The sequence below is a fragment of the Pseudomonas sp. AS2.8 genome (genome assembly GCF_014190935.1).
Classification (GTDB): Bacteria; Pseudomonadota; Gammaproteobacteria; order Pseudomonadales; family Pseudomonadaceae; genus Chryseomonas.
In genome coordinates, this window is the sequence record NZ_JACHVV010000002.1 from 55,466 (window position 1) to 167,291 (window position 111,826).

The window sequence follows — 111,826 nt, forward strand, 5'->3', positions numbered from 1 at the left end:
TTCCGGCGCCACGGTATGGCGCAGGGCCGCGTCGTCCGCCACCAGCACCGTCTCGACCGGAATGCCCTCGCTGCGCGCCAGTTCGGCGGCCAGGCCGAAGTTGAGCCGGTCGCCGGTGTAGTTCTTGACCACCAGCAGGGCGCCGGCAGGACCGGCCGCGGCCCGGATGGCGGCCAGCACGGCATCCACGCTCGGTGAGGTGAAGACGTCTCCCGCCACCGCCGCGGTCAGCATGCCCTCGCCGACATAGCCGGCATGGGCCGGCTCGTGGCCGCTGCCGCCGCCGGAAATCACCGCCACCGGGCGATCGCCCGTTGCGGCCAGGGGCTGGCGCAGGATGACCTGCTCCGCGGCCAGCAGGGCCAGGCCGGGATCCAGGCTGACGAGACCTTCGAGCAGTTCGCGAACCACCGTGGCGGGGCTATTGATCAGCTTCTTCATCGGGGACTCCTGAGGGCGAGAGGTCGCCGCAGTATGGCACGGGGTCCCGCGCCTGCCTGGCAGCGACCTGAACGGCCGGCTGGCAGGCGCGCAACGGCCTTCCGCCGGACCGGGACGGCAGGCTATCGTTGGCCTCGGAAGCTTTTCACGACAGGGATGTCTCACGCTGTTAGCCAGCCGCTCTCCCGCGCGCACCCCACCGAGGTCCGTCATGCCGATCAAGATCGTTCCGCGCTCTGCCTGCCTGGGGTCGGAGATCACCCCCGAAGCCGTCTACCTGTCCCGGCGCCAGCTGCTCGGCGCCAGCGGCGCCCTGCTCGCCGGCGCCGCCCTGCCCGGCTGGGCGCTGGCGGCCGCCTCCAGCTATGGCGACGTCGAAGCCGCCAAGGGCCCGGACTGGTTCGAGCGCAAGCTGCCGGATACCCGCTGGCAGGCGGCCACGGTCAAGGGCGAGGACATCACGCCCTTCAAGGACGCCACCCACTACAACAACTTCTATGAATTCGGGCCGGACAAGAGCGATCCCGCGGCCCATGCCGCGCAGTTGCCCACCCAGCCCTGGAGCGTGGTGGTCGACGGCGAGGTGGGCAAACCCGGCACCTACGGCCTGGAAGACCTCTTCGGCCCCGACACCCTGGAAGAGCGCATCTACCGCATGAGATGCGTCGAGGCCTGGTCCATGGTCATCCCCTGGCTGGGCTTTCCGCTGGCCAGCCTGCTCAAGCGCGTCGAGCCCACCGGCAAGGCGCGCTACGTGAAGTTCGAGACGCTCAAGGACCCGCAGCACATGCCCGGCATGAATTCCAGCTTCGCCCTGCTGGACTGGCCCTATGTGGAAGGCCTGCGCCTGGATGAAGCCATGCATCCGCTGACGCTGATGACGGTGGGCATGTACGGTCGGGTGCTACCCAACCAGAATGGCGCGCCGCTGCGCCTGATCGTGCCCTGGAAATACGGCTTCAAGGGCATCAAGTCCATCGTCCGCATCAGCCTGGTGGCCGAGCAGCCACGCACCACCTGGCAGGGCATGGCGCCCAACGAGTACGGCTTCTATGCCAACGTCAATCCGGAAGTGGACCACCCGCGCTGGAGCCAGGCCCGCGAACGGCGCCTGCCCAGCGGCCTGTTCAGCCCCAACGTGCGGCCGACGCTGATGTTCAACGGCTATGGCGAGGAAGTGGCCTCGCTCTACAGCGGCATGGACCTGCGGAGAAACTACTGATGGGTGTGCTGCTCTGGCGGGTGGCGGTATTCGTCGCCGCGCTCTGCCCGCCGCTGTGGTGGCTGTACCAGGCCTGGATCTTCGCCCTCGGCCCGGACCCGGGCAAGGCGCTGGTAGACAAGCTGGGCACCGGCGCCCTGGTGCTGCTGTTGCTGACGCTGAGTCTGACCCCGCTGTCGCGCCTCACCCGCTGGAAGCTCTGGCCGGTGATCCGCCGCCAGCTCGGCCTCTGGACCTTCACCTATGCCCTGCTGCATTTCCTCGGCTACCTGGCGTTCGTGCTGGGCTTCGACCTGTCGCAACTGGGCGTGGAGTTGCAGCGCCGACCCTACATCATCGTCGGTGCCGCGGCCCTGCTGATCCTGCTGGCCCTGGCCGTCACGTCCAATCGCCCGGCCATGCGCCGCCTGGGCAAGCGCTGGAAGGAGCTGCACCGGCTGGCCTACCTGGTGCTGGGCCTGGGGCTGCTGCACTACCTCTGGATCGTGCGCTCGGACCTGGAAGAATGGGCGATCTACGCCGCCATCGGCGCCACGTTGCTGGCCTTCCGGCTGGTGGACGGCTGGCGTCGCAAGAGACGCAGTCGGGCAGCCACCGTTCCTGCTCGCTGATTACCACCGCCGAGGCAGAGGGGTTCGCCCTTTATGCCTCAACACCGTTGGGGTGGTATTAAAGATGTCTGCCCAGGAAATTGGGTGGACCGCCACGGCCTGCTATAGGGGTGGTATTGAACGGGCCTGGCGCCAGTGGCCAGGCCGTTGCCCGAGGGCGGTCGATCAGCGCTGCGCGGCCTGGCGCAGACCCTTCAGGGTGTTGAGCGGGGCATCCACCACGAAGCTGTTGGCCAGCCAGGACGGCACGCTGCCACCCGGCTCGCTCTGGGCCTCGTAGGTCACTTCCGAGCCGCCGTTCTTCGGCACCACGCGCCACTGGCCCTGGAAGCTGGCGACCCGTACGTAGCCGTCGGCGGCAGGACGATAGTCCGGCTGGCCTTCGAGGATGCGGGTGAAGCCGCCGTCCGGGGTCTTCTGCTCGGTGATGTGCAGCACCACGTCACGGGCGGTCACCGGCCAGGGCATGTCGATGCGCATGTAGGTCCAGGCCTGGTTGTCCTGGCGCTTGAGCACCTGCAGCGACTGGCAGCGGAAGATCCACTTGCAGGAACCCACGGGGTCATCCTGCAGCTTGGCGATGGTGGCCGGATCGGCCTTGATCTGGACCACGCCGCGGTAGGCCTTGTACTTGGAGCCGGCGACCGCGCGGGTATAGACCTGGATGCCGTCTTCCTGCTTGGCGAGTTGCCAGTCCTCGGCCTGGGCCAGGCCGGTGGCTGCGAGCAGGGTCAGGACGAGGATGGAGCGAAGCGGCTTGTGCATGGGACGTCCCTTGTTGTTGTGGTTGTCGGAGAGCGCAATTCAAAACCGGATCAGGCGGCGGTTTCACCTTCGAGGCGCAGCAGGATGGCCATGGCCTCGGCGCTGCTGGTGCCACAGAACGCCAGCTCGGCCTGGAAGCCGCCGCACACCGCCGGGCGTAGCGGCGAGCCGAACAGGTCGCAGCGATTGGTGCTGTCCAGATGGGCGCAGCGCACCCCGGAGGGCTTGCCCTGGGGCATGCGTGGCAGCGGTGAGGAGATCGAGGGCGCGATGCAGCAGGCGCCACAACCCGGACGGCACTCCATGGGTGAAACTCGCAGATAAGGAGGCTTCAAGCTTAAGAGCAAGGCTGGGGCGTCACAAGCAAATCGTGACCAGATGCCGCTATCAAGTCATGAATGTTACATTCATTCGCACCTCGCCACGCAACCCCGCGGCCTTTCCATCGTCTTATCTGCGACGATCGAGGCGGCTCCCCGAGGGCGTGACGATGAAGCATTGGCTGGTGCTGGACCTGGAAGCGACCACCGATGAAGGTGGCTGGCCACTGGAGTTGATGGAGATCATCGAGATCGGCGCGGTGATGGTGGACGCCGAGGGCCAGGAGCTCGGTCGCTATCAGAGTTTCGTCCAGCCCCGGCGCCTGCCGCTGCTGACGCCCTTCTGCCGCGACCTCACCCATATCAGCCAGGCCGACGTCGATGGCGCCGAGCCTCTGGAAGGCACCTGGCCAGCGTTCGAGGCCTGGCTGGGCGCCTATGAGACCACCCTCGCCGGCTGGTGCAGCTGGGGCGACTTCGACCGCCGCCTGCTGGAGCGCGCCTGGCGCGAGTACGATCTGCACACCCACCTGGCCCGGGTGCCGCATCGCAATCTCAAGCAGGCCTTCGCCAAGGCCCGTGGCCTGGCGCGCCCGCTGGGACTCACCGCTGCCCTGGAATCGGCGGGACTGGCCTTTACCGGGGTGCTGCACCGGGCCGAGACCGACGCGCGCAACACCGCCAAGCTGTTGCCCGCCAGCCTGCCGGCCTTCGCGCGCTAGCCTTGCCTGGGGCGGTGACAGTGGGGCTCGGCCTTGGGCATACTCGCTGACGGTCCCAACCGCTCTCGCACAAGGAAATCCGATGTTCAAGGTCAACGAATACTTCGACGGCACCGTCAAATCCATCGCCTTCAGCCTCAAGTCCAAGCCCGCCACCCTCGGCGTCATGGCCCCCGGCGAATACGAATTCGGCACCAGCCAGCTGGAAGTCATGCACGTGGTGGCCGGCGCCCTGACCGTCAAGCTGCCGGGCAGCGAGACCTGGGAAACCTTCGCCGCGGGCAGCCAGTTCACCGTGCCGGCCAATGCCAAGTTTCAGCTCAAGGTCGCGGAAGACACCGCCTACCTCTGCGAATACCACTGAGTCCGGGGGAGCCCTGCGGCTCCCGCACCCTGGGCTCCCGTCATTCGGCCGTTTGGGCCGCCTGGCGGGAGGCAGCCCACCCCGCCTGAACGCTTGCGCCGCGCCTCGGTCCTAAGCGACACCGCCGCTTTCGGAGCCGTCGCCATGTCGCCAGCTACAGCCCAGGGCCCTCGCCAGCCGAGCCACGCCCGCCCCTTCGAGCACCAGCCCCGGAATCTCCCGACGCATGGGATAGCCCTTGCGCAGGGCGTCGAACGCCTGGGCGCGCGCCAGGGCCGGCAAGCCGAGGGTGGCGCGTAGCGCAGCATCGTCGTCGCGCGGATCATAGACCGCGCGGCAGACCCGCCTGAAGGCCGATGTCTCGGGCGTATCCGCGCTGAACACCAGGCGCTCCAGCTGCTGCGGCGGCAACAGATCGCTCAGATTCAGCCGCGGTGTCTCTCCGTTCCAAGCGCAGAACGCCTCATAAATCTGCGCCGTGCCGCGCCATTTGCCTTCCAAGCTGTGCCCGGCGATGTGGGGCGTCACCAGCTGGCACAGCCGGGCCAGTTCAGGATCGATACCCGGCTCGCCTTCCCAGACATCCAGCGCCACCCTGAGCTCGGCGCCGCTAGCCAGATGCGCCCGCAGCGCGGCGTTATCGACCACCTCGCCCCGGCAGGCATTGAGCAGCCAGGTGCCCGGGCGCAGGCGGGCCAGGCGAGCGGCATCGAACAGGTGCAGGGTGCGCTGTTCGCCGTCGCGGATCAGCGGGGTATGCAGACAGAGCACGTCGCAGCGCTCGATCAATTCGTCGAGGCTGTGAAAGCTGCCACCCTCCGCGGCCTGGCGAGGCGGATCGCAGACCAGCACCGTCCAGCCCAGTCCGCGCAACACCTCGGCCAGGCGGCCACCGACCTGGCCGGCGCCGACGATGCCATAGGTGCGCCGGGCCAGCTCGGCGCCGGCGCCATCGGCCAGCGCCAGCAGGGCGCCGAGCACCCAGTCCACCACGCCGCGGGCATTGCAGCCGGGCGCATTGCTCCAGCGGATGCCCGCCTGGTCCAGATGGCCAAGGTCCAGATGATCGGTGCCTATGGTGCAGGTGCCGACGAAGCCGACCCTGGAGCCCGCCAGCAGCGCCGCGTCGACGCGGGTGATGGAACGCACCAGCAGCGCATCGGCCCGGCTCACGGCGGCGCGATCGAAGGCGCGGCCGGGAAGGCGTTCGAGGGTCGCGTGGGGACCGAAGAAGGCGTCCAGCAGCGGAATGTTTTCGTCGGCGAGAATGTGCATGCCTGGGCACTCGCAAGGGCGGGGACCGGCACTTTAGCAGGCCATCGGTGGCAGGCAACGGTCGCCGCGAGGGTTGCCACCCGGTCCATGAGGACTAGACTATCGGCCCCGAAGCTGACCGAACGATCAAGTGACCTCCTCCCTGCCCCGCATCAGACGTGAATTCGGCGCCCTGCTCTCCCTCGCCGCGCCCATCGTCATCGCCCAGCTCTCCCATTCGGCCATGGGCTTCGTCGACGCCGTCATGGCCGGTCGCGTCGGCCCGCTCGACCTCGCCGCCGTCGCCCTGGGCAACTCCGTGTGGATTCCGGTGTTCCTGCTGATGACGGGCATCCTGCTGGCGACCACGCCCAAGGTGGCCGAGCGCCACGGCGGCGGTCGCAGCCAGGAGATCGGTCCGCTGGTGCGTCAGGCGTTGTGGCTGGCCCTGGGTTGCGGCCTCATCGCCAGCCTGCTGCTGCTCAACGCCCGACCGCTGCTGGTGGCCATGCATGTCGACGCCCAGCTGATCGGGCCGACCCTGCTCTATCTCAAGGGCATCGCCATGGGCCTGCCCGCCACGGCCTTCTACTATGTGCTGCGCTGCTTCAGCGATGGCCTCGGGCGCACCCGGCCGGCGATGCTGGTGGGCCTCGCCGGGCTGGCGCTGAACGTGCCGCTGAACTGGATCCTCATCCATGGGCACCTGGGCATGCCGGCCCTGGGCGGCGCAGGCTGCGGTTTCGCCTCGGGCACGGTGATGTGGGCGATGCTGCTGGCCATGCTGGCGATCATCCGCACCGAGCGCTATCGCGCCTGCGCCCTTTTCGCCCGCTTCGAGCGACCCCATGGACCGACGCTGCGCGCCCTGCTGGCCATCGGCGTGCCCATCGGCATCGCGATCTTCGCCGAATCCAGCATCTTTTCCGTGGTGGCCCTGCTGATCGGCGAGCTCGGCCCGACCGTGGTCGCCGGGCACCAGGTGGCACTCAACTTCTCCGGTCTGGTGTTCATGGTGCCCCTGGCGCTGGGCATGGCGGTGACGGTGCGGGTCGGGCAGGCACTGGGGCGCGGCGAGCCGCGCGAGGCGCGCTTTTCCGCCGGGGTCGGCATGGCCGCCGGGCTGCTCTGCGCCTGCGTTTCCTGCACCCTGATGCTGACCGCGCGCACGGCTATCGCCGGGCTCTATTCCCAGGACCTGGCGGTGACCCAGCTGGCGGCCTCGCTGCTGGTGTTCGCCGGCATCTTCCAGTTCTCCGATGCCATCCAGGTGACCGCCGCAGGCGCCCTGCGCGGTTATCAGGACACCCGCGCGACCATGATCATCACCCTGCTGGCCTATTGGGGCGTGGGCCTGCCGGTGGGCTGGGCGCTGGGCCTGAGCGACTGGTTCGGTGCGCCGCGGGGCCCGGCCGGCCTCTGGCAAGGGCTGGTGCTGGGCCTGACCTGCGCGGCCATCCTGCTGTCGGTGCGGCTGGCCCGCAGCGCCCGTCGACGCATCCACAGCGCCTAGCGCGCTGCCCTTGCTACACTGGCGCCCTCGTCCCGGCCGGCTGCCCTGCCGACCGGGACGGGTGTTTCCCCCTTTCGCGAGCGTGCGGCTTCGATGATCTTTCGCCTGCTACAACTCCTCTGCCTCTGCTTCCTGCTCATCGGCCCGGCTCAGGCCGCCCTGCCCGGACTGCCGGGCGCCCAGAAGGACCAGGTCGACCCGCAATTCGGTCAGTCCCTGGACCAGGTCATCAAGACCCTGGAAAGCGAGCAGCAGCGCAATCGCCTCCTGGCGGATCTCAAGAAGCTGCAGGCGGCGCAGAACCAGGCCGAGCCCAGCGCCTCCCAGGGCGTGATCGGACTGATCACCGACACCCTGACGGTGGTCGAGCAGCAGCTGCAGCGCGACAACCTGCGCGAGCGCTGGCAATACCAGCTGGACCAGGCCGGCGCCGAGCTGGCCGCCCTGGCGCCGGCACCCGAGCAGCGCCTCAACCTGCTCTCCGGCTTCGTCGTCACCCTGGCCTTCTGGGCCGGTTGCGCCCTGGGCCTGAAGACCATCAGCCATCGCCTGCGGGTGAGATTCGGGCTGTCCGAGGAGTTGCCGCTCAGGCCGCGCACCCTCGACCTGGTCCGCTTCGCCCTGCGCAAGCTGGCGCCCTGGCTGCTGGCCTTCATCCTGACCCTGGTGGTGTCCCTGTGGCTGCCGGATTCACTGGGCAAGACGGTGGCCGTCGCCCTGGCCTATGCCGCGGTCACCGGCCCGCTGTTTGCCGCCACCGTGGTGGTGATCTGCTCGCTGCCCAGCGGCGCCCATCGCAGTCGCGCCCTGCTGATCCTGCGCCGACGCGCCTTCCGCCCGCTGTGGATCATCGGCAGCCTGGCCGCCCTCGGCGGCGCCGCCAGCGATCCGCACCTGGCCGAGACCCTGGGGCCACACCTGGCCGCGGTCATCGCCATCGGCGCCAATATCTGCGCGGCGCTGCTCACCGCCCAGTTCGCCCTGAGATTCCGCCGGCCCATCGCCCACCTGATCCGCAACCAGCCGCTGGCCAAGCGCCAGGCGCTGCACGGTCTGCAGGGCGTGCGCCATCTGATCGCCCGGCTCTGGCACCTGCCGCTGCTGATCCTGGTGGCGGTCTCGGTGGTGGCCACCTTCGTCTCCGCCGGGGACACCAGCGATGCCCTGCGCCGGGCGCTGCTGTTCGCCGTGACCATGGGCGCCGCCCTCGGGCTCAACGCCTTGGTGCGGGCGCGACTGCTGCACCGGCGCCATCACGGCCGCATCCAGGAGGCCTATGCCGAACGGCTGCGCGCCTTCTTCGTGCTGGTGCTGGGCATCGTCATCTGGCTGGTGGGGATTGAACTGGCCCTGAGGGCCTGGAATCTCTCGCTGCTGAAATTCAGCCAGGGTGACGGCCATGCGGTCGCCAGCAAGTTCTTTGGCCTGGGTGGCACCCTGCTGCTGGCCTGGCTGGTGTGGATCCTGGCCGACACCGCCATCCACCGCGGCCTCAATCTGCATCGCGTCAGCCCGAACAATGCCCGCGCCCAGACCATGTTGCCGCTGATCCGCAACGTGCTGTTCCTGACCATCTTCGTCATCGCCCTGATCGTCGCCCTGGCCAACATGGGCGTGAACGTCACCCCGCTGCTGGCCGGTGCCGGCGTCATCGGCCTGGCGGTGGGCTTCGGCGCCCAGAGCCTGGTGGCCGATCTCATCACCGGGCTGTTCATCATCATCGAGGACTCCCTGGCCATCGGCGACTACGTCGACGTCGGCAACCACCTGGGCACCGTCGAGGGCCTGACCATCCGCACCGTGCGGCTGAGGGATATCGATGGCATCGTCCACACCATCCCCTTCAGCGAGATCAAGAGCATCCAGAACTACTCGCGGCAATTCGGCTACGCCATCTTCCGCCTGCCGATTCCCCAGGCGCTGTCGGTGGACAAGGCCATCGAGATGGTTCAGGAGGTCGGCCGCTCGCTGCGCCAGGATCCGCTGATGGGCCGGGACATCTGGTCGCCGCTGGAGCTGCAGGGGGTGGAGAGCTTCGATTCCGGCATGGCGATCCTGAGATTCCGCTTCAAGACTGCGCCGATCAAGCAGTGGGAGGTCTCGCGGGCCTTCAACCTCAGGCTCAAGCGCTACCTGGACGACGCCGGCATCGAGCTGGCCTCGCCGCGCATGAACGTGCGCTACGAGGTGGGCGGCTCGCCGCTGGATCAGGCGACCCGCGGCGGCCAGGCGCCGAGCGAGGGCTGACCCGGCTGCGCTGGCACGACCGCCGGCCCTCGCGACCGGCGGGATTAGCCTCTAGGGTGAGGATGACCTGTCCCGACGAGGCTTTCCCATGCCCTTGCGTACCCTGCTCTGCTATGGCGACTCCAACACCCACGGCACCCGCCCCCTGACCCAGCCCGGCGTCCTCGAACGCTTCGGCTGGGACGAACGCTGGCCCGGCGTCCTGGCCCGCGGGCTGGGCGCCGACTGGCGGGTGATCGAGGAAGGCCTGCCCGCCCGCACCACGGTGCACGACGATCCCATCGACGGCCATCACAAGAACGGCCTGAGCTATCTCAGGCCTTGCCTGGAGAGCCAGCTGCCGGTGGACGTCCTGCTGCTGATGCTGGGCACCAACGACCTCAAGGCGCGGCTGTCGGTGACCCCGGCGGACATCGCCAGTGCCCTGCAGGTGCTGCTGGAAGAGATCAGGCGTTGCAATGCCGGCCCGGATGGCGCCACGCCCAGGCTGATTGTCATGGCGCCGGTGCCCATCGAGGAAGTGGGCTTTCTCGGCGAGATCTTCGCCGGCGGCGCGGCCAAGTCCCATGAGTTGGCCGCACGTTATCGCCAGGTGGCCGAGGCCCAGGGCGCGGCCTTCGTCGATGCGGGCGAGATCATCCAGGTGAGTCCGGTGGACGGCGTGCATTTCGAGGCGGACCAGCATCGGCGGCTGGGGGAGCATCTGGTGGGGGTGGTCAGGGGTGTCGCTAGTGACTGAGCGTAGGGTGGGCCTTGGCCACGGATTCGGCGCTCCCAGTGGAAAACGCTGCGCGGTTTTCCACGCTATGGCTCGCTTGGCATCGGCCTGTTGGGCTTCGACGATGGAGCCATCTCAACCCAACCTACGAGAGCCTGTCCCGCGGGGTGGGAGCCTTGGCTATGCACCGTAGGTTGGGTTGAGCGCAAGCGAAGCCCAACGTTATGGGCTCGACATTGAAGTCAGCGATCCAGACCATAGCGCTGCCGAAGCGCACGGTACTGATTGCTGTAGTCCTGATAGCTGAGGTTTTTTGCCTGAAGCGCAGCCAATTCGTCTTCAAAGGTCAGCCCGGCAGGGGCGGAGGTCGGGACAGCACGCGTAGTCGGTCTGGTGATAGGTGCGGGATGCATCTGGCCCAAGAGCTCATCTACCACCGGATTGATCTTCGTTGCGGTCCCCTGCCACTTCATAAGGGAGAAACCGCCCTTACCCCGCAGGTGATAGTCAGCCTGACCCACCAGGCGCCCACTGGCGTCGCGCAAGGTCAGTTCGGCAGCTGACAAGTAAGGCACGCCGTCCCAGGTTTGCCGCGCGGTGTACTCAAGAACGTAAGGGCACTCGCGTGGCACCTGCGTATAGCTTTCGGTAGGCACACCGTGCCGAGCAAAGCCGGCCCGGACCACGGGGAGAAAGTCCTTAACCCAAACAGCAGGATTCTCCTGGATACATACCAAATCCGGGCGTACGGCGACGGGCTGAACCTGTACCGACGTGCACCCCGCGAGAATTAGCGAGATAACACCCAGCATCCTGGCTTTCATATAAGGCTTCCCTGCTTGCTAAATCACTAATTGTGAACCAGCCCACAGTAGCAAAGCGAGCCTTCGCGCGACCCTCACTCCACCTTCTTGCGAATCCAGTACAGATAACGCCCTTCCCCTTCGCTCTTTTCCACCAGCTCATGGCCGAGGAAGACGCAGAACTTGGGGATGTCGCGCTGGGTGGAAGGGTCGGTGGCGATGACCTTGAGCAGGGCGCCGGGGGCGATGTCGCGCACCTTGTTGTGCAGCATCATCACCGGCTCCGGGCAGTTCAGCCCGCTGGCGTCGAGGGTGGCATCGGCTTCGAGGGTCATCAGCACTCCAGAAAACGCTAAATATAGATATCGAGTAGGCGCGAGAACCTGTGCAAAGTTTCGCGAGCTAGAGACAGGCAAGGCGAAAGCCGCAGAGGAAGCGCAGTTTACGAGTTGTAAATGAGCATCTCGACCGGGCTGGCGATCCAGGCGGTTTTCAACACAGCCTGGCCGACGCGCAGCAAACTTTGGATAGGTTCTCAGGGTTTCCGATCCAGTCGGCGCAGATGGCAGGTCACTTCCTCGCGGTCGTGATAGAGCTGCTTGCAGCCGATGACGACACGCTGGCCGCGCTCTGCGAAATGCGCGTGCAGGCGTTCGAGGATGCCGGCCACTTCGCGATAGCGCTGCTTCATCGGCAGCTTGAGATTGACCACCGCCTCGCGGCAATGCCCCTCGCCGATCCAGCGCTCGATCAGCGCCGCGGTGCGCGCGGGCTTCTCGACGATGTCGCAGACCATCCAGTCCACCGGGCGCTTGGGGACGAAGGCGTAGCCGTCGACCTGCAGGTGCTCGACGAGGCCGGTGTCCATCAGCGCCTCGTTCATGGGGCCGTTGTCCACCGCCGTCACCAGCATCTCGCGGGCCACCAGCTGCCAGGTCCAGCCACCCGGGGCGGCGCCCAGATCGACGGCGCGCATCTCGGAGGACAGGCGGGTTTCCCATTCGGGACGCGGGATGAAGTGGTGCCAGGCCTCTTCCAGCTTGAGGGTCGAGCGACTGGGGGCCTCGCGGGGAAACCTCAGCCGCGGAATGCCCATGGGCCAGAGCGCGGCGTTGTCCGGCTCGACCAGGCCGACGAAGACCTCGCGTCCGCTGAGAAAGGTCAGCTGCAGCCGTGGTGCCCGGGCATCGTCCACCAGGCGGCCGGCCTTGCGCAGCGCCAGGGTCAGGGGGCGTTCGAACTTCTTGCAGAAGGTGGAGAGCGCCTTGCCGTCGTTGGTGTCGGGCATCTCCAGGGCCAGGCTGCCGCAGACGGGATAGTCAGCCAACAACTCCAGCAGCGGACCGATGCGATCCTGCTCGGGCAGGCTGAGAAAGGCGCCGCGCGACCACTGGCGGGGAAAGATCAGCTCGGCGAATCTGATGTTCTGCATCAGCCGGGCCGCGCCCGCCGCGTCGCCACAGACGAATTCGGCATAGGCGGCACCCGGCTTGCCCTTGGCGTAGCCGGCCACGCCGAGCAGCGCCGCCCGTTCGCCGAGCTCGGCGCAGACCTCGCCTTCGAATCCGGTACGGCACAGCAGCAACAGGGTATTCACGACGGGGCTTCCTCAAGGGGTCACGCAGGGCGCGCACTATACCCCAGCGCGCCCACTGGGGAACGCCAGCGGCGCCCATCGGTCCAGTACTACACCTAGAAAAATCAGTCCGCCCAGTGCTGGCACGGGTCTCCCTTACCTTTCGAGGCTCGAACGGCCAGCGGGCAACCGTTGATAAGGAGACCCCTGATGCCAGCCCTGGACAGCCTCAACAGCCTCAAGACCCTGCAGGTCGGCGAACGCACCTATCACTATTACAGCCTGCCCGATGCGGCCAATACCCTGGGCAATCTCGACCAGTTGCCCAAGTCGCTCAAGGTGCTGCTGGAAAACCTGCTGCGCTGGGAAGACAACCAGACCGTCACGGGCGAAGACCTCCAGGCCCTGGCCGACTGGACCAAGACCCGCTCCGCCGACCGTGAGATCCAGTACCGCCCGGCGCGGGTGCTGATGCAGGACTTCACCGGCGTTCCGGCGGTGGTCGACCTGGCCGCCATGCGCGAAGCCGTGGCCAAGGCCGGTGGCGATCCGCAGCGGATCAACCCGCTCTCCCCCGTCGACCTGGTGATCGACCACTCGGTGATGGTGGACCGCTACGCCAGCGAGAACGCCTATCACCAGAACGTCGAGATCGAGATGGAGCGCAATGGCGAGCGCTATGCCTTCCTGCGCTGGGGCCAGAACGCCTTCGACAACTTCCGCGTGGTGCCGCCGGGCACCGGCATCTGCCACCAGGTCAACCTGGAGTACCTGGGCCGCAGCGTCTGGACCAAGGACGAAGACGGCCGCACCTATGCCTTCCCCGACACCCTGGTGGGTACCGATTCCCACACCACCATGATCAACGGCCTGGGCGTGCTGGGCTGGGGTGTGGGCGGCATCGAGGCCGAGGCGGCCATGCTCGGCCAGCCGGTATCCATGCTGATCCCCGAGGTGGTGGGCTTCAAGCTCACCGGCAAGCTGCGCGAAGGCATCACCGCCACCGACCTGGTGCTGACCGTGACCCAGATGCTGCGCAAGAAGGGCGTGGTGGGCAAGTTCGTCGAATTCTTCGGCGACGGCCTGGCCGACCTGCCCCTGGCCGACCGCGCCACCATCGGCAACATGGCCCCGGAATACGGCGCCACCTGCGGCTTCTTCCCGGTGGACCAGATCACCCTCGACTACCTGCGCCTGTCCGGGCGCCCCGAGGACACCGTGCAGCTGGTGGAGGCCTACACCCGGGCCCAGGGCCTGTGGCGCAATCCCGGCGACGAGCCGGTGTTCACCGATGTGCTGGAGCTGGACATGGGCGAGGTCCAGTCCAGCCTGGCCGGCCCCAAGCGGCCCCAGGATCGGGTGCTGCTCGGCGAGGTGGCCAAGGCCTTTGGTGACTTCACCGCGCTGGCGCCGAAAAAGGCCGAGGCCGCCAAGGTCGGCAGCAGCGTCGAGGTCCAGCTGAACGGCGAGACCTTCCAGCTGGAAGACGGCGCCGTGGTCATCGCCGCCATCACCTCCTGCACCAACACCTCCAACCCCAGCGTCATGATGGCTGCCGGTCTGCTGGCGAAAAAGGCCGCCGAAAAAGGGCTGATGCGCAAGCCCTGGGTCAAGTCGTCCCTCGCCCCCGGCTCCAAGGTGGTGACCGACTACTACAACGCCGCGGGCCTCACGCCCTATCTCAACGACCTGGGCTTCGACCTGGTCGGCTACGGCTGCACCACCTGCATTGGCAACTCCGGTCCGCTGCTCGATTCGATCGAGAAAGCCATCCAGGACGCCGATCTCACGGTCGCCTCGGTGCTTTCCGGCAACCGCAACTTCGAAGGTCGGGTGCATCCCCTGGTCCGGACCAACTGGCTGGCTTCGCCGCCGCTGGTGGTGGCCTATGCCCTGGCCGGTAGCGTGAAGGTGGATCTCACCCGGGATCCCCTGGGCACCGGCAACGATGGCCAGCCGGTCTATCTGAAGGACGTCTGGCCCACCCAGCAGGAAGTGGCCGACGCCGTGCAGAAGCTCGATACCGCCATGTTCCACAAGCAGTACGGCGCCGTGTTCGACGGCGACGAGAAGTGGCAGGCGATCCAGGTGCCGGACGCCGAGACCTATGTCTGGGACGCCGATTCCACCTATATCCAGAATCCGCCGTTCTTCGAAAGCATCGCCGGCGATCCGCCGCGCATCGCCGACATCCACGACGCCCGCATCCTGGCGCTGCTGGGCGATTCGGTCACCACCGACCACATCTCTCCCGCCGGCAACATCAAGAAGGACAGCCCAGCGGGCCGCTACCTGGCCGAGCACGGCGTGGACTATGCCGACTTCAACTCCTACGGTTCGCGCCGCGGCAACCACGAAGTCATGATGAGAGGCACCTTCGCCAACATCCGCATCAGGAACGAGATGCTCGGCGGCGAGGAAGGCGGCAACACCTTCCACGTGCCCACCGGTGAAAAGCTGTCGATCTACGACGCGGCCATGAAGTACGAGCTGGAAAACACCCCGCTGGTGATCATCGCCGGCAAGGAATACGGCACCGGCTCCTCCCGTGACTGGGCGGCCAAGGGCACCAACCTGCTGGGCGTGAAAGCCGTGGTCGCCGAGAGCTTCGAGCGTATCCACAGATCCAACCTGGTGGGCATGGGCGTACTGCCGCTGCAATTCAAGGACGGCGTGGACCGCAAGTCCCTGGGGTTGACCGGCAAGGAGAAGATCGCCGTGCTGGGTATCGACGGCGTCGAGTTGCGCCCGCGCATGCCGCTGACCCTGGAAGTCACCCGCGAAGACGGCAGCCGGGAAAGCGTCGAGGTGCTCTGCCGCATCGACACGCTCAACGAGGTGAGCTACTTCAAGGCCGGCGGCATCCTGCACTACGTGCTGCGGGAGTTCCTGGCCAAGCCGGCGGCCTGATGGCCCGCGCCCCGGTCGCTGCGACCGGGGCAGGCCCACACTTCCAGAGTGATTGTTCGCGCCACTTGGAATCGAACAGCCAGACTCCAGCAGGACGCTCTGGCTGATAGCGCACCGGCTTTCAGCTAAACTTGGAAGTGACCTGTGAGAGGTATCCTCATGCCCCAGCCCAATCTGGATAGGAAACGCCGGTATTACGTACACATGCGTCAGGCCAACTATGCAGCCAGCTTGAAATTGGAAGGCTTCGACCTGAAATCCGACGCCCTGGAAATCGTCGGGTCGGATAAGCAAGCCCTTCTCGCGCATTACCGACGTCTGAGCCAGGCGCAATGATCGATAAGTACGGAGCCGGCCAGGATCCGTACTGCTATCCAGGCACCACGACCCTGCGCAACCAACTCGACATCCGGGATGACGAGCTTCTGGCGGCAGCCGAGCGCGACTTCTCGCGCCTCGCGGCCAGCAGCCTGACGTTCGAGTTACCGCCCTACGACCTCGGCTATCTGTGCCAATTGCATCGACTGCTGTTCCAGGACATCTACCCCTGGGCTGGCGAATTGCGCACCCTTGACATTGCCAAGGACAGCACCCGCTTTTGTACAGTGCACCGGCTGGTACCCGAGGCCAACAAGCTGTTTGCCAAACTACAGACGGAAAAATGGTTCGAAGGGCAATCTCGTGACGTCCTGATCGGGCTGAGCGCCGAGCTCTACGGCGATCTGAACATGGCGCACCCTTTCCGCGATGGCAACGGCCGTGTCCAGCGCCTGCTGTTTGAGCATCTCATCATCAATGCGGGCTACCAGATCGATTGGTCACCAGTCGCGCGCGATGAATGGATAGCTGCCAACATCGCAGCCGTTCACTGCGACTACCATGGACTGGAACGAATGTTCGCTCGCTGCATAGGCGCCGCTATCGAGTGAGGGCCTCAGCCCGCTAGCAAGCCCTGCGCATCCCGTCCGAAGCCCTCGACCACGTCCTGCAAGGGCCCGAGAAAGCGCGGGTGGATCAGCCACAGCTGGATCTCCGGCTTGAAGTCCTTTAGCGGGATCACCGCCAGGCGCTCGCGGTGGGCGCTGCGGGCCAGCAGCGGTGCCGGGACCAGGCCGAGGCCCTGGCCGTCCGCCACCAGCCCGAGCTGGAGTTCGGTGCCGAAGGTTTCCAGGTTGATGCGTAGCGCCTGGCCCTGCTCGGCCAGGGTGCGTTGCAGGCTGGCGCGAAAGCCGCAGCCGTCGGGGTTGAGTACCCAACCCTGGCCCTGGACGTCGGCCAGTCGCTGCGTCTTGGCCGGCACCTGCTCACGGGCGCCGACCACCTGCAACGGCATGGCGCCCAGGGCGCGGGCCTCGACGCCATCGGGAAACACCTTGTTGGCCGGAAACAGCACCAAGGCGCCATCCAGTTCACCGTGCTCGATGCGGCTGACCAGCACGCTGCCCCAGCCCGTCGCCACCTGGGTGTGCAGCTCCGGATAGCGGCCGCGAATCTCCCGTACCGCCTGCAGCAACAGCGCATCGCCCAGGGTCTGGGGCACGCCCAGGCGCAGCAGCCCGGACGGCGGGGCATCGCCCGCCACCCGCTCGCGCAGGGCGTCCATCTCGCGCAGGATGGCGCGGCAGTGGCCGTAGACCTCCTGACCCAGGCGCGTCGGCTTGAGCGGCTTGGTATGGCGGTCGAGCAACTCGACCCCGAGGTCCTGTTCGAGACTCTGCAGCCGGCGGGTAATGGCCGGCTGGGTCAGGCCCAGGGACAGGGCGGCGGCGTTGAGGGAGCCGCTGCGGATCACCGCGACAAAGGCTTCGATATCGTCGGTCTTCATGAGGAGGCGTTTGACTTCCCGTTGCTGGACATGCGCCTCAAGCATAACGCAAGGCCGCCTCCGTAGGTCTCGTACTCACCGCTGCGCCGTCTGCGCCGGGGGTGCCAGGCTCGGGCCGAAGCCATCGTAGAACAGGCGGCTGGCGTCGTAGCCCTTGACCAGACCTTCGCCGGCGAAAAAGTCGACGGTGCGCTGCGCCTGGGCGATGGCCGCGGGGGTAACCGGTCCGAGACGGGTACGGGCGCGGCCGAACCAGGCCTGGGCGATGGCGGCATCGGCACGGGTGCGCTCGGCCCAGGCGCTGGCGTAGCGCGCCGTGTGTTCGGGATCGGCATTGGCCCAGGTCCGTGCCTGTTGCAGCCGCCGGAGGAAATCGGCGATGGCCTGGTGCCGGGCGGCATCGTCCAGCGCACCCTGGCTGGCCACCACGAAACTCTGCGCCGGGATCAGCCCTTCGGCGGTGGTGAGCACCCGGGCGCCGTGGCGCTGGGCCTGGGTGACATAGGGTTCCCAGGTGGCGATGGCGTCCACCGAACCGCCCTCCAGCGCATGGGAGGCATCCAGGGCATTGAGGTAGCGAAAGTTCACCTGCCCGCGCGGCACACCCGCCCGGTCTAGGGCGGACAGGGCCAGCTGCTGGCTCCAGGAGCCCTTCCAGATGGCCACCGTCTTGCCCTGCAGATCCGCAAGGTTGTGGATACTGGAGTCGCCGCGCACCAGCACCGCCACCCCGTCGAGGCTCTGGCGGCTGATGCCGACCACCCTGATCGGGGCGCCCAGGGCACCGAGGAACAGCGGCGGCGCATCGCCCAGCAGGCCCAGGTCGAGACTGCCGACATTGAGCGCCTCGGCCACCGGCGAGCCAGCGGTGAATTGCTTCCATTCCAGTTGATACGGCAGGTCGTTGAGGACGCCGGCGGCTTCCATCACGGTGCGAGTGTTGTAGCTCTGGTCGCCCACCACCAGGGTGGTGGCCAGGGCCTGGGTAGCGGCCAGCAGGCCGAGGGTAAGGCCGGCGAGGGTCTTGCGCAGCATGGGAATTCCTATCGTCAGGTGTAGGCAAGGATCGCGGGGTATTGACCGTTGACCGCATAGCGCCCGACCTCCAGCACCTTGTAGGCCAGGGGGTCGTGCAGGCTATGGGTGCGCACGTCACGCCAGAAGCGATCCAGGCCCAGGCGGTTGTGGGTGGCGCGGGCACCCAGGGCATCGAATACCCGGGCGGTGACGTCCAGGGCGGTACGGGCGGCCAGCACCTTGGCGCTGGCCACGGCGATGGCCGTCTCGCCGCGCAATTCGGCGGTGAAGGCGGCATCGGCGGCCAGCAAGGCATCCACCTGCCGCGCGGCCACGTCGGCCAGGGACACGGCGCCCTGCAGGGCGATCCAGAGTTCGCCCATCTGGCTCAACACCAGTTGGTCCTCGCTGGCACTGGCGGCGAGGGAATGCACCCAGGGTCGCGCCTCTGCGTGCAGATAGCGCCGCGCCTCGCGCAGGGCGCCCTGGGCGGCGCCCAGGTAGTACTGGGTGAAGGCCGACTGGTTGACCGGGGTGCGGATCACCGCGGCGAAGTCGCCCGCGTCTTCCAGGTCGCAGACCTGGACCTCCTCGGCGCTGGCCCAGACGTCGTCGAGGGTAAAGCTGCCGCTGTCACTGCGGGCCACGCCGAAGTGGTCCCAGTCGTCGGCATAGGCCAGTCCCGGCCGGTCCGCCGGCAGGGTGACCATCAGGCGCGCTCCGCTCTCCCGATCACGGGCACTGATGGTGAGCCGATCGGCAAAGGCAGCGCCGCTGCAGAAGCCCTTGCGCCCGGTCAGGCGATAGCCGCCGTCATGGCTCGGCGTGGCGAGGATGTCGTCGTCGCGTGGATTGACCACCCCGGCCAGCCACAGCCGGCCTTCGGCGATTTCCGCCAGCAGGCGATCGCGCCGCGGCTGCGGCTCGCGGCGCAGGTTGATGGTGTTGAGCAGGTGATAGCCGAAGAGCAGGCCCACCGAGCCGTCGCCGGCGGCGATCTCGCGCAGCACGCGCATGGCCAGCGACCAAGGCTGGCCGGCACCCCCGAGCCGCACGGGGATGACCAGGTTGGTCAGGCCGCTGTCCTTGAGTCGCTGCAGCTGGGCGTCGGGACGAATGCGGTCGCGTTCGTCGGCCACCACCCGGGCGGCGAATTCCGCGCCGATCTCGCGGGCCAGCGTCAGCCAGCTAGCGGCATCCTCGATCGTGCTCATCTAGTCCTCCAGAGGGCCGAGGCCCAGGTGATCTCTCAGGGTCGAGCCCTGGTACTGGCGCCGGAACAGCCCGCGACGCTGCAGGTGCGGCACCACGCTCTCGCTGAATTCAACGAAGGAACCCGGCAGGTAGCCGGGGGAAATCACGAAGCCGTCGCACCCGCCGGCTTCGAACAGCTCGGCCAGCTGGTCGGCGATCTGGGCACCGGTACCCACCAGCTGCGGCACGCGGACGCTGGCGGCGTAGCTGCGACCCAGTTCGGCCAGGGTGGTGCGCGGCCCCAGCGCCAGGAGCTTCTCGGCAGCGGCCGGCGGCAGGTCGCCGACCTCGGCCACCTCGCCCAGGGCGGTGTTCAGGGTGAAGCGCGACAGGTCGATGTTGAGCTGGGAGCAGAGGGTGATCAGCCCCACTTCCGGTTGCGCCAGGGCGTTGTGTCTTTCCTGCTTGGCGCGCGCCTCGGCTTCGCTGCCGCCGATGAAGGGCATGACCGAGGTGAGGATCTTGCAGCCGTCGGGCGACCGCCCCTGCTCCAGCACCTGGCGGCGGACATTGTCGCGAAAGGCACGCATGGCGGCGAGATTCGGCTGGATGGTGAAGATGGCCTCGGCCCAGCGCGCGCCGAAGCGCCGGCCGCGACCGCTGGAACCGGCCTGGATCAGCACCGGGCGCCCCTGGGGACTGCGCGGGATATTGAGCGGACCTTCCACGCGGAACCAGTCGCCCTGGTGATCGAGGGCGCGCACCTGCGCGGGGTCGGCCAGCACGCCAGCAGTCCGATCCAGGCGCAGCGCGTTGGGTCCCCAACTGCGCCAGAGCTTGACGGCCACCTCGACGAATTCGTCGGCGCGGTCGTAGCGCAGATCGTGCTCCAGGTGGCGCTCCTTGCCGAACAGCCGGCCCTCGCTGTCGTTCATCGAGGTGACGATGTTCCAGGCGGCGCGCCCACGGGACAGGTGATCGAGGGTGGCGAAGGCCCGGGCGACATGGGCCGGTTCATAGTAGGTGGTGGAGCGGGTGCAACCCAGCCCGAGGTGGCGGGTATGGGCCACCAGGTAGGACAACAGCGGCAGCGGATCGAGGCGGGTGGCGTCCTGGGCGCCGAGGCGCAGCGCGGTCTCCCGCGAGCCGCCGAGCTGGTCGCCCACGGCCAGGCGGTCGGCGAAGAACAGGAAGTCGAACAGCCCCTCCTCCAGCGCCTTGGCCGCGCGGACGTAGTAGTCCGGGTCGAGGAAGTCGCCCTGGGTGTCGGGGTGGCGCCAGACGGCGTGGCTGTGGACGACGGGACCGGCCAGCAGGAAGCCGGCGAGGTGCAGTTGGCGACTCATCGGCTGGCCTCCCGGGGCGCTTGCAGGTAGCGATTGAAGCGCTGGTCATAGAGCGACTTGACGTCATAGGGCTGCGGCAGCACCCCGGCCTTGACCAGGAAGTCGGCGGTCTTCTGGCCGTCGCTCAGGGTCTGGGCGCTGATCGGTTCGACCCAGGTGGCATCGCGGCGGAACCAGCGCTCGGCGATGGCCGGATCGGAGTTGTTGCGCCTGGCCCAGGCCTGGGCATAGACGTCGACATTGTCCCGCGCCCAGCTGCGAGCGCGTTGCAACCGGGCGACGAAATCGCCGATGGCGGCGCGGTTCTCGTCCAGGTGCTGGGTGTTGGCCACCACATAGACCGGCGCCGGCATCAGGTCCTTGGCGGTGACCAGCACCCGTCCGCCCTGGCGTTCCACCATGCTCACATAGGGCTCCCAGGTGGCGGTGGCGTCCAGGGTGCCCTGGCTCAGGGCGGCCACGGCCTCGGTGGGCATCAGGTAGCTGTAGCGCGGGGCGTCGCTGGGCAGGCCGGCCTGTTCCAGCGCCGAATAGACCAGTTGCTGGCTCCAGGAGCCCTTCCAGATGGCCACGCGCTTGCCGGCCAGGTCCGCCACCGTCTTGATCGGTGAATCCTTGCCGACCACGATGGCGGTGCCGTCCGGGCGGTTGCGGGTCACCGCCACCACCTTAACCGGTCCCCCGCGCGCAGCCAGGGCGATCACCGGGGTGTCGCCGACGATGCCCACGTCGATGGAGCCGACATTGAGCGCTTCCACCACCGGGCCCCCGGCGTTGAATCTCTTCCACTCGATCTGGTACGGCAGATCCTTTAGCTCGCCGGCCTGCTCCAGCAGGGTGCTGCTGTAGTAGAACTGGTCACCGATGGTAAGGGTGACCGCCTGGGCCAGGCTGGCGGAGGTGCCGGCCAGCAGGCCGGCGGCGAATAGCAATCCCTTGATCACGAAGGCGTCTCCTCGAGGGTATCGGGAGCGCTCCGTGGGTACGGTCGCGCAGTGGGTGGGTCAGCCGGCTTCAGCCGGTGCGACGGGCGCCGGCCAGGCGGGCAGCGACCTTTTCACGTGTAAGCGGGATCAGCTCGCGGCCGTATTCGACGGCGTCGTTGAGCGGATCGAAGCCGCGGATCAGGAAGCTGTCGACGCCTAGGTCGTAGTAGTCCAGCAGGGCATCGGCCACCTGCTCGGCGGTGCCCACCAGGGCGGTGGAGTTGTGCCCACCACCGACCAGGGCGGCGATGCCGGTCCAGAGCCGGCGATCCACGCGATCGCCCAGGGCCACGGTATCGCGCAGGCGCTGGGCCCCGACCGCTTCCGGCTTGGCCGGATGCACCGCGCCTTCTGCGGCCAGGCGCGCCTTGGCCTGTTGGCGGATGGCCTCGGCCTTGGCCCAGGCGGCGTCCTCGGTGTCGCCGAGGATCACCCGAAAGGAGACATTGAAGCTGGGGGTGCGGCCATGGCGCGCCGCCTCGGCGCGGACCGCGGCAATGGTCTCGCGGGTCTGGGCCAGGGACTCGCCCCACAGCGCGAAGACATCGGCGTGCTTGCCGGCCACCCGCAGGGCGGCTGGCGAGGAGCCGCCGAAATAGACCGGCAGGCTCGGCTGCTGCAGCGGCTTGATGGCGGAGAAGCCGTTCGCCACCCGGTAGTGCTCGCCCTCGTGGTCGAAGGGCTGGGTGCTGGTCCACTCCTGGCGCACCACGTCGAGAAATTCCTCGGTGCGGGCGTAGCGCTGGTCGTGGTCGAGCCAGTCGCCGTCCTTGCGCTGCTCCCCGTCGCTGCCGCCGCTGATGATGTGCACCGCCAGGCGGCCGTCGAGCAGATGGTCGAGGGTCGCCAGCTTGCGCGCCGCCAGGGTCGGGGCGACGAAACCGGGCCGATGGGCCAGCAGGAACTTGAGTTTCTGCGTCGCCTGCCCTGCCAGGGCGGTGACCAGGAAGCCATCGGGTTGATCGGACCAGTAGCCCACTAGGATGCGATCGAAGCCGGCCTGCTCGTGGGCCTGGGCGAAGCGGGTGATATAGCCCTTGTCGAAGATGGGACCGGAGGGGGCGATGATTTCCGAGGTGAGGCGATGGCCGATCATGCCGAGGAACTGAACGCTCATGGTGGTGAATCCCGTGCCGAGGTAAATGGGACGCCTTTTGGGAAGGGCGTTGGCTGGGGTTCACCTTAGGCAGCCAGGGCATAAGAAGGAAATTCCTTATGCGCATATCGTAATTCGAGTTTTATTTATTGTGCGCATTTAAGGCAGATAGCGCAGCGCATCCCGTCGCGATCGCGATGGCACTGTAGCGTGGCAAACGGCGCAGCTTTTTCCACTGGAGGACCGGGTGCGGGGGCGCCCTCACCCCAGCCCTCTCCCAGGGGGAGAGGGGGTGGTCCGAACGAGCATTGAGAAATGGTGGTCCCGGCGCAGATCCGGTGGTCTGTTGGGCTTCGACGGAAGAGCCGTCTCAACCCAACCTACGGGGTGCTCCTTAGGTTGGGTTGAGTACCGTAGCGTGGAAAACGGCGCAGCCTTTTCCACTGATGGATTGGGTGCTAAGGGTGCCCTCACCCCAGCCCTCTCCCAAGGGGAGAGGGGGTGGTCCGAGCGAGGGTTAAGAGGTGTTGGTGTTGCGGCAGATCCGGTGGGTTGTTGGGCTTCGACGGAAGAGCCGTCTCAACCCAACCTACGGTGCTGTTTCGTAGGTTGGGTTGAGCGCAGCGAAGCCCAACAAAAAGCGCCAGACCCTACCGCTGCATTCCCCACTTCTTCACCGTCAGCCGCTCCAGGGTGGCGAACACCAGGCCTTCCACCAGCAGGCCAATGATGATCACCGCGGCCAGGCCAGCGAAGACGCGGTCGGTGTAGAGCTCGTTGCGATTCTGGAAGATGTACCAGCCCAGGCCGCCCTTGCCGCTGGAGGCACCGAACACCAGCTCGGCGGCGATCAGGGTGCGCCAGGCGAAGGCCCAGCCAATCTTCAGGCCCGAGACGATGGCCGGCAACGCCGCCGGGATGAGGATAAGCCCGACGTACCTCAGCCCCTTGAGGCCGTAGTTGCGCCCCGCCATGCGCAGGGTGTCGGAGACGCCGAGAAAGCCCGAATAGGTGTTGAGCGCCATGGGCCAGAGCACCGAATGCACCAGCACGAACACCAGGCTGTTCTCGCCGAGGCCGAACCAGAGCAGTGCCAGGGGCAGCAGGGCGATGGCCGGCAGCGGATTGAACATCGAGGTCAGGGTGCCGAGCAGGTCGCGACCGAACTGGGTTGAGACGGCCAGGGCGCTCAGCGCCAGGGCCAGGACCACGCCCAGCAGATAGCCCTTGAGCAGGGTGCCGAGGGAAATGGCGACCTTGGCCGGCAACTCGCCGGTCACCAGGCCATCCCAGAAGGCGGCGGCGGTCTGCAGGAAGCTGGGCAGCAGCAGGTCGTTGCCCTGCCAGCGGGCGGCCACTTCCCAGGCCAGCATCAGGATCGCCAGGATCACCAGCTTGCGCAGCCAGGCCTGGCTCCACAGGCGCGTCGCCAGAGGCAGCTCGACCGCCAGCGGCAAATCGTCGAGGGGCGCGAGGTCCCGTTGGTATTCGGCCCGCACCGGGGGCTGTCGAGTCATGGGTCTACCTCGAAACTAGTAGGAAATGCGGCCCTGGACGATGGCCTGCTGCAGGCGCAGGCGCTCGTCGGCGACCTCGGGTGGCAGCGTCTGAACGTCGTCGGGGAACAGCAGGTTGTGGATGCGCAGCGCGGTGCTCTGGAATTCGGCGCCGCCGAAGTCCTCGAGGCCGAACTGGTGGCAGTTGAGTTCCGCGCGGACCCGACCCGGATGGGGCGACAAGAGCAGGATGCGATTACCCACCACCAGCGCCTCTTCGATGGAGTGGGTGACGAACAGCAGGGTGAAGCGCACCTCGTCCCAGAGCGCCAGCAATTCTTCCTGCATCTTGCGCCGGGTCAGGGCATCCAGGGCGGCGAAGGGTTCGTCCATCAGCAGGATCTTGGGCTGCATGGCCAGGGCGCGCGCGATGGCCACCCGCTGCTTCATGCCGCCGGAGAGATGATGCGGATAGGCATCGACGAAGCGCGCCAGGCCGACCTTGTCCAGGTAGTGCAGCGCCCGCTCGCGCGCCTCGCCACGACTGGCCTGGCGACTGGCGAGCAGCGGGAACATGGTGTTCTCCAGCACCGTCTTCCACGGCGGCAGCTGGTCGAATTCCTGGAACACCACGATGCGATCCGGTCCCGGGCCCCTGATCGGCTGGCCATCCAGACGGATCTCGCCGTGCAGCGGCGGCAGAAAGCCCGCCACCGACTTGAGCAGACTGGACTTGCCGCAGCCGGACGGGCCGAGCAGGACGAAGCGGTCGGCGCCATGCACCTCGAAGGACACCTGGTGGGTGGCCCGCACCCGGCGCTCGCGGGTGCGGTATTCGAGATCGAGATCCTGCACCTGCAGCAGCGGCTGGGTCTGCGCCAGGGTCAGATGCGGACGGGAAGCGAGAGGAGCGTTCATGGTCGTCTCCTCCCTCAAAAAGGCGCATCGCCCTGGATGGTGGTGCGATACAGCTTGCGCCTCAGGTGATTGGGGCAGCCGGCCGCCAGGTGCAGCAGCGAGCGGTTGTCCCAGAACACCAGGTCGTGGGGCTGCCACTGGTGGCGATAGAGGTGCTCGGGCTTGACGCTGTGGGCGTACAGCTCGGCCAGCAGCTCGCGACTCTCGTCTTCCGGCAGGCCGACGATATGGGTAGTGAAGCCCTCGCTGACGAACAGCGCCTTGCGGCCGTTTTCCGGATGGGTGCGCACCACCGGATGCACCACCGCCTTGACCTCGGCCAGTTGCGCGGCAGTCAGGGTAGGCCGCCAGTTACCCTCGAACTTGGGCTTGGCATAGGTGGCGGTGTAGGAATGCTCCGCCTGCAGGCCGTCGACCTGGCGCTTGAGCGCCGCCGGCAGGGTGTCGTAGGCCAGGTGCATATTGGCGAAGAGGGTATCGCCGCCCTCCTCCGGCAACTCCTGGGCATGCAGCATGGAACCCAGGCTCGGCAATTCCTTGTAGGAGAGGTCCGAGTGCCAGAACTTGCCGGCATCGCCCAGGCCGATTGGCTGACCGTCTTCGACGATGTTGGAGACGATGAGGATCTCCGGGTGGCCGGCCAGGTGGAATTGCTTGAGGACATGGATCTGCAACTCGCCGAAGCGGCGACTGAAGGCGATCTGCTCCTCGGGGGTGATGCGCTGGTCGCGGAACACCACCACATGGTGGTCCAGGTGGGCGCGATGGACCCGGGCGAAGTCTTCGGCATTGAGCGGCTGGGCCAGATCGACGCCGAGGATCTCGGCCCCCAGGTTGCCGAAGGGACGGATCTCGAAAGTCTGGCCGGCGGCCGGACGGGGGGATGCGAGAGTCATTGGAGTTTTCTCCTTGGTGGTCCAGCTCAGCTGCCGGGACGCTCGTGGGCTTCGGGGAAGAAGTAGTCCTGCCAGGAGGCAGCCTGGTGTTTCAGCACGCCCAGCTCATGCAGCTTCTGGGCGTAGACGAAGGTGCGCTGGGGCTCGACGGTGAAGTCGATCTCCGGGTCCTCGACGATGCGCTGCACCAGGGCCAGCGGCAGCTTGGAATGTTCGACGCGGATATAGGCCTCCGCGGCCGCGGCCTTGTTGGCACGGATGAAGGCGGCGGCTTCCACCAGGGCGTCATAGAAGGCGCGGTAGGTCTTGGGATTCTCGTCGTGGAATTTCTCGGTGGTGTAGAGCACGTTGAAGGTGCCCGGTCCGCCGAGGACGTCGTAGCTGCTGAGGATGCGGTGGACCCGGGGATTCTCCAGCGCCTGGTACTGGAACGGCGGGCTGGAGAAGTGGGTGGTGATCTCTGAACCGCCCGCCATCACGGCGGCACTGGCATCGGGGTGCGGCAGACTCACGCTGATGGCATCGAATTTCTTGAACTGGGCGTCGCCGAAGAACTTGGCCGTCTCGATCTGCAGGGTGCGCGACTGGAAGCCTACGCCCGCCGCCGGCACGGCGATGCGATCCTGGTCGGTCAAATCCTTGATCGACCTGACCTCGGCGCGATTGCTCAACAGGTAGTTGGGCATGGCGCCCAGGGCGGCGATGGCCTTGACGTTCTGCCGTCCGCGGGTGCGATCCCAGACGGTCAGCATCGGCGGTACTCCGGCGGAGACCACGTCGAGCGAGCCGGCCAACAACGCCTCGTTCATGGCGGTGGCGCCGGAGATACTGTTCCAGTCCACCTGGATGTCCAGGCCGGCGGCCTTGCCGTGCTTTTCGATCAATTGCTGATCGCGCACCACGTCGAGGATCAGATAACCGATGCCGAATTGCTGGGCAATGCTGATCCTGCCCTCGGCGGCAGCGCTGCCCGCGAAGCCCAGGGCACCCACCACGGCGGCGACCACCGCCAAGCCCTTCCCTACCCTGCTCATCATCCCGCTCCGTGCCGACTGGCCATCCGAAAGCGTTATAGGCTAATGAGCTGTTATAACTTTTGGTAAAGACGGAATTTGACTAACGATATGCACGGAGAAGCAAGATCAGCTGAGTTCGATCGCTGGAACGGTTCTAGCCTTCGAGCAGCTGTCGCAGTCGCCGCACGGCGCTGGCTGGAGTCGTGAGCACCGAACCGCCCCAGGCGGCCTCGCTGGCCGATTGGGCAGCAGTCATGGAGAACTGCGCGAAGCAGAGCACGTCATAGTCGCCGCGCAGGCGACCTGCCGCCGCGGCGATAAGGGCGTCATGGCGGGCCTGGTCACCCGCATGCAGGGCTTCGAGCGCGCCTTCGCAAAGGATCGGCGTGATATCCACCGCCTGGCCGCGGCGGCTTGCCTCGACCTCGAAGTCGTTGACGATGGCCGCACCCGCCGGGCCAAAGGTGGTCAGGGCGGCGATGCGTCTGCCGCTAGCCAGGGCCTCCTGCACCATGGCTTCGTTGGGTTTGAGGACCGGTCGCTGATGGCGGCGCTGGCAGGCTTCGATGGCGTTGGAAAAAGCCGAGCAGGTAAAGAGCACGGCGTCGGCCTGGGCGCGAAAGGCATGCGCGGCCAGATCCTCGATCCGCTGGTCCAGCGCTGGCGTACTGCCGCCAGCGGTGCTGGCATCCTTGGACAGCGAGTCGTCCCAAAGATCGAAGCGCTGCACCTCGGGCCAACCCTGGGCGAAGGCCGCATTGATGGGGTCGATGGCGATACGGGTGGCGTGGATCAGAAAGATCCGTCTGGCAGCGGTCATGGCGAAAGCACTCGTGAAGGGCCGCCTGGAGGGCGGCCGATGGCCGATAAACGCCTTAGTGGGCGTCGAGGATGATCACGCCGTCGGCGTCGGCATAAAGGTGATCACCGCTGCGGATCGTCTGCCCGGCAAAGGTCACCGGCTCGCCGATCTGGCCTTCGTTGCGCTTGGCCGACTTGCGCGGCGAGACGCCCAGCGCCTTGATGGCCAGCGGCAGTCCCGCCAGCACCGCCTTGTCGCGGACCTGGCCATAGATGAGCGCGCCCGCCCAACCGTTCCTTACCAGGTCCTCCGCGATGATGTCGCCGAGCAGCGCACAGCGGTCGCTGCCGCCGCCATCGACCACCAGCACGCGTCCCTCGCCCGGCTGCTGGCTGAGTTCCTTGATGCGCGAGTTGTCCTCGAAGCACCTGACCGTCAGCGCTGGTCCGACGAAATCAGGCCGCCCGCCCAGGTCCTGGAAGATCGGCTGCAGAACCCGCGCCTGGTCGCCATGCGCGTCGCAGAGGTCGGTGGTCTTGAAGGTCATGGTGGTGCTCCTTGATGGTCGAAAGATCGGTCAGGCCGTAACCGTTCGCCGTGCCAGCAACTGGCCAGTCACGACCACGATGAGGACGCCGAGGACGCCGGCGGCATAGGGGACCCAGTGCATGTCGCCGGTACCGAGCCAGCCCTGCAGGAGTTCGTCGCTGGCGATCAGCTTGCCGGCGATCCAGCCGAGCAGGGCCGCGCCGGCCACCACCAGCCAGCGAAACTTCTCCATGAGCTTCAGGATGAGCTGGCTGCCGAAGATGATGATCGGGATGCTGATGAGCACCCCGGCGACGGCCAGGCCCAGGTGCCCCTGGGCGGCGCCCGCCACGGCGATGACGTTGTCCAGGCTCATCACCACGTCGGCCACCATGATGATCCAGATGGCCTGGCCCAGGGTGGTACCGGCCTTGACGTCGGCCTCGTCCTCCTCGGGCAGCAGCAGCTTGATGCCGATCCACAGCAGCAGCACACCGCCCACCACCTTGAGCAGCGGCCAGCCCAGCACGTAGCTGGCAACGAACAGCAACAGGATGCGCAGGATGACGGCACCGGCCACGCCACCCAGGATGGCCTTGCGCCGTTGCGCGTCCGGCAGGCGCCGGCAAGCCAGGGCGATGACCACGGCGTTGTCGCCGCCGAGCAGGATATCGATGATGACGATCTGGAGCAGACTGGTCAGGAAGACCGGATCGGACAGGGCGGTAAGCAAGGTGGACCTCGTCTGTTTGGGGAGCTGACGTCCCTTGGGCAGCAGCGGCCCGCAATGATTTCAGGTCACTAATATTGTCTTTTATATCAATACAGAACAATATTTGCCAAGCCTGAAAGCCAGCGTTCGCGGACCGAGAACGCTGTGTTGGCCAGATACCAATTTCCGGGTGATGCCGGCTCTCCTAGCATTCCCCTAGCCCTCCACCCTTCCCGCAACCGGACCGGATAGCCCATGAAGTTTGCCCTGGATTCCGCCTACACCGGCCAGCTCACCCTCGGCGACCGGCAGTACGCCTATGTCGATCTCAAGCGCCTGTTCGACGCCGACACCCTGGCCCGCCTGCCCTATTCCCTGCGCCTGCTGGTGGAAAACGTCGCCCGCTGCTTTCCCGAGGCGCTACCGCCGGTGCTGGCTCGTGCACGCGGCGAAGGCCCGCCGTGCGAAGCGCCCTTCCTGCCCAACCGCCTGATGTTCCATGACACCACCTGCCTGCCGGCCCTGGCCGACTTCGCCGGCATGCGCGACATGGTGGCCGAACTGGGCGGCGATCCGAGCCGGATGAATCCGCGCATCCCGGCGGTGCTGACCATCGATCACTCGGTGATCGTCGAGCGCTTCGCCGAGCCGGGCGCGGTGGAAGCCAATCTGGACATCGACTATCGCCGCAACACCGAGCGCTACCAGTTCATCAAGTGGGCGCAGAAGAGCCTGGATAATTTCAAGGTGGTGCCACCGGGCACCGGCATCATCCATCAGGTCAACATGGAGTCGCTGGGCACCGTGGTCTGGGAAAGCGAGACCAGCGACGGCCAGCCGCTGCTGCACCCGGACGACATGGTCGCCACCGACAGCCATACGCCGATGATCAATGCCATCGGCATCCTGGGTTGGGGCGTCGGCGGTCTGGAAGGCCAGGCGGCCATGCTGGGCGAGCCGGTACCGATCAGCTTTCCCGAGGTCATCGGTATCCGCCTGACCAATGCGCTGCGTCCGGGAGTGACCGCCACCGATCTTTCCTTGAAAGTCACCCAGTTGCTGCGTCAGCGCGGCGTGGTGGGCAAATTCGTCGAATTCTGCGGACCGGGCCTGTCGGGCCTGAGCTGGGCCGCCCGCGGCACCCTGTCCAACATGGCACCGGAATACGGCGCGACCGTGGTGTTCTTTCCCTTCGATACGGTGACCATGGAGTACCTCGAGCTCACCGGCCGCAGCCCCCAACTGCGCGAGCGGGTCGCCGCTTACCTGGAGGTGCAGACTCTGTGGCGCCACGACGAAGATCCCGAGCCCATCTTCACCGAGGTCATCCCGCTGGATCTCGCCAGCATCGAGCCCAGCGTGGCCGGTCCGCACCAGCCGCACCAATGGCAGCCATTGGCTGAAGCCGCCAACTCCTTCCGTGCCCAGGTCCGCGCCGAACCGGATACCGCGCTGATCGCCCGCTCCACCCCTGCCCCGGCGGAGTATTTCGAGCCGAGTTTTGGCCAGCCGCTGACCCACGGCGCCATCTCCATCGCCGCCATCACCAGTTGCACCAACACCGCCAATCCGAGCCAGATGATCCAGGCCGGACTGCTGGCGCGGCGAGCGCGGATGCGCGGCCTGACGCGCAAGCCCTGGGTGAAGACCTCGCTTTCCCCCGGCTCTCGGGTGGTGGCCGATTACCTGGGTGAAGCCGATCTGCTGGCCGACTTCGCCGCGCTCGGCTTCGAGCTGGCCGGCTTCGGCTGCATGACCTGTATCGGCAACTCGGGCAGCTTCGAAGCCCATGTGGAGGCCTTTGCCGACCAGGGTCTGAAGACGGTGGTGGTGCTCTCGGGCAATCGCAATTTCGAAGGCCGGGTCAATCCCAAGGCGCAATTCGGCTACCTGGCTTCGCCGGCCCTCGTAGTCGCCTATGCCCTCGTCGGCAGTATCGACGTCGATCTCGAGCAGGCCGTGCTGGGCCTGGATCAAGCCGGTCAGCCGGTCTACCTGCGCGACCTGATGCCGGACGATGACGACGTCCAGGCCCTGGTCCGCGCCACGGTGCGGCCCGAACTGTTCCGCCAGCGCAACGCCACCCTCTGGGACGGCACCCACCACTGGCAGGCGTTGTCGGCGGAGGGCAGCGTGCGCTTTCCCTGGTCACCGAGCTCGACCTATCTGCGCCGTCCGATCTATCTGCAAGGCATCACGCCGGAGCCGCCCGCGTCGCTGGCCGTGCGCGACGCCCGGGCGCTGATGGTGCTGGGTGACAACATCACCACCGACCACATCTCGCCGGCCAGTGCCATTCCCCTGGACAGCCCGGCCGGCCGCTGGCTGGTGGCCCATGGCGAGGCCCCGGAAGACCTCAATCAGTACTCGACGCGCCGTAGCAATCACGAGGTGATGATGCGCGGCGCCTTCGTCAACCGCGCGGTAAAGAATCGCCTGCTGCCGGAGCATCCTGGCCAGGGTGGCTGGGCGCGGGCAGCCGACGGCGAGGTCTTGCCGGTGTATGACGCGGCCCTCAGCTGGGTCCGCCAGGGCACGCCGCTGGTGGTGTTCGCCGGTATCAACTACGGCGCCGGCTCCAGTCGCGACTGGGCCGCAAAGGCCCAGGCCACCCTGGGTGTCCGGCTAGTGGTGGCGCAAAGCTTCGAGCGTATCCACCGCAGCAACCTGATCGGGATGGGCATCTTTCCGGTGCGCTTCCCCGCTGGACAAGGCGCCAAGAGCCTGTGCCTGACCGGCGATGAGCGCCTGGACTTCGCCGGCCTGGATGAACTGCGGGTAGGGACCAACCCCATCACGCTGCAGATCACCCGCCCGGACGGCCGGAGTGACAGCGTCGCCCTGGAACTGCCACTGGATTCCAGTCAGGAAATTCTCTACCTGCGCCAGGGCGGCATCCTGCCCTATGTGGTCCGCAAGATCCTGGGCGAAGAAGGACGTTGAACCAGGGGCCTCGGTACGCCGAGGCCCTGACCCACCAGACACACAGAACCTGTCACCCATCTCCAAATTGTATTTCGTGTATTTACAAGACAATCACATTCGTCTTACCGTGCCTTACATGGCTCACGCCCGACAAGAACGACAACAGGAGAGCAACACATGAGCAAGCGCATCGCCTTCGTTACCGCCGGCATGGGCGGACTGGGAACCGCCGTCTGCCAACGCCTGGCCCGGGACGGCTTCACCGTCATCGCCGGCTGTGGTCCGGACTCGCCGCTCAAGGCCGACTGGCTGGAACAGCAACGCAAGCTGGGCTTCGACTTCATCGCCGCCGAAGGCAACGTGGCCGACTGGGAATCCACCCGCGCCGCCTTCGCCAAGATTCGCGACGAGGTCGGACCCGTCGATGTCCTGGTCAACAACGCAGGTACCGCCTGCAACGTGGTGTTCCGCGACATGCAGCCAGGCGACTGGCAAACGGTGATCGATACCAACCTCAACTCGCTGTTCAACGTCACCCGCCAGGTGATCGACGGCATGACCTCCCGCGGCTGGGGCCGGATCATCAACATCTCTTCGGTCAACGCCCAGCTCGGTCACGTCGGCCAGGTCAACTACTCGACCGCCAAGTCGGCCATCCGTGGCTTCACCCGCGCTCTAGCCCGCGAACTGGCGGCGCGCGGGGTGACGGTAAATACCGTCTCACCTGGCTATATCGCTACGCCCCGACTCAAGGCCCTGACCCGTACCGATCTCATGGATCGCATCGTTCATGAGATTCCGATGCGCCGGCTGGGTACGCCTGAGGAGATCGCCTCCATGTGCTCCTGGCTGGCGTCGGACGAATCGGCCTTCGCCACCGGCGCGGACTTCTCACTAAATGGCGGTCTCCACATGAGCTGATCGCCACTCCGCCACCGAACACAACGACAACCACAACAAAAGTTGTATTTTGGAACCAGGAGATACAGATGCTCTCTCTGCTCGGCTATGGAATGATCGTGACCTTCATGGCGCTGATCATGACCAAGCGGCTGCCGCCCTTGGTGGCCTTGACCATCATCCCCATCATCTTCGCCATCATTGGCGGCTTCGCTCCCGAGATGGGGCCGATGATGATCGATGGGCTGCGCAAGGTCGCGCCTACCGCCATCATGGTGATGTTCGCCATCCTCTACTTCGGCCTGATGTTCGATACCGGGCTGTTCGACCCCATCATTCGCACCTTCATCAAGCTGATCAAAGGCGATCCCGCCAAGGCCGTGCTCTTCGCCACCTTGCTGGCCGGCATGGTTTCCCTGGATGGCGACGGCTCCACCACCTACATGATCACCCTGACCGCCATGCTGCCGCTGTTCCGCCGCTTGCGGCTGAATCCGCTGATCCTGCCCTGCGTGGTCATTCTCGCCGCCAGCGTCACCAACCTGCTGCCCTGGAGCGGACCCATGGCCCGGGTCGCCGCCGCGCTGCAGGTGGAAACCAGCCAGCTGTTCATCCCACTGATCCCGCCGATGATCGTCAGCTTCATCGGGGTCCTGGCGCTGGCTTTCTGGCTGGGGCTGCAGGAGCGTCGCCGTCTTGGCCTGCTCTCGGCGCCAGGTGGTAATCAACTGCGCGCCACCGGCATGGACGAAGACATGGGTGATCTGCTCACGCTGAGCGATGAAAATGCCGAACTGCGGCGGCCCAAGCTGTTCTGGTTCAACGCCGTCCTGACGCTGGCGCTGATGACCTGCCTGGTGGTCGAACTGCTGCCGCTGCCGATCCTGTTCATGGTCGCGTTCTGCATCGCCCTGACCATCAACTACCGGCAGATGGACGAACAGCGCCGGCGTATTTCGGCCCACGCACCCGCAGCCCTGACGCAGATCTCGATCTTCATCGCCGCCGGCATCTTCGCCGGTATCCTCTCCGGGACCGGCATGGTCAAGGCGATGTCCGGCTCGCTGCTCTGGGCCCTGCCGGAAAGCTGGGGCAACTACCTGGCGCCCATCACCGCGTTGCTGAGCATCCCCGGCACCTTCTTCATGTCCAACGACGCCTTCTACTATGGCGTACTGCCGGTGCTGGCCCACGCGGCCGAGGCCTATGGCATCGGCGCGGCGGAGATCGGCAGGGCGTCGCTGATCGGGCAGCCCGTGCACCTGCTCAGCCCGCTGGTGGCGTCCACCTATCTGCTGGTGGGCCTGGCCGGGGTGGAATTCAGCGACCACCAGAAATACACCATGAAATGGGCGTTCGCCCTGAGCTTCCTGCTCATGGCGGTCTCCATGGCACTGGGCCTGTTCCCGCTGTACTCGGCCCGCTGACGACCCGGGCGACGGCGCGCCCGGTGCCGTCGTCCGCTCCGGGTGGCCGTGGTTATGGTAACGTCAGGGCGATCCGCCAGACCCGGCTGGCCAGCCTCCTCAGTACCTGCGCTCCGGTACCCGTCGTCCAGAAGACTCCCGATGAAAAAAGACCTCGCCGAACAACTCGCCCCGCGCATCATCGACCTCGCCCGTGCCCGCTCGATGAAAGCCGGAGATCCGTTGCGCGAAGAGGCCTTCGCCAAGGAGCTGGGGGTTTCCCGCTCACCGGTGCGCCGCGGCTTCGCCCTTCTCGAAGAACTGGGGCTGGCGCGCAAGGAGCCCAATCGCGGCTTCTTCCTGACCCGTAATGCCAGCACCATCGAGCAGGCGGCACTGCCCAGCGAGGACGATCCCTACGAGGAGCTCTATCTGCGAGTGGTGGACGACATGCTGCGCGGGGACATCCGCAGCAGCTTCTTCGAGGCCGAGTTGCTGCGCCGCTACCAGATTCCCCGCGGCCAGTTGCTCAAGGTGCTCAACCGCCTGGCCAGCGAGGCCATGATCGAACGCCGCCCTGGCCAGGGGTGGGAGATCAATACCTTCCTGCATGACAGCGAAGCCCATATCCAGAGCTATCGCTTCCGCATGGCCATCGAGCCCTTCGCCCTGCGCGAGCCGGGCTACCGCATCGACAAGCGCGCCTTCGCCCAGGCCCGCCAGTGGCAGCAACGGCTGCTGGACGGCGAACTCTTCACCCTGTCCCGCGCGCAGTTGTTCGAGATCGGCTCCAGCTTCCACGAATTGCTGGTGCGCTGCTCGGGCAACGTCTTCCTGCTCGAAGCCATCCGCCGGCAGAATCAGTTGCGCCGCTTCATGGCCTACCGCTCCAACGTCGAACGCTCGCGGCAGATCGGCCAGAGCCAGGAACACCTGCACATCCTCGACCTGCTCGAAGGTGGCAGTCGCGAAGAGGCGGCGCTGTTCCTGCATCAGCACCTCGACGTGGTCAGCCGGCTCAAGGCCGCCCAGGACCGCCAGCTCGAAGCCGCCGAAGAAGACGCGGCAAAGCAGCCAGCCTGATCTACCCACGCGCCTGAACCCCCCACCTCCCCCGCCCGCCCGTCCTCCGTACGGGCGCTGAGCGCACGCGTTCGCACGCCACGAATCGGCATCGCTTTTTTTGTCCTGCGCCGTTGCATGAATTGTTTTTAGATGACATAAAGTACAAAGCGTTCTGGCCCGGCGGCGACCCTTGCAGACTCAGCCACCAGACCGACTTCCCCACAGAATCTACAAGGAGAAAACAATGCGTATTCTGGTCCTGCCCTGCGACGGTATCGGTCCCGAAATCATCCAGGCGTCAATGTCCGTGCTGGATGTCGCCAACGAGAAGTTCGGCCTGGGATTGACCTTCGATTACGACGACGTCGGCTTCACCAGCCTGGAGAAGCACGGCATCACCCTGCGCGACGAGACCCTGGAAAAGGCCAAGACCTACGATGGCGTGATCCTCGGCACCCAGTCCCATGCCGACTACCCGGCGCCCGAGAAAGGCGGTCGCAACGTCTCTGCCGGCTTTCGCATCGGCCTCGATCTCTATGCCAACGTGCGCCCGGCGCGCACCCGGCCGTTCCTCGCCTCCAACATGAAGGAAGGCAAGAGCATGGACCTGGTGATCATGCGCGAGGCCACCGAAGGCTTCTATCCGGATCGCAACATGAGCCGCGGCTGGGGCGAGGTGATGCCCTCCCCGGACATGGCGCTGTCCACCCGCAAGATCACCCGCCACTGCAGCGAGCGCATCGCGCGCCAGGCCTTCGAGCTGGCGATGAAGCGCCGTCGCAAGGTCACCGCCATCCACAAGGCCAACAGCTTCCACATGACCGACGGCCTGTTCCTGGAATGCGTGCGCAACGTGGCCAAGGAATTTCCCGAGGTGCAGCTGGACGACCTGCTGGTGGACGCCTCCACCGCGCACCTGGTGCGCAATCCCGAGCGCTTCGACGTGCTGGTCGCCACCAACTTCTATGGCGACATCATCAGCGACCTGGCCAGCGAACTCTCCGGCAGCCTGGGCCTGGCCGGCTCGATCATGGCCAGCAACATCCACTGCTGCGCCCAGGCCCAGCACGGCTCGGCACCGGATATCGCCGGCCAGGACAAGGCCAACCCGGTGTCGATGATCCTGTCCATCGGCATGATGCTGCACTGGATGGGCGAGCACCGCGGCAATGCCAAGCTGCAGGAAGCGGCCGCGGCCATCGACCAGTCGGTGGACAAGGTGCTGGAAGATCCGGCCAAGCGCACCGCGGACCTGGGCGGCAGCCTGGGCTGCGCCGCCTTCGGCCAGGCGGTGGCCCAGGTCCTGCGCGGCTAAGGCTTTACCGGTTCCTCCCGGGGCGTACGCGCCTCGGGCATCCCTGACAACAACAAGGAGAACCACCATGGCCACGCCGCTCCTGGGCTGCATCGCCGACGACTTCACCGGCGGTACCGACCTCGCCAGTACCCTGGTGGCCCAGGGCATGCGCACCGTTCAGGTACTGGGCGTGGCGGACCGTCCGCTACCCAGCGACGCCGATGCCGTGGTGGTCGCCCTCAAGACCCGCACCCTGCCGGCCGCCGAAGCGGTCGCCCAGTCCCTGGCGGCCCTCGCCTATCTGCGCGCGCTGGGATGTCGGCAATTCTTCTTCAAGTATTGCTCCACCTTCGATTCCACCGCGGCCGGCAACATCGGTCCGGTTGCAGACGCCCTGGCCGATGCCTTGGACGCCAGGTTGAGCATCGCCTGCCCCGCCTTCCCCGAGAACGGCCGAACGCTCTACCTCGGCCAGCTGTTCGTCGGCGACCAGCCCCTGGCCGAGTCGGGCATGCGCCACCACCCGCTGACACCCATGACCGACAGCAACCTGGTGCGGGTGCTGCAGGCGCAGACGGCTCATCCCGTGGGACTGGTGCGCCTGCCCCAGGTGCGCCAGGGCAGCGCCGCCATTGCCACGGCCCTGGCCGACCTCCAGGCTCAGGGCGTCCGCCATGCCCTCGTCGACGCCATCGACAACGCCGACCTGCACACCATAGGCGCAGCCGTGGCGGATCACCTCCTGGTGACCGGAGGGTCCGGCGTGGCCCTGGGGCTGCCGGCCAACTTCCGTCGCCGTGGTCTGCTGGCGGCGCATGCCGAAGCGGCAGCCCTGCCCGCTGCGCCCGGTCTGGCCGCCGTGCTGTCGGGCAGCTGTTCCACCGCGACCCGGGGCCAGGTGGCGCTCTGGCTGGAGAACCGTCCCGGCTTCCGCCTCGATCCGCTGGCCCTGGCCGCAGGCGAGGATCAGGTCGGCGCCGCCCTGGAATGGGCCGCAGCGCGGCTGCCTTCCGAGCCGGTACTCATCTATGGCAGCGCCGATCCCGCGGAGGTGCGCAAGGCCCAGGCACAGCTGGGCGTGGAGCGCGCCGGCCAGCTGGTGGAAGACGCCCTGGCCCGCATCGCCCAGGGCCTGCACGAAGGCGGTGTGACCCGGCTGGTGGTGGCCGGCGGTGAGACCTCGGGCGCAGTAGTCAAGGCGCTTGCCATCGAGAGCCTGCGTATCGGTGCGCCCATCGCCCCTGGCGTACCCTGGACGCTGGGCAGTGGCGCCCGGGGAGGCATCGCCCTGGCGCTCAAATCCGGCAACTTCGGCACGCCGGACTTCTTCGAACGGGCCCTGGCCGTCGCCCCCTGACCCCTCGCGAGGATCGCCCATGAGCGGCTCTCCGCCACGCTATGACCTGGTCAGCCTGAACGTCTTCCGGGTGGTGGCTCAGGAGCGCAACGTCACCCGCGCCGCGCGGCTCTGCCACCTGGCGGTCTCCGCCGTGAGCAAGAGGATCAGCGAGCTGGAAGACCAGGTCGGGGTGCCGCTGTTCATCCGTCATGCCCGTGGCATGGGGCTTACCCCGGCCGGCGAGACCATGCTGCACTATGTGGAGCGGGTCCATGGCGACCTGCGGCTGATGCAGCTGGAGCTCAACGAGCACGGCAGCGGCGCCACCGGCCATATCCGCCTGCACGCCATCACCTCCGCGCTGACCAACCACCTGACCCCGGACCTCGCCAGCTTCATGGGCCTCTATCCGCGGGTCGATTTCGACATCGAGGAGCGGGTGGGCGGCAGCATCGTCCAGGCGGTGGCGGAAGGCCGCGCGGATGTGGGCATTGTCGCGGCCGATACCGCCGCCCTGGACCTGGAGACCTTCGCCTATCGCCGCGAGCGACTGGTGGTGATCGCCGCTGCGGATCACCCCCTGGCCGGGCGCAAGCGGGTAAGCTTCGCCGAGACCCTGGACCACGAATTCATCGGTCCCCACGTGGAAAGCTCGATGAACGCCCTGCTCTCACGCCAGGCGGCGCTACTCCAGCGCGGCATCCGTCAGCGCGTGCGCATCAGCAGCTTCGAGGCGATGTGCCGGCTGGCGGCGATTCGCCTGGGCCTGTGCGTACTGCCCGAATCCATCGTGCAGCCCTATCTCAAGCCGATGAAACTGGTGGCCCTGGAGCTGGACGAAGCCTGGGCCAGCCGCGCCATCGTCGTGGTGGTGCGGCGCTACAGCGCGCTGTCGCCCGTGGCCAAGGCCTTCGTCGGTCATCTGCGTCCCTGAACCCCTGCTACCGGATCCCTGAACAACGCCATGCCGATTTCCCGCTTCACGCCTCGCCCCTGGTGGCCCACCCCCCTCGTCGGCCTGCTCGGCGGCTGGCTCGCCAGCCTGGTCCACTGGCCGTTGCCCTGGATCACCGGCGCCCTGGTCGCGGTGACCCTCTGCCGCTGCCTGGGCTGGCGCATCACTGCCATTCCCCACGGTCGCCCGGCCGGGCAATGGCTGATCGCCACGGCCATCGGCCTGCATTTCACTCCGGCGGTACTGACCGAGGTCGTCGGCCACCTGCCGCTGATGGCCCTGGCAGCCGTCGCCACCCTGCTGCTGGCCCTGCTCGGCATCACGGTGGTGCAACGCCTGGGCACGGAACGCAAGACCGCCTTCTTCGCCTTCATGCCGGCGAACTTCGCCGAGATGATCAACCTGGCCGAACGCCACGGCGCCGATGCGCCCAAGGTCGCCGCCGCCCATACCCTGCGCCTGGTGATCATCGTGCTGGTGGTGCCGCCGGCCATGCTCTGGGGCGTACCGGGTATCGCCCAGGCCGCCCACGTGCCGCCCCCGCCGGACTGGCGCTGGCTGGCACCGCTGCTGGCGGCCGGCCTGGTAGCGGCGCTGGCCTGGAAGCGCCGCGGCTGGCCCAACCCCTGGATGTTCGGTCCCCTGGCGCTGTGTTGCCTGGTTACCGCCTCCAGCGGACTGGTCACCAGCCTGCCGCCGACGCTGAGCCACCTGGCCCAGGTGCTCATCGGTGTCACCCTGGGGTGCCACTTCGACCGCGCCTTCTTTCGCCGCTCGCCGCGCTTTCTGCTGCTGGCAATGCTCTACACCCTGCTCTGCCTGGTCGCCACCTTCCTGATCGCCTGGCTGCTGGCCCAGGTATTCGCCCTGCCCTTCACCACCCTGGGCCTGGGCATGACGCCGGGCAGTACCACCGAGATGTACCTGACGGCCGAGGCGCTGGGGCTGGGCGTCGGCACCGTCACTGCGATGCAGATCCTGCGCCTGGTGGTGGTGATGGCGGTGGCCGAGCCGCTGTATCGACGCTGGTGTGCACGCCCGGTAGCGCCGGTGGTCAAGGAATCGCGCTAGCGCCTGCGGCTCAGCCCCGGTAGCGCAGCGTCTCTACCAACGCGGCGAAAGCCGGTGAGGTCTGGCGGCGATTGGGGTAGTACAGGTGGTAGCCCTGAAAGGTGGGGCACCACTCCGGCAGGATCTCCACCAGTTGGCCGGTGGCCAGATAGGGCGCTGCCAACTCCTCGGGCACGTAGCCGATGCCAAGTCCGTCCAGGGCACTGTTGAGGACGTGCATGATGCTGTTGAACACTAGCGGGCCCTCACCTCTGACCGTGAAAGCCTGACCGTCCCGCTCGAACTCCCAGGCGTAAACGGCACCGGACGGCCGATGGCGGATGTTGATGCAACGGTGCTCGGTCAGTTGGTAAGGCGTGGCGGGCGGCGGCTGGCGGGCGAAATAGCCGGGCGCGGCGACCAGCGCCAACCGCCAGTCACGACTGATGCGCACCGCGATCATGTCCTGGCTGATGGCCTCGCCCAGGCGGATGCCGGCGTCGAAGCGTTCTTCCACCACGTTGGTGAAGCCATAGTCGACGTAGAGTTCCAGACGGACCTCTGGATATTGCTCGATGAAGGCGGCGAGCTTGGGGCGGATACACAACTCGATCTGGTCGTCGGTGCAGGTCAGGCGCAAGGTTCCGCGAGGGGTGTCGCGCCAGGCGCCGAGCGCCTCCACCTCCGCGGCGATCTGCTCCAGCAGTGGCGCCACCGAACGCAGCAAGCGGTCACCGGCCTCGGTGGTCGACACATTGCGCGTGGTACGCGCCAGCAGTCGCACGCCAAGCCGTTCCTCCAGCGCTCTCAGGCTATGACTGAGGGCCGAGGGCGTCACCCCCAGGCGCACCGCCGCCCGGGTGAAGCTGCGCTCCCGGGCGACCATAACGAATGCCTGCAGATCATCGACCTTGCCCTGACTCATTACTGAATTTTTCTCACAACCTCATAAAGAATACCCCTACTAATCACCTAATCCCTTTTACGTCAACCTCCTGGTCTCGCAGCGTGCGTCGTGCACCGGCGCCTTGTTTCCGCCCCTTCCAGGAGATTGCCGTCATGAATACCCCTACTCCCCCCACTGAGCTTGATCCGGTCGAGGTCACCCCGGCCGGCGTCGGCCGGCGCGAATTCGTCAAGGCAGCCGGCGTCGGCCTGGCCACGCTGGGTCTGCTGTCCGCTGGCGGCGTCTTGGCCGCTGAGCCGCCTGCGCCGGGCCAGCCGGCGGACGCCGACAACTTCTTTCGCAGCGACCGGGTGCAGAGGCAGGCGGTGACCTTCAAGACCCAGTACCTCCTGCAGGTCACCGGCATTCTCGTCTCCCCGCTCGACGCGGCACCGGCGGCCGGCGCCCCGGCGATCGTCATCGGCCACCCCATGGGAGCGGTCAAGGAACAGAGCGCCCTGCTCTATGCACAAAAGCTGGCGGAGCGCGGCTTCGTGACCCTGGCCATCGACCTGCCGTTCTGGGGCGAAAGCCAGGGGCAGCCGCGCAACCTGGTCGCCCCGGAGCTCTACACCGAAGCCTTCAGTGCCGCCGTGGACTTCCTCGGCACCCGCCCTGGCATCGACCGCGAGCGCCTGGGGGTCCTGGGGATCTGCGGCAGCGGTTGCTTCGCCCTCAATGCCGCCAAGATCGATCCGCGCCTCAAGGCCATCGCCACCGTCAGCCTGTATGACATGGGCGCCGTGACCCGCAACGGCCTGCGCCACTCGCAAAACCTGGAGCAACGCAAGGCGCTGGTCGCCAAGGCGGCGCAGCAGCGCTACCGCGAATACAGTTCCGGCGAAGGCAGTTTCCTGGACTATCTACCACAGCGCCCAGACGCCACCACGGACGCGGTCACCCGGGAGTTCTGGGAGTTCTACCGCACGCCACGAGGTCAGGCGGTGCCAGTTGGCATGACTCTGGAGCGCACCCAGAACCGCATGCTCACCAGTGAGATCCGCTTCATGAATTTCTATCCGCTGAGCGATCTGGAAATGATCGCGCCGCGGCCGCTGCTGTTCGTCGCCGGCGATCAGGCCCACTCGCGAGAATTCAGTGAAGACGCCTACCGCCTCGCCAGCGGCGCCAAGGAACTGCTCTGGGTGCCCGGCGCTGGCCATGTCGATCTCTATGACCGCGTCGGCCTGATCCCCTGGGATCGCTTGCACGCCTTCTTCCATCGCCACCTGGCCTGAGGTTATCCATGGCTTCCCGAAATTCGGAGCTTTCCTACGCAACGGCCACGGCCACTGCCGAACGCCCGGCCCATTGGAGCGGCGTGCTGGCGATGACCCTGGCCGTCTTCGCCCTGATCGCCTCGGAGTTCCTGCCGGTCAGCCTGCTGACGCCGCTGGCCGCCGACCTGGGTGTCAGCGAAGGCCTGGCAGGCTATGGCATCGCGGTATCCGGCGCCTGCGCGGTCGTTACCAGCTTGAGCATCACCCGCCTGATCGGTCGCCTCGATCGCAAGACGCTGCTGCTGTCGCTTACGGCGCTGATGGGTCTCTCGGGACTGGTGGTCGCACTGGCCGGCAACTACCCCACGTACCTCCTCGGCCGGGCGCTGATCGGGGTAGTGATAGGCGGCTTCTGGTCGATGTCGGCCGCCGTGGCCATGCGCCTGGTACCCGAGGACGAGGTGCCCAAGGCCTTGGCCATCTTCAATGGCGGCAACGCCCTGGCGACGGTGATCGCCGCGCCGCTGGGCAGCTACCTGGGTGGTGTCATCGGCTGGCGCGGCGCCTTCTTCTGCCTGGTACCCATTGCCCTGCTCGCCTTCGCCTGGCAGTGGATGAGTCTGCCGGCGCTGCCGGCGAACGACAACAGTCGTGCGGCCACCAGCCCGCCGGGCCTGCTGCGGCGCCCCTTGGTGGCCCTGGGCATGCTGGCGGTCGGCCTGTTCTTCATGGGCCAGTTCAGCCTGTTCACCTATGTCCGGCCCTTTCTGGAGACAGTCACCGGCCTGGGAGTGACCAACCTGTCGTTGACCCTATTGGCCCTGGGCCTCGCCGGTTTCATCGGCACTCTGCTCATCGGCGGACTGATCCGCCGCGGCCTCTACACCACGCTGACGGTCATTCCGCTGCTGATGGCGGTCCTTGGCGTGGCGCTGGTCGTCTGCGGCAGCTCGGCCCCGCGGGTGCTCGGCCTGCTGAGCCTCTGGGGCTTGGTGGCCACCGCCGCGCCGGTGGGCTGGTGGGCCTGGCTTGCCCGCTCCCTGCCGGCGGACGCCGAAGCCGGTGGCGGCCTGATGGTCGCGGTGGTGCAACTGTCCATCGCCCTGGGTTCGACCCTGGGTGGCTTGCTGTACGACGGCCCGGGCTACCAGGCCACCTTTCTTACCGCGGCCCTGCTGCTGGTGATGGCGGCCGGGCTGACCCTCGCGACAGCGCGCCTGGCCGGGCGCACCCCGGCCTGACGGGCGATATCAGCCGCCCAGCGCCGGTCCCACCCGTGCCTCGGACTGACCGCTGGCGGCCAGCTCGCGGGCGACGAAGCCGTTGCGGATCTGCTCGTCGAGAAAATCACGGACGAAGGCCGCGCCGGCGCTGCGCCCCTTGGGGACGGCCATGGCCTGGCGAATCTCGGTGAAGCTGTCGGCCAGCACGCGGTAGCCGGCGTGGGCCCGGGCATAGGCTTCCAGCGGTTGGCGCACGCCGGCGGCGGCTTCCAGGCGCTGGTCGACGAACCAGTCCACCGCCGCCGCCGAGGTCGGCGCCCGCACCAGCTCGGCCTGGGTCAGGGTGCGGCTCAGGTAGAGATCGTAGGCGGCGCCCTGCCCCACGGCAAGACGCCGGCCGGCACGGTCCAGCTCGGCCACGCCCTGGGCCGGGTCGTCGTCCCGCAGCAGATAGGTGCCCTCGATGATGACGTAGGGATGACTGAAGTCGATCTGCGCCGCCCGCACCGGTTCGATAGCCAGAAAGGCCAGGTCCCAGGAATCGTCTTCGAGGGCGGCGAAGACCTTGCCGGCGGCGTCGTAGGTGCTGAACTGCACCGGCACGCCCAGGCGCTCGGCCAGGGCATGGGCCAGGGCCGCGGAGACCCCGGCCGGCTGGCCATCGGCACCGCGCTGCGCCAGCACCGGATTACCGTAGTTGATCGCCGTCCGGAGCGCGCCCTGGGGGGCGAGATCCGCGAGTACCGCTGAGCTGGGGGTCATGGGAAAACTCCTTGGAGGTCAGGTGGTGGCCGCAGCGGCGCGGGTGTCGTCATCGACACGGTCGAGGCGGATCAGCAGGGTCATGATGAAGGCGATCGCCAGCAGCGCACTGAGAAACAGCAGGCCCGCCGAGGCGCTTTGGGTATTGCCCTTCACCATGCCGATCATGAAGGGTCCGACAAAGCCGCCCAGGTTGCCAATGGAATTGATCACGGCGATGGATACCGCAGCCGTGGAGCGGCTGAGAAACAGCGTCGGCAACGCCCAGAACGGCGACTTGAAGCTGTACAGACCGGCCAGCGCCAGGCTGATCAGGCCGATCGCCAGGTAAGGCTCGCGCACCAGTCCGGCCCCCACCAGCGCCACCGCCGCGACCGCCAGCGGCAAGGCCGAATGCAGACGCCGCTCGCCGTGGCGATCCGAACGCCGCGACCAGACGATCATCACCAGGGTGGCGACGATGTAGGGGATGGTGGCGATCAGGCCGATCTGGGTATGGCTCAGCGTGGACGAGAAGCCCTTGATGATCTGCGGCATCCAGTAGCCCACACCCAGGCTGCCGCACTGGTAGACGAAGTAGATGAAGGCCAGGTAGAGCACCTTGGGATTGCTCATGGCCTTGAGCGCGCCGAAATGCTTGACGTCCTTGCGCGCCTGGCGATCACGCTCCAGCTCGGCGAGCAGCCAGACCTTTTCTTCATCTGCCAGCCAGCGCGCCTGTTCGGGCCGATCGGTGAGATAGAGATAGCACAGCACACCGAGGAACACCGCCGGGATGCCTTCGAGGAACAGCATCCAGCGCCAGCCACTCCAGCCCAACCAGTGGACGTTGTCCATGATCCAGGTCGAGAGCGGCGCGCCGATGATGTAGGAGACCGGGATCGCCGCGGTGAACAGGGCCACCGTGGTGGCCAGTTCGCGAGAGCGGAACCAGTAGGTCAGGTAGACGATGATCCCGGGAAAGAAACCCGCTTCGGCCACCCCCAGCAGAAAGCGCAGGACATAGAGGTGCATGGCGGTCTGGGCGAAGGCCGTGGCGGCCGCGATCATCCCCCAGGTGACCAGGATGCGCGCGATCCACACCCGCGCCCCGAAACGTTCGAGCATGAGGTTGCTCGGCACCTCGAACAGGAAGTAGCCGATGAAGAAGATGCCCGAGACGAAGCCGAAGACCTCACTGGACAGGGCCAGCTCGGCGTTCATCTGCAACGCCGCATAGCCGATGTTGGCCCGATCCAGATAGGAGACGATGTAGAGCAGGAAGACGAAGGGGATGATGCGCCAGGTCACCTTGCGGATGACGGCCTGCTCCCGGGTCGCGGGGGTGGTGTTCATAGAGGCCTCACAGGGCCGCGCCGGGGCGGCCGATCTTGTTGTTGTAGGATGCGGCGACGATCTTCAGCGGCTGAAGACCAAGCACACCGGGCTGCCGCAGCGCACCGCCGTACCGGTGGGTTCGAGGATTCCCCGGGTCTCGTCGACCAGGAAGGAGACGATGCTGTCGCTGTCTTCGTTGAGGGCGAACAGCTGGCGGCCATCCGGTGCCAAGGCGAAGGCGCGTGGCGTGCGGCCCCCGCTCGCCAGGCTGCCGAGCGGCGTCGGCAGCCCGCTCTGGAGATCCAGCGTGAAGACCATCAGGCTGTCGTGGCCGCGATTGGAGATGTAGAGCAGGCGCCCGCTGCGATCCAGTTCGATGGCTGCCGCCCGGCTGTTGCCGGTGAAGCTGGCCGGCAGCGTCGAGTGGATGGCCAGGGGGTCGAGAACACCGGAGCGGGCATCGAAGGCATAGCTGGTGAGGGTCGAATCCAACTCGTTGACCACATAAGCGCGCGGCAAGTGCGGGTGGCAGACCAGATGCCGCGGCCCCGCGCCTTCGCGGGTAGCCACCTCGGCCACCGGCACCAGGCGTCCGTCGCGAAAGGCGAAGCTGAAGATCCGGTCCAGCCCCTTGTCCGGCACCAGCACGAAGCGGCCGCTGGGGTCGAAGGGATTGCAGTGCGGCTTGGCATGGGGCTGTTCCTGGCGGTGCGGCCCGGGCTCGCCCTGCAGCTCCAGCAGCTGGACCAGCGGCTCCAGCCGGCCATCTTCCGCCACGGGCAGGACGGCGAGACTGCGACCTAGGTGATTGCTCACCACCAGGTGGCGATCGTCCGGCGCCAGCGCCAGGTGCACCGGGTTGCGACCGCCGCTGCCTTGCTGGTTGAGCAAGGTCAGGCAGCCGCTCGAGCGGTCGATGGCGAAGGCGCTGACCGCCTGTTCGTCGCCATGCACCGTATAGAGACGGTCACCCGCCCGATTGAGGGTCAGGTAGGACGGATTGATCAGGTCACCGACCACCTGGACGAGTTCCAGCGCGCCTGCAGGCATGACCCGGTAAACACTGATCCCCTCCCCGCGGGCCTGACGGGCACGGGTGGTTCGGCTGCCGACATAGGCGTACATAGGGCTCTCCTGGCACCGACTGGAAAGGTCCGACGTCCGCGCCATGGCGCCCGTCAGACCCGCTTGCGCCACCTTAGGCAACCCGCTGCCCAGCGAAAATTGACCTTTGGCCAACGCAGCGTTCACGCCTGGCGAACGCTTGCCAGGCACCTGTTTCAGCGTTCGCTATAGGGCACACCGCCGCGCGCTTTGTCTTCCGGCTCGGCCTCGACGATCTGCACGATGACGCGGTCGGGAGCCACGCCGAAGCTGTCCACCACCGCCTCGGTGATGCGCTTCATCAACATTTTCTTCTGTTCGGCACTACGACCCTTTACGGCGTGAACGATGATTTCCGGCATGGGTGGCTCCTAGGACTGGGTACGGTGTTCGGCGGCGATCGGGCGCGTCTCACCCGTTTCCACCAGGGTGCGGGTAGCGTCGGCCGAGCCGTAGATCCAGAGGATCTTCATGGGCTCGGTCGCCGAGGCATTGCGAAAGCGATGGGGCACCCCGGCGGGGATATAGGTGACGTCCTGGGGTGCGAGGGTGAATTCCTGGCCGTCGATGTCGAAGATCGCCCGGCCTTCCACCAGCATCACGCTCTCTTCGCAATTGTGGAAATGGAAGGGAATCTGCGCCCCACCCTGGAATTCGGTGTAGCCGTTGATGAAGGTGCGCGCCCCCAGGCCAGCGGTCACCAGCGGCGTGGTCGCAGCGCCACCGCCGCGGTCGTGCCTGGCGATGGCCTCGGGTTTGAGCAGCCAGGCAGCGGAATCGGTCTTGATCATGGAAAACTCCTCGAGGTCAGCCTTGCCAGACGGTCTTGACGTTGGTGAATTCGCGAATGCCCCATTCGCCCAGCTCGCGGCCATAGCCGGACTGCTTGATGCCGCCGAAGGGCACCCGCGGATCAGAGGCCACCAGGGCATTGATGAACACGGCACCGGCCTCGATGCGCCGGGCGAGACGCTGGGCGTTCGCCAGGTCACGCGTCCAGAGGGCAGCGCCAAGACCGAATTCGCTGGCGTTGGCGACGCGGATCGCTTCCTCCTCGTCGGCGACTCGGGTGATCGCGGCCACCGGCCCGAAGGTTTCCTCACGGGCCACGGTCATCTCGGGTGTTACCCGGTCGAGGACGGTGGGCGGATAGAAGAATCCCGGCCCGGGCAGCGGCGTACCGCCGAGCACCAGGCGTGCGCCTTCGGCGAGACTGAGCGTCACCTGGCGCTGCAGATCCTCGCGCAGACTGGCACGAGCCAGCGGACCGATCTGGGTGGCCCACTCCAGCGGATCGCCCAGCCGCAGGGTGGCGGCAGCGGTGGCGAAGGCCTCGGTGAAGGCATCGGCCACCGCCTCGACGACGATAAAGCGCTTGGCGGAAATGCAGCTCTGACCGGCGTTGCCGAAGCGCGCCTTGACCGCGGTCTGCGCGGCCAGGGCCACGTCGGCATCGGCCAGCACGATGAAGGGGTCCGAGCCGCCCAGTTCCAGCACCTGCTTCTTCATGAGCGCGCCGGCCTGGCTGGCCACCTGCTGGCCGACCGCGGTGGAGCCGGTCAGGGTGACGGCGGCGATGCGCGGATCGGCCAGCACCCCGGCGACCTCTCTGGCCTCGATCAGCAGGGTCGCCACCAGGCCGGCGGGCGGTCAGCCTCGGCAAACGCCTGTTCCAGCGCCAGGGCGCAGCCCGGCACATTGCTGGCGTGCTTGAGGATGGCGCCATTGCCGGCGGCCAGCGCCGGTGCGGCAAAGCGGACGAATTGCCAGAACGGATAGTTCCAGGGCATCACCGCAAGCACCACACCGAGCGGATCGTAGACCACCCGACTGTCGGCGGCAGTGCTGGCCACCGGGGTATCGGCGAGAAACCGGGACGCCTGCTCGGCGTAGAACTCGCAGGTCAGGGCGGATTTCTCGATATCCGCCTCGGCTTCCACCAGCGGCTTGCCCATCTCGCTGACGATGAGTCGGGCATAGGTGTCGCGACCGGCGCGCAGGACGGCGGCCAGGCGCACCAGGGCCGCGCAGCGCTCGGCGAGAGGGCGCTCCGCCCATGACCGCTGCGCCGCGGCGGCCTGGGCCAGGCGCGCTTCGACCTGGGCCGGCGCGTGGGTGTAGTAGGTCGCGATGGCGGCCCCGGTGGCGGGATTGATGACTTCGATCATGAACAGTCTCCATGTGTTTTTTATTATAACGAAAGACAATGCTAGACACGGTGATTGGACAGGACGGTACCTGCCTCTTCGCTCAAGCGACTTGGCAAAGAGACACATCAACCCTATCAGATGGCACTTTGAAATAACATTATACCAAGGAGACCGCCCAGACAAGGGCTCGCTGGCTGCTGCCACGCAGACGTCGGACTTCGCCAGATCGGAAAACCGGTGACAGCCCCCGTGGAAGGCGCAGGCCAGACCCGTTGCGGTGCGCTCAGAGCGACACCCTGAGCCGCTGCAATTCCTCATAGGCCTCGGCGGCCTGGGCCAGCAAGGCGGGGGCGCGCCTTTCACGCGGATGGGGCGCCGCCACGGCGAAGCGGCGCTGCACACGCGAGGGCGCGCCGCCCAGGACCAGGACGCGGTCGCCCAGGTAGAAGGCCTCGTCCAGGTCGTGGGTCACCAGCAGCACGCCGATGTGATACTGGGCCACCAGGCGCAGCACCAGGTCCTGCAATTGCCAGCGGGTGAAGGCATCCACCGCGCTGAAGGGCTCGTCGAGCAACAGCAGCCGTGGGCGACCATAGAGGCCGCGAGCGATGGCGACCCGCTGCGCCATGCCGCCGGAGAGTTGCTTGGGCAGCAAGGCGCCCTGCCCCTCCAGCCCGACGTCACTGAGCAACTGCGCCGTCCAGGCACAATCGAACCGCGCGCCGTCGGCGAAACCGACATTGGCGGCCACGTCCAGCCAGGGCATCAGCCGCGGCTCCTGGAACACCACGCCGACGCCCTGGCTGGCCGCGGCCAGGGTCATGCGGCCACTGAATTCGTCGTCCAGCCCGGCGGCGATACGCAGCAGGGTGCTCTTGCCACAGCCACTGGCGCCCAGCAGGCTGACCACCTCGCCGGCGGCCAGGGTCAGGTCGACGCCTTCCAGCACCCGGCGCCCGGCAAAGGCCTTGCCGATGCGTTCGAGGGACAGCAGGGGTTCGCTCATCACTGCCCGCCTTGGTAGGTGTCGCGCCAGGCCAGCGCCCGGCGTTCCAGGCGCAGCAGCAGTTCGTCACTGAGCTTGCCGAGCACCGCCAGCACCAGGATGGCGGCGATGACCACGTCCGGTCGCGAGGTCTCCCGACCGTCGCTGAGCAGGTAGCCGAGGCCGGCGGTGGCGGCGATCAATTCGGCGGCCACCAGGAACATCCAGCTCATGCTCAAGGCTCCGCGCAGGCCGGTGAACAGACTGGGCAAGGCCGCCGGCAGCAGGATGCGGCGGATCAGCGCTGGGCGCGACAGGCGATAGAGGCGGCCCACTTCCACCAGGCGGCGATCGACGTCGCGGATGCCGCTGACCAGCGCCAGGTACAGTGGAAAGAAGGCACCCAGGGCGATCAGCACGATCTTGGGCGTTTCGTCGATACCCAGCCAGAGCAGCAGCAGGGGCACCCAGGCCAGGCTGGGAATGGCGCGCAGGGCCTGGAACAGCGGATCGAGATAGGCCTCGGCGCGGCGCGACAGCCCGACCCAGGCGCCGATCAGCAGCGCCAGACCCGCGCCCAGGGCAAAGCCACTGGCGACCCGCGCCAGACTGGCCGCCAGATGCCGCCACAACTCCCCTTCCCCCAGCAGCCACAGGGTCCGCAGCACCTCGCTGGGCGGTGGCATCTGGTAGGCCGGCAGCCAGCCCAGGCGCACCACCGCTTCCAGCACCGCCACCAGCCCCAGGGGCAGCACGGCGCCGCGCCAGCGGCCACCCGCACCGCGAGCGGGTCGGGAGGCCTGGGCCAGCGGCGCAGCCTGGGTCAGTTCATCACTCACGGGGCGTTCACCTTGGCCACGGCGGGTTCGGCCTTGATCACGGCCTGGGCCAGCGCGGGCTGGACCAGGGCATCGACCGCCGCGACGGCGTCCACGCCGGGGCGTACCAGGCCTTCTTCGGCCAGCAGCGGCGCGGCACCCTTGAGCGCGGCGACGAATTGCGGACCCGGCAGCGGCTGGCTGAAATCGGTACGGGCGAGCTGGCGCTGGGCGACTTCCAGCGGCAGGCCGGACGCCTTGGCCAGTAATTCGGCGGTCTCTTGGGGATGGGCCAAGGTCCAGCGGCGCGCGTCCTCATAGGCGCCCAGCACCGCCTTGACCAGTTCCGGCTGGGCCTTGGCGAAGGCTTCGGTGGTGCTCAGCACGCCATAGCTGTTGAAGTCGAGATTGCGATAGAGCAGGCGCGAGCCCGCCTGCAATTCGCTGGCGGCCATGTGCGGATCGAGACCGGCCCAGGCGTCCACCTGGCCGCGCTCCAGGGCGGCGCGACCGTCCGGGTGCTGGAGATGGACGATTTCCACGTCGCCCTTCTTCAAGCCCGCCTCGCGCAGGCTGCGCAGCAGGAACAGATAGGGATCGGTGCCCTTGGTCGCGGCGATCTTCTTGCCCTTGAGATCGGCCAGCGACTTTAGCGGCGAATCCTTGGGCACCACCAGGGCGGTCCATTCCGGGCGACTGGCGAGATAGAGGGTTTCGATCGGAGCGCCATTGGCGCGGCTGAGCAGCGCCGCGAGACCCGCGGTGGAGGCGAAATCGGTGCTGCCGCTGTTGAGGTATTCCAGCGAGCGATTGCTGCCCTGGCTGAACACCCAGCGCACGGCGATGCCCTGCTCGCCGAGGCGCTTTTCCAGCAGGCCCTGCTCCTTGAGCACCAGGCTGGTGGGGGCATAGTAGGCGTAGTCCAGGCGGACTTCCTTGGGCGGTGCGGCCTGCGCCAGCAGCGCGCTGCCGAGCAGGGCCAGGCCGGCGGCCCAGCGTAGCGTGGTCTTGTGCATCTCGAGTTCCTTGTCGACTAGCGGGAGGTCAGGGGGGCGCTGGGGGCCCAGAGGTCCACGGCGCTGGCATCCACGGCAGTGGGTAGCAGCTTGGCCGCGTGGAAGGCATCGGCGATGCGCTGCTGCTCGCCGAGGGCCGCGCGACTGACCGGCTGGACATCGTAGGTGCGGCGGCCGTTGGCCAGCTCGACGGTAGCCTCGTCCAGGCGACCCCACTGCGGACCGAGAATCCGTGCCGCCTCGGCGGGGTGTTGCTTCACCCACTGCCCCGTGCGCTGCAGCTCGGCGAACACCAGGCCCAGCACCTCGGGATGAGCCTGGGCATAGGGGGTGGCGGCCAGGTAATAGCGCTGGTAGCTGGCCAGGCCTTCGCCGGAAGCGAGGATGCGAACGTGCTGCTGGCGCTGGGCGCTGGCGACGAAGGGCTCCCAGGTCACCCAGGCGTCCACCTTGCCATTCTCCAGGGCGGCGCGGCCGTCGGCCGGAGTGAGATAGGCCGGCTGGATGTCGGCGAAGCTCAGGCCGGCCTTCTGCAGAGCGGCGATCAGCAGGTAGTGGCTACCGGCGGCCTTGGTCACGGCGATGCGCTTGCCCTTGAGATCGCCGAGGGTCTGCAGCGGCGAGCCCTCCGGGACCAGGATGGCCTGGGCCTGGGGCGATGGTGTTTCCCGGGCGAAATAGGTGAGCTTGGCACCCGCCGCCTGGGCGAACACCGGCACGGTGTCGGCGACGTCGGCGGAGAGATCCACATTGCCGACGTTGAGGGATTCCAGCAGCGGCAGGCCGCTGGAGAACTCATGCCAGCTGACGGTGATGCCCTTGGCTGCCAGATCCCGCTCCAGGGTGCCCTGCTCCTTGAGCAGCACCAGCAGGGTGGAGGATTTCTGGTAACCGATACGCAGGCTGGTATCGGCCTGGGCGGCGCAGGCGAGGCCCAGCAGACCCAGGGCGAGCAGTCCCTGGCAGAGACCTGCGCGAAACGAAAAGCGGATAGCGGCCATGAATGCCTCAGCGGGCGGCGAATGGATGCCGGCCACGATAAGGAATAAGCAAAGGTCAGCTTAATACCGATTTGGAATTTGGTTAGAGGTGAGGCCCACGCCCGCGAACGCCTTAACGTTATTCCGAAAGGCTATTTAAAGCCCGGTATATCTTGAAGCTAACGTATAACCACCGGACCACCGGATCTCTCCTTTCGCCTTGAACCCGAGGATCCCATGGCTGTGCTCCGGACTCTTCTCCCCGCGGGGGCACCCGCCCCATGACCGCCCCCGCCAAGCAGGTGCTGCTCAACGCCTTCAACATGAACACCGTGGGCCACATCAACCACGGTCTCTGGACCCATCCGCGTGACACCTCCAGTCGGTATCACACCCTCGGCTACTGGACCGAGCTGGCCCAGCTGCTGGAGCGCGGCCTGTTCGATGGCCTGTTCATCGCCGACATCCTGGGCGTCTACGACGTCTATGGCGGCAATGTCGACCTGACCCTGCGCGAATCCATCCAGTTGCCGGTCAACGACCCCTTCCTGCTGGTCTCGGCCATGGCCGCCAGCACCCGGCACCTGGGTTTCGGCCTCACCGCCAACCTCACCTACGAGCCGCCCTATCCCTTCGCCCGCCGCCTCTCCACCCTGGATCACCTGAGCGAAGGGCGCGTGGGCTGGAACATAGTCACCGGCTACCTGGACAGCGCCGCCCGCGCCATGGGCCTGGACCGGCAGATCGCCCACGACCGCCGCTACGACCAGGCCGACGAATACCTGGAAGTGCTCTACAAGCTGCTCGAAGGCAGCTGGGCGGACGATGCCGTGGTCCGCGATCGCGTCCAGCGGATCTATGCCCGACCCGAGCGGGTGCGCAAGGTCGCGCACCATGGCGAATTCTTCGACGTCGAGGGCTATCACCTCTGCGAGCCCTCGCGGCAACGCACGCCGGTGCTGTTCCAGGCCGGCTCCTCGGATCGCGGTCTGGCCTTTGCCGGGCGCCATGCCGAGTGCGTCTTCATCTCCGGGCAGGACCAGGCCGCCACCCGCGCCCAGGTCGAGCGGGTGCGTGGCGCGGCCGTGGCCGCCGGCCGCCGCGCGGATGACGTCAAGTTGTTCATGGGGCTCACGGTGATCGTCGCTCCTACCGCCGCCGAAGCCCGCGACAAGCACGCCGAATACCTGAGCTATGCCAGCCCCGAAGCCGGGGTCGCCCACCACTCCGCCTCGGTGGGCATAGATCTCGCCGCCTATGGCCTCGACGAACCCATCCGCCCGCAACGGACCGAGGCCATCGAGTCGGCGCTCAAGCGCCTAGTCGCCAAGGACGCCGGCTGGACCCGCCGCAAGCTGCTGGAGCAGCACGCCCTCGGTGGCCGCTACACCGCCCTGGTCGGCGATCCCGGGCAGGTGGCCGATGCCCTGCTCGGCTGGATCGACGAAACCGGGCTGGACGGCTTCAACCTGGCCCGCACCGTCACCCCCGAGTGCTACGGCGACTTCATCGACCTGGTGATCCCGGAGTTGCAGAGCCGGGGTCGCTACAAGACCGCCTATGCCGAGGGCAGCTTCAGACACAAGCTGTTCGGCCGCGGCGACCACCTCGACACCCGCCATTTCGGCAGCCGTTTCCGCCAGGACTGACCCTTCAAGGACGCCCCATGACCCGCCTCAAGCCCCTGCTCTTCGCCCTCGGCCTCTTCAGCACCGCAGCCCTGGCCGCGCCTCTCAAGATCGGCACCACCGCCGCCTTCGCCCCGCCGCTGGAAGTCGCGGTGCAGGAGGCCAAGGCCGCCGGGCTGGACGTGGAGATCGTCGAATTCAGCGACTGGATCGCCCCCAACACCAGCCTCGCCAACCACGACATCGACGCCAACTACTACCAGCACATCCCCTTCCTGGAGAACGCCAAGCGCACCGCCGGCTATGACCTGGTGGCGGTGGCGCCGGGGATCATCAACAACGTCGGGCTCTATTCGAAGAAGTACCGCACCCTGGCCGAGGTCCCCAAGGGCGCGCGGGTGGCCATCGCCAACGACGCCATCAACGGCGGCCGTGGCCTGTTGCTGCTGGAGAAGGCCGGCTTCATCAGCCTCAAGCCCGGCGTCGGCTACCACGCCACCCTGGCGGACATCACCGGCAATCCGCGCGACATCCAGATCGTCGAACTGGAGGCCGTGCAGCTGGCCCGCTCGCTGGACGACGTCGACGTGGCCCAGGGCTATCCGCACTACCTGCGCCTGGCCAAGACCATAGATCCCAACCAGGCCCTGCTCTTCGATGGCCTCGACCACCCCGAGTACGTCATCCAGTTCGTCGCCCGCCCGGACAACAGGGACGATCCGCGCCTGGCAAAGCTGATCGACCTCTACCAGCACTCGCCCAAGGTCCGCGCCGCCCTGGACCAGGCCCACGGCACCCTCTACCAGCCGGGCTGGAAGGAGTGATCCGCGCCGCGCTCCTTTAGCGAGAACCCCGCCTGGAGACCGTCAGAGCTTCTCCACGACGAAGGCACAACGTCCACGATTGCGGCCGCCGTCGGGCAGGTCCATGAATTCGTCGATGAGGATGCGCACGCCCTGCCCCAGCAGCAGGGCGCGCAGCTCCTCCGGCGGATGGGAGTCATAGAAGAACGGCTGGTCGAACATCGTATCGACGAAGGCAGCCGCCGCCGAGCCGCCCGCCGTCAGCATCAGCCGTCCCCCTTGCGGAAGCCCGGCGATCACCCGCGCCAGGAGCGTCGCGTGCCAGCGGCGCTCCAGATGGAACAGCGCATCCCACAGCAGCGCGCCCTGGTAGGGTTCGGCGCAGGCATAGGTTTCCAGCCGCGCCTCGATCCAGCGCTGCTTGGGAAATTCCCGCCGCGCATGGGCCAGCATGGCGGCCGCCTGGTCGACCCCGAGCACGCGATGCCCCTGGGCGAGGATGGCGGCGGCGACCGGGGTGCCGGTGCCGCAGCCCAGATCGAGCAGGGTCGCCCCGGGTTCGAGTTTTTCCAGGAGCACCTCCAGGTAGCGACGTTCGTCGTCCCTGAGGCTGACGCGGGCCTGGCGAAAGGTGTCGGCGATGGCGTTGTAGGAGGTCTTGTTCATGGCCTGGGCTCCCGGGTCGTCCCGGGAGCTTAGCCCACCCCCAGGTAGGCCGCCTGCACCGCCTCGTGCGTCAGGCCCATGCCGGGCACGCCGGACTGCACCACCCGCCCGCTTTCCAGCACGAAGGCCTGGTGGGCGTAGTCGAGGGCGATGGCGCTGTTCTGCTCGGCCATCAGCACGCTCAGGCCTTCCTCGCGGTTGAGCCGGGCGACGCTTTCGAAGATCTCCTCCACCAGCAGCGGCGCCAGGCCCATGGAGGGTTCGTCCAGCAGCAGCAGGCGGGGCCGCGCCATGAGCGCACGACCCAGGGCGATCATCTGCTGCTCGCCGCCCGAGGTCAGACCCGCCAGCTGCCGGCGCTTGCCGGCCAGGCGGGGAAACCAGGCATAGATCCGCTCCAGTTCCTCACGCTGCGCGGCGCGCCCGAGGCGGCGGACGAAACCGCCGCTGAGCAGATTTTCCTCCACGCTGAGTCGCGCGAAACAGTGGCGCCCTTCCAGCACCTGGACCAGTCCGGCGCGGACCCGGGCATCGGCCGACTGGCCCGCGAGGTCCCGCCCCTCGTAGCGGATGGCGCCGCGGACCAGGGCGCCGCGGGCGGCGCCGAGCAGCCCCGAGAGGGCCTTGAGCGTGGTGCTCTTGCCGGCGCCATTGGCGCCCAGCAACGCCACGATCTGGCCCTGGCCGACCTCCAGGCTGATGCCATCGACGGCCAGGATGGCGCCGTCGTAGCGGATTTCGATGGCCTCGACCGCCAGCAAGGGGGTGGTCGTCATGGATCAGCTCTCCTTGCTGCAGTCACGCGGAGTGATGCCCTTTTCCTTGGCGTACTGCCGGGCCGAGGCCTCGATGATCGGTCGCAGGAAGGCGCGATCGGCCTGCACCCAGTCGCTCACCAGTTGCCACTTCTCGCCATCCCACTGCTGGATGCGGATGGCGCCGCCGCCTTCGTGGTCGGCGCAGGAGAGCCTGAGCGGCTGTACCAGTCCCTTGGCGCCCAGGGCCTGCAGGCGGGCGTCGTCCAGCTTCAGGTGTTCGAAGCCCCAGCGCACCTGCTCGCCGCTGAGAGGCTTGTCGCCGTACCTGGCCTGGGCCAGGCGCAGGGCCTCGATGTTGAGGATGCCGTTGACCACACCGAGGTTGTAGTAGACGGTGCCGAATCTCTTGGGATCGGCCAGGTCGCTCTGCCCCTTGGCCACCACGTCGCGTTCGATGCCCTGCAGCACCGGGAAGGCGGTGCCCGAGGGGTGGGTGGTGATGGCCAGGAAGCCTTTGGCCGCGGCGCCGGCCGGACGCACGTCTTCCTCGGAGTTGCTCCAGATGTTGCCGATGATGTGATCGACCGGAAAGCCGACTTTCTGCGCGGTCTTGATCGCCACCGGGTTCATCACCCCCCAGCCGCGCAGGATCACCCAGTCCGGCTTGAGGCGGCGGATATTGAGCCACTGGGATTGCTGCTCGTTGCCGGGATGGGGCACTTCCAGCAGGGTCAGCTCGAAGCCATAGCGATCCGCCAGCTTCTGCAAGACCTCGTTGGTCTCCTTGCCGTAGGGCGAGCCGTGGTAGAGGGTGACGATCTTCTTGCTCTTGAGACTGGCCTCGCCGCCGCCCTGCTGGGCGATCCAGTTGAGGATGGCCGAGACCTCCGAATAGGGATTGAGCTGCAGCGGGAAGACATAGGGAAAGACGCTGCCATCGGTGGAGTCGGTGCGACCGTGGTTGATGGTGATGAGCGGCAGGCGGTCGGCGGTGGACCTGTCCAGGGTGGCGTAGGCGATGCCCACCGACAGCGGGTTGGTGGCGACCGCGGGCGCGCCGTCACGGCCGTTCTTCAGTCGCTCGTAGCACTCCACGCCCTTCTCGACGATGTACTCGGTCTCGCACTCGCTCCACACCAGCTTGACGCCATTCACCCCGCCATTGGCGTTGACGTACTTCAGGTAGTCGATGAAGCCACCGAAGAAGCCGGTGCCGCCGGCGGCATAGGGGCCGACGCGATAGCTCTGCAGCGGGAAGTATTGCTCGCCGGCGGCCTGCACCGGGCCGAGGGAGCTGAGGCCCAGGGCCAGGACGAGGCTGCCGAGCAGATGACGTTTGCACATGGGGACTTTCCTTGTGGGGGGTGTTGGGCCGGCGAGCCTGGCCGCCGGCGAAGGGGATCAGGCGCGGCGCAGACGTTGCCAGCCGCGGGTGGCGAGGCGGGTCAGGCCCTCGGGTTCCTTGATCAGCACCAGGATGATCAGGGCGCCGAAGGCCATCTTCTGCAGGTTCTCCAGCTGGCCCGCGGCGATGAGGTCGGTGGGCAGCCAGCCGGCCAGGTTGGAGAGCAGCAGCGGAAACAGCACCATGAAGGCGGCGCCATAGAGGCTGCCGGCCAGGCTGCCGAGTCCGCCGAGGATGACGATGAAGAGGATCTGGAAGGAGCGACTCAGGTCGAAGCCGTGGGGCTCCACGGTGCCCAGGTAGGTGAAGGCCCAGAGCGCCCCGGCGACGCCGAGGTAGAAGCCGCTCAGGGCGAAGGCCAGCAGCTTGGCCCGCACCACCGACAGGCCCATCACCGCGGCGGCGGTTTCCCGGTCGCGCACCGCCATCCAGGTACGGCCGAGTTCGCCGTGCACCAGTCGCGCGGCGAAGGCGAACAGCACCAGGACCACCAGCAGGGTGGCCAGGTAGCGACCCAGCGGCCCGCCGAAATCCTGGCCCAGCAGCACCAACGGCGGCGCGCTGATCACCCCCGAGGCGCTGCCATGGGAAAACCAGTCGAAGCGGGTCAGGGCCCAGAGGATGAAGAACTGCGCCGCCAGGCTGGAGACGATCAGGTAGAAGCCGCGGATCCTCAGGCTGGGCAGGCCGAACAGCAGCGACACCAGGGCCGCCAGCAGGCCGCCGGCGAACAGGCACAGCGGCAGGGGCCAGCCCAGGCGCACCTGCAGGTTGTAGGTGGCGAAGGCGCCGACCGCCATGAAGGCGGCCGAGCCCAGCGACAGCTGCCCGGTATAGCCGGTGAGCAGGTTGAGTCCAAGCCCGGCCAGGGCCAGCACCAGGAAGGGAATCAGCAGGGCATTGAACAGGTAGTCGCTGCCAACCCAGGGCAGCACGCCAAAGGCCAGGACCAGGAGAGCGGCCAACGCCAGGCGCGCGGGTCGCACAGCGGGTGCCCGGGAGGACAGCGAACGCGCCGTCAGGGCGTCGAGGGAAGTGCTCATGGAAGATCCTCTAGACGCGCTCGACCACGGGTTCGCCGAACAGGCCAACCGGTCGAATCAGCAGGAATACCAGGGCGAAGGCATAGGGAAACCAGTTCTCCAGGCCGCCGCCGATGAGGGGGCCGAGATAGACCTCGGCGAGTTTTTCGCTGGCGCCGATCAGCAGGCCGCCGACGATGGCCCCGGTGACCGAGGAGAAGCCGCCGATGATCAGCACCGGTAGCGCCTTGAGCACGATCAGCGACAGCGAGAACTGCACCCCCAGCCGCGCGCCCCAGAGCAGGCCCGCCACCAGGCCGACGCAACCGGCCACCGCCCAGACCAGCGCCCAGATACGCGGCAGACGGATACCCACCGCCTGGGCCGCCAGGGGATCATCGGCCACGGCGCGCAGCGAGATGCCCAGGCGGGTGCGCTCGAACAGCAGCGACAGTCCGATCACCAGCACCGCCGCCACCGCCGCGGCGAACAGGTCGAAGCTCGACAGCAGCAGCTCGCCCAGCTCCAGCGGACGGTCCTCGATGCCCAGGTCCAGGCCGTGCACCTGGGCGCCCCACAGCGCCTGGGCGGCGCCCTCGATGAAATAGGCCAGGCCCAGGGTGGCCATGAACAGCACCAGCGGCGAGCGATTCACCAGCGGCCGTAGCACCGTGCGCTCCACCGCCACCGCCAGCAGCACCATGACGCTGGTGGTGATCGCCAACGCCAGCCAGCCGGGTAGGCCGCGCTCCACCAGGCTGACGTAGGTCAGAGCAGCGAACAGCAGCATGGCGCCCTGGGCGAAATTGAAGACGCCCGAAGCGCGGTAGATGAGCACGAAGCCCAGCGCCACCAGGGCATACATGACCCCGGCGAGCAGGCCGCCAAGCAAGACTTCCAAGAAAAACGCCATGGTTTTCTCCCTGAGGCGTCCAGTGTCCTTAGAAGCTGTTTACAATCTCGCGAGCTAGAGCCAACAAGGCGGAAAGGCCTGAGGAAGCGGAGTTTACGAGTGGTAAATGAGCATTCCGAAGGCATTTCCAACGCCGGTTGGCCGACGCGCAGCAGATCGTAAATAACTTCTAATGTCGGGTCCCGAGATAGGCGGCGATAACCGCCGGGTCCTGGCGCACCGCGGCGGGTGCGCCGTCGGCGATGAGCCGACCGTAATCGAGCACCACCACGTGATCCGCCAGTTGCATCACCACCTGGATGTCGTGCTCGATCAGCACCACGGTGACCCCGTGCTCGCGGTTGATGGCCTGGATGTAGCCGCTCAGCTCGCGCTTCTCCGCGGCATTCATCCCGGCCATGGGTTCGTCCAGCAGCAGCAGCCGCGGCTCGGCCGCCAGTGCCCGGGCCAGCTCCACGCGCTTCTGCAGCCCATAGGGCAAGCTGCCCACCGGGACGTCGCGCCAGGGACCCAGGTGCAGGAAGCCCAGCGCCCACTCGGCCACCGCTCGCTGCACCCGCTCTTCGGCCGGAGCGCGGCCCAGGCCCAGGGCCTGTTCCAGCCAGGAGGCGCGCCGATGGCGGCCGCGCCCGGTGAGCACGTTGTCCAGCACGCTCATGCCCTTGAACAGCGCCAGATTCTGGAAGGTACGCGCGACCCCGGCCCGCGCCGCCGCCTGCGGGCGCCGCAGCGCCGCGCTGCTGCCAGCCAGCCGCACCCTGCCCCGCTGTGGTCGGTAGAGGCCGTTGATCACGTTGAGCAAGGAACTCTTGCCGGCGCCATTGGGCCCGATCAGGGCGCAGATCTCGCCTTCGCGAACCTGGAAGCCGACCTCGGCGAAGGCCGTGACCCCGCCAAAGGCCAGCGCCAGATCGCTGACCTCCAGTAGCACCGTCGACGGCGTGGCCAGAGCCGCACCCATGGCCTAGGCCGCCGCCTGGGCCGCGGCCCGGGCTTCGAGTTCGCGCACCAGCGGCAGCACCCGCTGGCCGAAGTACTCCACCTCTTCCTGGAAGTGCAGGAAACCCGCCAGCACCAGGTCCACGCCCACCGCCTTGAGGGCGACGATGCGCTCGGCGATCTGCTCGGGGGTGCCGATCAGGTTGGTCTTGAAGCCGTCGTTGTACTGCACCAGATCCTCGAAGCTGGACTTGGCCCAGTTGCCCTCACCTTCCGGACTGGCCGCGCCGGCATTGCGCGCCTCGTGACCGAAGGCCTGGACCGCCTCGGGATTGGCCTTGGCGATGATCTCGTCGAGCACCGCGCGGGCCTCGGCCTCGGTGTTCCGGGCAATGACGAAGGCATTGACGCCGACCTTGATCGAGTGGCCGTTCGCCGCGGCCTTGGCGCGCAGGTCCTCGACCTGGGCGCGGATGCCCTCGGGGGTGTTGCCGTTGGTGAAGTACCAGTCGGAGACCCGTGCCGCCATATCCCGCGCGGCCCGGGAGCTGCCACCCTGGAAGATCTCGGGATGCGGCTGCTGCAGCGGCTTGGGTTTCAGGGTGTAGTTGCGGAAGCGATAGAAGTCGCCGGCGAAGCTGAAATTGTCCTGGGTCCAGATGCCCTTGAGGGCGCGGATGAATTCCTCGGAACGCCGATAGCGCTCGTCATGGTCGAGCCAGGGCTCGCCGATACCGTGGAATTCGCCCTTGAACCAGCCGGACACCAGGTTGATGGCGACCCGGCCATTGGTGAGCTGGTCGATGGTCGCCAGCTGCTTGGCCGCCAGCGCCGGATTCCAGGGGCCGGGCAGGATGGCGGCGATCACCTTGAGGCGCTCGGTGGCGGCCAGCAGCGCATGACTGAAGGCGACCGATTCGTGCTGGTATTCGGCGCCGTAGCCGGCGGTGAAACGGATCTGCGTCAGGGCGTAATCGAAGCCGGCCTGCTCGGCGAGCTGGGCCAGCTTGCGGTTGTAGTCGATGCCCCAGTGGGTGCGCTGCTCGATGGTGCTGACCACCAGGCCGCCGCTGACGTTGGGGACCCAATAGGCGAATTTGACGGGGTTCTGCGACATGCAAAGGCTCTCCGGGTTGGGCTCGCCGCGAGGGCGAGCGAAACAGTGACCCTGAGCCGTTAATCAAAAACCGAACCATGTCCAAAAAGCGTTTTTAATCAATGAGTTGCGAGAAAACGTAAGACGTTTTCAGTTGTAGCGCCAAGGGCAGCTGTCCGGTCGCTGTCGCCTGGGCAACAGCGCAGCAAGGCGTCTGGCACGCCCTTCTCGCCTGGAAGCCGTCGGCTCAGGCCGCCGTGGTGCGCAGGAATTCGCTCCAGCGCCGCACCAGGTAGTTGTGTTCGTCCATCACCGAATTCCATACGCCGATATGGCTCATACGCTGGGCATAGGAACCCCCTTCGCGCCGCTGGCCCACCTCGATCAGCGGCAGGCCGTCGCTGCCGGCGAGTTCTTCGCGGGCCGGCAGGCCGCCGTACCAGAAGTCCCATTCGGCGGCGCTGAGATGATCCCGCGCCCGCACCGGATTGGCGATATAGAAACCCTGGCGCGCCATCACCGCGCCGGGCCAGCCGGCCAGCCACCAGTTGAGGTAGGCATAGGCGGCGTCGCGCACCCGGCCCTCCGCGCAGCGCGACAGCGACAAACCGCCGAACCAGGCGCGATAGCCCTCGCGCGGGACCGCCACCCGGTAATCCACCCCCGCCCGGTGCAGGGCCATGAGCATGGGCGACCAGAGACTCTGGATGTCCACCCCGGCGGCCAGGGTCAGCTCGCCGGCGCTGCGGTCGTCGGACCAGAACGCCGCGAAGTGCCGATGACGCTGGCGTTCCACCAGCAACTCGGCCAGGCGGTCGATCTCCTCCAGGCGCAGATTGCCGATGTCGTCGAAGCGGGCGAGGCCGGCGGCCTGGATCGCCAGGGCGGCGTCCAGCGCGCCGATGGCGGCGTCGCTCTGCAGGGCGCTGTGGCCGCACCAGCCTTCGTCGATCAGCCAGGCCCAGCTCTCCTCCCGCCCCGCCAGGGCCGCAGGCAGGCTTTCCGGACGATAGGCGAAGCTGTCGGCGTTGTGGGTCAGCGGCAGCATGCTGATGCGCTCGCTGGGCTGGCCGCCGAGGCTGCCGTCGTGCTGCACATAGAGGCGATCGCACGGCCGGCAACCGGGCGCCAGGCGATCCGTGGTATGCAGCCGGCCGCGCTTGGGCAGGTCGTTGATCTCTTCCCAGAGCGCGATGCGGCGGATGTCGATGGGCTGGATCGCCCGCGCCGGCCAGACGAAGTCGACGTTGTGGAACCACTGGTCATAGAGGTCGTAGCTGCCCGGTTCCAGCACCGCGATGCGCTGGGCGGTCTGGACGTCGTGGATCTGGTAGATCAGGCGGATGCCCAGTTCCGCCTCCGCCCGCTGGCGGATGGGTTCGAGCAGGGTCACCGAGGTGCCCAGCACCCGCAGGGTCAGCGGCGTGCTCATGCGGCCCGCCCCAGGCCGCCCATGAAGGCGGCGAAGGAGCGCCTGAGCAGTGCGGTATCCAGGTCGCGGACGATGAACACCAGGCGCGAGCGGCGTTCGCCCGTCGGCCAGGCCGGCAGGTGCACCGGCGGATGCAGGCTGTGCTGCACGCCGTGGATGACGATGGGTTGGCTGGCGTCGATCACGTCGAGGATGCCCTTGACTCGCAGGATGCGTTGCCCGTGGCATCTTAGCAGCATCGACAGCCACACCCCGAAGGCCATCCAGTCCAGCGGCCGGTCGAACTCCAGGCAGCAGACCTCGGCGCTGCCGTGGCGGCCTTCGGCGACGGCGGCGAACAGGCGCCAGCGCCCGACCTCGGCCGCCGGATCGGCGGCGCGCAGGCCCTCGCCGAGCAGCAGGTCATCGCCGCTGGCCACCGCCGCCGCCAGGGCCCGGGTGGCGGTGGGATTGAGCTGGGCCAGATGCCGGTCCAGCCGCTCCAGCACGGCAGGCGCGACCCGGTCGGCCTTGCTCAGCAACAGCCGGTCGGCCGCGGTGACCTGGTTGAGCCACTCCGGGTGCAGCCCTTCCTGCAAGGCGGCGTGCTCGGCGTCCACCACCGTCACCAGCAAGCCCAGGTGGAAGCGTCCGCGCAACTGGGGATCGAGATTGAGGGTGGCGAGGATCGGCCCCGGATCGGCCAGGCCGGTGGTCTCCAGCAACACCCGGCGGAAGGCCGGGATTTCGCCGCGACTGCGCCGCCCGTGCAGGGTCAGCAGCGCCGTCTTGAGATCGCCGCGCACCGAGCAGCAGACGCAGCCGCTGGGCAGCAGCACGGTATCAGGGGCCACCTCTTCCACCAGCAGGTGGTCGATGCCGACCTCGCCGAATTCGTTGATCAGCAGCGCCGTCTCGCCCAGTGCCTCCTGGGCCAGCAAGCGGCGCAGCAGGGTGGTCTTGCCGCTGCCGAGAAAGCCGGTGATGACATTGATGGCGAGGCTCATGGCGCCCCCTCAAGCGGCGTCAGCACCCGCGTATCCAGGGGATCGAGCGGCCGCCCCAGCACCGCTTCGGCCTGGCGCCAGAGGTCGTCCAGCCCGTCGGCCAGGGCCTGGCGCCCGGTCGGGCCCTGGATCAGGTAGGAGGCGCCCTGGACGTCGCTCACCGTCAGCCGGAACGGCGCCACCACCCGGTTGATGGCGGCGACCCGGCGCAGGCGCTCGCGCCGCCGGGGCAGGTCGTCGCCCAGCGGATCGCTCCAGTGGAGATCCGGCCCGAGCAGGCCGCACAGTCCGCACATGGCTACCTCCTAGGGCATGACGTCGCCGGAATTGGGGCCCAGGGTCTGGCCGACGAAGAGGTTGCCCCCCGGATCGCTGGCCAGCAGCAGCGCCACCGGCGCCACCTCCTCCGCCCGGCCGAAGCGGCCCAGCGGCAATTCGCGGGCCTTGGCCGCCTTCCAGTCGGCGCTGATGCCCTCCACCAGCGGGGTCTCGATGGGTCCGGGGGCGATGGCGTTGACCAGCACGTTGTCGCGCCCCACCTCCAGCGCCAGCGACTTGGTGAAGCCGATCACCCCGGCCTTGGCCGCGGCATAGTGGCAGAGCTCGGCGCCGCCCTTGATGCCGAGCTGGGAAGCGATGTTGATGATGCGTCCCCAGCGCTGCGCCTGCATGAACGGCAGGGCGCGCTGGCTGGCGAGAAAGACGCTGGTGAGGTCGACGCGCAGCATGTCGTTCCACTGCGCCAGGGTCAGCTCGACGCAGGGCGCCTGGGTCAGCATCCCGGCGTTGTTGACCAGGATGTCGATGCCGCCATGGGCCGCCACGCAGGCGTCCACCCCGGCCCAGGCGCCCTCCGGCTCACCGACGTCGGCGACGGTCTCGGTCACCACGGCCCCCAGGGCGCGGCACTCCGCGGCCACCCGCGCCAGGCGCTCGCTGTCGCGGTCGGCCAGCACCAGGCGCGCCCCCGCGGCGGCATAGCTGCGGGCGATGGCGGCGCCGATGCCGCTGGCCGCGCCGGTCACCAGGGCGCGGCGGTCAGTCAGCTCGAACATGTTCTGCTCCTCAATCGGGCCAGCGGACGGTGAGACCGCCATCGACGATCAGACTCTGGCCAGTGATGTAGCTGGCCTCGGGACTGGTCAGGAAACGCACCAGCGCCGCCACCTCCTCGGGCTTGCCGACCCGCCCCAGGGGAATGCTGCGGGCGGCCTTGGCCAGGCCCTCCGGCCCCAGGGAGTTCTTGGCATCCAGCGACTGGGGCGTCTCGATCAACCCGGGGATCACCGCGTTGCAGCGGATGCCACGCGGCGCCAGTTCGACGGCCAGCGAGCGGCACAGGCCCGGCACCCCGGCCTTGGCCGCGGCGTAGTGCGCATGGTCCTGCCAGCCGTAGACGCCGCCGGCGATGGAGGAGATGGCCACCAGGGCCCCGCCCTCCCCCAGGTGCCGGGCGGCGGCGCGAAAGGTGCGCATGACGCCGGTGAGGTCGACGTCGAGCATCTCCTGCCAGCGCGCGTCGCTCATTTCCAGCAGCGGCGCGGCGCGCAGGAGACCGGCATTGGCGACGGCATAGTCGAGGCGGCCGAAGTGCGCCAGGGCGGCATCGGCCAGGGCGTCCATCGAGGCGCTGTCGCGGACGTCCAGGGGTTCGAGCAGGCAGTCGCCCCCCGCTGCAATCACCTTCTGGCGAGTCTCTTCCGGGTCATGGGGATCGCCGGGGTAGTAGCCGCCGACCACCCGCACGCCCCGCTGGGCATAGGCCACGGCCAGGGCCTGGCCGATGCCGCTGGCGGCACCGGTGATCAGGGCGACGGGAGAGGTATGAGCTGTCATGGGGGCTCCTGTCATTTGAGGCTGGTGGGTTCGACATGGCGGGCGGCCCACATCACCAGGCCGGAGAGAAAGCACGGCAGCGCCCCGAACCAGAGCGCGGCGCTGTGCCACTGGCCACCGCTGCCGAGCACGCTGGTGATGCCGAGGCCGGCGAGGATGGCGCCGAGCGGTCCCATGGCATGGACGATGGCGCCACCGGTGGCACGGATGCTGGTGGGAAAGCTTTCGCCCATGAAGAACAACATGGCCGAATAGGGTCCGGTGAGAAAGAACAGCCCCAGGCTGTAGAGCGCCACCACCGGTACCAGCTGGCTGGGCGCCTGCAGCATGGCGAAGAAGGCCAGGCCGCCGCACATCCAGCCGAGGGCCACGGTGTTGCGCCGACCGATGCGATCACCCAGCCAGCCATGGAACAGGTAGCCGATGAAACCGACGGCGTTGGACAGCACCAGGATCCACAGCGAATTCTCGAAGCTGAGCTTGTGCACGCTGACGATCACCGAGGTCCCCAGCACGCTGAACACCTGGATCGCCGACCAGTTGAGCAGGATGGCCAGGCTCAGCACCAGGGTCGGCCGCAGGGCCTGGCCCTTGAAGGCCATGGCCACGCCGGCCTTGGCGTGCTCTTCGTAGTCCACCCCGTATTCCCGGGCCAGGCTGCGGGCGTCCTGTTCCTGGCCTTCGCGGCGCAGGCGCTGGATCCGGGCATGCACCTGGAATTGCGGACTCTCCTTGAGCTTGCGCGCCAGCACGGCGATGACGAAGGCCGGCACGGCGGCGAACACGAAGCAGCCCTGCCAGCCGATGTGCGGCAGCAGCAAGGCGGTGAGGCCCGCGGCGATCAGGGCGCCGATCGGCCAGCCACTCTGCACCAGGCTGTAGATGAAGCCCCGGCGGCGGATCAGCCGCGGATCGTCGGAGGCGGCATAGACCTCGGTCAGGTAGGTGGCGTTGACCCCCTCCTCGGCATAGCCCAGGCCGGCCACCGAACGCACCAGCACCAGCGGCACCTTGCCCATGCCAGCGCACAGCGCGGTCAGCGCCGAGCACACGGCCGTGCCGCCAATGGTGACGATGATGCCGCCGCGGCGACCGATCCGGTCCACCAGCGGGCCGATGGCGAAGGCGATGATGGCTCCGCCCAGGGCTAACCCAGGTGGCGAGTTCGGCCTGCTCGGCTTCGCTCCAGTTGAAGTGCCCACCCATCACCGGCAGCAGGGTGCCGAACAGGATGAAGTCGTAGACGGCGAACACCCAGGCGAAGAAGGCGATCCAGGTGGCGTAGCGGACATCACCGGAAGACAGCGGCTGCGGTTTCCAGGCAGCCGTGGGGGTTTCCGGGTGGAGCGAGCTGGCGGCAGGGGCGGTCATGATCCTGTACCTGTGGGCTGGGCGCTTAGCGCTGGCGCGGCTGGCGCCGCAGGAAGTCCTCGGCGATCTCGTCCATGGTGGCGAAGCGCACCCCGGCGTGACCCTGGATATGCTCGATCAGGCGTTCGAGCATCAGCAGCACCTGCGGCCGCCCCGAGACATCGGGGTGGATGGTGATGGGGAAGACGGCGTAGTCCAGCTCGCGATAGACCCAGTCGAACTGGTCGCGCCACATTTCTTCCAGATGGCGCGGATTGACGAAGCCGTGGCTGTTGGGCGCCTTCTTGATGAACATCATCGGCGGCAGGTCGTCGAGGTACCAGTTGGCCGGGATCTCGACCAGATCGGTTTCCTGGCCGCGCACCAGCGGCTTCATCCAGCTTTCGGGCTGCTGGCTGTAGTCGATCTTGGTCCAGTTGTCGCCGACCCTCACATAGTAGGGAGAGAAGTCGTTGTGCATCAGGCTGTGGTCGTACTTGATGCCCTTCTTCAGCAGCAGCTCGTTGGTCACCCGGCTGAATTCCCACCAGGGCGCGACATAGCCGGTGGGCCGCTTGCCGGCCAGGGCGGTGATCAGCTCGATGGACCGGTCCAGCACCGCCTCCTCCTGCTCGGGGGTCATGGCGATGGGATTCTCGTGGCTGTAGCCATGGATGCCGATCTCGTGGCCTGCCGCGGCCACCGCCTGCATCTGCTCGGGAAAGGTCTCCACCGAATGGCCCGGAATGAACCAGGTGGTCTTGAGGCCGTAGCGCTCGAACAGCTTGAGCAGCCGGGGCGAGCCCACCTCGCCGGCGAACAGGCCGCGGGAGATGTCATCGGGCGAATCCTCGCCGCCGTAGGAACCGAGCCAGCCCGCCACCGCGTCGACGTCGACGCCGATGGAAACGAAGATTTCTTTGGCCATCGTTGCACTCTCCAGTACCCGGAAGAAACCCAGGTCGGTGGCGGAGCCGGGCCCCCGCCACCGCCGCTTGAAATCAGGCGCTGACCAGGGCTTCCACGGCCGTGGCAGCATCGAGCAGGCGTTCGTCCGCGGCGGCGGGGGCCACCAGCAACAGGCCGGTGGGCAGGCCCTGGGCATCGCGACCGCTGGGTAGCGAGACACCCGGCGCGCCGAGCAGGCTGCCGGCCATGGTCAGGCGCAGCAGCTCCAGATTGGTGGCGGCGAAGAGGTCGGCGTCGGCCTCCAGAGGGACCAGCGGTGGCGCCACCCGGCCGACCGTCGGCACCAGCAGCAGCGCCTCGGCGAATTCGGCGGCAAAGCGCGCCCGCAATCGATCGCGGCGCTCATGCAGGACCGCCAGGTGGCCGTCGGGCAAGGCCCGCGCCCGCTCCAGGCGCTGCCGCACCCGCGGATCCAGGCGGTCGGCCGCGGGGCCGTCGAGCACCTCGCGGTGCAGGGCGAAGGCTTCCAGGGCGCCTGGCCACCCTTCTGCGGCGAGAACGTCCAGGGCCTCGGCAAACACCGTGCGGGCGCGGCGCTCCACGCCCACGCCGGCGCGGGCCAGCCGCTCGGCGGCGGCCAGCAGATTGGCCCGCACCGCCGGCCCCACCCGGGCGTCGTCCAGCACGCTCAGGTCCAGCACCACCCGCAGTTCCGTTGGCGCCGGCAACGGGCGGGCCGCCGCGCCCGTCAGCAGGCGATCCAGGCACTGCACATCGCGCAGGCTGCGCGCCAGCGGACCCGGTACGTCATAGGACGCGGCCAGTGGAAAGATGCCGGTCGCCGGATAGCGCCCCAGGCTGGGCCGATAGCCCACCAGCCCATTGAGCGCGGCCGGCAAGCGCACCGAACCGGCGGTGTCGGTACCGAACGCCAGGGGCACGATGCCGGCGGCGACGGCCACCGCTGAACCCGAGGAAGAGCCGCCGGGTATGCGCACCTCGCCTTGCGCCTGCGGGTTGGCGGGCGTGCCGAAATGAGGATTCAACCCCACGCCGGAATAGGCGAATTCGCTGAGATTGACCTTGCCCAGATTGACCAGGCCGGCCTGGCTCAGGCGCTGCACCAGCGCGGCGTCGGTGGCCGCCGGTGGCGCCAGGCGGCGCAGCTCGGCGCCGCAGGTGGTGACCTCGCCCTGCAGGTCGAACAGGTCCTTCCAAGCCAGCGGCACGCCATCCAGCGGCGAACGCGGCTGTCCGGCCTGCCAGCGCTCGCGCGCGGCCAGGGCTTCGGCGCGTCCGCGCTCGGCGGTCAGGGTGATGAAGACGGCCGAGGATGCCTGGGCGCGCGCCAGTGCCGCCTCGAAGACCGCGACCGGATCGAGGGTACCGGCGGCATAGGCCTCGCCGAGACCGAAGGCATCAAGGGACAGGGCGTGGGCGGATTCCATGGCTGCTCCCTAAACGTACATTTTATAATTTGGTACGTTTAACAGAGCAGGCTTTGTGCCAGCTTTATAAAAAGGCAGCCATCAGCTCGCAGAGCCAGCACCTAGAGGTCGCCTGGTCCTTTCTTCACCGCCAGCCAATAAAATGTACTTAAATTAAACAGATCCATTTTTGTGCAGAACCGTAACGCCTGCCCCGTTACCGTGCGTGCGCCCGACCCCGCCGGTAACGCGCGAAAGGCCGCGGGCCTGTGCCACAATTCTCATCTCGTTTCCGGAAGGCCCCCGATGTCGGCAGCAGTCCCCGCCCCCCTCGATGACAGTCGTACCGCCGCGCGCTACGCGATGATCCGCAGTGCGCTGCGCGAAGCCATCCTGGCCGGTCGCGCGGCGCCGGGGCTGGTGCTGGTCGAGGCGCCGCTGGCGCAACTGTTCGGCACCAGTCGGGTACCGGTGCGCCAGGCGCTGACGCTGTTGCAGGAGGAAGGCCTGATCCGCCGCTTCGAGGGGCGTGGCTATCTGATCGATCCGGCCGGTACCGCGGGCGAGCCGCAGCGCCAGCCGCTGACCCGCCAGTTGCTCGGGCTGGACAGCAGCGATGACCTGATCGATACGCGCTCCCTGGGCGAGCGCGTCGGCGACGAGATCGCCGCCTGTGTCAGCCACGCCCTGCTCTTCGGCCATTTCCGCCTGGACGAGCAGCGGGCGGCCGACCACCTGGGCGTCAGTCGCGCCGTGGTGCGCGAAGCCCTGATGCGCCTGCGCGACCGCGGCCTGGTGGAAAAGGAACCCTATGGCCAGTGGCTGGCCGGTCCGCTCACCGCCCAGGCCATCCGCGACGACTACGAGATCCGCGCCCTGCTGGAACCCGAGGCGCTGTTGCAGACCGCCCCGAGCCTGGCGCGCAGCGAGCTGCTGACGATGCTGGAACGGCTGGAACAACTGGCCGCCCACCCTGCCCCTACCTCATGGACGGCGGTGGAGCGGATCGAGGCGGATCTGCATGGGCGGTGCCTGGCCGGCCTGCGCAATCGCAAGCTGGCCCAGCTCATTGCCCATAGCCAGAGTCCGCTGAACGTCTCGCGCATCTTCCACCAGTCGCTCGGCACGCCGCTGGACGAGGCGGTGCTGGTGGAACACCGCCTGGTGCTGGAATCCCTGCTGGTGGGCAGTCCGGACTCGGCCGCCAGCCAGCTGCGCAATCACCTCTTGCGCGGCCGTGATCGCACCCTGCAGCGGCTCAAGGTGCTCTCGGTGCTGCCCGACCCGGAATTGCCGGCCTACCTGGAGCGCCTCAGCTAGCGCGCTCGCAGGTGCCGCACGTAGCGGTCGCCGATGAACTGGATGCCGCACACCAGCACCACCAGGATGGCGATCACCACGGCCATCACCTGGGTGTCGTAGCGCTGGTAGCCATAGCGGATCGCCAGGTCGCCGAGCCCTCCTGCGCCTATGGCGCCGGCCATGGCCGAGGCGCCGATCATGGCCACCAGGGTCACGGTGAAGCCGCCGATGATGCCGGGCAGCGCCTCCGGCAGGAGCACGTTGAAGACGATGTGCCGCCGTTCGCAGCCCAATGCCTGGGCCGCTTCGATCACTCCACCGCCAACCTCGCGCAGGCTGACCTCGGCGATGCGGGCGAAGAACGGCGTGGCGCTGAGGGTGATGGGTACCACCGCCGCCCAGACGCCGATGGTGGTCCCGGTGATCAGCCGCGTCAGCGGGATCAGGGCCACCAGCAGGATGATGAAGGGCGTGGCGCGAAAGGCGTTGATCAGGGTGCCCAGCACCCGGTTGAGGGTGGGCGCAGCGAAGATGGCGCCGCGCCCGGTGGTCACCAGCACCACCGCCAGGGCGATGCCGGCGAACCAGACGATGGCGGCCGACACGCTGACCATGGTCAGGGTATCGAGAAAGGCCTTCCACAGCGCCTTGAGCATGAAGTCAGACATAGCCCAGCACCTCCGCCCGGGCGAACAACCCGGTCTGGGTCAGGAAGCTGGCCAGCCGCCGCTCCGGTGCCGCGGTCGCCACCAGCAGGCGGCCCAGGGCATGGCCCTGGATACGGTCGATACCGCCATGCAGCAGTTCGACCGGTGCGCCGAGGGCCTGGCCCAGCGCCTGGAAGTCGGGCTCCACGCCCTGGCCGTCGTAGCTGAGTTCCAGCACGGCCCGGGCGCCCGGTTGCCGGGTGGCGCCGAGCCGCCTGGCCAGATCCGCCGGCAGCTGCGCCGCCAGGGGTGCCAGCAGCGCCCGGGTGGCTTCTGCCTGGGGCGCGCCGAACAGCTGCCACACCGGGCCCTGTTCGACGATGCGGCCGTGCTCCAGCACCACCACCCGGTCGCAGATCTGGCGGATCACCGCCATCTCGTGGGTGATGAGCACGATGGTCAGCCCCAGGCGGCGATTGATGTCCTGCAACAGCGCCAGGATCGACTGGGTGGTCTCCGGGTCCAGCGCCGAGGTGGCCTCGTCGCAGAGCAGCAATTCGGGCTTGAGCATCAGCGCGCGGGCGATGCCTACCCGCTGCTTCTGGCCCCCGGACAGCCGCGAGGGATAGACCTGCTCCTTGCCCTGCAGCCCGACCAGCTCGAGCAACTCCCGCGCCCGGGCTTCGATCTCGTCGCGGCGAAAGCCGGCGGCCTTGAGCGGCAAGGCCAGATTCTCCAGCACCGTCTGCGAGGCCAGCAGATTGAAGTGCTGGAAGATCATGCCGATGCGCCGCCGCAGCGCCACCAGGCGATCCCCCTTCAGAGTGCCGATGTCGACGCCATCGACCAGGACCTGGCCGGCGCTGACGTCTTCCAGGCGGTTGAGGGTGCGAATCAGGCTGGACTTGCCGGCGCCACTGCGACCGATGATGCCGAAGATCTCGCCGCGGGCGATGCTGAGGTCGATGTCCGCCAGAGCGGTCACCGGCAGGGCGCCGCCGGTGTAGACCTTTTGCACCCCGCTCAGGCGCAGATGCTCGCGCGCGGGGGCGGCCTGGGGTTCGGCGGGCGGTTGCGCCGTTGTGGTTCTGAGCAGCGCGTTGCTCATCGGGCGGCCTCCTGCCGGTTCAGCCAGGCTAGGCTGTAGAGCTGCGGATTGCCATAGGCCTTGGCGATGGCCTCGCGCACCCGCGGATCGTTCTGGAACACCTGGATGAAGGTCCGGATCGCCGGGTCATCGGCCTTGTCCGGCTTGGTCACGAACCTCAGGGCATAGAGGTGGCCGCTGGCCTCGTCGTCGCTGAACAGCAGCGCACTGTTGGGGTCCGTGGTGCCGGCGGCGAGGATGTGCGAAGGATAGCTTTGCGCCAGGGTCACGTCGTCCAGCACCCGCGCCAGTTGCGGACCGGGCAGTTCGATGAATTTCAGCTGGCGGGGATTGGCGACGATGTCCTGCAGGCTGGCCTTGGGCCCGGTACCGGGCTTGAGCTGGATCAGGCCGGCCCGGGCATAGAGGTGCAGCCCGCGGCCCTGGTTGACCGGATCGTCGGCCACCGCCACGGTGGCGCCGTCCGGCACCTCGGCGAAACTCTTCACCCGTTTGGAATAGAGACCGACCTTGTTTTCCACGCCATAGGCGATGGGCACCAGGCCGTAGCCGTTCTGGGCGTTGGCGTTTTCCAGGAAGGGTTGATGCTGGAAGTAGTTGACGTCGATGTCGCCGTGGGCGAGCGCCAGATTCGGCGTGTTCCAGTCGCTGAAGGCGACGATTTCCACCTCCACGCCCCGTTCCCGCGCCACCTCGGCGGCGCGCTCCAGGGCGGCATTCTGCGGACTGTCGTTGATGCCGAGGCGGATCTTCTGCGGCTCGGCGGCCTGGGCGGACAGCGCCAGGGTCGTGCTCGCCAGGAGCAGCCCGAGGCGCTGGAAAAGTGGAGGAATAGCCATGGGAGACCTCGAGATGTCGAGGGCTCGTCCGGTGGTCCGGTGGAACCCGTAAGGGAAAGGGGATCAGCTGCCTTTCTGGTCGGGCGCGTCGACGAAGAAATAGTCCTGCCAGCTGCCGGGTTGGTTGCGGATGGCCCCGATGCGGTACATGAATTCCGCCAGCTTCAGGGTGTTCTGCGGCGCCGTGTCGAAGTTGACCTCGGGGCTTTCGATGATCTGCTGGATCAGCGCCGGATCGAGGCGGGAATTCTCGACTTTCACATAGGTACGGGCAGCGGCGGCCTTGTCCTTCTCGATGATCTGTCCGGCCTCGACCAGCGCCTCACGGAAGGCCTTGTAGGTCTTGGGATTGTCCCGGCGGAATTTCTCGGTGACGAACACCAGGTTGGGCGAGACGGCCCCACCGAGCACGTCATAGGAACTGAGCACCTTGTGCACCTTGCCGCTGGCCAGTTCCTGCTCCTGGAACGGCGGATTGGCGAAGTGGCTGTTGATCTCGGTACCACCGGAGATCACCGCCGCGGTGGCATCCGGATGCGGCACCGCCACGGTCAGGGGATCCAGGCGATTCCAGTTCTTCTCGCCAAAGGCTTGGGCGGCGGCGTACTGCAGGAAGCGCGACTGCACCGAGACGTTGACCGCCGGCACGGCGATGCGGTCCTTGGCGGTGAAGTCGGCCAGGGTCTTCACCTGCGGATTGTTGGTGACCAGGTAGTTGGGAAAGGCTCCCAGACTGGCCACGGCCTTGACGTTCTGCCGACCATGGGTGCGGTCCCAGAGCGTGAACAGCGGCCCGAGCCCGGCGGAGCCGACGTCCACCGCGCCCGACAGCACCGCCTCGTTGACGGCCGCGCCACCGGACAGCTTTATCCAGTCGACCTTGATGTCGACGCCCTCTTCCTTGCCGTGCTTTTCGATCAGTTGCTGGTCACGCAGCACATGCAGGATCACATAGGACACCCCGAACTGTTCGGAGATGCGCAGGGTGCCCTCGGCCTTGGCCGCCTGGGGTACGGCAACCAGTCCGATGAGCAGGCTGGCCGCGAGCCCCAGGACCAGGGGACGACGGGTGAAGGGAAGACGTGGGGGCATCGGGGTGCGCTCATCCATGGAATTGGCTTATAGCCTACTCAAGCTGTTCAGCGTTTTTGAAATAAGGATGGGTTATATGGATAGGTCGAGTGGAGGTGTGGTTTTTCCCTCACCCCAACCCTCTCCCACAGGGAGAGGGTTGGGGTGAGCTCCCATGGAAGCCTGCTCCCACTACCTGGCACCCGGCCCGTAGGTTGGCGCTGAGCGTAGCGAAGCCCAACACCACCCCGCATCCCGCCCTACTCCCGCGCCGCCTGCCGCGGCACGTCCGGCTTGCTGACCCGGAACCCCTCGGCGAAGGTCGCCCGGGCCTCCAGGCGCTGTGGTATCAGGCCGCTGCGATGATAGAAGTCCGCCGCCGCCTGCTGGTCGGCCACCACCTGCTGGTCGATAGGTTCCCAGTGCAGTTGGCGGCGCTCGAACTGCAACCGCGCCACCGCTTCGGGAAAGCCGATGATCTGCGCCAGGGTCTTGGCATAGCTGTCCAGGTGGCTGTAGCCCCAGCGCTGGGCAGCGGCCAGGCGCTCGAGATAGTCCTGCAGCGCCGCGCGCCGGGCCGGATCGGCCAGGGCCGTGTCGGTGGCGGCCAGGAAGCTGTTGCCCGCCCAGAGTCCGCGACCACTGACCAGCACCCGAGCGCCGTCGACCTGCTCGGCCTGGGCGGTGTAGGGCTCCCAGGTCGCCCAGGCGTCCACCGAACCATTGGCCAGGGCCATCTTGGCGTCCACCGGGCCGAGGAAGCGAAAGCTCACGTCCTGGGCGGTCAGGCCCACGGAATCCAGCGCCTTGAGGGCAATGTAATGACCAATGGAGCCGCGCCCGGTGGCGATGCGCTTGCCCTTGAGATCGGCCGCGCTACGCAGTGGCGAGTCGCGCGGCACGATCACCGCCGTGCCATAGGGATCGGACTTGTCCACGGCGATGGCCTTGACCGGCGCGCCGGCGGCCAAGGCGAACAGCAGCGGCCCGTCACCGATGATGCCGGCGTCCACCGCGCCAGCATTGAGCGCCTCGGCCAGGGGCGCGGCGGCGGGAAATTCCGCCCACTGGATGCGATAACCCGGCAGGTCGCGCAGGCCGTCGGCAGCCTCCAGCTGGGCGCGCATGTTGCCCTTCTGGTCGGCGATGCGCAGGGTCAGGGTCTCGGCGGCCAGGGCCGCGCTGGCGGCGAGCAGCAGCGGTAGCGCCAGCAGGGTACGGCGGATGAGGGTCATGGTTTGGCTTCCTGGGTAAAGACACTGGCATCGGCCAGGGCGGCGACGTCGACCGGCTTGGGCAGCACCTGGAGTTCGCTGAACAGATCGGCCACCTGCTGAACCGCGGCGACGTCCGCCGCCTGCACCGGGCGCAGGCCACGGGAGGTGCGGGTGGAAATGGCCACCGCGGCGCCTTCCGGCAGGCGCGTCAGCTCGGCATAGACCCGCGCATAGTCCTGCGGATGGGCGACCGCCCAGGCCCGTGCCTGGGCCAGGCGCCCGGCGAAATCGGCGATGGCGGCGCGCTTGGCCGGGTCCTCCAGCGACGCCGGGGTGGCGGTGAGAAAGCCCAGCGCGGTGGTCAGCCCCTGGCCGTCGCGCAGCAGCCGGGCGCCGTGTTGCTCGGCGATGCCGAGATAGGGATCGAAGGTCGCCCAGGCGTCGATCTGCCCGGCATTGAAGGCGGCGCTGGCGTCGGTGGGCAGCACGAACTTGACCGTGACGTCCTCCCGTCTGAGCCCGGCCTCTTCGAGGGCGGCATAGAGCAGGTGCTGGGAGATGCTGCCCTTGGCCGAGGACACCACCACGGTGCGCCCCTTGAGATCCTTGACCGAACGGATCGGCGAATCCTTCTGCACCAACAGGCCGTTGGCCTGGGGGTAGCCGACGTTGGTGGCGATGAGCTTGAGCGGCACACCGCCGGACGCGGCCATCAGCACCGGCAGGTCACCGGCATAGGAGGTATCCACCGCGCCGACGCGCTGGGCCTCGAACAGCGGCGCGGCGCCCTGGAAGTTGGCCCAGCGATAGTTGTAGGGGGCGCCTTCGAGGGTGCCGGCGGCTTCCATCATGGCGCGCAGACCACGGGCCTGGTCGCCCAGCACCAGGGTCACGCCGGAGAGATCCGGCGCCGCCTGGGCCTGCCCCAGCAGCAACGCCAGGCCCAGCGTGGCGAGCAATCGCTTCATTGCGCGTACTCCCGGCCCTCGTGGCGCTCCAGTTGACGTACCGCCGCCTCCCAGTGACGGACATGGGCACCGCGCGCCAGATTGCCGGGGATGAGGTCGCTGACCTTCTGCGCGACGGCGTCCGCGGCGATCACCAGTTCTGCCCCGCCGCTCTGCGCCGCCAGTTGCGCCGCGCAGGAGCGCTCCAGGTAATAGAGGTGCCAGAAGGCCTCCTCCAGACTTGCGCCCACGGTGAGCAGGCCATGGTTGCAGAGTATCATCGCCGGGTGCGTTCCGAGGTCGGCCACCAGCCGACTCTGCTCGTCCAGATCCAGGGCCACACCCTCGTAGCCGTGATAGGCCAGGCGGCCAAAGAACCTCATGGCGTGCTGGGAAAGCATCAGCAGTCCACCGCGCTGGGCGGAGACGCCGATGCCGGCGGCGGTATGGGTGTGCAGCACCGCATGGAGTTCCGGCTGGGCACGGTGGATGGCGCTGTGGATCACGTAGCCGGCCGGGTTTATGCCGAGCCCGGTGGGGTCGAGGACGATCTCGCCATCGATATCCACCTTCACCAGCGAAGAGGCGCTGATCTCGTCGAAGGTCTGGCCGAAGGGATTGATCAGGAAGTGCGCCTCCGGGCCCGGCACCCGCAGCGAGAAGTGGGTGTAGATGTGGTCGGTCCAGCGTTCGCGGGCGGCCAGGCGATAGGCGGCGGCGAGCTTGACCCGAGCCTCCCATTCGGCGGCGGACACCTGGGCGCGGACGCTGGCGAGGGCGTTGTGGAAGGCGGTCATGCAGGGCTCCAGAAGCAGAAGAGGCGCCAGGGCGACGGGCGTTGCCCTGGTCTGCTTAGAACCTAACGTTGTGGGTCGCCGAGACGGAAATATCGATTGCGCATAACCTAATATGCACCGCATGGATAAACAAATTAGATAATTATGCGAATCATAGTTTTCAGCACAGAACCAATCGATCTAAGGCGCCAGGCCCTGACCTTGCTTTAATGGCCGTCATTGCCCACCCGTCTCATCCGTGGAGCCCGCCATGACCCTTAGGCTCGACCGCCTGCGCCTGTTCCTGCATGACCTCGCCACCCTCGTCGACGAACACCCTGCCGAACCGCAGCTGCTGCAGCGAGGCGCCGCCCTGCTCGGCGAACTGGTCCGCCATGACGACTGGCTGCCGGAGGACTGCGCCCTGCCCCGCCCCGAGCGCTACAGTCAGTACCTGCTGCATGCCGATGCCCGCCAGCGCTTCTCGGTGGTGAGTTTCGTCTGGGGCCCGGGCCAGGCCACGCCGGTGCATGACCACCGCACCTGGGGCCTGATCGGCATGCTGCGCGGCGCCGAGACCGCCCAGGGCTTCGCCCGCGATCCCGCCGGCCGCCTGCTGCCGGAAGGCGCTCCCGTGCGCCTGGAGCCGGGCCAGGTGGAAGCGGTCTCGCCACGGGTGGGCGACATCCACCAGGTCAGCAACGCCTATGCCGACCGCACCTCCATCAGCATCCACGTCTATGGCGGCAACATCGGCGCCGTGCGCCGCGCCGTCTATGCCGCCGATGGCCAGGAAAAGCCCTTCATCTCCGGCTACACCAATCGCCAGCTGCCCAACCTGTGGGACCTGTCCCAGGAGACCGCCACACCATGACCGCCATCCGCACCGCCGAGGACATCCGCCAGGCCCTGCTCGCCGGCACCGAAGTCGCCCTGCTCGACGTCCGCGAGGAAGACCCCTTTGCCGCCGGCCATCCGTTGTGGGCCGCCAATCTGCCGTTGTCGCGCCTGGAGCTGGAAGCCTGGTCGCGGCTGCCGCGGCGCGACGTGGCCATCACCCTCTATGACGCGGGCGAAGGCCTGGCGGAACGCGCGGCCGAACGCCTGCGCGCCCTGGGCTATACCGACGTGGCTCTGCTCGAAGGTGGCCTCGCGGGCTGGCGCGCCAGTGGCGGCGAGCTCTTCATCGACGTCAACGTGCCGAGCAAGGCCTTTGGCGAACTGGTGGAAGCCCGCCGCCATACCCCCTCGCTGCCCGCCGAGGAGGTCCAGGCGCTGCTGGATCAGGACGCCGACCTGGTAATCCTCGATGCCCGTCGTTTCGAGGAATACCAGACCATGAGCATTCCCGGCGGGGTCAGCGTGCCGGGTGCCGAACTGGTGCTGCGGGTGGCCGAGCTGGCACCCGATCCGCGGACCCGGGTCATCGTCAACTGCGCAGGCCGGACCCGCAGCCTGATCGGCGCCCAGTCGCTGATCAACGCCGGCATTCCCAATCCGGTGGCCGCCCTGCGCAATGGCACCATCGGCTGGACCCTGGCCGGCCAGACCCTGGAACACGGCCAGCAACGCCGCTTCGGCGCGGTGAGTCCGGCGACCCGGGCCACCGCCGCGACCCGCGCGCGTCAGGTCGCCGATCGCGCCGGTGTCGCCCGGCTGGCCTTCAGCGAACTGGAGGCCTGGCGCAACGAGGCGCAGCGGACGAACTACCTGATCGATGTCCGCACCCCCGAGGAATTCGCCGCTGGCCACCTGCCCGGTGCCCGCTCGACGCCAGGTGGCCAACTGGTCCAGGAGACCGACCACAGCGCCCCGGTACGCGGTGCCCGCCTGGCCCTGGCGGACGACGACGGCGTACGCGCCAACATGAGCGCCTCCTGGCTGGCACAGATGGGCTGGGACGTGGCGGTGGTCGATGCCATCCCGGCCAGCGCCCTGAGCGCCACCGGTCCCTGGCAGCCGCCCGCGCCCGTTCCCGGGCCGCTGGAGCGCATCTCGGTGACGCGCCTGCAGGAATTGCTGGCGGAGCCGGGCACCCTGGTGGTGGATGTCACCGCCAGCGCCAACTATGTGCAGCGGCACATCCCGGGCGCAGCCTGGGTGCTGCGCGCCGATCTGCCGGCAGCGCTGCCACCGGCCGAGCGCTATGTCTTCACCTGCGGAAGTGGCCAACTGGCCGCCTTCGCCGCCGTCGATGTCCAGGCCATTACCGACCGGCCGGTCCTGCTGCTGGAGGGCGGCACCGCGGCCTGGCTGGCTGCCGGCCTGCCGGTGGAAAGCGGCGAAACACAGCTGCTGTCGACCCGGCGCGATCGCTACCGACGCCCCTATGAAGGCACCGAGGCCCCGCGCGCGGCCATGCAGGCCTACCTGGACTGGGAATTCGGCCTGGTCGAGCAGTTGCGGCGGGATGGCACCAGTGGCTTCCGGGTGATCTAAGAGCCTGCTCAAAGTCTGCTGCGCGTCGGCCAAACGGCGTTGAAAATGGCTTCGGAATGCTCATTTACCACTCGTAAACCCGAGCGCGGGTCCGATCCGCTTCCTCAGCCATTTTCGTGGGGCCGCCTAGGCCTTGTTTGTCTCTAGTTCGCGAGACCTTGAACAGGCTCTAATGCATCGATGCCGTCCGCACGAAGGCCGCCACCCAGGCCGCCGTTTCCACCAGCGCCTGGGTCTGGCTCAGGCCGCTGCTCTTGAGCGGCTTGAGATCGTGGTCGGCGGTGGCGATCCACTGCACCTCGAGCGTGGGCGCCAGGGCATAACCGGCCACCTCCGCGCGGGTGCCCAGGGCATCCCGCTCGCCCTGGACGATCAGCGTCGGCGTGGCCAGGGTCGCCAGGTGTTCGGTGCGCAGCCGCTCGGGCTTGCCGGCCGGATGGAAGGGATAGCCCAGGCAGACGAGGCCCGCCGCGCCCAGGTCATCGGCCAGCAGACTGGCCATCCGCCCGCCCATGGACTTGCCCGCCAGCCACAACGGCCCGCTTTCCGCCGCGCGCCAGGTGGCGACCATGGCCCGCCAGTGCTCCAGCAGGACCGGCGCCGGATTCGGCGGGCGTCGCCGGCCTTCGGCGCGGGCCCGCGCCATGTAGGGAAAGTCGAATCTCAGGGTGCGGATGTCGCGCCGCGCCAGTGCTTCGGCCAGCTGCTCCATGAAGGGGCTGTCCATCCCCGCCCCCGCCCCATGGGCCAGCAACAGGGTCGCCAGCGGCGGACCCGCGGGTCGGCATTCGCGAAAGCTGTCGAGGTACAACTCGTCTGCCATGGGCCACTCCTCGTCCAAACGCCCAAGCTTAACCCGGCCTTTATTGATCTGGATCAATAAAGCGCAGGCCGCGCCCCTCACACTGGGCACCTCGAAACCATTGGAGCCCGGCATGACAGCCGCCCTCGTCTGGGACGCCGACCTCATCGCCCGCTACGATCGCGCCGGCCCCCGCTACACCTCCTACCCCACCGCCGTGCAATTCCACGACGGCATCGGTCCCTTCGACCTGCTCGGCGCCCTGCGCCTGAGTCGCCAGGCCGGACGGCCTCTCTCGCTCTACCTGCACGTGCCCTTCTGCGCCAACATCTGCTACTACTGCGCCTGCAACAAGGTCATCACCAAGGACCGCAGCCGCAGCGCCGCCTACCTCCACGCCCTGCGCCAGGAGATGATCCTCACCAGCCGGCACCTGGAGGGCGGGCAGCGGGTGGAACAGCTGCACCTCGGCGGCGGCACCCCGACCTTTCTCAATCCCATGCAGCTGCGCGAGCTGATGGCCGACCTGCGCCGGCACTTCACCCTGGCCGACGACGACCGGGGCGACTACTCCATCGAGATCGATCCGCGCGAAGCCGACTGGAGCACCATGGGCCTGTTGCGCGAGCTGGGTTTCAACCGCGTCAGTTTCGGCGTCCAGGACCTGGACCTGCAGGTGCAGCTGGCGATCAATCGCCTGCAGCCCTTCGACGACACCCGCACCCTGGTGGAGGCCGCCCGCGCCCTCGACTATCGCTCCATCAACCTGGACCTCATCTACGGCCTGCCGCGGCAGACCCCGGCCAGCTTCGCCCACACCGTGGAGCGGGTGCTGGAATTGCAGCCGCATCGCCTGTCGGTGTTCAACTACGCCCATCTGCCGCAGCGCTTTCCGCCGCAGCGGCGCATCGACGCCAGCGAACTGCCGGACCCCGCGGCCAAGCTGGAGATGCTGCAGCGCACCGTGGAACAGCTGCTGGCCGCGGGTTATCGCTACATCGGCATGGACCACTTCGCCCTGCCCGACGACGACCTGGCCATCGCCCAGGAAGACGGCACCCTGCAGCGCAACTTCCAGGGCTACACCACCCACGGCCACTGCGACCTGCTCGGCTTGGGCGTCTCCGCCATCAGCCAGGTGGGCGAGGTGCTCTGCCAGAACACCCCCGATCTCGCCCGCTACCAGGAACGCCTGGGCCAGGGCGAACTGGCGGTGGCCCGCGGCCTGCGCCGTTCGCGCGACGACCGCATCCGCGGCGCGGTGATCGCCCAGCTGATCTGCCACTTCCAGCTGGACTTCGCCGCCATCGAGCGCAGCTGCGAACTGGATTTCCGCCAGTACTTCGCCGATGCCTGGCCGCACCTAGACGCCATGGCCGCAGACGGCCTGATCCGCCTCGATGCGCGCGGCCTGCAGGTGCTGCCGCCCGGCCGCCTGCTGATCCGTGCCCTGTGCATGCTGTTCGACCGCTATCTGGCGGGCCACGACAATCAGCGCTTTTCCCGGGTGATATGACCCATGCCTGCCACGACTGCTAAAGTTAGACTTTTGGAAACAGACGAGAAGCGATCCTCCCCCATGACCGAGCCCCTCAAGCTGCGCAACGCCCAGGCCCATTGCAAGGATTGCAGCCTCGCCTCGCTGTGCCTGCCGCTGTCGCTCGATCTGAAAGACCTGGACGCCCTCGACCAGATCGTCAAGCGCGGCCGGCCGCTGGCCAAGGGTGACCACCTGTTCCGCCAGGGCGATACCTTCGGCTCGGTCTATGCGGTACGTTCCGGCGCCCTGCGCACCAGCAGCCTGAGCGATGCCGGCGAGGAGCAGATCACCGGCTTCCACCTGCCCAGCGAACTGGTCGGCCTGTCGGGCATGGACACCGAGCGCTATCCGGTCTCGGCCCGGGCGCTGGAGACCACCACCGTCTGCGAGATCCCCTTCGAGCGCCTGGACGAACTCTCCGAGCAGCTGCCGCAACTGCGCCGCCAGCTCTTGCGGGTGATGAGCCGGGAGATCCGCGACGACCAACAGATGATGGTGCTGCTGTCGAAGAAGAGCGCCGACGAGCGCATCGCCACCTTCCTGGTCAATCTCTCCGCGCGCTTCCATGCCCGCGGCTTTTCCGCCCAGCAATTCCGCCTGAGCATGTCGCGCAACGAGATCGGCAACTTCCTCGGCCTGGCGGTGGAAACCGTGTCGCGCGTCTTCACCCGCTTCCAGCAGAGCGGTGTGCTGGCGGCCGAAGGCAAGGAAGTACGCATCCTCGATTCCGCCCGCCTCTGCGCCCTGGCCGGCGGTCAGCTGGAAGGTTGAGGCCAGGGGTCCTGCCTGAGTGGCAGGACCCTGAGCACCTAGAAGCTGTAGCTGACCGTCGCGGTCACGTTGCGCTCCTCGCCGAAATAGCAGAAGTCCAGGCTGTAGCAGGACGCCACGTAGTCCTTGCCCAGCACGTTGTTGGCATTGACCCGCGCCGTGAGCCCCGGCAGCCCCAGGCGGGTGAAGTCATAGGCGAGCATGGCGTCCACCAGGGTGTAGGCCGGTACCTTGCGGGTATTGGCCTTGTCCGCCCAGCTGGTGCCCACGTAGCGCGCGCCGGCGCCGACGCTGAAGCCCGCCAGGGGCCCCGCCAGTTCGTATTGCCCCCACAGCGACGCCTGGTGCCGCGGCGCCTGATTCGGCGTATTGCCCTGGGTGCCGTCCAGCGCCTGGGTGTACTCGATGTCGGTGAAGGTGTAACTGCCCAGCAGCTTGAGCCGCTCGGCCAGTTGCAGATGGCCCTCCAGCTCCAGGCCACGGGAGTGGATCTCGCCCACCGAAGAATAGAAGTCCTCCTGGGGCAGCTTGGTCGCCACGTTTTCCTGGGTGATGTGGAACAGCGAGGCGGTGTAGAAGCTGGCGCTGCCGGGCGGCTGGTATTTCAGGCCCAGCTCCCACTGCTTGCCCTCGGTGGGCTCCAGCGGATTGCCCGCCGCATCGTTGTAGGCATTGGGATTGAAGGACGTGGAATAGCTCAGGTAGGGCGCCAGGCCATTGTCGAACAGATAGAGCGCTCCGGCGCGCCCGCTGGCCTGGCCGCGGCGCGCGCTGCTGCGGGTACCCGCCTGGCGATCCTCGATGCCGATCTCCACCCAGTCCTGGCGCAGGCCGAGCGAAAGGCGCCAGCGATCCAGCTCGATCAGGTCCTGCAGGTAGACGCCGGTCTGCTGCAGTTCGCGGCGGTATTCGCTGCCCGGGTAGACGGTCACCTGGCCACCATAGCTGGGCGCGAAGGCATCCAGCGGATCTGCCGTGCCACTGGGCCAGTCGACGTGGGTCCAGCGGCGCTGGTAGTCCAGGCCGGCCAGTAGGGTATGACGGCTGCCCGCCCAGTCGAAGTCCGCCTGCACCAGGTTGTCCAGGGTATAGGCGTGCAGATTCTCGCGGCCGCCGGAGTAGTAGCGATTGAGCAGGTCGCTGCTGCCGACATAGCCGTAGCCATAGACCTGCTCCAGCTCGACCCGCGACTTGGCATAGCGGAAATTCTGCCGCGCGCTCCAGACGTCGTTGAACCTGTGCTCGAACTGGTAGCCGACCATCTGCTGGGTTCGCTCGAATTTGTCGTGGTCAGGCTCGCCGTCGAAGAAGTGATTGCTGATGTAGCGGCCATTGCGGCGATAGAGGCTGCCTTCGGCCGGGACGCCACTGTGGTAGCCGCCATCCGGGTCCTTTTGCAGATAGGCCTGCAGGGTCAGGATGGTGTCGTCACTCAGGTCGATGGCCAGACTGGGGGCCAGGGCATAGCGCTCTTCCTCCACATGATCGAACTGGGTGTCGCTGTGCTGGGCCAGACCCACCAGGCGGTAGGCGATATGCCCCTCCTCGTCCAGCGGTCCGCCGAAATCGAAACCGGCGCCGCGCTGGCCGAGATTGCCCAGGGTAGCCTGGACCTGGTGGTAGGGCTGGTACAGTGGCTTCTTGCTGGTCAGGGCCACCAGGCCGCCCGGCAGGCTGCGGCCATAGAGCACCGAAGCCGGCCCCTTCACCACGTCGATGCGCTCGAGGAAATAGGGGTCGACCTGCAGCGAGCTGAAGGTGCCGCTGTCGCCCATGGTCTTGAGGCCGTCGAGAAAGACATTGTCGACGCTGTTGTCGGCGAAGCCGCGCATCACCACATAGTCGTAGCGATTGGAGGCGCCGATCTGGCCGGTGAAGATGCCCGGGGTGTACCTCATGGCCTGCTGCACGGTCTTGGCGCCCTGGTCATCGATCTGCTCGCGGGTCACCACCGAGACCGACTGGGAGGTTTCCAGCAGTCCCTTGCTGGTCTTGGTGGCCACGTCGCTGTGGGTCGCCAGGTAGCCATCGGTCTCGCCCAGGGCGTTGCCCAGGGCGAAGCCGGTCACCGTGGTGTCGCTGAGGGCGGTCACCCCGCTCGCGGGCATGGCCTCCAGGCGATAGCTGTCATCCGCCTGGCGCACCGCCTGCAGGCCACTGCCCTGGAGGATCTGCTGGAAGCCCTCGGCCGGCGTGTAGCGGCCTTGCAGGCCCGGACTGCGCCGACCTTCCAGCCCCTGGGCGGGCGCCGACAGCAGCACGCCGCTCTGGGCGGCGAAGGTGCTCACCACCGTGGCCAGACTGCCCGCCTCGATGCGGTATTCCTGCGCCAGGGGCGCCGCCTGGACCAGGCCCTGGGACGTGGCCAGGCCGGTGATGCCCAGCGGCATGGCCAGGGCGAAGACGCGCAGGGCGCGGCACAGCGGATGCAGGGTGAAACGGGTATGGCGGTGCATGGAGGGCCTCGAAGCGGAGATCGTTTCCCCCAAGCCCCGCGAGCGCGCCAAAGGGGAACCACCTGCAGCGATTTTTTTCAGGCGGGCACGATCTGCACCCACCAGGGCAGGCGCCGCTCCACCCGCACCGGCAGGCTGTCGGCCAGGGCGGCCAGCGCGCGATCGGTGTCAGCCAGGGGATAGCTGCCCACCACCCGCAGTTGGGCGACTGTGGCGGTGCAGGTCAGCAGGCCCGGTCGATAGCGACCCAGCTCCGCCACCAGGGCCGCCAGCGACCAGTCGTCCACCACCAGCCGCCCCTGGCGCCAGAGTTGCCGCCCCGGATCGACCGTGCCTAGCGGCTGTACGGCGGTAGCCGTCATCAGCGCTCGAGCCCCTTGCGCCAGGCGCTCGGGTCGGGCCTGGCGTGGCAGCAAGTGCAGAGCGCCACTGTAGGCCGCGACTTCCAACCCCTCGTCCCGCGCGTGGATCGCGCAGCAGCCCGCCCCGAAGCGCACCCGGCCTGGCGTCGTATCCAGCACCGTGGGCGCCGCGCGCCCTCGGCTTTCGAACAACGCCTCGCCGCGCAGCAAGCGCCAGTGATCCGCCGTGGCCCCGCGCGCGAGCTGGCTGTCGGTGTTGAGCCAGACGCGCACCCCGGCGGCCAGGTCGAAGGCGCGGATCTCGCCAACCGCCGTGCTCAAGGTGGCGCCCTGCCCCAGCTGCCAGTCGTCCGGCCGCGCCCAGCCCAGCGCCAGACCACCCAGGGCCAATCCCAGCACCTTGAGCGCCCGGCGCCGGCCCAGGGACTCGCGCCGCGCCAGGGCCAGTCGACCGGACGCCGGCAGTCCGCTGAAACGCGCACTGATCTCTTCCACCCGCGCCCAGGCCACGGCGTTGCGGCTATCCGCCTGCAACCAGCGCTCCCAGGCTCGCTCGGTGACGGGGTCCACCTCGTCGGCAGCCAGTTCGGCGAACCAGTCCGCCGCTTCCGCCAGAGGTCCGCCACCGCCAGGCGTCAGCGCACTCAAGACACCAATTCCAGGCAGTGCAGCATGGCCTGGGCCATGTACTTCTTGACCATCCGCTCCGACACGCCCAGGCGCTCGGCGATGACGGCATAGGTGAGGCCTTCCAGTTGCGCCAGCAGAAAGGCCTGGCGCACCCGGCCAGGCAGGCAGTCGAGCAGCGCATCGAGTTCGGTGAGGGTTTCCAGGATCAGCGCCTGGGCTTCCGGCGAAGGCTGCACGGCCTGCGGTCGCGCGGCGAGCGCCTCGAGATAGGCGCGCTCCAGCGCCTGGCGGCGCCAGTGGTTGGCCAGCAGTCCCTGGGCGACGGTCGCCAGGAAGGCGCGCGGCTCACGCAGGCGTTCCAGCTCGCCTTCCCGGGCCAGCAGCCGCACGAAGGTGTCCTGGGCCAGGTCGGCCGCCTGCCCCAGGCAACCCAGCCGCCGCTGCAGCCGCTCGCGCAGCCAGCCATGGTGGTCCAGGTAGAGGGTCCGGATGTGTCCATACCGGTCGGACTCGAGCGTCTGCATCACCATCCTCGGAAGCCGCTGATTTCCGATAATGATAATGCTTCTCGATCACAAGATACAGGCCTGTCGCCGTCTTGCAGCGACGGGATAGCGCAGCGCTAGAGCGAGATCGGCTTGCGCCCGGCGAAGGCGTGGGTCAGGGTGCCGCCGTCGACCAGGTCGAGTTCGCCACCCAGGGGCACGCCATGGGCGATACGGGAGATGGTCAGACCCTTGGGCGCCAGCAGCTGGGCGATGTAGTAGGCGGTCGCCTCGCCTTCCACCGTGGGGTTGGTGGCAATGATCATTTCCGTGAAGCCGCCTTCGCTGACGCGCCGTTCGAGTTCGGGTACGCCGATGGCGTCCGGACCCAGGCCGTCGATGGGCGACAGGTGCCCCTTGAGCACGAAGTAGCGCCCACGATAGCCGGTCTGCTCCACGGCGAAGACATCCATGGGGCCTTCCACCACGCAGAGCAGGCTGTCGTCACGCCGGCTGTCGGCGCAGAAGCCGCAGATCTCGTCTTCGCTGAGGGTGCGGCAGCGCTGGCAATACCCAACCCCTTCCATGGCGGCGCTGAGGGCAGTGGCCAGGCGCAAGCCACCCTGGCGTTCGCGTTCGAGCAGTTGCAGGGCCATGCGCTGGGCGGACTTCTGGCCGACCCCGGGCAGGACCCGGAGCGCATCGATCAATTGGCGAATCAGGGGACTGAAGCTCATGGACTACCGTACTGGAGGGCGGGAGAGACGGGTGCCCGCTGGACACCCGCAGCTGGAGCAGCTTAGAAAGGCATCTTGAAGCCGGGCGGCAGCTGCATCCCGGAGGTCATGCCGGACATCTTGTCCTGGCTGTTCTGCTCGATCTTGCGCACGGCGTCGTTCACCGCGGCGGCGATCAGGTCTTCGAGGATTTCCTTGTCTTCCTGCATCAGGCTGTCGTCCAGGCTGACGCGCTTGACGTCGTGTCGGCCGGTCATGACGACGCTGACCAGGCCGGCGCCGGATTGACCGGTCACTTCGGCGTTCGCCAGCTCTTCCTGCATCTTCTGCATCTTTTCCTGCATCTGCTGGGCCTGCTTCATCAGGCCGGCCATGCCACCTTTCATCATGTCTGCTACCTCGAACTATGAATGGAAAACCGGTCAGGCTTGGGTGTCGACCGGCTCGATGGTACCCGCGCGCACCGTGGCGGCGAACTGTTGCATCATCTGGCGGATGAGCGGGTCGTCCTGGATCGACAACTCCGCCTGCCGCTGCCGCTCCGCCCGGCGCCGTGCGGCGGCCTGGGCGGGCGTCTCCTGCTCGGGGGTCTGGATGGTGACCTCGAGCGTAATCGGGCGTCCCTGCTGCTGGTTCAGGGCGTCGTTGAGCCGGCGCTGCTGGTTGGCGTTGAACAGCGCGCTCTGCGCCGGATCCAGGTGCAGGTGCCAGCGATCGCCGTCCACCGCCACCAGGGTGCAGTTGGCCGCGATGCTGGCCGTCAACCCGCCCAGCTTGAGGTCGGGGAACAGGGTCTGCCAATCGGCTGCCAAACCGGTGGCCGGTTGCACCGCCGGCGCTGGCGCCGCGGCCACCGCTTCGGCGGCCGGCTCACCCAGGCTGTCGAGGTAGTCGTCCAGCCCCACCTCGTAGTAATCCTCGGCTGGCGGCGGCTCTTCGTCACCGTCCAGATCGTCACCGGCCGTGTCCGCGGGCAGTTCGGCGATCACCGTGGCGTCCGGCGTCGTCTCGACCCGTGGCGCGGGCGTGGGCGCGGCGCTCGGCGCCGCCTGAGCGGCGGGCGCAGCGACCCGCGCCACCGGCGCGGGGGCAGGCACCGCTGCCGCCTTGACCTCTGCTTGCCCGGACTCCTCCCAGGGCAGATCGACCGGCACCTCTTCAGGGGTGGTATTAACTGCAGGTGGCGGCACGGGGACAGGCGCAGGGGCTGCCTGAGGCCTGGGGGCAGGCGCTGGGGCCACCGGAACCGCCACGGCCACCGGACGGGGGTTGGAGTCAGCCGTGGCCGGGCTGGCTCCCGTCGTCTTTAGTGCCGGTCGCTCGGTAACCACCGCACCGGCGGGCCGGAAGGCCAGCATACGCAGCAGGACCATTTCGAAGCCGTGACGCGGATCCGGTGCCAGTGGCAGATCGCGACGGCCAACCAGACCCAGCTGGTAGTAGTACTGGACATCTTCCGCCGGTAGCGTCTGCGCCAGGCTCAGCACCCGCTCGCGATCGCCCTGGCCATTGTCCACCGCATCGGGCAGCACCTGGGCGATGGCCACGCGGTGCAGCACATTGAGCAGCTCGGCCAGCACGCCGCCCCAGTCGGGGCCCTGCTCGGCCAGATGGCGGACCGCGTCCAGCACCGCGCGACCGTCACCTTCCAGCAAGGCCTGGAGTACGTCGTAGACCTGGCCATGATCGAGGGTTCCGAGCATGGCGCGCACATCGGCGGCCAGCACCTTGCCCTCGCCGAAGGCGATCGCCTGATCGGTCAGGCTCATGGCGTCGCGCATGGAGCCATCGGCCGCGCGACCCAGCAGCCAGAGGGCATCGTCCTCGAAGGGAATGCTTTCCGCAGCGAGCACCTGCTGCAAGTGGGCGACGACCCGCTCCGGCGGCATGTTCTTCAGCGAGAACTGCAGGCAGCGCGAGAGGATGGTGACCGGCAGCTTCTGCGGATCGGTGGTGGCGAGCAGGAACTTGACGTGGGGTGGCGGCTCTTCCAGCGTCTTGAGCAGGGCGTTGAAGCTGTGGGTGGAAAGCATGTGCACCTCGTCGATGAGGTACACCTTGTAGCGACCGCGGGACGGCGCGTACTGCACGTTCTCCAGCAGCTCGCGGGTGTCTTCCACCTTGGTGCGGCTGGCGGCGTCCACCTCGATGAGGTCGACGAAGCGACCTTCATCGATCTCGCGGCACACCGAGCAGCTGCCACAGGGCGTCGAGCTGACGCCGGTCTCGCAATTCAGGCACTTGGCCAGGATCCGCGCGATGGTGGTCTTGCCGACCCCGCGGGTGCCGGTGAACAGATAGGCATGGTGCAGCCGCTCGTTGTCCAGCGCATTGATCAGCGCCTTGAGCACATGGGTCTGGCCGACCATTTCGCGGAATGACCGCGGGCGCCATTTGCGCGCAAGAACCTGGTAACTCATCGAGACCTGATCAGGAGAAGACGTGGGGGAGCACATGCTAACGAAGAGGGGCCGCGAATGCATCCCGCCGCATGGTATCGGGACGACGCCACGCGGGCTGCGGCTACCTCTCCAGATGGAGGCAGCCAGGCGGATTTTCAAGCGATCAGGAAGGGAAACGGCAGCGAAAAAGCCGTTTCAGGCGCGCCGGCAGTGGTCTTCGCCGTCGGCCAGGAGCACGCTTGCGACATAGGCGGCCAGGGCATCCAGCTGGCCGCGCAGGCGGCTCACGGTGGCGTTCATCTTGAAGGGATTGATCGCCTCCTCGTTGGTCAGGTCGATCCTGATCAGCAGCAGGGGCTCGCTGGGGTGGTAGATCTGAGCGACCAGCGTCGTCTCGGTGTCGCGCCGGCAGTCGACACGATAGGGATGGAGGCCATTGCTCAGGGCGCGTCCTGCGCTTTCGAGTCCGTTCTTCACGAAAGATCCTTGGACATCTGTCCAGTGGTGAGAGTGCGGCGCGCATGATGGCACAGAGCCATGAACCAAAACAGTGCATTTCGTCACGAAAGCCGTGCGGCGTGGTTCGCGGAGTGCTGGGAGGTGACGCGGACAAGAAGGGAAAAAAGCGGAAAGAGGAAAAGCGGGGGGCAGAAATGGAGGTGGCCCCGCCAGCCACACCCCGGCACACGACATCACCGCTGCGGCTGCTCCCTTCCGGGCCTGACCGGGTTCACGGTTGATCGTTGCGGGGGGACCGACAGAGCCACCATAACGCCTCACCCTGAGGTGAGGTGCGTCATTCTACTCGGTTGGGGCGAAGTTGCAAGCCATACAAGGACTTAGGTTCGCTAGGGTGCCGCCTGCAATTCCCAGAGCGCGGCGAAGCTGCCCTCCCCCTCGCGCAGCCGCTGCGGCGGACCGTCCTCGACGATGACGCCCTGCTCCAGCACCAGAATGCGGTCGAAGCCGGTCAGGGTGGAGAGCCGATGGGCAACCGCCACCACGGTGCGGCCTTGCATCAGTTCCAGCAGGGCCCGCTGGATGACCGTCTCGGAATGGCTGTCCAGCGCCGAGGTGGCTTCGTCGAGGATGAGGATGGGCGCATCCTTGAGAAAGGCCCGGGCGATGCCCAGGCGCTGGCGCTGACCACCGGAAAGCAGCACGCCGCGCTCCCCCACCGGGGTGTCGTAGCCCAGGGGCAACTCGCGGATGAAGTCGTCGCAATAGGCATGGCGGGCCGCCGCCTCCACCTCGGCGTCGCTGGCCTCCGGCCGGCCATAGCGGATGTTCTCGCGGATGCTGCGATTGAACAGCGCGTTCTCCTGGGGCACCACGGCGATGCGCTGGCGCAGGCTGTCCTGACTGACCGTGCGGATGTCCTCGCCATCGATGCAGATCCGCCCCTGCTGGACATCGTCGAGGCGCTGCAACAGCCCGATCAGGGTCGATTTGCCGGCGCCCGACGGCCCCACCAGTCCGATCTTCTGGCCGGCCGGCACCTCCAGCTCGAAACCCTGGAACACCTCACGCCCATCGGGATAGCGATAGTGCACGCCCGTAAAGCTCAGGGCGCCGCGCGCCTGGGTCAGGGGTCGCTCGACGTCGCTCTGGCCGTGGGGCTGGATAAGGATGCGCAGGGTCTCGCCGATGGCTCCCAGCTGCTGGGTGGTGTCCACCAGCGCCAGGGCCAGGTCACGGGAGCCGTGCAGGATGCGAAAGGTCAGGGCGCTGACCATGACCACGTCGCCGGCGGTGATGCTGCCACGGCTCCACAACGCAATGGCCCAGGCCAGCATGCCGCCGGCCATCAGCGACAGGCAGGTATCGTGGAGTACCCGGGCCTGCTCCAGATGCATCCAGCTGCTGCGCTGGGCACGCGCCTCGACGCCGATGGCCTGGGCCAGTCGCTGCACCTCACGCTCCCGGGCGGAAAAGGCCTTGATGGTCCAGACGTTCTGCACCAGGTCCACCAGCTCGCCGCCGACATGGGCCGACTGGGCGGCGAAGCGCTGGTGCCGCGCCCGTCCGCGAATGCCGAAGGCGGTGATCGCCAGGGCCACGATCAGCACGAAGGCCACCAGCGCCCCGGCCATGCGCAGGTCCACGGTGCAGAGCACCACCACCGCGCCGATGAAGTCGACGCAGGGCGGCATGATCTTCCAGGCCAGCCCGCCGTAGATGGCTCCCGCGGCCGCTCCGGTGGCCGAGATCCGGTTGCCCAGGGCCCCGGCGAAATGCTGGGAGAAATAGTGCATCGGGTGGCCGGTGAGATAACGGAACAGATCGACGCGCAGATCGGCGCCACTGGCCACCACCGTGCGACAGCCCAGCCAGCCACCACCGCGCCAGAACAGGTTCTCCAGCACGATCAGCGAGATGAACAGCCAGAACGGCCCCCACACCGCCACCCGGCGGGCCGGATCGGCCATGGCATCGACCAGCAGCTTCATGCCGTATTGCACCGCCACCGCACAGGTCGCCGCGCCGACCACCAGTAATAGCAGGCCGCCGAAGTGCCAGGGTCGCAGGCGGACATAGCGCCAGAGAAAGGCGCCGACCCGCTCCGGCAGGGGCCATTGGGCACGCCGCCGCGCGCGGCGCTCCGCTGCGCTCATCGTCCCGCACCGCCTGCCAGTACCTGGCGCTGGCGCTGCAGGACCTCGGCCAGGGGCTGGTGCAGCGCCCGACGCCCCGCCCCGTCGGCCACGCCAAACAGCCCCGTGGGACAGAGGCGGTCATCGTCCCAGCCGGGATAGTCGAGCACCGGATACAGGCAGATGCCCTGCAGCGGCACGCCCTGGCGCAGCGCGCGCCCGACCTGGTCGGCCACCTGTTCCAGCCAGGCGGCTCGCGCCGGGCCTTCGGCACCCGTCTCGGCGATCAGCAACGGCCGACCATAGCGCTGGTGGACCTCGGCCAGCATGCCCTGCAAGGGTCGATGGGCCGGATCCTCCACCGCCAGGGTCCCGCCGCCCAGGTACCACTGGTTGTCGGAGTAGTAGTTCAGCCCCAGGATGTCGAGGTAGTCGGGGCGCCCGCCCAACCCTGGCCACTGGCGCCCGCTGAGCAGGTCCCAGGCCTCGAACTGGGCCTGGCGATAGGCTTCCGCGGCCTCGCGCTGCTCGGGGCGGCGCGCGGCCACATGGATGAGTGGATCGATGGCGAGGAAGCGCGCCTCTGGGAGTTCGGCCCGAATCGCCTCGATCGCGGCGATGCTGGCGCGCACCAGCTGATGCTTGAGCTCCTGACCACGGCCACGGGCGCCGGGATTGAACAGGCCCTGGTCGCCGCCGGCCCAGGCCCAATAGGAGATTTCGTTGATCGGCGCCAGGCAGGGACGGGTCTCGCCCTCCTCCCGCAACAGCCGGGCAAAGGCGGCGGCATAGCGGGCGAAGGCCTCGACGAAGGCCGGTCGCCAGATATCCAGGTGATCGGGCCAACCATAGTGGCAGAGGTCCCAGATCACCTGGACGCCTGCCGCTCGCGCGGCACGCACCTGCGGCAGCACGCTGGACCAGTCGTAGTGCCCCGCCCGGGCCTCCACCCGGTGCCAGCGCAAACCGTCGCGTACGGTGCGCAACCCCTGCTCCGCCACCGCGCGATAATCCTCCGCGGCCCAGCGGTCATGGGCGGTGCTGGCGAGCAGATCCAGGCGCCGGCCATCGGCGCGCCGGTGGCTGGAGCATTCGAAGCCGGCCATGAAGAAACTCTGGAACGGCGAGCGTTCCGCCATCACGTCTCTCATGGTGCCTGCCGTGCCAGGCTTTCGTGGTGTTCGGCGCTCTCCCCCGCCGCCGGCCCGAGTTCCGCTTCCTCGATGCGCTTGTAGGCGGCCAGCGCCTGACCCACCACCTGGTCCATGTTGTAGTAGCGATAGGTCCCCAGACGGCCGATGAAGATGACATTGGGGGTCGCCTCCGCCAGGTGCTGGTAGCGCCGGTACAGCTCGGCGTTTTCCGGGCGCGGAATCGGGTAGTAGGGCTCGCCTTCCGCGCTGGGATATTCGTAGGTCAGGCTGGTGCGCTCGTGCGTCTGGCCGGTGAGGTGCTTGTACTCGGTGATGCGGGTATAGGGCACCGCTTCGCTGGGATAGTTGACCACCGCCACCGGCTGGAAGCGTGGCGTATCGCGCGTTTCGTGCCTGAAGGCCAGGGAGCGATACGGCAGCCGACCGAAGCGATAATCGAAGAATTCGTCGATGGGTCCGCTGTAGACCAGATGCTGGTGGGGAATCAGTTCGCGGATCTCGCGGTAGTCGGTGTTCACCATCACCTTGATGTTGGGGTGATCCAGCATTCGCTCGAACATCCGGGTGAAGCCGTGCAGGGGCATCTGCTGGAAGGTGTCGCCGAAGTAGCGATCGTCGGTGGTGGTCCGGGTCGGCACCCGCGCCGTCACCGAACGATCCAGTTGCGACGGATCCAGGCCCCACTGCTTGCGGGTATAGCCGCGAAAGAAGGTCTCGTAGAGTTCGCGCCCGACCTGGCTGATCACCACGTCCTCGGAGGTGCGGATGTCTTCGACCGGCTCGGCGCGGGCAGCGAGAAAGGCTTCGGCGCCCTGCTCGTCCAGCTCCAGGCCATAGAGCCGATTGAGGGTGGTCAGGTTGATCGGGATGGGCACCTGCTGACCGGCGACGTCGGCCAGGACCCGATGCTCGTAGGGCCGCCACTCGGTGAAGCGCGACAGGTAGTCGACGATGCGCGGGGAATTGGTGTGGAAGATGTGCGGACCATAGCGGTGCACCAGCACCCCGGCATCGTCATAGTGATCAAAGGCATTGCCGCCGATGTGCGGTCGCCGATCCACCACCAGCACGCGCTTGCCCAGCCCCGCGGCCAGCCGTTCCGCCAGCACGCTGCCGGCGAAACCGGCTCCCACGATCAGATAGTCGAAACGCTCGAGCGCCGTTACCGCCATTGGATCTTCTCCCGCATCAGGTCACAGGTGCTGTCCCAGGACATCCCGGTCAGCAGGGCATCGGCGCGCGCCAGAAAGGCTTCGCGCTGATCTTGACTGGCCAGGGCCGCCTCGCAGGCGGCGACAAAGGCCTCGGCGCCTTCGGCAATCCAGACCACGCCGCTGTCGCCGTAGGTGCGCACCACATCGGTGATGGGCGTCGACACCACCGGACAGCCGCCGGCCAAGTATTCGGGCGTCTTGGTGGGGCTGATGAAGCGCGTCGCCTCGTTCAGGGCAAAGGGCATCAAGGCCACGTCCCAGCCGGCCAGATAGGCCGGCAACTCGTCATAGGTCTTGCCGCCCAGATAATGCAGATTGGGCAGCTGCGGCAGGCTGGCCGGATCGATCTTGACCACCGGGCCCAGGATCACCCACTGCCACTGGGGACGCAGCCGCGCCACCGCGGCCAGCAGGTCGAGATCCAGGCGCTCGTCGATCACGCCATAGAAGCCCAGCCGCGGCCGCCCCAGACCGGCCTGGTCTGCAGGCTCCGGCAGGGCCGCGCGAGCCTGACCGAAATGCGCCACGTCCACGCTGCTGGGAAAGGGAAAGACCCGCGGATGGCGGTCACGCTTGGCTTCGTAGAGGCTGTAGCCCCCGGTAAACACCAGGTCGGCGCGCTGCAGCAATTCCCGCTCCCGCTGCAGCAGGGCCGGGGGCGCGCCGCGAAAGGCCGAGAGTTCGTCCATGCAGTCGTAGACCAGGGTCTGCGCCGGGATCGCACCGGCATAGTCCAGCGCCATGGGGGTGAAATACCAGGCCACCGCCACCGGCTGTCGCAACTCCTGCAGATAGGTCTGCAGCAGTTCCTGCTGGGCGCAGGCGCGCGCCTCCGCGGACAGGCAGCGAGGCAGATGAGGTACCAGGACGCGCACGCCGTTCTCTTCCACCCGCACCTCGAGATGCGACCGGCCATCCGTGGCATCCAGGGGTTCTTCGCAATAGAGCACGTTGTAGTGCTCGGCGAAGCGCACCATCTCGTGCTGCGGGCGCTGGTAGACGAAGCTCCAGCGCAGATGGGCCAGGCATAGCAGCAGGGGCCTGGCGGGGTCCAGGGGGCGCTCCGCAATGCGCGCGGGCTGTTTGGTCTTGCCGATCGTTTCGGTATGAGGGCCGGCCCAACTCATGGTGTGCTCCTGTGAGATCGAACGTCCGACCGAGGGCGGCCAAACAGCCGCGCCTCGACCGGCGCCGTGGCAACTTGCAAAACATCCAGAGACCGTCCCGAAGGTATCGGCAGTCGGGCTGCGCGATATCGAGCAACGTTATCGACTTATTCAATTGGCAAGGGTTCATAACTTTGTCGATGAACTTCCGCTTCGCTAGAACCAATATCGCCATTCAACTTCAGAACAACGTCTACTCGATGAATTGGCACAACTAACGCTTCGCTCGAAAAGAACTAAAGCGAAGCGTTAGTTGCACTCGAGCCTGCATGAAACAGTTATTCCGAATTAATGGCTACAGGTTTGGCGAGGACGGTTGCATGTTGATGATCACGGGCGGCGCGGGCTACATAGGTTCTCATACGACGCTGGAGCTGCTGCGTGCGGGCCACGAGGTGGTGATCCTGGATAACCTGGTCAACAGCCGGGTGGAGGCCGTGCAGCGCATCGCCACCCTGGCTGGGCGGGCGCCCGTCTTCGTACGCGGTGACGTACGGGATCGCACGTTACTGGATCGGCTGTTTCAGGAGCTGCCGATCACCGGGGTCCTGCATTTCGCCGGGCTCAAGGCGGTCGGCGAAAGCGTGCAGCACCCTCTGCGCTACTTCGACAACAACGTCGGCGGCACCCTGGTGCTCTGCCAGGCCATGGCGGCCGCCGGGGTGCACCAGCTGGTCTTCAGCTCTTCCGCCACCGTCTACGGTCACTGCATTCCACCGATTAGCGAAAGCTGCCCGACCGCGGAGCCGACCAACCCCTATGGCCAGTCGAAACTCACGGCCGAGCAGGTGCTGCGCGGGCTCGCCGGTGCCGATCCGCGCTGGTCCATCGCCGTGCTGCGCTACTTCAATCCCATCGGCGCCCACCCCTCAGGGCTGATCGGCGAGGACCCCCAGGGCACGCCCAACAACCTGGTGCCCTATCTGCTGCAGGTGGCCAATGGTCGCCGGCCCTGGCTGGACGTCTTCGGCGACAACTACCCGACGCCCGATGGCACTGGCGTCCGCGACTACATCCATGTGCAGGACCTGGCCCGCGGCCATTTGGCGGCGCTGAACGCCCTGGCCGAACGTCCGGGCGTCTCGACCTGGAACCTGGGCACCGGGTGCGGGCATTCGGTCAAGGAGGTGGTGGCGATCCTGGAACAGCAACTGGGTCGCGACATCCCCTGTCACTTCGCCCCACGACGCGCGGGCGACGTGGCCCAGTGCTGGGCCGATCCGGAAAAGGCCTGGCAGGAGCTCGGCTGGCGCGCCGAACGCAGCCTTGCCACCATGCTGGAAGATGCCTGGCGCTGGCAATCGCTCAATCCCCAGGGCTATCGCCAAACGAGCAAGGCGGCTATCGCGGTAAAAGATGTTTTCGAGAAAGAAGAACGTGCGAGCGAACCGACCACGCGCTCCGCTTGAATCCGGGAAGTTATTCTGCTCGTTAAATAAGGCTTCGCTTAAACCAAGCGAAGCCTAATCTGTTCAGCCATTGCCTTGCCACTGCCTGACGGCAGCATTCAAACGAAGCGATCAATAAGTGCCGGTCTTTATTGGCGCTTCGTTATATTCCAATAACGTCTGCAGTCATTGACGAGAACAATAAGGATCAGACCCTTGTGGGCCTGATCCCTGTCGCTAGCGAACGCCCTGAGCGTCGAGGATCTGCAGGAAGGCGTCCTCGTCCAGCACCTTGACCCCCAGCTCATTCGCCTTGGTCAGCTTGGACCCCGCTCCTGGACCTGCGACCACCACGGCGGTCTTGGCCGATACCGAACCCGACACCTTGGCGCCCAGGGCTTCCAGGCGCTCCTTGGCCTCGTCACGACTCATGGCCTCCAGCGTTCCGGTGAGCACCCAGGTCTGGCCGGCGAAGGGCAGGCCCTGCACGGCCTGGCGGGTACTTTCCCAGTGCATGCCGAAGGCTTTGAGCTGGGCCTCGATGGCCAGCGCCCGGGTGACGTTGTCCGCCTCGGCGAAGTACTCGCGTAACCCCTGCTTGGCTCTCTCGTTGAGCCCGGCGAGGGTCTTGAAGGTCAGCCAGTCCTGCGACCCCTCGATCAGGGCCGCCAGGCTGGGAAAGGCGGCGGCCAGGGTCTTGGCGCCGGTCTTGCCCAGGTAGGGAATGTGCAGCTGGTCGAGGAAGTCGGCGAAGGCGGCATAGCCGGAGAATTCGGCGTGCACCTCACCCTCGTCCGCCAGCGCGATACCGTTGGCCAGTAGCGCCTCCAGGACCTCGCGATTGTGCGCGGACTGGAAGAAGTTGTGGATCTCGAAGGCCACCTCCGGCCCGATGTCCGGCAGATAGACCAGCACCTCGGGCAGCGCCTCGCGGATGCGCTGCAGACTGCCCAGGGCGCGTGCCAGGCGCTTGGCGGTCTCTTCGCCCACCTCGGGGATGCCCAGGGCGAAGATGAAGCGGGCCAGCGCCGGCTGGCGGCTGGCTTCGATCGCCGCCAGCAGATTGCGACTGGACACCTCGGCGAAGCCTTCCAGCTCGACCACCTGCTCGTAGGTCAGGGTGTACAGATCCGCCGGCGATTTCACCAGGTCGCGGTCCACCAGTTGCTCGACGATGCGATCGCCGAGGCCGTCGATGTCCATGGCGCGCCGCGAGGCGAAGTGGATGATCGCCTGCTTGAGTTGCGCCTGGCAGGCCAGGCGGCCGACACAGCGATAGACCACGCCCTCGCTGACCGACTCCTTGCCCTTGCCGCGCTTGATCAGCTGGGTGCGCTCCACCGCCGAACCGCACACCGGGCACTGGGTGGGGATCGCCACCGGGCGGGCATCCGCCGGCCGCCGCTCTGGCACCACCTGCATGATCTGCGGGATGACGTCCCCGGCGCGGCGCACGATCACGCTGTCGCCGATCATCACGCCCAGCCGGGCGATCTCGTCCATGTTGTGCAGGGTGGCGTTGGTCACGGTGACGCCGGCCACCTGCACCGGCCTGAGCCGGGCCACGGGGGTGATGGCACCGGTACGGCCCACCTGGAATTCGACATTGAGCAATTCGGTCAGCTCTTCCCGGGCGGGAAACTTGTGCGCCAGCGCCCAGCGCGGTTCCCGGGCGCGGAAACCCAGCTCGCCCTGCCAATCCAGGCGGTTGACCTTGTAGACCACGCCATCGATCTCGTAGGCCAGGGCATCGCGGCGCTGGCCGATGTCCTGGTAGTAGGCACGACAACCTTCCGCGCCCTGCACCTTGCGCAGCTCGCGACTGATGGGAATGCCCCACTCCCGGAGCTGCTGGAGAATGTCGTACTGGGTGTCCGGCAGAGCCCCGCCCTCGACCCGCCCGAAACCGTAGCAGCAGAACTCCAGCGGCCGCTGGGCGGTGATCCGCGAATCCAGCTGGCGCAGGCTGCCGGCCGCGGCATTGCGTGGATTGGCGAAGGTCTTGCCACCGCTTTCCATGGCCCGGGCATTGAGCGTCTCGAAACCGGCGCGGGACATGAACACCTCGCCACGCACCTCCAGCACCGCCGGCCACCCTTCGCCCTGCAGGCGCAGCGGGACGTTGCGGATGGTGCGCACATTGGTGGTGATGTCTTCGCCGGTGGTACCGTCGCCGCGGGTGGCGCCGCGGGTCAACAGGCCGTTCTCGTACAGCAGGCTGACCGCCAGTCCATCGAGCTTGGGCTCGCAGGTGTACTCGACACCGGAATCCGGTCCGGCGAAGTCGGTCTCGCCGAATTCCTCACGCAGGCGCTTGCCGACACTGCGGTCGAAATCCTGCAGGTTCTCGTCGGCGAAGGCGTTGCCCAGGCTGAGCATGGGCACCTCGTGGCGGATGGTGCCAAAGGCGGCCAGCGCCGAGCCGCTGACCCTCTGGGTGGGCGAGTCGGGCGTCACCAGCTCGGGATGCTCGGCCTCCAGCGTCTTGAGTTCGCCGAACAGCCGGTCGTACTCGGCATCGGGCACGCTCGGCTCGTCCAGCACATAGTAGCGATAGTTGTGGGCGTCGATCTCGCTGCGCAGGGCGGCGATCCGGGTGACGGCATCTTGGGCGTCGGTCATGGCGGTCTCTCACTGTCGCCACCCAGGGGTGGCCCTGGCGGCACCGGGGCGCCGCGGCAAAACTTACAAACAAAAAGAGCAGCCGAGGCTGCTCTTGGTTCGCTCCGGCGCGATCAACGCTTGAGCATCAGGCTCTTGCGTTCGAAATCGACGATGCGCTGGCGGTAGTGTTCGATGGTCTGGGCGGTCATGACGCTGCGCTGCTCGTCCTTCAGCTCGCCATTGAGCTCGGACGACAGTTTGCGCGCCGCTGCCACCATCAGGTCGAAGGCCTGCTTGGGATGACGCGGACCGGGCAGACCCAGGAAGAAACTCACCGCCGGGGTATGGAAGTCGTCGATGGCATCCAGGTCGAAGGTGCCCGGACGCACGGCATTGGCCATGGAGAACAGCACCTCGCCATTGCCCGACATGCTCTCGTGACGATGGAAGATGTCCATGTCGCCGAAGCGCAGCCCGCTTTCCAGGATGCTCTGCAGCAGCGCCGGACCGGAAAAGCCCTTCTCGTCGCGGGAGATCACGTTGATCACCAGCACCTCGTCCACCGGCGCCATGGCGGCCTGGCTGTTGCCCGTGCCGACGGGCTCGCTGACCGGCTCGCGCTCGGGTGCCTTGCTGCTCAGCGGCTTGTCCTTGCGCGGCTTGTCGCGACCACGGGTGGCGACTTCATCGGAATCGACGGCCAGGCCTGCCAGGCTTTCATCGCTGGCGGACAGGTCGAAGCTGTCGGCACTGGGTTCCTCACGGCGTTCATCGCGGCGCTTGCGCTGGGTGGAGCGCGGCGGCGTCGGCTCGCCCGGATCATCCAGCGAAGGCTCCTTGGGCTCTATCACCCGTGTCGGGCCAACGATTTCCGGATCCTCGTCCTGGTGTTCCGGATGGTTGTTCAGCGACTGGTCAAGTTTGAACTTGAGCTTGCCCTTGCCGCTCATGCGACGCCAACCATCGAACAGAATACCGGCGATGACGATGACGCCGATGATGATCAGCCACTCGCGCAGACCCATATCCATGAAAAAGACATACCCCTGTGAAAATAATGGACCGACACTCGTCGGGAAACTTTGGAAAGTCGACGCTTGCGAGGTCTTTCCAAAACCTCCGAAACCTACGCCAAGTCAGTGTTCTTCTTAGCTTTTTCCACTTACCGCTAGCGCGGCCATAAGCTAGCACGACTGCTGCCAACTTTACACCGCCACGCCGCGAGGCTGTGGGGTACTAGGCATCGACCATGGCCACCGCCTCTTCCACATCCACCGCCACCAGCCGAGAACAGCCCGGTTCGTGCATGGTCACACCCAGCAACTGATCGGCCATCTCCATGGCGATCTTGTTGTGCGTGATGTAAATGAACTGCACCTTCTCCGACATGCTCTTGACCAGTCGGGCATAGCGGCCGACGTTGGCGTCATCCAGGGGCGCATCCACTTCATCGAGCATGCAGAACGGTGCCGGATTCAACTGGAAGATGGCAAAGACCAGCGCCAGTGCCGTCAGGGCCTTTTCGCCACCCGACAACAAATGAATGGTGCTGTTCTTCTTGCCCGGCGGCCGCGCCATGATCGCAACCCCGGTATCGAGTAAATCTTCCCCAGTAAGTTCCAGGTAGGCGCTGCCACCCCCGAAAACTTTTGGGAACAGGGCCTGGAGGCCATAATTGATCTGGTCGAAGGTGTCCTTGAAACGATTGCGGGTTTCCCGATCGATCTTGCGAATGACGCTTTCCAGGGTCTCCAGTGCCTCCACCAGATCGGCGTTCTGGGCATCGAGATAGGTCTTGCGCTCGGCCTGTTGCTGATATTCGTCGATGGCCGCCAGGTTGATCGGTCCGAGCCGGACGATCCGCGCCGCAACGGCTTCCAGCTGCTCTTCCCAGACGGCCTCGCTGGCCTCCACGGGCAGGGTCGCGAGCACCGTCGACAGGTCGTAGCCATCGGCCGCCAGCTGCTCGGCGAAGCCACTGCGCCGGGTCGCCAGCCCCTGCCACTCCAGGCGATGCTGCTCCAGCTGGCCGCGCAGCAGCGTGGCCTGCTGTTCCGCCTGCAGGCGCCGTCGCTCGAAATCACGCAATTCCCGATCGGCATCCTCCAGCGCCAGCCGCGCCGTGCGCATCTCCTCGTCCACCTGCAGGCGCCGCTCCAGCAACTCTTCCAGGCGCAGTCGTAATTCGTCGAGGGGCTCGCCGCCTTCCTCCAGGTTGAGATTGAGCTGCTCGCAGCGCTCGCCGAGGCGTGCGGTCTGCAACTCCAGCCGCTCCAGCGCCTGGAGGGTCGACTGACGCTGGGCTCTCAGGGTGGTCAGCCGCACCGTCAACTGATGGAGTTGCTCCTGGGCCTGGCGCTGGCGCTGCCGAGCCGCTTCCACCGCCTGCCGATGACGGTCGCGCTGTTCCTGCAGCTGGGCGCGCTGCTCGGTATCCACAGCCATGGCGTCGAGGGCGTCCTGCAGACGCAACCGGCATTCACCCAGCTCTTCCTGCTCATGCGCCAGCTGCTGCTCGACATCCTTGAGCTCGGCTTCCAGCTGCCGGCGACGGATGCTCAACTGTTCGGCCCGCGCCTGCTGGGCGGACAGCTGGGCGCGCGACTCGGCCAGCCGCTGCTGCTCCTGCTGCTGGCGTCGCCGCGCCTCTTCGCGCTCGCCTTCCAGCCGCTGCTGGGCCGCGCGACGATCCTCCAGCCGCTCTTCCTGTAATGCGAGCGCCGCGCTCAGTTCCAGGCGTCGCGCCTGCAATTCCTCCAGTTCGCGTCCGCGGACCAGGACACTGCCTTCGGCCGCCTGGGCACGACGCACGCGCAGGAAATGCCGGGAGACCCAGTAGCCTTCCGGCGTGATCAGACTCTGCCCCGGGGTCAGGGCCGCCCGGCGTGCCAGGGCTTCGTCGTAACTGTTCGCGATCAGCACCTGCCCCAGCCAGGGCGATAGGTCGCGCGGTGCCTGTACCTGCTCCAGCAGGCTGCCCGCGGCGACCGGCACCGCGCCGGGCAGTGCCAGATTAAGGGCGCCACTGGCGAAGGTGTCGAGCCGCAGGGACGCCAGATCATCCAGGCAGACCGCCTGCAGATCGCTACCCAGCACGGTTTCCACCGCCAGTTCCCAACCCGGGGTGACCTGCACCTCATCTGCCAGCTGCGGCGCCTGGTCGAGCCCTTCGGCTTCGAGCCATTGAGCCGCGCCGGTGTCTGGGGCCAGCGCCGCCTGCTGCAGGGCCTCCAGCGAGGCGATGCGGCCTTCCAGCCGCTGCAATTCGCCCTGGCGCTGACTCTGCTCGCCGGCCAGCTCCAGCAATTCCTCCCGCAGCTGCTGCAAGTCCTCGGCGACCTGCGCTTCCTGCTCGGCCAGGTCTTCCAGCAGCAATTCGTCTTCGGCGATCTGCTCCTCCAGCATGACCAGCCGCTCGGAGGGACCGTCCTCGCCCAGCAGGGTGCGCTCGTCACGCAGTCGACGCTGGCGGTCCATGCCCCGCTCCAGACTCTGCTCCAGCGAGCGGATGCGCGCCTGCTGCACGTCCGCTTCCCGCTGCGGCTCGACGCTCGCCGCACTGAGCGCCTCCCAGCGCTGCTGCCAGTCCGCCAGGGCCAGCTCCGCCTCTTCCAGCGCGGCACCGCCCTCCTCGCCCAGCTCCCGGGCCGCCGCTTCCTCGGGTTCGAGCATCGCCAGCTCTTCTTCGAAGGTGGCGAGCAGCACCCGGTCGTGCTCCAGGTGGGACTCGGCTTCGCTGCGGGCCTGTTCGGCTTCGTGCAGATCGTCCTGCAGTTGCCGCTGGCGCTGCTGACCGTGCTGGATGGTCTGCTCCAGGCGGGCGATGTCACCGCCCAGGGAATAGAAGCGACCCTGCACCCGATTGAAGGCTTCGCTCAGCTCGTGATGACCGTCGCGCAGCCGCTCGATGCCGGCGTCCGCCTGGCGCTGCTCGGCGGTCAGGGCCTCGAGAGCGGTCTCCTGGTCGCGGATCACCTTTTCGCGCTGCTCGACGCGACCATCCAGTTCGCGCCAGCGCACCGCCTGCAATTGCGCCTTGAGTTGCCGCTCCTCCTGCCTGAACGCCTGGAAGCGTTCGGCCGACTGTGCCTGGCGGTGCAGCCGTTCCAGCTGACGCTCCAGCTCTTCGCGCAGGTCGGTCAGGCGGGCGAGATTCTCCTGGGTGCGGCGGATGCGATTCTCGGTCTCGCGCCGTCGCTCCTTGTACTTGGAGATGCCGGCGGCTTCCTCGATGTAGTGCCGCAGGTCCTCCGGGCGCGCCTCGATCAGCTTGGAGATCATTCCCTGCTCAATGATCGAATAGCTGCGCGGTCCGAGGCCGGTGCCGAGGAAGATGTCGGTGATGTCGCGCCGACGGCACTTGGTGCCGTTGAGGAAATAGGTGTTCTGGCCTTCGCGGGTCACCCGCCGGCGAATGGAGATTTCCGCGTAGCTCGCGTACTCGCCCACCAGGGTGTGGTCGGAGTTGTCGAAGATCAGTTCGATGGAGGCCTGGGACACCGGCTTGCGGCTGTTGGAGCCGTTGAAGATGACGTCGGTCATCGACTCGCCGCGCAGATTCTTGGCCGAACTCTCGCCCATCACCCAACGCACGGCGTCGATGATATTCGACTTGCCGCAACCGTTGGGGCCGACCACCGCTGCCATGTTGCTCGGGAAATTCACCGTTGTCGGATCGACGAAGGATTTGAATCCCGCCAGCTTGATCGACCTCAACCGCATATCAGGAGCCCTTGTTCACCGCGCCGTGCCCAACCGCAGGCGAAAGCGAAAGTCTACCATTGGCGGCCCGACTGCCGTTGCCGCGCATGAGCTTATTTCCAGGCGTTCTGCACGCCACCGGGGCGACAGGCTATAGTCCTGCACCCCCACTCGCAGGATGCCCCCATGAAGCTCCTTCGCCTTACCCTGCTCGCCACCGCCCTGGTGGCCAGCGCCCAGGTCCTGGCCGCCCCGCCGCTGCTCAACGTCTCCTACGACGTCATGCGCGACTTCTACAAGGACTACAACCCGGCCTTCCAGGCGCACTGGAAAGCCGAGCACGGCGACACCCCGGTGATCCAGATGTCCCATGGCGGCTCCAGCAAGCAGGCGCGCGCGGTCATCGACGGCCTGCAGGCCGACGTCATCACCATGAACCAGGCCACCGACATCCAGGCCCTGGCCGATCGCGGCCTGGTGCCCAAGGACTGGGAAAGCCGCCTGCCCGACCGCAGCGCGCCCTTCACCTCGGCCACGGTGCTCATCGTCCGCCAGGGCAACCCCAAGGGCATCCACGACTGGTCCGATCTGCTCAAGGATGGCGTCCAGGTGATCGTGCCCAATCCCAAGACCTCCGGAAACGGGCGCTACACCTATCTTTCCGCCTGGACCTATGCGCTGCGCCAACCGGGCGGAGACGAACAGAAAGCCCGCACCTTCGTCGCCGATCTGTTCAAGCACGTGCCCATCCTGGACACCGGCGGTCGCGCCGCCACCACCACCTTCATGAAGAACCAGCAGGGCGATGTCCTGGTGACCTTCGAGAACGAAGCCGAGATGATCGCGCGGGAATTCGGTCGTGGCGGCTTCGAGGTGGTCTATCCGAGCATCTCGGTGCAGGCCGAGCCGCCGGTGAGCGTGGTCGACAGTGTCGTCGACAAGAAGGGCACCCGCGCCGAGGCCGAGGACTACCTCAGGTATCTCTGGTCCGACCAGGGCCAGAAGATCGCCGCGGACAACTTCCTGCGCCCGCGTAATGCCCAGATCCTGGCGCAGTACGCCGATCGCTTTCCCAAGCTGGAACTGATCGATGCGCAGAAGGAATTCGGTCCCTGGAGCGGCATCCAGAAGACCCACTTCGCCGATGGCGGGATCTTCGACCAGATCTATACGCCCCAGTGACAGGCTCGCGCCCGGCCAGATGCCGGGCGTCTGGCCGGCCTGACAGACGCGCACACAAAAACACCGCCTGGAGGCGGTGTCTTTGTTTGTTTGGAGCGGGAAACGAGACTCGAACTCGCGACCCCGACCTTGGCAAGGTCGTGCTCTACCAACTGAGCTATTCCCGCAATATGGCGTCCCCTAGGGGACTCGAACCCCTGTTACCGCCGTGAAAGGGCGGTGTCCTAGGCCACTAGACGAAGGGGACGAAACCTCTTTCCACAAGGCCTTTCACCTTGCATCCGCCCGCCCGAGGGCAACCGGATTGTATCTGGAGCGGGAAACGAGACTCGAACTCGCGACCCCGACCTTGGCAAGGTCGTGCTCTACCAACTGAGCTATTCCCGCAATTTTGGCGTCCCCTAGGGGACTCGAACCCCTGTTACCGCCGTGAAAGGGCGGTGTCCTAGGCCACTAGACGAAGGGGACCAGGTAGAATCCCTCAGGACTCTGGCCTACCACTCGGCTGACGCTTGCCGCCGTTGGGAGTGCGCGCATTCTAGGGAGCCTTACCCTGGGCGTCAATAGCTGATTAAATACTTTTCAAATCAACGACTTCGCTCGCACGACAAACGGCGGGCAAGCACCATGGAGAAGGTCATGTCCTCAACGATGATTGCAGCGGTAGTGGGGCTTGGCATCCTCTTGTTGATCATGATCGCCTTCGTCAACCAGAAGCTCGAAGCCGGACGCCTGGAAAAGCAGCGCCTGGTCGCCGACCTCACCGACCGCATCAAGCGCTGCGCCCAGCTGGGCGGCAGTCTACCCGGCCAGCTGATGACCCCGGCGCTCAAGCAGCTGTTCCACCGCATTGAACTGGGGCTGATCGCTCGCCTCGCCGCCCTGCAGACCCCTTCCGCCAGCCTCACCGCGCGCAAGACCGAACTGGAAGAAGCCCTGGCCAAGGGCGACGACATCGAGGTCGGCAATGTCGCCCGGCCCGTGCACACCGAGGCCCGGGTCAAGGAAGTCCGCGGCTATCTGGAAATGCTCCATGCGCTCGTCGCCCACGCCAACCAGATCGGCATTCTCGATGGCCAGGAGGCGCAGCGCTGGGTCGGCGAGATGCGCTATCTGCTCACGGCGACCTATGTGGAATTCTTCCGCTATCAGGCCGAACAGCAGATCAAGAGCGAGCACTACATCCAGGCGCGCCAGTCGTACGAGCGGGCGATCATGCAGATCCGCAAGCAGCAGCAACCCGAGCGCTATACCGAATTGCTGGCCTATCTCGAAGAGCAAATCACCCAGGTGAAACGCCAGCAGAGCGAACTGGTCGAGCAGGCCAGCAGCAGTGCCAACGAGCTGTCGGACAGCGTGGACACGCTCAAGGACGACAGCTGGCGCAAGAAGAACGACTACGAGTGAGGGCTGCCCTGCCCTCCTCCGGCGATCAGCAGTCGGTCGCGGCCATGAAGGCCACTACCAGGGCTTCGATACCGGCCTGATCCGCCGCGCTGAAGCGCCCCGGATGCGGACTGTCCAGATCCAGCACGCCGATCAGGCGACCGTCTTGGACCAGCGGCACCACCAGCTCGCTGCGCGACGCGGCGTCACAGGCGATATGCCCGGGAAAGGCATGGACGTCCTCGACGCGCTGGGTACGCCGCTCGCGGGCAGCCGCCCCGCACACGCCCTTGCTGAAGGGAATGCGCATGCAGGCCACCTTGCCCTGGAAGGGGCCGAGCAGCAGCTGGTCCTCACCCTCGACGAAATAGAAACCGGCCCAGTTCAGGTCCGGTACTTCCTGATAGATGAAAGCCGACAGCTGGGCGGCATTGGCCACCCGATTGCGCTCGCCGGCCAGCAGGGCTTCGACCTGGGCAGCCAGCATGGCATAGCCCTCGAGTCCGGCCCCTACGCCCGTCAGTTCTACGGTCATGTTTGCTCCAAGAGTTTGAGCCCGACCCACTGTCGGGCGAATTGATAGGCACAGCGGCCATTGCGATTGCCGCGACCGGACGCCCAGCGGATGGCTTCGCGATCCGCTTCCTCGGACCACTCCAGCTGCAAGCCGGACTTGCCGGCCAGGGTCGCGCACCAGTGGCGCACCACGGCGAGATAGTGATCCTGGGTGAAGGGATAGAAGGACAGCCATAGACCGAAGCGATCCGACAGGGCGATCTTGTCTTCGGCCGCTTCGCTCGGATGCAGTTCGCCGTCGACGTGCTCCCAGTTGGCATTGTCGCTCTGCCGCTCGGCCACCAGGTGACGCCGGTTGGAGGTGGCATAGAGCACCACGTTGTCCGGCGCCTGCTCCAGGGAGCCATCCAGCACGCTCTTGAGCACCCGGTAGTCGTCGCTGCCGGAATCGAAGGACAGGTCGTCGCAGAACACCACGAAGCGCTGCGGCTGGCCGGCGAGCTGCTCCACGGCGCGGGGCAGATCGGCGAGATCGTCACGCTCGATTTCGATCAGCCGCAGCCCCTCACCAGCATATTCCGCCAGCAGCGCCCGGATCAGCGACGACTTGCCGGTGCCCCGCGCGCCCCACAGCAGCGTGTGGTTGGCCGGCAGTCCGGCCACGAACTGGCGGGTGTTGCGGGCGAGCTGGTCGCGCTGGCGATCGATCCCCAGCAGATCGGCCAGGCGCAATTCCAGATTGACCTCGAGCGGCTGCAGATAGCCGCCATGGCCTTCCCGACGCCAGCGCGCCGCATAGCAACGCTGCCAGTCCAGCGGTTCGCGACGATGGGGCAACAGGGGTTCGAGACGCTCCAGCACCTGCCGCGCGTGGAGTAGAAAGTCTTCTAGGGAGGCATTCACAGGGATGATCCTTGACGACAAAAAGAGAAGCGGGCCAGCCGCCAGCCAGGCCGCGCATTATCGTATGACTTTTACCATCCAGACAAAGGCCGGACGAGCCAGGTGCTAGGATGCCAGCGCCTGGCGGACATGCTTTTCCAGCTGCGATGGCCGAGTAATGGGCGCGAAGCGCTGGACACGCCCCTGCGCCGGCGTGATCAGGAACTTGGTGAAATTCCAGCGGATCGCGCCGCCCAGGAGACCTGGCGCCGCCTGTTTGAGCGCGACGAACAGCGGATGGGCGCCTTCGCCATTGACGTCGAGCTTGGCCATTACCGGAAAGCTGACGTTGAAGCGGGTCAGGCAAAAGGTCTGGATCTCGGCATTGCTGCCCGGCTCCTGGCCGCCGAACTGATTGCAGGGAAAGACGATCACCCGCAGCCCTTCGGCCAGATAGCGTTGCTGCAGCGCCTCGAGGCCGTCGTACTGGCGGGTGAAGCCGCACCGGCTGGCGGTGTTGACCACCAGATAGGCCCGCGCCGGCCAGTCGGCCAGGCAGGCCCGCTGGCCGTCAGCCGTGTCGAACGGCAGGCTGAGGATGTCCTTGATCACGCCGAGGCCCTGGGTTGCAGCTGCAAGGCCACCGAATTGATGCAGTAGCGCAGGCCGGTCGGCGGCGGACCGTCGGGAAAGACGTGGCCCAGGTGCGCATCGCAGCGGGCGCAGAGCACCTCGACGCGGTGCATGCCGTGGCTGAAGTCTTCCTTTTCCCGCACCGCCTCGCCATCGATGGGCGCGTAATAGCTGGGCCAGCCGCAGCCGGAGTCGAACTTGGTGCTGGAGTCGAACAGCGCCAGCTCGCAGCAGGCGCAGTGATAGACGCCGGGTGTCTTGGTGTTGCAGTAGGCACCGGTGTAGGGTCTTTCGGTCGCGGCCAGGCGACAGACGCGAAACTGATCGTCGGTCAGGCGCTCACGCCAGTCTTCCGGGCTACGCTGTACTTTTTCCATGATGACCTCTCTGGATGCCGGCGCATCTTTTGTAACAGGCGATGCGGCCGTATGATTCCCGCTCAGTCTGGCATCCGCCCCCGGATGCTGCCAAGCGCCGGTCGGCGTCCGTCCCCGCCGAGTCTTTCTCGCCCTTTTCCAGGATTCATTTCCCCATGCAGGTCTCCAAGTCGAACAAGCTCGCCAATGTCTGCTACGACATCCGCGGCCCGGTCCTCAAGCATGCCAAGCGCCTCGAAGAGGAAGGCCACCGCATCCTGAAGCTCAACATCGGCAATCCGGCGCCCTTTGGCTTCGAGGCGCCCGAGGAGATCCTGCAGGACGTCATCCGCAATCTGCCGACCGCCCAGGGCTACAGCGACTCCAAGGGCCTGTTCAGCGCGCGCAAGGCGGTGATGCAGTACTGCCAGCAGAAGCGCATCGAGGGGGTCGGCATCGAGGACATCTACCTGGGCAATGGCGTCTCCGAGCTGATCGTCATGGCCATGCAGGCGTTGCTCAACAACAACGACGAGGTGCTGATCCCGGCGCCGGACTATCCCCTGTGGACCGCCGCGGTCAGCCTGGCCGGCGGCAAGCCGGTGCACTACCTGTGCGACGAGCAGGCGGGCTGGTTCCCCGACCTGGCGGACATGGAAGCCAAGATCACCAGCAACACCAAGGCGCTGGTGCTGATCAATCCGAACAACCCAACCGGCGCGGTCTATTCCAAGGAGGTGCTGGAAGGCATCGTCGAATTGGCGCGGCGGCACAACCTGGTGCTGTTCTCCGACGAGATCTACGACAAGATCCTCTACGACGAAGCCCAGCACATCTCCACGGCCTCCCTGGCGCCGGATGTCCTGTGCCTGACCTTCAACGGGCTGTCCAAGTCCTACCGCGTCGCCGGTTTCCGTTCGGGCTGGCTGATCGTCTCGGGCCCAAAGCATCGCGCCCACAGCTATATCGAAGGCCTCGACATCCTCGCCAACATGCGCCTGTGCGCCAACGTGCCGGCACAGCACGCGATCCAGACCGCGCTGGGCGGCTACCAGAGCATCAACGACCTGGTCCTGCCGCACGGACGTCTGCTGGAACAGCGCAATCGCACCTGGGAGCTGCTCAACGACATCCCCGGGGTCAGCTGCGTGAAGCCGATGGGCGCGCTCTACGCCTTCCCGCGCATTGACCCCAAGGTCTGCCCCATCCACAACGACGAGAAATTCGTCCTCGATCTGCTGCTTTCGGAAAAGCTGCTGGTGGTTCAGGGCACGGCCTTCAACTGGCCTTGGTCCGACCACTTCCGCGTCGTCACCCTGCCCCGCGTCGATGACCTGGAGCAGGCCATCGGCCGCATCGGCAACTTCCTCGGCGGCTATTCCCAGTAGCGGTAAAGCATTTCCGGGTCTTTCATCGGCTGGCGCCACTCGCGGCGTCAACCAGCGCCGGCCCTTGCGTGATCGTCGTCGCCTGGCCGGCCAGGCAGGCGACGACACAGTTTGCAATAGAGGAAACGTTGAATGGATCGGGGCCGAACCTTATATAGCCGGCAGATAAACCTGTGAGGAGCTGTACCCCACCATGATGCGCATT

General features: G+C 67.2%; 102 protein-coding genes, 4 tRNA genes, 1 other RNA gene and 2 pseudogenes (2 of these 109 cut by a window edge). 32 read left to right on the forward strand and 77 right to left on the reverse strand.

What is annotated here, in order from left to right; all coding sequences use genetic code 11:
- Positions 1–441 carry the 5' portion of a dihydroxyacetone kinase family protein gene (locus FHR73_RS07190; protein WP_183630262.1) on the reverse strand. It extends 1,257 nt beyond the left edge of the window, so only the first 441 of its 1,698 coding nucleotides appear in the window; the start codon lies at positions 439–441; its stop codon lies off the left edge, out of view.
- Between the two features lie 211 nt (positions 442–652).
- Here FHR73_RS07190 and msrP point away from each other — a divergent pair, with 211 nt between their 5' ends.
- Together msrP and msrQ are read left to right on the forward strand one after the other, a co-directional pair.
- Positions 653–1,663 carry a protein-methionine-sulfoxide reductase catalytic subunit MsrP gene (gene msrP / locus FHR73_RS07195; RefSeq protein ID WP_183630263.1) on the forward strand — a complete coding sequence of 337 codons (1,011 nt, stop codon included), beginning with the start codon at positions 653–655 and terminating at the stop codon, positions 1,661–1,663.
- Complete coding sequence (gene msrQ, locus FHR73_RS07200) at positions 1,663–2,274, forward strand: protein-methionine-sulfoxide reductase heme-binding subunit MsrQ (protein WP_183630264.1); 612 nt, start codon at positions 1,663–1,665, stop codon at positions 2,272–2,274. The genes msrP and msrQ overlap by 1 nt, the downstream gene beginning before the upstream one ends.
- Positions 2,275–2,439: 165 nt before the next feature.
- Here the strand turns inward: msrQ and FHR73_RS07205 are convergent, their stop codons facing one another.
- Positions 2,440–3,039, reverse strand: coding sequence for an START domain-containing protein (locus tag FHR73_RS07205; RefSeq protein ID WP_183630265.1), 600 nt, complete (start codon positions 3,037–3,039; stop codon positions 2,440–2,442).
- Positions 3,040–3,089: 50 nt separating this feature from the next.
- Positions 3,090–3,344, reverse strand: coding sequence for a YkgJ family cysteine cluster protein (locus FHR73_RS07210; RefSeq protein WP_027597778.1), 255 nt, complete (start codon positions 3,342–3,344; stop codon positions 3,090–3,092).
- Between the two features lie 185 nt (positions 3,345–3,529).
- Here FHR73_RS07210 and FHR73_RS07215 point away from each other — a divergent pair, with 185 nt between their 5' ends.
- A complete protein-coding gene (locus FHR73_RS07215; RefSeq protein ID WP_183630266.1) occupies positions 3,530–4,081 on the forward strand; it encodes an exonuclease domain-containing protein in 552 nt (183 codons plus the stop codon).
- A gap of 82 nt (positions 4,082–4,163) precedes the next feature.
- On the forward strand, positions 4,164–4,445 hold the full coding sequence (locus tag FHR73_RS07220) for a pyrimidine/purine nucleoside phosphorylase (RefSeq protein WP_027597776.1): 282 nt from the start codon (positions 4,164–4,166) through the stop codon (positions 4,443–4,445).
- Between the two features lie 111 nt (positions 4,446–4,556).
- Here FHR73_RS07220 and pdxB read toward each other — a convergent pair whose 3' ends face one another.
- Positions 4,557–5,720, reverse strand: a complete 1,164-nt coding sequence (pdxB, locus tag FHR73_RS07225) for a 4-phosphoerythronate dehydrogenase PdxB (protein ID WP_183630267.1) — start codon at positions 5,718–5,720, stop codon at positions 4,557–4,559.
- Positions 5,721–5,850: 130 nt separating this feature from the next.
- Here pdxB and FHR73_RS07230 point away from each other — a divergent pair, with 130 nt between their 5' ends.
- The 3 genes from FHR73_RS07230 to FHR73_RS07240 all read left to right on the forward strand — a co-directional run bounded on the left by FHR73_RS07230 (position 5,851) and on the right by FHR73_RS07240 (position 10,198).
- The gene (locus FHR73_RS07230; RefSeq protein WP_183630268.1) at positions 5,851–7,212 is read left to right on the forward strand and encodes an MATE family efflux transporter; all 1,362 of its coding nucleotides are present in this window, start codon (positions 5,851–5,853) and stop codon (positions 7,210–7,212) included.
- Between the two features lie 93 nt (positions 7,213–7,305).
- Positions 7,306–9,459: a mechanosensitive ion channel family protein gene (locus FHR73_RS07235; protein ID WP_183630269.1), complete on the forward strand. Its 2,154-nt coding sequence runs from the start codon at positions 7,306–7,308 to the stop codon at positions 9,457–9,459.
- 88 nt (positions 9,460–9,547) lie between these two features.
- On the forward strand, positions 9,548–10,198 hold the full coding sequence (locus tag FHR73_RS07240; RefSeq protein ID WP_183630270.1) for an SGNH/GDSL hydrolase family protein: 651 nt from the start codon (positions 9,548–9,550) through the stop codon (positions 10,196–10,198).
- A gap of 221 nt (positions 10,199–10,419) precedes the next feature.
- On the opposite strand, the gene FHR73_RS07245 is transcribed toward FHR73_RS07240, so the two are convergent.
- The 3 genes from FHR73_RS07245 to rlmM form a co-directional block, all read right to left on the reverse strand.
- Positions 10,420–11,001, reverse strand: a complete 582-nt coding sequence (locus tag FHR73_RS07245) for an Sbal_3080 family lipoprotein (RefSeq protein WP_183630271.1) — start codon at positions 10,999–11,001, stop codon at positions 10,420–10,422.
- Positions 11,002–11,075: 74 nt separating this feature from the next.
- Positions 11,076–11,315 carry a sulfurtransferase TusA gene (gene tusA, locus FHR73_RS07250; RefSeq protein WP_027597771.1) on the reverse strand — a complete coding sequence of 80 codons (240 nt, stop codon included), beginning with the start codon at positions 11,313–11,315 and terminating at the stop codon, positions 11,076–11,078.
- Between the two features lie 200 nt (positions 11,316–11,515).
- The gene (rlmM, locus tag FHR73_RS07255) at positions 11,516–12,577 is read right to left on the reverse strand and encodes a 23S rRNA (cytidine(2498)-2'-O)-methyltransferase RlmM (RefSeq protein ID WP_183630272.1); all 1,062 of its coding nucleotides are present in this window, start codon (positions 12,575–12,577) and stop codon (positions 11,516–11,518) included.
- 189 nt (positions 12,578–12,766) lie between these two features.
- Here rlmM and acnA (FHR73_RS07260) point away from each other — a divergent pair, with 189 nt between their 5' ends.
- The 3 genes from acnA (FHR73_RS07260) to FHR73_RS07270 all read left to right on the forward strand — a co-directional run bounded on the left by acnA (FHR73_RS07260) (position 12,767) and on the right by FHR73_RS07270 (position 16,395).
- Entirely contained in the window at positions 12,767–15,466 is a 2,700-nt protein-coding gene (acnA, locus tag FHR73_RS07260; protein WP_183630273.1) for an aconitate hydratase AcnA, read from the forward strand.
- A gap of 159 nt (positions 15,467–15,625) precedes the next feature.
- A complete protein-coding gene (locus FHR73_RS07265) occupies positions 15,626–15,802 on the forward strand; it encodes a YhfG family protein (protein WP_183630274.1) in 177 nt (58 codons plus the stop codon).
- Positions 15,799–16,395, forward strand: a complete 597-nt coding sequence (locus tag FHR73_RS07270; RefSeq protein ID WP_183630275.1) for a Fic family protein — start codon at positions 15,799–15,801, stop codon at positions 16,393–16,395. Before FHR73_RS07265 ends, FHR73_RS07270 begins: the two co-directional genes overlap by 4 nt.
- Before the next feature lie 5 nt (positions 16,396–16,400).
- On the opposite strand, the gene FHR73_RS07275 is transcribed toward FHR73_RS07270, so the two are convergent.
- The 13 genes from FHR73_RS07275 to FHR73_RS07335 all read right to left on the reverse strand — a co-directional run bounded on the left by FHR73_RS07275 (position 16,401) and on the right by FHR73_RS07335 (position 29,319).
- The gene (locus FHR73_RS07275) at positions 16,401–17,291 is read right to left on the reverse strand and encodes a LysR family transcriptional regulator (RefSeq protein ID WP_183630276.1); all 891 of its coding nucleotides are present in this window, start codon (positions 17,289–17,291) and stop codon (positions 16,401–16,403) included.
- Positions 17,292–17,366: 75 nt separating this feature from the next.
- Positions 17,367–18,326 (reverse strand): ABC transporter substrate-binding protein, encoded by a 960-nt coding sequence (locus FHR73_RS07280; RefSeq protein WP_183630277.1) that lies wholly within the window; start codon positions 18,324–18,326, stop codon positions 17,367–17,369.
- 14 nt (positions 18,327–18,340) lie between these two features.
- Positions 18,341–19,522 carry an acyl-CoA dehydrogenase family protein gene (locus FHR73_RS07285; RefSeq protein ID WP_183630278.1) on the reverse strand — a complete coding sequence of 394 codons (1,182 nt, stop codon included), beginning with the start codon at positions 19,520–19,522 and terminating at the stop codon, positions 18,341–18,343.
- Positions 19,523–20,848, reverse strand: a complete 1,326-nt coding sequence (locus tag FHR73_RS07290; protein ID WP_183630279.1) for an LLM class flavin-dependent oxidoreductase — start codon at positions 20,846–20,848, stop codon at positions 19,523–19,525. It lies immediately after the preceding gene.
- Positions 20,845–21,792: an ABC transporter substrate-binding protein gene (locus FHR73_RS07295; protein WP_183630280.1), complete on the reverse strand. Its 948-nt coding sequence runs from the start codon at positions 21,790–21,792 to the stop codon at positions 20,845–20,847. Before FHR73_RS07295 ends, FHR73_RS07290 begins: the two co-directional genes overlap by 4 nt.
- 70 nt (positions 21,793–21,862) lie before the next feature.
- Positions 21,863–22,951 (reverse strand): LLM class flavin-dependent oxidoreductase, encoded by a 1,089-nt coding sequence (locus FHR73_RS07300; RefSeq protein ID WP_183630281.1) that lies wholly within the window; start codon positions 22,949–22,951, stop codon positions 21,863–21,865.
- Between the two features lie 629 nt (positions 22,952–23,580).
- Positions 23,581–24,447 carry an ABC transporter permease gene (locus FHR73_RS07305; RefSeq protein WP_074584484.1) on the reverse strand — a complete coding sequence of 289 codons (867 nt, stop codon included), beginning with the start codon at positions 24,445–24,447 and terminating at the stop codon, positions 23,581–23,583.
- Positions 24,448–24,462: 15 nt separating this feature from the next.
- Positions 24,463–25,344: an ABC transporter ATP-binding protein gene (locus tag FHR73_RS07310; protein WP_183630282.1), complete on the reverse strand. Its 882-nt coding sequence runs from the start codon at positions 25,342–25,344 to the stop codon at positions 24,463–24,465.
- Positions 25,345–25,358: 14 nt separating this feature from the next.
- Positions 25,359–26,240: a TauD/TfdA family dioxygenase gene (locus tag FHR73_RS07315; RefSeq protein ID WP_183630283.1), complete on the reverse strand. Its 882-nt coding sequence runs from the start codon at positions 26,238–26,240 to the stop codon at positions 25,359–25,361.
- A gap of 26 nt (positions 26,241–26,266) precedes the next feature.
- Positions 26,267–27,274, reverse strand: coding sequence for an ABC transporter substrate-binding protein (locus FHR73_RS07320; protein ID WP_260175654.1), 1,008 nt, complete (start codon positions 27,272–27,274; stop codon positions 26,267–26,269).
- A 136-nt stretch (positions 27,275–27,410) separates the two neighbouring features.
- Entirely contained in the window at positions 27,411–28,076 is a 666-nt protein-coding gene (locus FHR73_RS07325; RefSeq protein ID WP_183630285.1) for an aspartate/glutamate racemase family protein, read from the reverse strand.
- A gap of 55 nt (positions 28,077–28,131) precedes the next feature.
- A complete protein-coding gene (gene rraA / locus FHR73_RS07330; RefSeq protein ID WP_183630286.1) occupies positions 28,132–28,605 on the reverse strand; it encodes a ribonuclease E activity regulator RraA in 474 nt (157 codons plus the stop codon).
- Positions 28,606–28,635: 30 nt separating this feature from the next.
- On the reverse strand, positions 28,636–29,319 hold the full coding sequence (locus FHR73_RS07335; RefSeq protein WP_183630287.1) for a TerC family protein: 684 nt from the start codon (positions 29,317–29,319) through the stop codon (positions 28,636–28,638).
- A gap of 234 nt (positions 29,320–29,553) precedes the next feature.
- On the opposite strand from FHR73_RS07335, the gene acnA (FHR73_RS07340) reads away from it, so the two are divergent.
- The 8 genes from acnA (FHR73_RS07340) to FHR73_RS07375 all read left to right on the forward strand — a co-directional run bounded on the left by acnA (FHR73_RS07340) (position 29,554) and on the right by FHR73_RS07375 (position 40,256).
- Complete coding sequence (gene acnA / locus FHR73_RS07340) at positions 29,554–32,241, forward strand: aconitate hydratase AcnA (RefSeq protein WP_183630288.1); 2,688 nt, start codon at positions 29,554–29,556, stop codon at positions 32,239–32,241.
- 159 nt (positions 32,242–32,400) lie between these two features.
- The gene (gene phbB, locus FHR73_RS07345; protein WP_183630289.1) at positions 32,401–33,144 is read left to right on the forward strand and encodes an acetoacetyl-CoA reductase; all 744 of its coding nucleotides are present in this window, start codon (positions 32,401–32,403) and stop codon (positions 33,142–33,144) included.
- A 68-nt stretch (positions 33,145–33,212) separates the two neighbouring features.
- On the forward strand, positions 33,213–34,550 hold the full coding sequence (locus FHR73_RS07350; protein ID WP_183630290.1) for a CitMHS family transporter: 1,338 nt from the start codon (positions 33,213–33,215) through the stop codon (positions 34,548–34,550).
- Between the two features lie 141 nt (positions 34,551–34,691).
- A complete protein-coding gene (locus FHR73_RS07355; RefSeq protein ID WP_183630291.1) occupies positions 34,692–35,612 on the forward strand; it encodes a GntR family transcriptional regulator in 921 nt (306 codons plus the stop codon).
- A gap of 226 nt (positions 35,613–35,838) precedes the next feature.
- Complete coding sequence (locus tag FHR73_RS07360; protein WP_183630292.1) at positions 35,839–36,909, forward strand: isocitrate/isopropylmalate dehydrogenase family protein; 1,071 nt, start codon at positions 35,839–35,841, stop codon at positions 36,907–36,909.
- A 67-nt stretch (positions 36,910–36,976) separates the two neighbouring features.
- Positions 36,977–38,248, forward strand: a complete 1,272-nt coding sequence (gene otnK / locus FHR73_RS07365) for a 3-oxo-tetronate kinase (protein WP_183630293.1) — start codon at positions 36,977–36,979, stop codon at positions 38,246–38,248.
- A 19-nt stretch (positions 38,249–38,267) separates the two neighbouring features.
- A complete protein-coding gene (locus tag FHR73_RS07370; protein ID WP_183630294.1) occupies positions 38,268–39,164 on the forward strand; it encodes a LysR family transcriptional regulator in 897 nt (298 codons plus the stop codon).
- A gap of 30 nt (positions 39,165–39,194) precedes the next feature.
- Complete coding sequence (locus FHR73_RS07375) at positions 39,195–40,256, forward strand: AbrB family transcriptional regulator (protein WP_183630295.1); 1,062 nt, start codon at positions 39,195–39,197, stop codon at positions 40,254–40,256.
- A gap of 10 nt (positions 40,257–40,266) precedes the next feature.
- On the opposite strand, the gene FHR73_RS07380 is transcribed toward FHR73_RS07375, so the two are convergent.
- Positions 40,267–41,160 (reverse strand): LysR family transcriptional regulator, encoded by an 894-nt coding sequence (locus tag FHR73_RS07380; RefSeq protein WP_183630296.1) that lies wholly within the window; start codon positions 41,158–41,160, stop codon positions 40,267–40,269.
- A gap of 134 nt (positions 41,161–41,294) precedes the next feature.
- Here FHR73_RS07380 and FHR73_RS07385 point away from each other — a divergent pair, with 134 nt between their 5' ends.
- Together FHR73_RS07385 and FHR73_RS07390 are read left to right on the forward strand one after the other, a co-directional pair.
- The gene (locus tag FHR73_RS07385) at positions 41,295–42,419 is read left to right on the forward strand and encodes an alpha/beta hydrolase (protein WP_183630297.1); all 1,125 of its coding nucleotides are present in this window, start codon (positions 41,295–41,297) and stop codon (positions 42,417–42,419) included.
- Positions 42,420–42,427: 8 nt separating this feature from the next.
- Positions 42,428–43,642, forward strand: coding sequence for an MFS transporter (locus tag FHR73_RS07390; RefSeq protein WP_409258671.1), 1,215 nt, complete (start codon positions 42,428–42,430; stop codon positions 43,640–43,642).
- A gap of 9 nt (positions 43,643–43,651) precedes the next feature.
- On the opposite strand, the gene FHR73_RS07395 is transcribed toward FHR73_RS07390, so the two are convergent.
- The 10 genes and pseudogenes from FHR73_RS07395 to FHR73_RS07440 all read right to left on the reverse strand — a co-directional run bounded on the left by FHR73_RS07395 (position 43,652) and on the right by FHR73_RS07440 (position 52,777).
- Complete coding sequence (locus FHR73_RS07395; RefSeq protein ID WP_183630298.1) at positions 43,652–44,386, reverse strand: transporter substrate-binding domain-containing protein; 735 nt, start codon at positions 44,384–44,386, stop codon at positions 43,652–43,654.
- An 18-nt stretch (positions 44,387–44,404) separates the two neighbouring features.
- Positions 44,405–45,721 carry an MFS transporter gene (locus FHR73_RS07400; protein ID WP_183630299.1) on the reverse strand — a complete coding sequence of 439 codons (1,317 nt, stop codon included), beginning with the start codon at positions 45,719–45,721 and terminating at the stop codon, positions 44,405–44,407.
- Positions 45,722–45,784: 63 nt separating this feature from the next.
- A complete protein-coding gene (locus FHR73_RS07405; RefSeq protein ID WP_183630300.1) occupies positions 45,785–46,828 on the reverse strand; it encodes a lactonase family protein in 1,044 nt (347 codons plus the stop codon).
- A 155-nt stretch (positions 46,829–46,983) separates the two neighbouring features.
- A complete protein-coding gene (locus FHR73_RS07410; protein WP_183630301.1) occupies positions 46,984–47,169 on the reverse strand; it encodes a tautomerase family protein in 186 nt (61 codons plus the stop codon).
- Positions 47,170–47,178: 9 nt separating this feature from the next.
- The gene (locus FHR73_RS07415) at positions 47,179–47,598 is read right to left on the reverse strand and encodes a cupin domain-containing protein (protein ID WP_183630302.1); all 420 of its coding nucleotides are present in this window, start codon (positions 47,596–47,598) and stop codon (positions 47,179–47,181) included.
- A gap of 16 nt (positions 47,599–47,614) precedes the next feature.
- Positions 47,615–49,275, reverse strand: a pseudogene (locus FHR73_RS22750) (NAD-dependent succinate-semialdehyde dehydrogenase).
- Positions 49,241–49,963, reverse strand: coding sequence for an ABC transporter ATP-binding protein (locus tag FHR73_RS07425; protein WP_183630303.1), 723 nt, complete (start codon positions 49,961–49,963; stop codon positions 49,241–49,243). The pseudogene FHR73_RS22750 and the gene FHR73_RS07425 overlap by 35 nt, the downstream one beginning before the upstream one ends.
- The gene (locus FHR73_RS07430; RefSeq protein ID WP_221191500.1) at positions 49,963–50,769 is read right to left on the reverse strand and encodes an ABC transporter permease; all 807 of its coding nucleotides are present in this window, start codon (positions 50,767–50,769) and stop codon (positions 49,963–49,965) included. The genes FHR73_RS07425 and FHR73_RS07430 overlap by 1 nt, the downstream gene beginning before the upstream one ends.
- 8 nt (positions 50,770–50,777) lie before the next feature.
- Positions 50,778–51,776, reverse strand: coding sequence for an aliphatic sulfonate ABC transporter substrate-binding protein (locus tag FHR73_RS07435; RefSeq protein ID WP_183630305.1), 999 nt, complete (start codon positions 51,774–51,776; stop codon positions 50,778–50,780).
- Positions 51,777–51,793: 17 nt separating this feature from the next.
- On the reverse strand, positions 51,794–52,777 hold the full coding sequence (locus FHR73_RS07440) for an aliphatic sulfonate ABC transporter substrate-binding protein (protein ID WP_260175661.1): 984 nt from the start codon (positions 52,775–52,777) through the stop codon (positions 51,794–51,796).
- A gap of 260 nt (positions 52,778–53,037) precedes the next feature.
- On the opposite strand from FHR73_RS07440, the gene FHR73_RS07445 reads away from it, so the two are divergent.
- Both FHR73_RS07445 and FHR73_RS07450 read left to right on the forward strand, forming a co-directional pair.
- Positions 53,038–54,405, forward strand: coding sequence for an LLM class flavin-dependent oxidoreductase (locus FHR73_RS07445; RefSeq protein ID WP_183630306.1), 1,368 nt, complete (start codon positions 53,038–53,040; stop codon positions 54,403–54,405).
- Between the two features lie 17 nt (positions 54,406–54,422).
- On the forward strand, positions 54,423–55,208 hold the full coding sequence (locus FHR73_RS07450; RefSeq protein ID WP_183630307.1) for a MetQ/NlpA family ABC transporter substrate-binding protein: 786 nt from the start codon (positions 54,423–54,425) through the stop codon (positions 55,206–55,208).
- Positions 55,209–55,250: 42 nt separating this feature from the next.
- On the opposite strand, the gene FHR73_RS07455 is transcribed toward FHR73_RS07450, so the two are convergent.
- The 15 genes and pseudogenes from FHR73_RS07455 to FHR73_RS07525 form a co-directional block, all read right to left on the reverse strand.
- Positions 55,251–55,853: a trans-aconitate 2-methyltransferase gene (locus FHR73_RS07455; RefSeq protein WP_183630308.1), complete on the reverse strand. Its 603-nt coding sequence runs from the start codon at positions 55,851–55,853 to the stop codon at positions 55,251–55,253.
- A gap of 29 nt (positions 55,854–55,882) precedes the next feature.
- Positions 55,883–56,629: an ABC transporter ATP-binding protein gene (locus tag FHR73_RS07460; protein WP_183630309.1), complete on the reverse strand. Its 747-nt coding sequence runs from the start codon at positions 56,627–56,629 to the stop codon at positions 55,883–55,885.
- A 3-nt stretch (positions 56,630–56,632) separates the two neighbouring features.
- Entirely contained in the window at positions 56,633–57,955 is a 1,323-nt protein-coding gene (locus FHR73_RS07465; protein ID WP_183630310.1) for an ABC transporter substrate-binding protein, read from the reverse strand.
- 57 nt (positions 57,956–58,012) lie between these two features.
- Positions 58,013–59,059, reverse strand: a complete 1,047-nt coding sequence (locus FHR73_RS07470) for a branched-chain amino acid ABC transporter permease (protein ID WP_183630311.1) — start codon at positions 59,057–59,059, stop codon at positions 58,013–58,015.
- A 10-nt stretch (positions 59,060–59,069) separates the two neighbouring features.
- Complete coding sequence (locus FHR73_RS07475; RefSeq protein WP_183630312.1) at positions 59,070–59,951, reverse strand: branched-chain amino acid ABC transporter permease; 882 nt, start codon at positions 59,949–59,951, stop codon at positions 59,070–59,072.
- 169 nt (positions 59,952–60,120) lie between these two features.
- Positions 60,121–60,912, reverse strand: a complete 792-nt coding sequence (locus FHR73_RS07480; protein ID WP_183630313.1) for an ABC transporter ATP-binding protein — start codon at positions 60,910–60,912, stop codon at positions 60,121–60,123.
- A 3-nt stretch (positions 60,913–60,915) separates the two neighbouring features.
- Positions 60,916–62,007 carry a dimethylsulfone monooxygenase SfnG gene (sfnG, locus tag FHR73_RS07485; protein WP_183630314.1) on the reverse strand — a complete coding sequence of 364 codons (1,092 nt, stop codon included), beginning with the start codon at positions 62,005–62,007 and terminating at the stop codon, positions 60,916–60,918.
- Positions 62,008–62,233: 226 nt separating this feature from the next.
- The gene (locus tag FHR73_RS07490; protein WP_183630315.1) at positions 62,234–63,418 is read right to left on the reverse strand and encodes a PotD/PotF family extracellular solute-binding protein; all 1,185 of its coding nucleotides are present in this window, start codon (positions 63,416–63,418) and stop codon (positions 62,234–62,236) included.
- The gene (locus FHR73_RS07495; protein WP_183630316.1) at positions 63,415–64,404 is read right to left on the reverse strand and encodes a GTP-binding protein; all 990 of its coding nucleotides are present in this window, start codon (positions 64,402–64,404) and stop codon (positions 63,415–63,417) included. Before FHR73_RS07495 ends, FHR73_RS07490 begins: the two co-directional genes overlap by 4 nt.
- Entirely contained in the window at positions 64,401–64,700 is a 300-nt protein-coding gene (locus FHR73_RS07500; protein ID WP_183630317.1) for a hypothetical protein, read from the reverse strand. The genes FHR73_RS07495 and FHR73_RS07500 overlap by 4 nt, the downstream gene beginning before the upstream one ends.
- Positions 64,701–64,709: 9 nt before the next feature.
- Complete coding sequence (locus FHR73_RS07505; protein ID WP_183630318.1) at positions 64,710–65,459, reverse strand: SDR family NAD(P)-dependent oxidoreductase; 750 nt, start codon at positions 65,457–65,459, stop codon at positions 64,710–64,712.
- A gap of 10 nt (positions 65,460–65,469) precedes the next feature.
- A complete protein-coding gene (locus tag FHR73_RS07510) occupies positions 65,470–66,240 on the reverse strand; it encodes an SDR family NAD(P)-dependent oxidoreductase (protein WP_183630319.1) in 771 nt (256 codons plus the stop codon).
- Between the two features lie 11 nt (positions 66,241–66,251).
- Positions 66,252–67,611 (reverse strand): annotated as a pseudogene (locus FHR73_RS07515) (MFS transporter).
- 25 nt (positions 67,612–67,636) lie between these two features.
- Positions 67,637–68,518, reverse strand: coding sequence for a polysaccharide deacetylase (locus FHR73_RS07520; RefSeq protein WP_183630320.1), 882 nt, complete (start codon positions 68,516–68,518; stop codon positions 67,637–67,639).
- Between the two features lie 73 nt (positions 68,519–68,591).
- Positions 68,592–69,947, reverse strand: coding sequence for an amidase (locus FHR73_RS07525; protein WP_183630321.1), 1,356 nt, complete (start codon positions 69,945–69,947; stop codon positions 68,592–68,594).
- Positions 69,948–70,232: 285 nt separating this feature from the next.
- Here FHR73_RS07525 and FHR73_RS07530 point away from each other — a divergent pair, with 285 nt between their 5' ends.
- Complete coding sequence (locus FHR73_RS07530) at positions 70,233–71,246, forward strand: GntR family transcriptional regulator (protein WP_183630322.1); 1,014 nt, start codon at positions 70,233–70,235, stop codon at positions 71,244–71,246.
- On the opposite strand, the gene FHR73_RS07535 is transcribed toward FHR73_RS07530, so the two are convergent.
- The 7 genes from FHR73_RS07535 to FHR73_RS07565 form a co-directional block, all read right to left on the reverse strand.
- On the reverse strand, positions 71,243–71,896 hold the full coding sequence (locus FHR73_RS07535) for a methionine ABC transporter permease (protein WP_044342295.1): 654 nt from the start codon (positions 71,894–71,896) through the stop codon (positions 71,243–71,245). The two genes, FHR73_RS07530 and FHR73_RS07535, sit on opposite strands and share 4 nt — an antisense overlap.
- Positions 71,889–72,983 carry a methionine ABC transporter ATP-binding protein gene (locus FHR73_RS07540; protein WP_183630323.1) on the reverse strand — a complete coding sequence of 365 codons (1,095 nt, stop codon included), beginning with the start codon at positions 72,981–72,983 and terminating at the stop codon, positions 71,889–71,891. The genes FHR73_RS07535 and FHR73_RS07540 overlap by 8 nt, the downstream gene beginning before the upstream one ends.
- Positions 72,980–73,822 carry a MetQ/NlpA family ABC transporter substrate-binding protein gene (locus FHR73_RS07545; protein ID WP_183630324.1) on the reverse strand — a complete coding sequence of 281 codons (843 nt, stop codon included), beginning with the start codon at positions 73,820–73,822 and terminating at the stop codon, positions 72,980–72,982. Before FHR73_RS07545 ends, FHR73_RS07540 begins: the two co-directional genes overlap by 4 nt.
- Before the next feature lie 63 nt (positions 73,823–73,885).
- Positions 73,886–74,914 (reverse strand): ABC transporter substrate-binding protein, encoded by a 1,029-nt coding sequence (locus FHR73_RS07550; protein WP_183630325.1) that lies wholly within the window; start codon positions 74,912–74,914, stop codon positions 73,886–73,888.
- Between the two features lie 239 nt (positions 74,915–75,153).
- Positions 75,154–76,119: an ABC transporter substrate-binding protein gene (locus FHR73_RS07555; RefSeq protein WP_183631521.1), complete on the reverse strand. Its 966-nt coding sequence runs from the start codon at positions 76,117–76,119 to the stop codon at positions 75,154–75,156.
- A gap of 5 nt (positions 76,120–76,124) precedes the next feature.
- The gene (locus tag FHR73_RS07560; protein WP_183630326.1) at positions 76,125–77,078 is read right to left on the reverse strand and encodes an ABC transporter substrate-binding protein; all 954 of its coding nucleotides are present in this window, start codon (positions 77,076–77,078) and stop codon (positions 76,125–76,127) included.
- Entirely contained in the window at positions 77,075–77,854 is a 780-nt protein-coding gene (locus FHR73_RS07565) for a class II aldolase/adducin family protein (RefSeq protein ID WP_183630327.1), read from the reverse strand. Before FHR73_RS07565 ends, FHR73_RS07560 begins: the two co-directional genes overlap by 4 nt.
- Before the next feature lie 250 nt (positions 77,855–78,104).
- On the opposite strand from FHR73_RS07565, the gene FHR73_RS07570 reads away from it, so the two are divergent.
- Positions 78,105–78,707, forward strand: a complete 603-nt coding sequence (locus FHR73_RS07570; protein ID WP_183630328.1) for a cysteine dioxygenase — start codon at positions 78,105–78,107, stop codon at positions 78,705–78,707.
- A complete protein-coding gene (locus tag FHR73_RS07575; RefSeq protein WP_183630329.1) occupies positions 78,704–80,272 on the forward strand; it encodes a rhodanese-related sulfurtransferase in 1,569 nt (522 codons plus the stop codon). Before FHR73_RS07570 ends, FHR73_RS07575 begins: the two co-directional genes overlap by 4 nt.
- 169 nt (positions 80,273–80,441) lie before the next feature.
- On the opposite strand, the gene FHR73_RS07580 is transcribed toward FHR73_RS07575, so the two are convergent.
- The gene (locus FHR73_RS07580; RefSeq protein WP_183630330.1) at positions 80,442–81,095 is read right to left on the reverse strand and encodes an alpha/beta family hydrolase; all 654 of its coding nucleotides are present in this window, start codon (positions 81,093–81,095) and stop codon (positions 80,442–80,444) included.
- A 112-nt stretch (positions 81,096–81,207) separates the two neighbouring features.
- Between FHR73_RS07580 and hemN the strand changes: the two genes are divergently transcribed.
- Both hemN and fnr read left to right on the forward strand, forming a co-directional pair.
- Positions 81,208–82,590, forward strand: coding sequence for an oxygen-independent coproporphyrinogen III oxidase (gene hemN / locus FHR73_RS07585; RefSeq protein WP_183630331.1), 1,383 nt, complete (start codon positions 81,208–81,210; stop codon positions 82,588–82,590).
- 63 nt (positions 82,591–82,653) lie between these two features.
- Entirely contained in the window at positions 82,654–83,385 is a 732-nt protein-coding gene (fnr, locus tag FHR73_RS07590) for a fumarate/nitrate reduction transcriptional regulator Fnr (protein WP_007162251.1), read from the forward strand.
- A gap of 38 nt (positions 83,386–83,423) precedes the next feature.
- Here the strand turns inward: fnr and FHR73_RS07595 are convergent, their stop codons facing one another.
- The 12 genes from FHR73_RS07595 to FHR73_RS07650 form a co-directional block, all read right to left on the reverse strand.
- On the reverse strand, positions 83,424–85,841 hold the full coding sequence (locus FHR73_RS07595; RefSeq protein WP_183630332.1) for a TonB-dependent siderophore receptor: 2,418 nt from the start codon (positions 85,839–85,841) through the stop codon (positions 83,424–83,426).
- A 77-nt stretch (positions 85,842–85,918) separates the two neighbouring features.
- Positions 85,919–86,851 (reverse strand): DUF4880 domain-containing protein, encoded by a 933-nt coding sequence (locus FHR73_RS07600; protein ID WP_183630333.1) that lies wholly within the window; start codon positions 86,849–86,851, stop codon positions 85,919–85,921.
- Entirely contained in the window at positions 86,848–87,357 is a 510-nt protein-coding gene (locus FHR73_RS07605; RefSeq protein ID WP_183630334.1) for a sigma-70 family RNA polymerase sigma factor, read from the reverse strand. Before FHR73_RS07605 ends, FHR73_RS07600 begins: the two co-directional genes overlap by 4 nt.
- A gap of 98 nt (positions 87,358–87,455) precedes the next feature.
- Positions 87,456–88,055 carry a recombination mediator RecR gene (recR, locus tag FHR73_RS07610; protein ID WP_183630335.1) on the reverse strand — a complete coding sequence of 200 codons (600 nt, stop codon included), beginning with the start codon at positions 88,053–88,055 and terminating at the stop codon, positions 87,456–87,458.
- 62 nt (positions 88,056–88,117) lie between these two features.
- The gene (locus FHR73_RS07615; RefSeq protein WP_007162246.1) at positions 88,118–88,444 is read right to left on the reverse strand and encodes a YbaB/EbfC family nucleoid-associated protein; all 327 of its coding nucleotides are present in this window, start codon (positions 88,442–88,444) and stop codon (positions 88,118–88,120) included.
- Positions 88,445–88,477: 33 nt separating this feature from the next.
- A complete protein-coding gene (gene dnaX / locus FHR73_RS07620; RefSeq protein ID WP_183630336.1) occupies positions 88,478–90,475 on the reverse strand; it encodes a DNA polymerase III subunit gamma/tau in 1,998 nt (665 codons plus the stop codon).
- A gap of 177 nt (positions 90,476–90,652) precedes the next feature.
- Entirely contained in the window at positions 90,653–90,934 is a 282-nt protein-coding gene (locus tag FHR73_RS07625; RefSeq protein ID WP_183630337.1) for a hypothetical protein, read from the reverse strand.
- A gap of 186 nt (positions 90,935–91,120) precedes the next feature.
- An RNA gene (ffs, locus tag FHR73_RS07630) (signal recognition particle sRNA small type) lies at positions 91,121–91,217 on the reverse strand.
- An 88-nt stretch (positions 91,218–91,305) separates the two neighbouring features.
- Positions 91,306–93,072, reverse strand: coding sequence for an ABC transporter ATP-binding protein (locus FHR73_RS07635; RefSeq protein ID WP_183630338.1), 1,767 nt, complete (start codon positions 93,070–93,072; stop codon positions 91,306–91,308).
- Complete coding sequence (locus tag FHR73_RS07640; RefSeq protein ID WP_183631523.1) at positions 93,069–94,190, reverse strand: beta-glucosidase; 1,122 nt, start codon at positions 94,188–94,190, stop codon at positions 93,069–93,071. The genes FHR73_RS07635 and FHR73_RS07640 overlap by 4 nt, the downstream gene beginning before the upstream one ends.
- Positions 94,191–94,198: 8 nt before the next feature.
- Complete coding sequence (gene glf, locus FHR73_RS07645; RefSeq protein WP_183630339.1) at positions 94,199–95,377, reverse strand: UDP-galactopyranose mutase; 1,179 nt, start codon at positions 95,375–95,377, stop codon at positions 94,199–94,201.
- A complete protein-coding gene (locus FHR73_RS07650) occupies positions 95,368–96,546 on the reverse strand; it encodes a glycosyltransferase family 1 protein (RefSeq protein WP_183630340.1) in 1,179 nt (392 codons plus the stop codon). The genes glf and FHR73_RS07650 overlap by 10 nt, the downstream gene beginning before the upstream one ends.
- 359 nt (positions 96,547–96,905) lie before the next feature.
- On the opposite strand from FHR73_RS07650, the gene galE reads away from it, so the two are divergent.
- A complete protein-coding gene (gene galE, locus FHR73_RS07655) occupies positions 96,906–97,994 on the forward strand; it encodes a UDP-glucose 4-epimerase GalE (RefSeq protein WP_183630341.1) in 1,089 nt (362 codons plus the stop codon).
- A gap of 216 nt (positions 97,995–98,210) precedes the next feature.
- On the opposite strand, the gene ligA is transcribed toward galE, so the two are convergent.
- The 3 genes from ligA to smc form a co-directional block, all read right to left on the reverse strand.
- A complete protein-coding gene (gene ligA / locus FHR73_RS07660) occupies positions 98,211–100,595 on the reverse strand; it encodes an NAD-dependent DNA ligase LigA (protein WP_183630342.1) in 2,385 nt (794 codons plus the stop codon).
- A 113-nt stretch (positions 100,596–100,708) separates the two neighbouring features.
- Positions 100,709–101,608, reverse strand: a complete 900-nt coding sequence (gene zipA, locus FHR73_RS07665; protein ID WP_183630343.1) for a cell division protein ZipA — start codon at positions 101,606–101,608, stop codon at positions 100,709–100,711.
- A gap of 205 nt (positions 101,609–101,813) precedes the next feature.
- Complete coding sequence (gene smc, locus FHR73_RS07670) at positions 101,814–105,299, reverse strand: chromosome segregation protein SMC (protein WP_183630344.1); 3,486 nt, start codon at positions 105,297–105,299, stop codon at positions 101,814–101,816.
- Between the two features lie 165 nt (positions 105,300–105,464).
- On the opposite strand from smc, the gene FHR73_RS07675 reads away from it, so the two are divergent.
- Complete coding sequence (locus tag FHR73_RS07675) at positions 105,465–106,460, forward strand: sulfate ABC transporter substrate-binding protein (protein ID WP_183630345.1); 996 nt, start codon at positions 105,465–105,467, stop codon at positions 106,458–106,460.
- 91 nt (positions 106,461–106,551) lie between these two features.
- On the opposite strand, the gene FHR73_RS07680 is transcribed toward FHR73_RS07675, so the two are convergent.
- The 4 genes from FHR73_RS07680 to FHR73_RS07695 all read right to left on the reverse strand — a co-directional run bounded on the left by FHR73_RS07680 (position 106,552) and on the right by FHR73_RS07695 (position 106,928).
- Positions 106,552–106,627 (reverse strand) — tRNA-Gly (locus FHR73_RS07680).
- Between the two features lie 4 nt (positions 106,628–106,631).
- Positions 106,632–106,707, reverse strand: a tRNA-Glu gene (locus FHR73_RS07685).
- 64 nt (positions 106,708–106,771) lie between these two features.
- Positions 106,772–106,847 (reverse strand) — tRNA-Gly (locus tag FHR73_RS07690).
- Between the two features lie 5 nt (positions 106,848–106,852).
- Positions 106,853–106,928: transfer RNA gene (locus FHR73_RS07695), tRNA-Glu, on the reverse strand.
- Positions 106,929–107,099: 171 nt separating this feature from the next.
- Between FHR73_RS07695 and FHR73_RS07700 the strand changes: the two genes are divergently transcribed.
- Positions 107,100–107,867 (forward strand): hypothetical protein, encoded by a 768-nt coding sequence (locus tag FHR73_RS07700; protein ID WP_260175663.1) that lies wholly within the window; start codon positions 107,100–107,102, stop codon positions 107,865–107,867.
- A gap of 25 nt (positions 107,868–107,892) precedes the next feature.
- Here FHR73_RS07700 and FHR73_RS07705 read toward each other — a convergent pair whose 3' ends face one another.
- From FHR73_RS07705 to msrB, 4 genes are all read right to left on the reverse strand, one after another.
- The gene (locus tag FHR73_RS07705; RefSeq protein ID WP_183630346.1) at positions 107,893–108,381 is read right to left on the reverse strand and encodes a GAF domain-containing protein; all 489 of its coding nucleotides are present in this window, start codon (positions 108,379–108,381) and stop codon (positions 107,893–107,895) included.
- The gene (locus FHR73_RS07710; RefSeq protein ID WP_183630347.1) at positions 108,378–109,265 is read right to left on the reverse strand and encodes an ATP-binding protein; all 888 of its coding nucleotides are present in this window, start codon (positions 109,263–109,265) and stop codon (positions 108,378–108,380) included. Before FHR73_RS07710 ends, FHR73_RS07705 begins: the two co-directional genes overlap by 4 nt.
- A 105-nt stretch (positions 109,266–109,370) precedes the next feature.
- A complete protein-coding gene (locus FHR73_RS07715) occupies positions 109,371–109,856 on the reverse strand; it encodes a glutathione peroxidase (protein ID WP_183630348.1) in 486 nt (161 codons plus the stop codon).
- Positions 109,853–110,254: a peptide-methionine (R)-S-oxide reductase MsrB gene (gene msrB, locus FHR73_RS07720; protein ID WP_007162231.1), complete on the reverse strand. Its 402-nt coding sequence runs from the start codon at positions 110,252–110,254 to the stop codon at positions 109,853–109,855. The genes FHR73_RS07715 and msrB overlap by 4 nt, the downstream gene beginning before the upstream one ends.
- 155 nt (positions 110,255–110,409) lie before the next feature.
- On the opposite strand from msrB, the gene FHR73_RS07725 reads away from it, so the two are divergent.
- On the forward strand, positions 110,410–111,621 hold the full coding sequence (locus FHR73_RS07725) for a pyridoxal phosphate-dependent aminotransferase (RefSeq protein WP_183630349.1): 1,212 nt from the start codon (positions 110,410–110,412) through the stop codon (positions 111,619–111,621).
- A gap of 193 nt (positions 111,622–111,814) precedes the next feature.
- Positions 111,815–111,826 carry the 5' end (the start) of a protease HtpX gene (htpX, locus tag FHR73_RS07730; protein WP_007162229.1) on the forward strand. The gene runs 867 nt beyond the window's last position, so the window shows 12 of its 879 coding nt (coding positions 1–12); its start codon is at positions 111,815–111,817; the stop codon falls past the right edge of the window.

Excerpts from the sequence above, each read along its gene's own strand:
- msrP (WP_183630263.1), top strand. The coding sequence starts at position 653 with ATGCCGATCAAGATCGTTCCGCGCTCTGCCTGCCTGGGGTCGGAGATC.
- msrQ (WP_183630264.1), top strand. The coding sequence starts at position 1,663 with ATGGGTGTGCTGCTCTGGCGGGTGGCGGTATTCGTCGCCGCGCTCTGC.
- FHR73_RS07205 (WP_183630265.1), bottom strand. The coding sequence starts at position 3,039 with ATGCACAAGCCGCTTCGCTCCATCCTCGTCCTGACCCTGCTCGCAGCC.
- FHR73_RS07210 (WP_027597778.1), bottom strand. The coding sequence starts at position 3,344 with ATGGAGTGCCGTCCGGGTTGTGGCGCCTGCTGCATCGCGCCCTCGATC.
- FHR73_RS07215 (WP_183630266.1), top strand. The coding sequence starts at position 3,530 with ATGAAGCATTGGCTGGTGCTGGACCTGGAAGCGACCACCGATGAAGGT.
- FHR73_RS07220 (WP_027597776.1), top strand. The coding sequence starts at position 4,164 with ATGTTCAAGGTCAACGAATACTTCGACGGCACCGTCAAATCCATCGCC.
- pdxB (WP_183630267.1), bottom strand. The coding sequence starts at position 5,720 with ATGCACATTCTCGCCGACGAAAACATTCCGCTGCTGGACGCCTTCTTC.
- FHR73_RS07235 (WP_183630269.1), top strand. The coding sequence starts at position 7,306 with ATGATCTTTCGCCTGCTACAACTCCTCTGCCTCTGCTTCCTGCTCATC.
- FHR73_RS07240 (WP_183630270.1), top strand. The coding sequence starts at position 9,548 with ATGCCCTTGCGTACCCTGCTCTGCTATGGCGACTCCAACACCCACGGC.
- FHR73_RS07245 (WP_183630271.1), bottom strand. The coding sequence starts at position 11,001 with ATGAAAGCCAGGATGCTGGGTGTTATCTCGCTAATTCTCGCGGGGTGC.
- tusA (WP_027597771.1), bottom strand. The coding sequence starts at position 11,315 with ATGACCCTCGAAGCCGATGCCACCCTCGACGCCAGCGGGCTGAACTGC.
- acnA (WP_183630273.1), top strand. The coding sequence starts at position 12,767 with ATGCCAGCCCTGGACAGCCTCAACAGCCTCAAGACCCTGCAGGTCGGC.
- FHR73_RS07265 (WP_183630274.1), top strand. The coding sequence starts at position 15,626 with ATGCCCCAGCCCAATCTGGATAGGAAACGCCGGTATTACGTACACATG.
- FHR73_RS07270 (WP_183630275.1), top strand. The coding sequence starts at position 15,799 with ATGATCGATAAGTACGGAGCCGGCCAGGATCCGTACTGCTATCCAGGC.
- FHR73_RS07275 (WP_183630276.1), bottom strand. The coding sequence starts at position 17,291 with ATGAAGACCGACGATATCGAAGCCTTTGTCGCGGTGATCCGCAGCGGC.
- FHR73_RS07280 (WP_183630277.1), bottom strand. The coding sequence starts at position 18,326 with ATGCTGCGCAAGACCCTCGCCGGCCTTACCCTCGGCCTGCTGGCCGCT.
- FHR73_RS07285 (WP_183630278.1), bottom strand. The coding sequence starts at position 19,522 with ATGAGCACGATCGAGGATGCCGCTAGCTGGCTGACGCTGGCCCGCGAG.
- FHR73_RS07290 (WP_183630279.1), bottom strand. The coding sequence starts at position 20,848 with ATGAGTCGCCAACTGCACCTCGCCGGCTTCCTGCTGGCCGGTCCCGTC.
- FHR73_RS07300 (WP_183630281.1), bottom strand. The coding sequence starts at position 22,951 with ATGAGCGTTCAGTTCCTCGGCATGATCGGCCATCGCCTCACCTCGGAA.
- FHR73_RS07305 (WP_074584484.1), bottom strand. The coding sequence starts at position 24,447 with ATGACTCGACAGCCCCCGGTGCGGGCCGAATACCAACGGGACCTCGCG.
- FHR73_RS07310 (WP_183630282.1), bottom strand. The coding sequence starts at position 25,344 with ATGAACGCTCCTCTCGCTTCCCGTCCGCATCTGACCCTGGCGCAGACC.
- FHR73_RS07315 (WP_183630283.1), bottom strand. The coding sequence starts at position 26,240 with ATGACTCTCGCATCCCCCCGTCCGGCCGCCGGCCAGACTTTCGAGATC.
- FHR73_RS07320 (WP_260175654.1), bottom strand. The coding sequence starts at position 27,274 with ATGAGCAGGGTAGGGAAGGGCTTGGCGGTGGTCGCCGCCGTGGTGGGT.
- FHR73_RS07325 (WP_183630285.1), bottom strand. The coding sequence starts at position 28,076 with ATGACCGCTGCCAGACGGATCTTTCTGATCCACGCCACCCGTATCGCC.
- rraA (WP_183630286.1), bottom strand. The coding sequence starts at position 28,605 with ATGACCTTCAAGACCACCGACCTCTGCGACGCGCATGGCGACCAGGCG.
- acnA (WP_183630288.1), top strand. The coding sequence starts at position 29,554 with ATGAAGTTTGCCCTGGATTCCGCCTACACCGGCCAGCTCACCCTCGGC.
- phbB (WP_183630289.1), top strand. The coding sequence starts at position 32,401 with ATGAGCAAGCGCATCGCCTTCGTTACCGCCGGCATGGGCGGACTGGGA.
- FHR73_RS07350 (WP_183630290.1), top strand. The coding sequence starts at position 33,213 with ATGCTCTCTCTGCTCGGCTATGGAATGATCGTGACCTTCATGGCGCTG.
- FHR73_RS07355 (WP_183630291.1), top strand. The coding sequence starts at position 34,692 with ATGAAAAAAGACCTCGCCGAACAACTCGCCCCGCGCATCATCGACCTC.
- FHR73_RS07360 (WP_183630292.1), top strand. The coding sequence starts at position 35,839 with ATGCGTATTCTGGTCCTGCCCTGCGACGGTATCGGTCCCGAAATCATC.
- otnK (WP_183630293.1), top strand. The coding sequence starts at position 36,977 with ATGGCCACGCCGCTCCTGGGCTGCATCGCCGACGACTTCACCGGCGGT.
- FHR73_RS07370 (WP_183630294.1), top strand. The coding sequence starts at position 38,268 with ATGAGCGGCTCTCCGCCACGCTATGACCTGGTCAGCCTGAACGTCTTC.
- FHR73_RS07375 (WP_183630295.1), top strand. The coding sequence starts at position 39,195 with ATGCCGATTTCCCGCTTCACGCCTCGCCCCTGGTGGCCCACCCCCCTC.
- FHR73_RS07380 (WP_183630296.1), bottom strand. The coding sequence starts at position 41,160 with ATGAGTCAGGGCAAGGTCGATGATCTGCAGGCATTCGTTATGGTCGCC.
- FHR73_RS07385 (WP_183630297.1), top strand. The coding sequence starts at position 41,295 with ATGAATACCCCTACTCCCCCCACTGAGCTTGATCCGGTCGAGGTCACC.
- FHR73_RS07390 (WP_409258671.1), top strand. The coding sequence starts at position 42,428 with ATGGCTTCCCGAAATTCGGAGCTTTCCTACGCAACGGCCACGGCCACT.
- FHR73_RS07395 (WP_183630298.1), bottom strand. The coding sequence starts at position 44,386 with ATGACCCCCAGCTCAGCGGTACTCGCGGATCTCGCCCCCCAGGGCGCG.
- FHR73_RS07400 (WP_183630299.1), bottom strand. The coding sequence starts at position 45,721 with ATGAACACCACCCCCGCGACCCGGGAGCAGGCCGTCATCCGCAAGGTG.
- FHR73_RS07405 (WP_183630300.1), bottom strand. The coding sequence starts at position 46,828 with ATGTACGCCTATGTCGGCAGCCGAACCACCCGTGCCCGTCAGGCCCGC.
- FHR73_RS07410 (WP_183630301.1), bottom strand. The coding sequence starts at position 47,169 with ATGCCGGAAATCATCGTTCACGCCGTAAAGGGTCGTAGTGCCGAACAG.
- FHR73_RS07415 (WP_183630302.1), bottom strand. The coding sequence starts at position 47,598 with ATGATCAAGACCGATTCCGCTGCCTGGCTGCTCAAACCCGAGGCCATC.
- FHR73_RS07425 (WP_183630303.1), bottom strand. The coding sequence starts at position 49,963 with ATGAGCGAACCCCTGCTGTCCCTCGAACGCATCGGCAAGGCCTTTGCC.
- FHR73_RS07435 (WP_183630305.1), bottom strand. The coding sequence starts at position 51,776 with ATGCACAAGACCACGCTACGCTGGGCCGCCGGCCTGGCCCTGCTCGGC.
- FHR73_RS07440 (WP_260175661.1), bottom strand. The coding sequence starts at position 52,777 with ATGGCCGCTATCCGCTTTTCGTTTCGCGCAGGTCTCTGCCAGGGACTG.
- FHR73_RS07445 (WP_183630306.1), top strand. The coding sequence starts at position 53,038 with ATGACCGCCCCCGCCAAGCAGGTGCTGCTCAACGCCTTCAACATGAAC.
- FHR73_RS07450 (WP_183630307.1), top strand. The coding sequence starts at position 54,423 with ATGACCCGCCTCAAGCCCCTGCTCTTCGCCCTCGGCCTCTTCAGCACC.
- FHR73_RS07455 (WP_183630308.1), bottom strand. The coding sequence starts at position 55,853 with ATGAACAAGACCTCCTACAACGCCATCGCCGACACCTTTCGCCAGGCC.
- FHR73_RS07460 (WP_183630309.1), bottom strand. The coding sequence starts at position 56,629 with ATGACGACCACCCCCTTGCTGGCGGTCGAGGCCATCGAAATCCGCTAC.
- FHR73_RS07465 (WP_183630310.1), bottom strand. The coding sequence starts at position 57,955 with ATGTGCAAACGTCATCTGCTCGGCAGCCTCGTCCTGGCCCTGGGCCTC.
- FHR73_RS07470 (WP_183630311.1), bottom strand. The coding sequence starts at position 59,059 with ATGAGCACTTCCCTCGACGCCCTGACGGCGCGTTCGCTGTCCTCCCGG.
- FHR73_RS07475 (WP_183630312.1), bottom strand. The coding sequence starts at position 59,951 with ATGGCGTTTTTCTTGGAAGTCTTGCTTGGCGGCCTGCTCGCCGGGGTC.
- FHR73_RS07480 (WP_183630313.1), bottom strand. The coding sequence starts at position 60,912 with ATGGGTGCGGCTCTGGCCACGCCGTCGACGGTGCTACTGGAGGTCAGC.
- sfnG (WP_183630314.1), bottom strand. The coding sequence starts at position 62,007 with ATGTCGCAGAACCCCGTCAAATTCGCCTATTGGGTCCCCAACGTCAGC.
- FHR73_RS07490 (WP_183630315.1), bottom strand. The coding sequence starts at position 63,418 with ATGAGCACGCCGCTGACCCTGCGGGTGCTGGGCACCTCGGTGACCCTG.
- FHR73_RS07495 (WP_183630316.1), bottom strand. The coding sequence starts at position 64,404 with ATGAGCCTCGCCATCAATGTCATCACCGGCTTTCTCGGCAGCGGCAAG.
- FHR73_RS07500 (WP_183630317.1), bottom strand. The coding sequence starts at position 64,700 with ATGTGCGGACTGTGCGGCCTGCTCGGGCCGGATCTCCACTGGAGCGAT.
- FHR73_RS07505 (WP_183630318.1), bottom strand. The coding sequence starts at position 65,459 with ATGTTCGAGCTGACTGACCGCCGCGCCCTGGTGACCGGCGCGGCCAGC.
- FHR73_RS07510 (WP_183630319.1), bottom strand. The coding sequence starts at position 66,240 with ATGACAGCTCATACCTCTCCCGTCGCCCTGATCACCGGTGCCGCCAGC.
- FHR73_RS07520 (WP_183630320.1), bottom strand. The coding sequence starts at position 68,518 with ATGGCCAAAGAAATCTTCGTTTCCATCGGCGTCGACGTCGACGCGGTG.
- FHR73_RS07525 (WP_183630321.1), bottom strand. The coding sequence starts at position 69,947 with ATGGAATCCGCCCACGCCCTGTCCCTTGATGCCTTCGGTCTCGGCGAG.
- FHR73_RS07530 (WP_183630322.1), top strand. The coding sequence starts at position 70,233 with ATGTCGGCAGCAGTCCCCGCCCCCCTCGATGACAGTCGTACCGCCGCG.
- FHR73_RS07535 (WP_044342295.1), bottom strand. The coding sequence starts at position 71,896 with ATGTCTGACTTCATGCTCAAGGCGCTGTGGAAGGCCTTTCTCGATACC.
- FHR73_RS07540 (WP_183630323.1), bottom strand. The coding sequence starts at position 72,983 with ATGAGCAACGCGCTGCTCAGAACCACAACGGCGCAACCGCCCGCCGAA.
- FHR73_RS07545 (WP_183630324.1), bottom strand. The coding sequence starts at position 73,822 with ATGGCTATTCCTCCACTTTTCCAGCGCCTCGGGCTGCTCCTGGCGAGC.
- FHR73_RS07550 (WP_183630325.1), bottom strand. The coding sequence starts at position 74,914 with ATGCCCCCACGTCTTCCCTTCACCCGTCGTCCCCTGGTCCTGGGGCTC.
- FHR73_RS07560 (WP_183630326.1), bottom strand. The coding sequence starts at position 77,078 with ATGAAGCGATTGCTCGCCACGCTGGGCCTGGCGTTGCTGCTGGGGCAG.
- FHR73_RS07565 (WP_183630327.1), bottom strand. The coding sequence starts at position 77,854 with ATGACCGCCTTCCACAACGCCCTCGCCAGCGTCCGCGCCCAGGTGTCC.
- FHR73_RS07570 (WP_183630328.1), top strand. The coding sequence starts at position 78,105 with ATGACCCTTAGGCTCGACCGCCTGCGCCTGTTCCTGCATGACCTCGCC.
- FHR73_RS07575 (WP_183630329.1), top strand. The coding sequence starts at position 78,704 with ATGACCGCCATCCGCACCGCCGAGGACATCCGCCAGGCCCTGCTCGCC.
- FHR73_RS07580 (WP_183630330.1), bottom strand. The coding sequence starts at position 81,095 with ATGGCAGACGAGTTGTACCTCGACAGCTTTCGCGAATGCCGACCCGCG.
- hemN (WP_183630331.1), top strand. The coding sequence starts at position 81,208 with ATGACAGCCGCCCTCGTCTGGGACGCCGACCTCATCGCCCGCTACGAT.
- fnr (WP_007162251.1), top strand. The coding sequence starts at position 82,654 with ATGACCGAGCCCCTCAAGCTGCGCAACGCCCAGGCCCATTGCAAGGAT.
- FHR73_RS07595 (WP_183630332.1), bottom strand. The coding sequence starts at position 85,841 with ATGCACCGCCATACCCGTTTCACCCTGCATCCGCTGTGCCGCGCCCTG.
- FHR73_RS07605 (WP_183630334.1), bottom strand. The coding sequence starts at position 87,357 with ATGCAGACGCTCGAGTCCGACCGGTATGGACACATCCGGACCCTCTAC.
- recR (WP_183630335.1), bottom strand. The coding sequence starts at position 88,055 with ATGAGCTTCAGTCCCCTGATTCGCCAATTGATCGATGCGCTCCGGGTC.
- FHR73_RS07615 (WP_007162246.1), bottom strand. The coding sequence starts at position 88,444 with ATGATGAAAGGTGGCATGGCCGGCCTGATGAAGCAGGCCCAGCAGATG.
- dnaX (WP_183630336.1), bottom strand. The coding sequence starts at position 90,475 with ATGAGTTACCAGGTTCTTGCGCGCAAATGGCGCCCGCGGTCATTCCGC.
- FHR73_RS07635 (WP_183630338.1), bottom strand. The coding sequence starts at position 93,072 with ATGAGCGCAGCGGAGCGCCGCGCGCGGCGGCGTGCCCAATGGCCCCTG.
- FHR73_RS07640 (WP_183631523.1), bottom strand. The coding sequence starts at position 94,190 with ATGGCGGAACGCTCGCCGTTCCAGAGTTTCTTCATGGCCGGCTTCGAA.
- glf (WP_183630339.1), bottom strand. The coding sequence starts at position 95,377 with ATGGCGGTAACGGCGCTCGAGCGTTTCGACTATCTGATCGTGGGAGCC.
- FHR73_RS07650 (WP_183630340.1), bottom strand. The coding sequence starts at position 96,546 with ATGAGTTGGGCCGGCCCTCATACCGAAACGATCGGCAAGACCAAACAG.
- galE (WP_183630341.1), top strand. The coding sequence starts at position 96,906 with ATGTTGATGATCACGGGCGGCGCGGGCTACATAGGTTCTCATACGACG.
- ligA (WP_183630342.1), bottom strand. The coding sequence starts at position 100,595 with ATGACCGACGCCCAAGATGCCGTCACCCGGATCGCCGCCCTGCGCAGC.
- zipA (WP_183630343.1), bottom strand. The coding sequence starts at position 101,608 with ATGGATATGGGTCTGCGCGAGTGGCTGATCATCATCGGCGTCATCGTC.
- smc (WP_183630344.1), bottom strand. The coding sequence starts at position 105,299 with ATGCGGTTGAGGTCGATCAAGCTGGCGGGATTCAAATCCTTCGTCGAT.
- FHR73_RS07675 (WP_183630345.1), top strand. The coding sequence starts at position 105,465 with ATGAAGCTCCTTCGCCTTACCCTGCTCGCCACCGCCCTGGTGGCCAGC.
- FHR73_RS07700 (WP_260175663.1), top strand. The coding sequence starts at position 107,100 with ATGTCCTCAACGATGATTGCAGCGGTAGTGGGGCTTGGCATCCTCTTG.
- FHR73_RS07705 (WP_183630346.1), bottom strand. The coding sequence starts at position 108,381 with ATGACCGTAGAACTGACGGGCGTAGGGGCCGGACTCGAGGGCTATGCC.
- msrB (WP_007162231.1), bottom strand. The coding sequence starts at position 110,254 with ATGGAAAAAGTACAGCGTAGCCCGGAAGACTGGCGTGAGCGCCTGACC.
- FHR73_RS07725 (WP_183630349.1), top strand. The coding sequence starts at position 110,410 with ATGCAGGTCTCCAAGTCGAACAAGCTCGCCAATGTCTGCTACGACATC.